This window comes from Acinetobacter pecorum, from assembly GCF_014837015.1.
GTDB classification, from domain to species: Bacteria; Pseudomonadota; Gammaproteobacteria; order Pseudomonadales; family Moraxellaceae; genus Acinetobacter; species Acinetobacter pecorum.
On record NZ_JACSPT010000012.1, the window covers coordinates 1 to 96,652 of the forward strand.

87 protein-coding genes and 1 tRNA gene are annotated in these 96,652 nt (G+C 42.0%); 50 read left to right on the forward strand and 38 right to left on the reverse strand.

The features are described 5' to 3' along the window. Nucleotides 1-165: FAD-dependent oxidoreductase (locus H9629_RS10010; protein ID WP_191731020.1), on the forward strand; the 165-nt coding region annotated here is incomplete at its 5' end. A gap of 253 nt (nucleotides 166-418) precedes the next feature. Here the strand turns inward: H9629_RS10010 and H9629_RS10015 are convergent. The 3 genes from H9629_RS10015 to H9629_RS10025 all read right to left on the reverse strand — a co-directional run bounded on the left by H9629_RS10015 (nucleotide 419) and on the right by H9629_RS10025 (nucleotide 2,628). After that, nucleotides 419-673, reverse strand: coding sequence for a YfhL family 4Fe-4S dicluster ferredoxin (locus tag H9629_RS10015; protein ID WP_064096602.1), 255 nt, complete (start codon nucleotides 671-673; stop codon nucleotides 419-421). Nucleotides 674-675: 2 nt separating this feature from the next. Next, nucleotides 676-2,085 (reverse strand): prephenate-dependent tRNA uridine(34) hydroxylase TrhP, encoded by a 1,410-nt coding sequence (trhP, locus tag H9629_RS10020; protein WP_064096603.1) that lies wholly within the window; start codon nucleotides 2,083-2,085, stop codon nucleotides 676-678. 132 nt (nucleotides 2,086-2,217) lie between these two features. Further along, nucleotides 2,218-2,628, reverse strand: coding sequence for a Cd(II)/Pb(II)-responsive transcriptional regulator (locus H9629_RS10025; RefSeq protein WP_064096604.1), 411 nt, complete (start codon nucleotides 2,626-2,628; stop codon nucleotides 2,218-2,220). Between the two features lie 85 nt (nucleotides 2,629-2,713). Between H9629_RS10025 and H9629_RS10030 the strand changes: the two genes are divergently transcribed. Further along, on the forward strand, nucleotides 2,714-3,340 hold the full coding sequence (locus H9629_RS10030) for a cation transporter (RefSeq protein ID WP_064096605.1): 627 nt from the start codon (nucleotides 2,714-2,716) through the stop codon (nucleotides 3,338-3,340). A gap of 50 nt (nucleotides 3,341-3,390) precedes the next feature. Here the strand turns inward: H9629_RS10030 and H9629_RS10035 are convergent, their stop codons facing one another. Further along, nucleotides 3,391-4,170 carry a ferredoxin--NADP reductase gene (locus tag H9629_RS10035; protein WP_064096606.1) on the reverse strand — a complete coding sequence of 260 codons (780 nt, stop codon included), beginning with the start codon at nucleotides 4,168-4,170 and terminating at the stop codon, nucleotides 3,391-3,393. Nucleotides 4,171-4,275: 105 nt separating this feature from the next. Between H9629_RS10035 and tsaA the strand changes: the two genes are divergently transcribed. Further along, complete coding sequence (gene tsaA, locus H9629_RS10040) at nucleotides 4,276-4,998, forward strand: tRNA (N6-threonylcarbamoyladenosine(37)-N6)-methyltransferase TrmO (RefSeq protein ID WP_064096674.1); 723 nt, start codon at nucleotides 4,276-4,278, stop codon at nucleotides 4,996-4,998. A gap of 1 nt (nucleotide 4,999) precedes the next feature. Here the strand turns inward: tsaA and H9629_RS10045 are convergent, their stop codons facing one another. Then, on the reverse strand, nucleotides 5,000-6,253 hold the full coding sequence (locus H9629_RS10045) for an MgtC/SapB family protein (RefSeq protein ID WP_191731021.1): 1,254 nt from the start codon (nucleotides 6,251-6,253) through the stop codon (nucleotides 5,000-5,002). A 211-nt stretch (nucleotides 6,254-6,464) separates the two neighbouring features. Here H9629_RS10045 and H9629_RS10050 point away from each other — a divergent pair, with 211 nt between their 5' ends. From H9629_RS10050 to H9629_RS10065, 4 genes are all read left to right on the forward strand, one after another. Then, nucleotides 6,465-8,222, forward strand: coding sequence for a GspE/PulE family protein (locus H9629_RS10050; RefSeq protein ID WP_191731022.1), 1,758 nt, complete (start codon nucleotides 6,465-6,467; stop codon nucleotides 8,220-8,222). 95 nt (nucleotides 8,223-8,317) lie between these two features. Beyond that, nucleotides 8,318-8,683, forward strand: a complete 366-nt coding sequence (locus tag H9629_RS10055) for a NirD/YgiW/YdeI family stress tolerance protein (RefSeq protein ID WP_064096609.1) — start codon at nucleotides 8,318-8,320, stop codon at nucleotides 8,681-8,683. Nucleotides 8,684-8,818: 135 nt separating this feature from the next. Next, nucleotides 8,819-9,484: a response regulator transcription factor gene (locus H9629_RS10060; RefSeq protein ID WP_064096610.1), complete on the forward strand. Its 666-nt coding sequence runs from the start codon at nucleotides 8,819-8,821 to the stop codon at nucleotides 9,482-9,484. A gap of 4 nt (nucleotides 9,485-9,488) precedes the next feature. Next, on the forward strand, nucleotides 9,489-10,820 hold the full coding sequence (locus H9629_RS10065) for an ATP-binding protein (RefSeq protein ID WP_191731023.1): 1,332 nt from the start codon (nucleotides 9,489-9,491) through the stop codon (nucleotides 10,818-10,820). 76 nt (nucleotides 10,821-10,896) lie between these two features. Here H9629_RS10065 and hemP read toward each other — a convergent pair whose 3' ends face one another. Next, the gene (gene hemP / locus H9629_RS10070) at nucleotides 10,897-11,067 is read right to left on the reverse strand and encodes a hemin uptake protein HemP (RefSeq protein WP_191731024.1); all 171 of its coding nucleotides are present in this window, start codon (nucleotides 11,065-11,067) and stop codon (nucleotides 10,897-10,899) included. Nucleotides 11,068-11,205: 138 nt separating this feature from the next. Here hemP and H9629_RS10075 point away from each other — a divergent pair, with 138 nt between their 5' ends. Beyond that, nucleotides 11,206-12,105 carry an NUDIX domain-containing protein gene (locus H9629_RS10075; protein WP_191731025.1) on the forward strand — a complete coding sequence of 300 codons (900 nt, stop codon included), beginning with the start codon at nucleotides 11,206-11,208 and terminating at the stop codon, nucleotides 12,103-12,105. 57 nt (nucleotides 12,106-12,162) lie between these two features. Here the strand turns inward: H9629_RS10075 and H9629_RS10080 are convergent, their stop codons facing one another. Together H9629_RS10080 and mrcB are read right to left on the reverse strand one after the other, a co-directional pair. Beyond that, complete coding sequence (locus H9629_RS10080; RefSeq protein ID WP_064101837.1) at nucleotides 12,163-12,708, reverse strand: tetratricopeptide repeat protein; 546 nt, start codon at nucleotides 12,706-12,708, stop codon at nucleotides 12,163-12,165. 14 nt (nucleotides 12,709-12,722) lie between these two features. Further along, nucleotides 12,723-15,113, reverse strand: a complete 2,391-nt coding sequence (gene mrcB / locus H9629_RS10085) for a penicillin-binding protein 1B (RefSeq protein WP_064096614.1) — start codon at nucleotides 15,111-15,113, stop codon at nucleotides 12,723-12,725. 192 nt (nucleotides 15,114-15,305) lie between these two features. On the opposite strand from mrcB, the gene H9629_RS10090 reads away from it, so the two are divergent. Together H9629_RS10090 and H9629_RS10095 are read left to right on the forward strand one after the other, a co-directional pair. Then, entirely contained in the window at nucleotides 15,306-16,244 is a 939-nt protein-coding gene (locus H9629_RS10090) for an NAD(+) kinase (RefSeq protein ID WP_064096675.1), read from the forward strand. A 2-nt stretch (nucleotides 16,245-16,246) separates the two neighbouring features. Continuing rightward, on the forward strand, nucleotides 16,247-16,519 hold the full coding sequence (locus H9629_RS10095) for a YeaC family protein (protein ID WP_064096615.1): 273 nt from the start codon (nucleotides 16,247-16,249) through the stop codon (nucleotides 16,517-16,519). Nucleotides 16,520-16,584: 65 nt separating this feature from the next. Here the strand turns inward: H9629_RS10095 and H9629_RS10100 are convergent, their stop codons facing one another. Next, nucleotides 16,585-17,586, reverse strand: coding sequence for a glycosyl transferase family protein (locus tag H9629_RS10100; protein WP_064096616.1), 1,002 nt, complete (start codon nucleotides 17,584-17,586; stop codon nucleotides 16,585-16,587). 414 nt (nucleotides 17,587-18,000) lie between these two features. Here H9629_RS10100 and H9629_RS10105 point away from each other — a divergent pair, with 414 nt between their 5' ends. Next, entirely contained in the window at nucleotides 18,001-19,344 is a 1,344-nt protein-coding gene (locus tag H9629_RS10105) for a dicarboxylate/amino acid:cation symporter (RefSeq protein WP_064096617.1), read from the forward strand. Between the two features lie 168 nt (nucleotides 19,345-19,512). After that, nucleotides 19,513-20,655 (forward strand): acyl-CoA dehydrogenase family protein, encoded by a 1,143-nt coding sequence (locus tag H9629_RS10110; RefSeq protein ID WP_064096618.1) that lies wholly within the window; start codon nucleotides 19,513-19,515, stop codon nucleotides 20,653-20,655. Nucleotides 20,656-20,736: 81 nt separating this feature from the next. Here the strand turns inward: H9629_RS10110 and H9629_RS10115 are convergent, their stop codons facing one another. After that, nucleotides 20,737-21,255, reverse strand: a complete 519-nt coding sequence (locus H9629_RS10115; RefSeq protein ID WP_064096619.1) for a DJ-1/PfpI family protein — start codon at nucleotides 21,253-21,255, stop codon at nucleotides 20,737-20,739. Between the two features lie 486 nt (nucleotides 21,256-21,741). On the opposite strand from H9629_RS10115, the gene pheA reads away from it, so the two are divergent. From pheA to H9629_RS10145, 6 genes are all read left to right on the forward strand, one after another. Next, nucleotides 21,742-22,851, forward strand: a complete 1,110-nt coding sequence (gene pheA, locus H9629_RS10120; protein ID WP_064096620.1) for a prephenate dehydratase — start codon at nucleotides 21,742-21,744, stop codon at nucleotides 22,849-22,851. A gap of 66 nt (nucleotides 22,852-22,917) precedes the next feature. Continuing rightward, nucleotides 22,918-24,009: a histidinol-phosphate transaminase gene (gene hisC / locus H9629_RS10125; protein WP_064101843.1), complete on the forward strand. Its 1,092-nt coding sequence runs from the start codon at nucleotides 22,918-22,920 to the stop codon at nucleotides 24,007-24,009. 3 nt (nucleotides 24,010-24,012) lie between these two features. Then, on the forward strand, nucleotides 24,013-26,259 hold the full coding sequence (locus H9629_RS10130) for a bifunctional prephenate dehydrogenase/3-phosphoshikimate 1-carboxyvinyltransferase (protein WP_064101844.1): 2,247 nt from the start codon (nucleotides 24,013-24,015) through the stop codon (nucleotides 26,257-26,259). Between the two features lie 99 nt (nucleotides 26,260-26,358). Further along, nucleotides 26,359-26,721 carry a hypothetical protein gene (locus H9629_RS10135; RefSeq protein WP_064096623.1) on the forward strand — a complete coding sequence of 121 codons (363 nt, stop codon included), beginning with the start codon at nucleotides 26,359-26,361 and terminating at the stop codon, nucleotides 26,719-26,721. An 871-nt stretch (nucleotides 26,722-27,592) separates the two neighbouring features. After that, nucleotides 27,593-30,412: an autotransporter domain-containing protein gene (locus H9629_RS10140; protein WP_191731026.1), complete on the forward strand. Its 2,820-nt coding sequence runs from the start codon at nucleotides 27,593-27,595 to the stop codon at nucleotides 30,410-30,412. Between the two features lie 158 nt (nucleotides 30,413-30,570). After that, on the forward strand, nucleotides 30,571-31,104 hold the full coding sequence (locus tag H9629_RS10145; RefSeq protein WP_191731050.1) for a GNAT family N-acetyltransferase: 534 nt from the start codon (nucleotides 30,571-30,573) through the stop codon (nucleotides 31,102-31,104). A gap of 30 nt (nucleotides 31,105-31,134) precedes the next feature. Here H9629_RS10145 and H9629_RS10150 read toward each other — a convergent pair whose 3' ends face one another. Further along, a complete protein-coding gene (locus H9629_RS10150) occupies nucleotides 31,135-31,767 on the reverse strand; it encodes an alpha/beta hydrolase (RefSeq protein ID WP_064096625.1) in 633 nt (210 codons plus the stop codon). A 123-nt stretch (nucleotides 31,768-31,890) separates the two neighbouring features. Between H9629_RS10150 and yaaA the strand changes: the two genes are divergently transcribed. The 4 genes from yaaA (at nucleotide 31,891) to H9629_RS10170 (ending at nucleotide 36,672) form a co-directional block, all read left to right on the forward strand. Then, on the forward strand, nucleotides 31,891-32,673 hold the full coding sequence (gene yaaA / locus H9629_RS10155; protein ID WP_064101847.1) for a peroxide stress protein YaaA: 783 nt from the start codon (nucleotides 31,891-31,893) through the stop codon (nucleotides 32,671-32,673). A gap of 1,198 nt (nucleotides 32,674-33,871) precedes the next feature. Next, entirely contained in the window at nucleotides 33,872-35,194 is a 1,323-nt protein-coding gene (locus H9629_RS10160) for an NCS2 family permease (RefSeq protein ID WP_064096627.1), read from the forward strand. Between the two features lie 77 nt (nucleotides 35,195-35,271). After that, entirely contained in the window at nucleotides 35,272-36,273 is a 1,002-nt protein-coding gene (locus H9629_RS10165) for an adenosine deaminase (RefSeq protein WP_064096628.1), read from the forward strand. Nucleotides 36,274-36,318: 45 nt separating this feature from the next. Then, the gene (locus tag H9629_RS10170; protein WP_191731027.1) at nucleotides 36,319-36,672 is read left to right on the forward strand and encodes a hypothetical protein; all 354 of its coding nucleotides are present in this window, start codon (nucleotides 36,319-36,321) and stop codon (nucleotides 36,670-36,672) included. A gap of 43 nt (nucleotides 36,673-36,715) precedes the next feature. Here the strand turns inward: H9629_RS10170 and H9629_RS10175 are convergent, their stop codons facing one another. After that, nucleotides 36,716-37,279, reverse strand: a complete 564-nt coding sequence (locus tag H9629_RS10175; protein ID WP_191731028.1) for a cytochrome b — start codon at nucleotides 37,277-37,279, stop codon at nucleotides 36,716-36,718. A 218-nt stretch (nucleotides 37,280-37,497) separates the two neighbouring features. Between H9629_RS10175 and H9629_RS10180 the strand changes: the two genes are divergently transcribed. Together H9629_RS10180 and rnhB are read left to right on the forward strand one after the other, a co-directional pair. Further along, a complete protein-coding gene (locus tag H9629_RS10180; RefSeq protein ID WP_144725160.1) occupies nucleotides 37,498-37,869 on the forward strand; it encodes a hypothetical protein in 372 nt (123 codons plus the stop codon). Between the two features lie 22 nt (nucleotides 37,870-37,891). After that, nucleotides 37,892-38,515 carry a ribonuclease HII gene (gene rnhB, locus H9629_RS10185; RefSeq protein ID WP_263600644.1) on the forward strand — a complete coding sequence of 208 codons (624 nt, stop codon included), beginning with the start codon at nucleotides 37,892-37,894 and terminating at the stop codon, nucleotides 38,513-38,515. Between the two features lie 94 nt (nucleotides 38,516-38,609). Here rnhB and csrA read toward each other — a convergent pair whose 3' ends face one another. The 3 genes from csrA to alaS all read right to left on the reverse strand — a co-directional run bounded on the left by csrA (nucleotide 38,610) and on the right by alaS (nucleotide 43,153). Further along, nucleotides 38,610-38,864 carry a carbon storage regulator CsrA gene (gene csrA, locus H9629_RS10190; protein ID WP_064096631.1) on the reverse strand — a complete coding sequence of 85 codons (255 nt, stop codon included), beginning with the start codon at nucleotides 38,862-38,864 and terminating at the stop codon, nucleotides 38,610-38,612. Nucleotides 38,865-39,114: 250 nt separating this feature from the next. After that, nucleotides 39,115-40,395 (reverse strand): aspartate kinase, encoded by a 1,281-nt coding sequence (locus H9629_RS10195; RefSeq protein ID WP_144725025.1) that lies wholly within the window; start codon nucleotides 40,393-40,395, stop codon nucleotides 39,115-39,117. A 64-nt stretch (nucleotides 40,396-40,459) separates the two neighbouring features. After that, complete coding sequence (alaS, locus tag H9629_RS10200) at nucleotides 40,460-43,153, reverse strand: alanine--tRNA ligase (protein WP_171486398.1); 2,694 nt, start codon at nucleotides 43,151-43,153, stop codon at nucleotides 40,460-40,462. A gap of 389 nt (nucleotides 43,154-43,542) precedes the next feature. Between alaS and H9629_RS10205 the strand changes: the two genes are divergently transcribed. The 6 genes from H9629_RS10205 (at nucleotide 43,543) to H9629_RS10230 (ending at nucleotide 49,457) form a co-directional block, all read left to right on the forward strand. Next, nucleotides 43,543-44,565 carry a type I glyceraldehyde-3-phosphate dehydrogenase gene (locus H9629_RS10205; RefSeq protein WP_191731029.1) on the forward strand — a complete coding sequence of 341 codons (1,023 nt, stop codon included), beginning with the start codon at nucleotides 43,543-43,545 and terminating at the stop codon, nucleotides 44,563-44,565. Nucleotides 44,566-44,757: 192 nt separating this feature from the next. Then, complete coding sequence (locus H9629_RS10210; protein WP_064096635.1) at nucleotides 44,758-45,069, forward strand: hypothetical protein; 312 nt, start codon at nucleotides 44,758-44,760, stop codon at nucleotides 45,067-45,069. Nucleotides 45,070-45,552: 483 nt separating this feature from the next. After that, nucleotides 45,553-46,719 (forward strand): ATP phosphoribosyltransferase regulatory subunit, encoded by a 1,167-nt coding sequence (locus tag H9629_RS10215; RefSeq protein WP_191731030.1) that lies wholly within the window; start codon nucleotides 45,553-45,555, stop codon nucleotides 46,717-46,719. Nucleotides 46,720-46,789: 70 nt separating this feature from the next. Further along, on the forward strand, nucleotides 46,790-48,109 hold the full coding sequence (locus H9629_RS10220; RefSeq protein ID WP_064096637.1) for an adenylosuccinate synthase: 1,320 nt from the start codon (nucleotides 46,790-46,792) through the stop codon (nucleotides 48,107-48,109). A gap of 153 nt (nucleotides 48,110-48,262) precedes the next feature. Beyond that, nucleotides 48,263-48,571, forward strand: a complete 309-nt coding sequence (locus H9629_RS10225; protein ID WP_064096638.1) for a hypothetical protein — start codon at nucleotides 48,263-48,265, stop codon at nucleotides 48,569-48,571. Nucleotides 48,572-48,683: 112 nt separating this feature from the next. Beyond that, entirely contained in the window at nucleotides 48,684-49,457 is a 774-nt protein-coding gene (locus H9629_RS10230) for a M48 family metallopeptidase (RefSeq protein WP_064096639.1), read from the forward strand. A 170-nt stretch (nucleotides 49,458-49,627) separates the two neighbouring features. Here the strand turns inward: H9629_RS10230 and slyD are convergent, their stop codons facing one another. The 3 genes from slyD to H9629_RS10245 form a co-directional block, all read right to left on the reverse strand. After that, a complete protein-coding gene (gene slyD / locus H9629_RS10235; RefSeq protein WP_064096640.1) occupies nucleotides 49,628-50,110 on the reverse strand; it encodes a peptidylprolyl isomerase in 483 nt (160 codons plus the stop codon). 136 nt (nucleotides 50,111-50,246) lie between these two features. Next, nucleotides 50,247-51,533, reverse strand: a complete 1,287-nt coding sequence (locus H9629_RS10240; RefSeq protein WP_191731031.1) for an NAD(P)/FAD-dependent oxidoreductase — start codon at nucleotides 51,531-51,533, stop codon at nucleotides 50,247-50,249. Nucleotides 51,534-51,776: 243 nt separating this feature from the next. Then, a complete protein-coding gene (locus tag H9629_RS10245; RefSeq protein ID WP_144725031.1) occupies nucleotides 51,777-53,090 on the reverse strand; it encodes a D-alanyl-D-alanine carboxypeptidase family protein in 1,314 nt (437 codons plus the stop codon). Nucleotides 53,091-53,265: 175 nt separating this feature from the next. Here H9629_RS10245 and H9629_RS10250 point away from each other — a divergent pair, with 175 nt between their 5' ends. Then, on the forward strand, nucleotides 53,266-54,969 hold the full coding sequence (locus tag H9629_RS10250) for a M61 family metallopeptidase (RefSeq protein WP_064101854.1): 1,704 nt from the start codon (nucleotides 53,266-53,268) through the stop codon (nucleotides 54,967-54,969). A gap of 383 nt (nucleotides 54,970-55,352) precedes the next feature. On the opposite strand, the gene uraH is transcribed toward H9629_RS10250, so the two are convergent. Then, complete coding sequence (gene uraH, locus H9629_RS10255) at nucleotides 55,353-55,751, reverse strand: hydroxyisourate hydrolase (protein WP_191731032.1); 399 nt, start codon at nucleotides 55,749-55,751, stop codon at nucleotides 55,353-55,355. 70 nt (nucleotides 55,752-55,821) lie between these two features. Continuing rightward, on the reverse strand, nucleotides 55,822-56,319 hold the full coding sequence (locus H9629_RS10260) for a GlcG/HbpS family heme-binding protein (protein ID WP_064101856.1): 498 nt from the start codon (nucleotides 56,317-56,319) through the stop codon (nucleotides 55,822-55,824). Nucleotides 56,320-56,439: 120 nt separating this feature from the next. Here H9629_RS10260 and H9629_RS10265 point away from each other — a divergent pair, with 120 nt between their 5' ends. Both H9629_RS10265 and H9629_RS10270 read left to right on the forward strand, forming a co-directional pair. Then, nucleotides 56,440-57,111, forward strand: a complete 672-nt coding sequence (locus H9629_RS10265; protein ID WP_191731033.1) for a heavy metal response regulator transcription factor — start codon at nucleotides 56,440-56,442, stop codon at nucleotides 57,109-57,111. Beyond that, nucleotides 57,108-58,481: a heavy metal sensor histidine kinase gene (locus H9629_RS10270; protein ID WP_191731034.1), complete on the forward strand. Its 1,374-nt coding sequence runs from the start codon at nucleotides 57,108-57,110 to the stop codon at nucleotides 58,479-58,481. Before H9629_RS10265 ends, H9629_RS10270 begins: the two co-directional genes overlap by 4 nt. A gap of 8 nt (nucleotides 58,482-58,489) precedes the next feature. Here H9629_RS10270 and H9629_RS10275 read toward each other — a convergent pair whose 3' ends face one another. Further along, nucleotides 58,490-59,278: an rRNA large subunit pseudouridine synthase E gene (locus tag H9629_RS10275; RefSeq protein ID WP_064101859.1), complete on the reverse strand. Its 789-nt coding sequence runs from the start codon at nucleotides 59,276-59,278 to the stop codon at nucleotides 58,490-58,492. Nucleotides 59,279-59,472: 194 nt separating this feature from the next. Here H9629_RS10275 and icd point away from each other — a divergent pair, with 194 nt between their 5' ends. The 3 genes from icd (at nucleotide 59,473) to H9629_RS10285 (ending at nucleotide 61,849) form a co-directional block, all read left to right on the forward strand. Next, nucleotides 59,473-60,729, forward strand: a complete 1,257-nt coding sequence (icd, locus tag H9629_RS10280; protein ID WP_064096649.1) for an NADP-dependent isocitrate dehydrogenase — start codon at nucleotides 59,473-59,475, stop codon at nucleotides 60,727-60,729. Between the two features lie 293 nt (nucleotides 60,730-61,022). Beyond that, nucleotides 61,023-61,148: a hypothetical protein gene (locus H9629_RS15485; RefSeq protein ID WP_263600643.1), complete on the forward strand. Its 126-nt coding sequence runs from the start codon at nucleotides 61,023-61,025 to the stop codon at nucleotides 61,146-61,148. 143 nt (nucleotides 61,149-61,291) lie between these two features. After that, the gene (locus tag H9629_RS10285; RefSeq protein ID WP_064101860.1) at nucleotides 61,292-61,849 is read left to right on the forward strand and encodes a M23 family metallopeptidase; all 558 of its coding nucleotides are present in this window, start codon (nucleotides 61,292-61,294) and stop codon (nucleotides 61,847-61,849) included. Here H9629_RS10285 and H9629_RS10290 read toward each other — a convergent pair. Together H9629_RS10290 and H9629_RS10295 are read right to left on the reverse strand one after the other, a co-directional pair. Beyond that, the gene (locus tag H9629_RS10290) at nucleotides 61,828-63,039 is read right to left on the reverse strand and encodes a YbfB/YjiJ family MFS transporter (protein ID WP_064101861.1); all 1,212 of its coding nucleotides are present in this window, start codon (nucleotides 63,037-63,039) and stop codon (nucleotides 61,828-61,830) included. The genes H9629_RS10285 and H9629_RS10290 overlap by 22 nt on opposite strands. 213 nt (nucleotides 63,040-63,252) lie before the next feature. Continuing rightward, nucleotides 63,253-64,683: a pyridoxal phosphate-dependent aminotransferase gene (locus H9629_RS10295; RefSeq protein WP_064101862.1), complete on the reverse strand. Its 1,431-nt coding sequence runs from the start codon at nucleotides 64,681-64,683 to the stop codon at nucleotides 63,253-63,255. 228 nt (nucleotides 64,684-64,911) lie between these two features. Between H9629_RS10295 and msrB the strand changes: the two genes are divergently transcribed. Further along, the gene (gene msrB, locus H9629_RS10300; RefSeq protein WP_064096653.1) at nucleotides 64,912-65,331 is read left to right on the forward strand and encodes a peptide-methionine (R)-S-oxide reductase MsrB; all 420 of its coding nucleotides are present in this window, start codon (nucleotides 64,912-64,914) and stop codon (nucleotides 65,329-65,331) included. After that, on the forward strand, nucleotides 65,328-65,804 hold the full coding sequence (locus H9629_RS10305; RefSeq protein ID WP_064096654.1) for a glutathione peroxidase: 477 nt from the start codon (nucleotides 65,328-65,330) through the stop codon (nucleotides 65,802-65,804). Before msrB ends, H9629_RS10305 begins: the two co-directional genes overlap by 4 nt. A 103-nt stretch (nucleotides 65,805-65,907) precedes the next feature. Here H9629_RS10305 and dapC read toward each other — a convergent pair whose 3' ends face one another. The 6 genes from dapC to H9629_RS10335 all read right to left on the reverse strand — a co-directional run bounded on the left by dapC (nucleotide 65,908) and on the right by H9629_RS10335 (nucleotide 72,939). Continuing rightward, the gene (dapC, locus tag H9629_RS10310) at nucleotides 65,908-67,077 is read right to left on the reverse strand and encodes a succinyldiaminopimelate transaminase (protein WP_191731035.1); all 1,170 of its coding nucleotides are present in this window, start codon (nucleotides 67,075-67,077) and stop codon (nucleotides 65,908-65,910) included. 22 nt (nucleotides 67,078-67,099) lie between these two features. Beyond that, on the reverse strand, nucleotides 67,100-69,766 hold the full coding sequence (glnD, locus tag H9629_RS10315) for a [protein-PII] uridylyltransferase (RefSeq protein ID WP_191731036.1): 2,667 nt from the start codon (nucleotides 69,764-69,766) through the stop codon (nucleotides 67,100-67,102). A 26-nt stretch (nucleotides 69,767-69,792) separates the two neighbouring features. Continuing rightward, entirely contained in the window at nucleotides 69,793-71,007 is a 1,215-nt protein-coding gene (purT, locus tag H9629_RS10320) for a formate-dependent phosphoribosylglycinamide formyltransferase (RefSeq protein WP_191731037.1), read from the reverse strand. 91 nt (nucleotides 71,008-71,098) lie between these two features. Beyond that, nucleotides 71,099-71,749, reverse strand: coding sequence for a hypothetical protein (locus H9629_RS10325; RefSeq protein WP_064101866.1), 651 nt, complete (start codon nucleotides 71,747-71,749; stop codon nucleotides 71,099-71,101). A 93-nt stretch (nucleotides 71,750-71,842) separates the two neighbouring features. Beyond that, nucleotides 71,843-72,190 carry an L-valine transporter subunit YgaH gene (ygaH, locus tag H9629_RS10330; RefSeq protein ID WP_064096659.1) on the reverse strand — a complete coding sequence of 116 codons (348 nt, stop codon included), beginning with the start codon at nucleotides 72,188-72,190 and terminating at the stop codon, nucleotides 71,843-71,845. Beyond that, complete coding sequence (locus H9629_RS10335) at nucleotides 72,187-72,939, reverse strand: AzlC family ABC transporter permease (RefSeq protein ID WP_064101867.1); 753 nt, start codon at nucleotides 72,937-72,939, stop codon at nucleotides 72,187-72,189. Before H9629_RS10335 ends, ygaH begins: the two co-directional genes overlap by 4 nt. Before the next feature lie 102 nt (nucleotides 72,940-73,041). On the opposite strand from H9629_RS10335, the gene H9629_RS10340 reads away from it, so the two are divergent. Further along, the gene (locus tag H9629_RS10340; protein WP_191731038.1) at nucleotides 73,042-73,539 is read left to right on the forward strand and encodes a hypothetical protein; all 498 of its coding nucleotides are present in this window, start codon (nucleotides 73,042-73,044) and stop codon (nucleotides 73,537-73,539) included. A gap of 594 nt (nucleotides 73,540-74,133) precedes the next feature. On the opposite strand, the gene ychF is transcribed toward H9629_RS10340, so the two are convergent. Continuing rightward, complete coding sequence (ychF, locus tag H9629_RS10345) at nucleotides 74,134-75,225, reverse strand: redox-regulated ATPase YchF (protein ID WP_064096662.1); 1,092 nt, start codon at nucleotides 75,223-75,225, stop codon at nucleotides 74,134-74,136. Between the two features lie 296 nt (nucleotides 75,226-75,521). Here ychF and H9629_RS10350 point away from each other — a divergent pair, with 296 nt between their 5' ends. Beyond that, nucleotides 75,522-76,286, forward strand: a complete 765-nt coding sequence (locus H9629_RS10350) for a glutathione S-transferase family protein (RefSeq protein ID WP_180180856.1) — start codon at nucleotides 75,522-75,524, stop codon at nucleotides 76,284-76,286. 553 nt (nucleotides 76,287-76,839) lie between these two features. Further along, complete coding sequence (locus H9629_RS10355; RefSeq protein WP_004645518.1) at nucleotides 76,840-77,310, forward strand: Lrp/AsnC family transcriptional regulator; 471 nt, start codon at nucleotides 76,840-76,842, stop codon at nucleotides 77,308-77,310. A gap of 68 nt (nucleotides 77,311-77,378) precedes the next feature. On the opposite strand, the gene H9629_RS10360 is transcribed toward H9629_RS10355, so the two are convergent. After that, entirely contained in the window at nucleotides 77,379-78,128 is a 750-nt protein-coding gene (locus H9629_RS10360; protein ID WP_004731522.1) for a YebC/PmpR family DNA-binding transcriptional regulator, read from the reverse strand. Between the two features lie 248 nt (nucleotides 78,129-78,376). Then, nucleotides 78,377-78,931: a 1-acyl-sn-glycerol-3-phosphate acyltransferase gene (locus H9629_RS10365; protein WP_064096678.1), complete on the reverse strand. Its 555-nt coding sequence runs from the start codon at nucleotides 78,929-78,931 to the stop codon at nucleotides 78,377-78,379. A gap of 798 nt (nucleotides 78,932-79,729) precedes the next feature. Between H9629_RS10365 and H9629_RS10370 the strand changes: the two genes are divergently transcribed. After that, nucleotides 79,730-79,806 (forward strand) — tRNA-Ile (locus H9629_RS10370). A gap of 14 nt (nucleotides 79,807-79,820) precedes the next feature. Here the strand turns inward: H9629_RS10370 and H9629_RS10375 are convergent. The 5 genes from H9629_RS10375 to H9629_RS10395 are packed head-to-tail and all read right to left on the reverse strand — an operon-like array spanning nucleotide 79,821 to nucleotide 85,595. Continuing rightward, complete coding sequence (locus tag H9629_RS10375) at nucleotides 79,821-80,849, reverse strand: tyrosine-type recombinase/integrase (RefSeq protein ID WP_404793890.1); 1,029 nt, start codon at nucleotides 80,847-80,849, stop codon at nucleotides 79,821-79,823. Beyond that, entirely contained in the window at nucleotides 80,735-81,067 is a 333-nt protein-coding gene (locus H9629_RS15600) for a helix-turn-helix domain-containing protein (protein WP_404793883.1), read from the reverse strand. The genes H9629_RS10375 and H9629_RS15600 overlap by 115 nt, the downstream gene beginning before the upstream one ends. Before the next feature lie 18 nt (nucleotides 81,068-81,085). Then, a complete protein-coding gene (gene mobF / locus H9629_RS10385; protein ID WP_191731040.1) occupies nucleotides 81,086-83,554 on the reverse strand; it encodes a MobF family relaxase in 2,469 nt (822 codons plus the stop codon). Beyond that, the gene (locus tag H9629_RS10390; RefSeq protein ID WP_191731041.1) at nucleotides 83,551-85,344 is read right to left on the reverse strand and encodes a type IV secretion system DNA-binding domain-containing protein; all 1,794 of its coding nucleotides are present in this window, start codon (nucleotides 85,342-85,344) and stop codon (nucleotides 83,551-83,553) included. The genes mobF and H9629_RS10390 overlap by 4 nt, the downstream gene beginning before the upstream one ends. Continuing rightward, nucleotides 85,341-85,595: a hypothetical protein gene (locus H9629_RS10395; protein ID WP_191731042.1), complete on the reverse strand. Its 255-nt coding sequence runs from the start codon at nucleotides 85,593-85,595 to the stop codon at nucleotides 85,341-85,343. The genes H9629_RS10390 and H9629_RS10395 overlap by 4 nt, the downstream gene beginning before the upstream one ends. Nucleotides 85,596-85,875: 280 nt before the next feature. Here H9629_RS10395 and H9629_RS10400 point away from each other — a divergent pair, with 280 nt between their 5' ends. Genes H9629_RS10400 through H9629_RS10420 form a run of 5 tightly spaced genes read left to right on the forward strand, consistent with a single transcriptional unit; the run spans nucleotide 85,876 to nucleotide 93,015 of the window. Next, nucleotides 85,876-86,970 carry a hypothetical protein gene (locus tag H9629_RS10400; protein WP_191731043.1) on the forward strand — a complete coding sequence of 365 codons (1,095 nt, stop codon included), beginning with the start codon at nucleotides 85,876-85,878 and terminating at the stop codon, nucleotides 86,968-86,970. 48 nt (nucleotides 86,971-87,018) lie between these two features. Next, nucleotides 87,019-88,071 carry a ComEC/Rec2 family competence protein gene (locus H9629_RS10405; RefSeq protein ID WP_191731044.1) on the forward strand — a complete coding sequence of 351 codons (1,053 nt, stop codon included), beginning with the start codon at nucleotides 87,019-87,021 and terminating at the stop codon, nucleotides 88,069-88,071. Beyond that, a complete protein-coding gene (locus H9629_RS10410; RefSeq protein WP_225215783.1) occupies nucleotides 88,055-89,368 on the forward strand; it encodes an ABC-three component system protein in 1,314 nt (437 codons plus the stop codon). The genes H9629_RS10405 and H9629_RS10410 overlap by 17 nt, the downstream gene beginning before the upstream one ends. Further along, on the forward strand, nucleotides 89,352-89,891 hold the full coding sequence (locus H9629_RS10415; RefSeq protein ID WP_191731045.1) for an ABC-three component system middle component 1: 540 nt from the start codon (nucleotides 89,352-89,354) through the stop codon (nucleotides 89,889-89,891). Before H9629_RS10410 ends, H9629_RS10415 begins: the two co-directional genes overlap by 17 nt. Continuing rightward, nucleotides 89,881-93,015: an AAA family ATPase gene (locus H9629_RS10420; protein ID WP_191731046.1), complete on the forward strand. Its 3,135-nt coding sequence runs from the start codon at nucleotides 89,881-89,883 to the stop codon at nucleotides 93,013-93,015. The genes H9629_RS10415 and H9629_RS10420 overlap by 11 nt, the downstream gene beginning before the upstream one ends. A 549-nt stretch (nucleotides 93,016-93,564) precedes the next feature. Here the strand turns inward: H9629_RS10420 and H9629_RS10425 are convergent. Beyond that, on the reverse strand, nucleotides 93,565-93,780 hold the full coding sequence (locus H9629_RS10425) for a hypothetical protein (RefSeq protein WP_191731047.1): 216 nt from the start codon (nucleotides 93,778-93,780) through the stop codon (nucleotides 93,565-93,567). Between the two features lie 452 nt (nucleotides 93,781-94,232). On the opposite strand from H9629_RS10425, the gene H9629_RS10430 reads away from it, so the two are divergent. The 3 genes from H9629_RS10430 (at nucleotide 94,233) to H9629_RS10440 (ending at nucleotide 96,574) form a co-directional block, all read left to right on the forward strand. After that, nucleotides 94,233-94,571 (forward strand): helix-turn-helix domain-containing protein, encoded by a 339-nt coding sequence (locus tag H9629_RS10430; RefSeq protein WP_191731048.1) that lies wholly within the window; start codon nucleotides 94,233-94,235, stop codon nucleotides 94,569-94,571. 310 nt (nucleotides 94,572-94,881) lie between these two features. Continuing rightward, nucleotides 94,882-96,054 carry a hypothetical protein gene (locus H9629_RS10435; protein ID WP_191731049.1) on the forward strand — a complete coding sequence of 391 codons (1,173 nt, stop codon included), beginning with the start codon at nucleotides 94,882-94,884 and terminating at the stop codon, nucleotides 96,052-96,054. 325 nt (nucleotides 96,055-96,379) lie between these two features. After that, nucleotides 96,380-96,574: a hypothetical protein gene (locus H9629_RS10440; protein ID WP_225215784.1), complete on the forward strand. Its 195-nt coding sequence runs from the start codon at nucleotides 96,380-96,382 to the stop codon at nucleotides 96,572-96,574. Nucleotides 96,575-96,652: the final 78 nt, after the last annotated feature.

The following is a 96,652-nucleotide window of genomic DNA, read 5'->3' on the forward strand; positions in this document are numbered from 1 at the left end:
CGTGGCGAGATTGTGATTAACGAGCGCAACGAAACCAATGTGAAAGGTGTATTTGCTGCAGGTGACTGTACCACCGTGCCATACAAGCAGATCATCATTGCGACTGGTGAAGGTGCGAAAGCCTCGCTGTCTGCATTTGATTACATCATCCGTTCAGGACAGTAAAAAAAGAGCACCTGGAATCCCCAAATTCCAGGTGCTTTATCTCAAAGAGTTATTATTATTTTCGCTTTATAGGAACTCAGGATGCTAACACCAGAGTTCCTTTTTTTACTTCTTGTTAGATCAGCCAAAAGCGTCCCCAATCGCTTTTAGCCGTTCCTTTTCTCCACACTTTTTTTGTTTTCAACCCTTATTTTTCTGCTTTCCCCAAGGTTGTTTTTAGAATCACGAATAAATCAATTGTTTTACTTTTTGTTTAAGCTTCAAACAGCTTCAAGCTCTTAAACTTCTCCAGTAATTGTTCCTGTGTTTCACGATGCTCCGGATGAGGAATAATGCATTCAATCGGGCAGACATCTACACAGGTCTGATGTTCATAAAAACCGACGCATTCCGTACAACGTTTTACGTCAATTTCATAGAACTTTTCACCCTCGTAAATCGCTTCATTCGGGCATTCCGGTAAACACATATCGCAATTGATGCATTTGTCGGTAATCAGCAGTGCCATATTTAACCCGCCTGATAAGCCAGTGAAGATGCCGAAATATCCGCACTCGAACTTGGCAGATTACGGATGAGCAGGGCATATTGCATATCTACATCTGCTGGGGCCGGAATCTCGACGATATGACCTGAGCCTTTGGCATCTTCAATCAGATTACCTTTTTTGTCTTTCATTTCCGTTAAAGTAAAGGTGATATTGCCTCTAGTCGTCATCAGTTCCAGTGAATCACCGAGGACAAAACGGTTTTTCACATCAATCTTGATGTAGTCTCCATTACGTTCTAACACTTCACCACAGAACTGCTGATGATCGAAACTGGATGAACCATTCTCATAGTTTTGATATTCGCTATGCACATGACGGCGCAGGAAACCTTCGGTATAACCACGATTCGCCAGACCTTCAAGCTGGGTCATCAAGGATGGATCAAACGGCTTACCAGCAAGGGCATCATCAATTGCTTTACGATAAATCTGGGCAGTACGCGCACAGTAGAAATAGGACTTGGTCCGGCCTTCAATTTTTAAGGAATGTACACCAATTTTGGTAAGACGTTCGACATGCTGAACCGCGCGCAGATCTTTGGAATTCATGAAATAAGTGCCGTGTTCATCTTCTTCTGCGGCAAACATGTCTTCTTCATTGCGCTGTAACAGCACTGGCTCGTTGAATTGGTGTTGTGCCTGCATATGTGCTTCGTCGGCATCTTTGGAGCAGCAGCCTGAATCCAGATTTTTCACTGGAATCACATCACCGGTTTCATCTTCCTTGGCATCCAGCACTTTATATTCCCAACGGCAGGCATTGGTGCAGGCACCCTGATTGGCATCACGTTTGTTCATATAGCCAGACAGCATGCAACGGCCAGAATAGGCCATGCACAGTGCGCCATGAACAAAGACTTCAATCTCCATATCCGGCACTTGCTGTTTGATTTCTGCAATTTCTTCAATCGACAGTTCACGTGACAGAATGACACGGGTCAATCCCATGTTCTTCCAGAATTTGACGGTTGCCCAGTTCACGGCATTGGCCTGTACCGACAGGTGAATATCCATATGCGGGAAATGTTCACGGACCAGCATAATCAGACCGGGATCGGACATGATCAGTGCATCCGGCTGCATGTCAACCACAGGAGCTAAGTCACGAATGAAATTTTTCAGCTTGGAGTTATGTGGCTGAATATTGACGACCACGTAGAATTTTTTGCCTAATTCATGGGCTTCTTTAATACCAATCGCGAGATTTTCATGGTCAAATTCATTATTACGAACCCGCAGGCTATAACGCGGCTGGCCTGCATAGACTGCGTCTGCACCATAAGCAAAGGCATAGCGCATATTTTTTAATGAGCCTGCAGGTGAGAGAAGTTCGGTAACGTGAGAAATGCTCATGATCAAATTGAAAGACATAAAAAAAGTACGGCTTTATTCTAACCATCTAAAATCAGGATTCAACCTAGTAAATAACTCGGAATTGGAGTAATTCAACTAAATTTCAAGTTAAAAATGAAGCACTCATAAAGTTAAGAATTCCAGAAAGTTTTATGTATTTTCAAGCGATTCTAAAGTTTTTAAAATCTGGCAATGATCGATTGTGGTGGGCGTATTGCAGCTGTCACGAAGCAGCATCAGCTGTTGCTCAAATATTTGTAATTCTTTAATTTTATTTGAAATTTCCAGAAGATGCCGATCAATCATCTGATTGACTTCACAGCAGTCCTGTTCAGGGTTCTGCTCCAGTTTAATCAGATGTTCGATTTCTTTTAAAGACATGCCTAGGGTACGGCAACGTTTGATAAAAATTAAACGTTTCAAGGCTTCTTCAGCATAATAACGATACTGATTACTTGCTCGAAAATTCGGCTGTATCAAACCTTTTTTCTCGTAAAAGCGAATGCTGTCGGTACTTAAACCGGTCTTAGTCGCGATTTCTGAAATGAGATAATGTGACATAAACACCTCAGGCTTGACCTTGGAGTTACTCCATAGTTTCTAATGACTATAGCGTATTTTATATAGAAAATCCTCGGAGAATCATATGGCTTGTAGTTGTAGTCATGAACCTGCACCATCCACGCCCAATAGCAAATTCAGAACCGCCTTATGGATTGCATTATTCATTAATTTGACCTTGTTCATTGTAGAACTAGTGGGTGGTGCTTATGCGCATTCATCCGCATTATGGGCAGATGCGCTAGATTTTTTTGGAGATGCAGTAAATTATGGGATTTCACTGGCTGTATTAGGGGCAAGCCTGTATTGGCGCGCAACAGTTGCCCTGATTAAAGGATTGACCATGGCTGTATTTGGCTTGGTGGTGATCGGAAAAGTCATCTACGCTTTTATACAAGGTATACCGCCTGAAGCGCTGACTATGGGAGTTATTGGTGTGCTGGCCTTAATTGCTAACGTGATTACAGCAGTAATTTTATATGCTTTTCGAGATGGGGATGCCAATATGAAATCGGTCTGGCTCTGTAGCCGAAATGATGCGATCGGAAATGCTGCCGTGATTTTGGCGGCTGTCGGGGTGTTTGGGACGGGTAGTATGTTGCCAGATATTATTGTGGCGATAATTATGGCAGGCTTGGGGTTGACGGCCGGATACCAAGTGGTTAAGCAGGCATTCATAGAGCGAACATCTTCGAAGCAGGTTCAAATTTAAGACAATAAAAAACCGGACTTTAATGCCCGGTTTTTTAATGACATTGAATCTTATTTTTCAACGAACGCACGTTCAATCACGTAGTCGCCTAGAACGCCCATACGTGGAGATTCTTTCAGGCCATGTTGATCAAGAAGTGCAGCAACATCGTCAAGGAAGGCTGGGCTACCACATAACATGGCACGGTCAGTTTCCGGATTGAAACGTGGCAGACCGATTTTTTCAAACAGTTCACCGGTTTCAATCGCAGTCGTGACCCGACCTTGATTTGGATATTCTTCACGAGTTACGGTTGGGTAATAGATCAGTTTTTCTTTTGCGCCAAGTTCCGAGAAGAACTCATGATTTGGCACTTCATTCAGGATTAAATCTTGATAAGCCAGTTCTGAAATAAAACGCGTACCGTGAACCACGATAATTTTTTCAAAACGTTCGTAAGTTTCAGGATCGCGAATAGTGGACAAAAATGGCGCAAGTCCTGTACCTGAAGAAAGAAGATACAGGTTTTTGCCTGGATTCAGGTCATCCAGTACCAATGTGCCTGTCGGTTTTTTGGAAATCAAAATCTCATCGCCGACTTTAACTTTCTGTAAAATCGAAGTCAGTGGACCATCAGGCACTTTAATTGAGAAAAACTCTAACTCTTCTTCGTAGTTGGCGCTTGCAATTGAGTATGCGCGCATTAACGGCTTGCCATTGACTTCAAGGCCGATCATTACAAACTGACCGTTTTTAAAACGCAAAGCAGGATCACGAGTCGTTTTAAAAGAGAATAAAGTATCATTCCAGTGGTGGACGTGAGTAATCTTTTCGACGTTAAAAGCAGCCATTAAAGGTCTCAATAAGTTATCAAATTAGAACAGCTTGCTATTCTAATCTAAATTCATTCTCGATAAACTGAATATATTTAATTGAGCTTATCAAAAAAAGTGATGATGACTGAACTGACGCTACCGATTATTGGCTATATGCGTTCTCCCTACAAAGAAAAATTTGGTATCCCGCGCCAGCCCAATCTGGTTCAGGTCGAAAGTTATATTGAAATGGCCGGACCCTATAATGATCTGCTCGCCTTTGAGGGAATTGAAGAATTCAGCCATCTCTGGTTAGTCTGGCAATTTCATGACAATAAAAACCAACACGAGAGCAGCCAGTTTCGTCCACAGGTTCGTCCGCCACGTTTGGGCGGCAACAAGAAAATAGGCGTATTTGCTACGCGCAGTATGTATCGTCCCTCACCAATTGGCCTTTCAGTCGTTAAACTCAAAGAAGTTAGTAAGGTGGGCAAGCATGTCCGGGTATATGTCACAGGGAGTGACTTACTCGATGGCACACCCATTGTAGATATCAAACCTTATATTCAATATTCGGATGCGATTGTTGAAGCGCAAAGTGGTTATGCGCAGGATGAGCCTGAGCGTAAAGCCGTCATCTGGAGTGAAGAGGCGGAGCAGCAAAAACTGCATTTACTGAAATGCGGGAAAATCTCACCACAGGGTATTCAGGAGCTGGAAGCGGTTTTATCTCTAGATCCAAGGCCAGCCTATCAGGATGATAAGGAACGGATTTATGGGATGAAGTTTGCTACGGTAGATACCCATTTCAAAGTTCATACTCAGCAAGTGATAATTACTGCTATTCATCACGCTCCCTCCTGATTTATAGACTCCACCACACTAGTCCAATCAATACTGCCATTTGAATAAGCTGGACTGGGGCAAAATACAGGGCAAATTTAAATCCACCAGTCAGGGCAGCATTTACTGATTTGGCCACTGCATGGGCACCCAGACCTAATAATAGGGCATAAATAAGATGGGTGTTGGAAGGATCTCCCTGAATCACCACACCTGCCATTGCGGCATGAACCTCAAATAATGAAGCAAGCAAGGTGCCGGCCAATAAGCCGGCATTGCCAAGCCACAATTCCAGCGCATAAATTCCGGCCTGAATCAGGGTTAAAGTCACTGCAATAATGACAGCTTCTTTTAGGCTGAACATCGGGCTGTCCGCAGATTCGAGCTCTTGGACCGGTTTGGCCTTGCGCAATAATAGAAATGCGCAGGCGACCAGAATAACCATGCCCACAACGGAAGGAAGGAGCAAGAGTTTAAGCCAGGCCCAAGACACACCTCCAACGACAATAAGCAGCAAGACCAGGGTAGAGACACATGACATCAGTGCAGCCCCGGCATTTGGCTGCGCATCCATTTCACCTTTGCGTACCTGCAGGCCTAATTGGGCAATGGTCGCAGTACTGGAAACAAAGCCTGAGGCCAGTGAAGAGAGCATCAGGGCATTTTTAGTGGATAAAAAACGTTTCGCAATATGGGCTAAAGCTTGCACGACTAAAATCAGGGTCAGTAATTTCAAGATAACATAGGGGTTAAGAACTTCTCCCCATAATGGACGGTCAGGGGTAAGCGGCAAACCGATCAGTATAAGTGCAAGTAGTAACAGTCCATCCCTGAATTCAGCCTCTTTAATCCATTTTCCCGCAAAATCATGCATGGAGTGCTTGGCCATCAAAATAATGGTTAACAAGACGGCCAGTCCCGCAGACAGCGGAATATTCCAAAGACACATTGCCCCTATAAAATAAGTCATGAGGAAGGCGAGTTCTGTAGTAATGCCCGGGTCTTCAGGCTGATTACGAAGGGAAAAAATGACTATCCCTCCAATAATAAGCGCACCAGCCAGCCCGATGACCATGCCGAATAAAAAACAGAGTGCGCCCAGCAGAGCACTGAGCGCAAAGGAGCGTAATCCTGCAAAACTGGGGTGGCTTTCGCGCTGTTTATGACGTTCTCGTTCCAGGCCTATAAGCAGGCCACAGCCAAGTGCGGCAGCCAAGAGGGTTATAAGGTCCTGGAAAGAGCTGATGCTATTAAGGGGCACTGCGCTAAAATCCATATTCGGCCTCAGCGATTTAAGACGGACTGGTTAAAATATAGAAGATAAACTCCAGCTTAAACAAGCAGGAAATGGTTATGTTCCGAAACAATGTGATGGTTTTGGCATTGCATGAAGAAATAGGAACATAGTGGATCGGCCAGTGTAGATAGAGCCTGCGAAAAACTGCAAAAAGTTGTTATAGTGGAGTCAAGTTTGGGGACTGATAATAATGAAATTTGACTTTGAAATTGATACAGCCTGGTGTTTAGAGCAACTTTTTAAAGACGGTAAAATCAGTGAACGCGACCGAATGCTGGTACAGACGACGCATCGGCAACGTGAACAATTAAAATGGCATCCTTTGCAGTGGATCGCCAATTTTCATCTGGTCGATCAATCCCATCCTCAAACGACACTCACCCTGAACCGTTTATGTCAATGGCTGGCAGAAAAAACCGGCTTGATGTTCTATATCATTGATCCACTCAAAGCTGATGTGCAGGCATTGACCAATGTCATGTCACAGGAATATGCATTACGTAACCGTATTCTGGCAGTAGAAATTCAGGCAGACAAAGTTCTGATCGCTACAGATCAGCCTTATAAAACTGAATGGATGTCGAATCTTCAGCAGAATATTGCACCGAAGAAAATTGAACGGGTACTGCTTAATCCGGAACAGCTCCAGCGTTATATGGTTGAGTATTATCAGGTCAGCCGTGCAGTGAGTGGATCGCAGAAATCCTCTGCCTATGACCGGGAAAATAAGGGCGTCGAAGCCTTGCTGCAACTGGGCGATTCCCAGAATCCGGACGCCAATGACCAGCATATTGTCAAACTGGTGGACTGGGTGCTGCAATTTGCCTTTGAGCAGGGCGCCAGTGATATTCACATGGAACCGCGTAAAGATACGGGCAAGATCCGTTTCCGGATTGATGGCGTACTGCATACGATTTACAACATGCCGGCCAATACCCTGACCGCGGTCATTTCCCGGATCAAGATTCTGGGCCGGATGAATGTGGCAGAAAAACGTAAACCGCAGGATGGCCGACTAAAAACCCGCACGCCGAAAGGACAGGAAACTGAACTACGTTTATCGACCTTGCCGACGGCCTTTGGTGAAAAACTGGTAATGCGTATTTTCGATCCGGAAGTACTGGTCAGAAGCTTTCAGCAACTCGGTTTTGAAGGTCATCTGCTCAACGACTGGAACAATCTGACCAGCCACAGTCATGGCATTATTCTGGTAACGGGCCCGACCGGTTCCGGTAAAACTACTACGCTTTATTCAACCCTGAAGCAGCTGGCGACGGAACAGGTTAACGTTTGTACCATTGAAGATCCGATCGAGATGCTGGAACCCAGCTTTAACCAGATGCAGGTCAATAATGGTATTGATCTCGGTTTTGCTGATGGCGTGCGTGCGCTGATGCGTCAAGATCCGGACATTATCATGGTCGGGGAGATCCGTGATCAGGATACTGCCAATATGGCGATTCAGGCGGCATTGACCGGTCACCTGGTTCTATCGACTTTACATACCAATGATGCACCGTCGAGTCTGACCCGTCTGCATGATCTGGGGGTGCAACCTTTTCTGACGGCCGCGACTATACTTGGGGTTTTGGCCCAGCGTCTGGTACGTCAGCTGTGTCCACACTGCAAACAGGAAAGTTTCCTGAACGAGCAGGAGTGGCAACATCTAGCCACGGATTATCCTTTACCTCGGCCAGAATTTGTCTTTAAGGCGGTAGGCTGTGAAGAATGCCGGCATACCGGCTATAAAGGCCGTATCGGGATTTATGAGTTTATGCCGCTGAGTCTGACCACCAAACAGTTGATTGGTGCCGATGCTAACCTGAACGAGCTGCGTCAGCAGGCCAAAAAAGAAGGGGTAGAGCCGCTCAGAATTGCCGGCGCGCGCAAGATTCTGGAAGGTGTCACTACGCTTGAAGAAGTCCTGAGAGTGGTACCCTTAAATTAATTTTAAAAATGAGGCAATCTTAAGATTCAATTCATCTTTGGCTGTTTTAATAGCATCATCGAAACAAGGGCAGAACTTTAAAAGAGGTGATTGCGATGAAAATGATGATAAATACAGTTTTGGCAGCTGCATTGATGGGTTCTATTGCAACTGCTGCAGTAGCAAGTAGCGAAACAGTTGTGAATCAGGCCGCTTTTGCCAAATCGACTACGGTCAAACAGGCACTTGCGATGAAAGATGACAGCAAAGTCCAGCTCAAAGGTTATATCGTAAAAGCAGTCGGGGATGAAAAATACCAGTTCCGTGACAGCACAGGTACTATAACTGTTGAAATTGATGATGAACTTTGGCAAGGTAAACCGATTTCAGCCAAAACCCCGGTAGTGATTACAGGTGAAATTGATATTGACTATAAACCGGCAAAACGTGTTGAAATTGATGTTGAACAGGTTCGCTTTTAATCTCGACTAAGTTACCAAAATTAATCTGAACACAGCAACAAAAAGCCACATGCAAGTTACCAAAAAGCATGTGGCTTTTTTGAGTCTGGTGCTTTTTCAGGGCAAGATAGAATAAATAAGCAGAGGGAGCACAGCATGCGTATTCTTTTGGCAGAGGATGATCAGTCTCAGGCAGAAAGTATCCAAACCTGGCTGGAAATGGATGGTTATGTAGTTGATCGGGTTGAGCGTGGTGATCATGCTATTCTGGCGATTGAGCAGCATCAGTACGATTGTATTTTGCTGGATCGTGGTCTGCCGAATGCAACAGGTGACGATATTCTAAAAAGTTTGCGTAGCCAACAGCGAGATACCCCGGTAATTTTTATCACCGCCAAAGACAGCATCAACGACCGGGTTCAAGGCCTTGATTTGGGGGCTAATGATTATCTGGTCAAGCCTTTTAGCCTGGAAGAGCTTTCCGCACGGGTACGAGCCCAGCTCAGACTGAAACAGCAAACACCGAATCATATTCTGCACTGGCAGGATCTCAGTCTGGACACTCAGGCCAAAACCCTGACCAAAGCGGGACAAGCGATCAATCTGACTGCGAAGGAATTTCAGATTCTATACAAGTTGATGCAGCAGCCTGAACATATTGTCACCCGTGAGCAGCTGGAAGAATCGCTGTATGCCTGGGGAGATGAAATTGAAAGTAATGCCATTGAAGTGTTTATCTATCAGCTACGTAAAAAAATTGGCAGTCAGATGATAAAAACCATTCGCGGTCTGGGCTATCGCATGCATAAAGCTGAGGCCTAAGCTCATGTCGGCTCCAATTTCCTTGCAAACTAGGTTAATTAAACATGCGCTGTTCAGTTCCATATTGGCTGGAGTATTGGCCTGGCTGTTGTTATTGGGGATTGCCAGTTATCAGGCCAATCAGTTGCATGATGAATTAATGGAACAGATTTCTGAGCTGTTACTCGGTGATGTCACCCAAGCCAAAGACACCCAGGTTGATGAGCTCAGCGAAGAGTTTGATATCCAGTATGTTCTGTTACTTGATCAGCAGGTACTGACCACTTCTGTTAATCATGAGCTAATTAATGCCATTCCCGTGACACATAAGAATGGTTTTCAGTTTGCTTATGAAAATGGCCGTTTTATCCGTATCCTGAATGAAGAAGAGGACGGTTTACAGGTAAAAATCGTACAGCCGTTTGCAGTACGCTTCAATGAGCTTTGGCAAACCACACTCGGTTTTGCCGGGATTTTATTTATTTTATGGCTCATGCAATGGCTGATTCTAAGGGTCTCGGTCAAACGCCAGTTGCGGCCATTAAACAAGATTTCGCGTGCCATTGGTTCTAAAACTGCCCAAGATCTCAGTCCGATCAAAATGCCTGATCCTGAAATCACTGAGCTGCAACCGATTGTACGCCAGCTAAATGCTATGCTCGGCCGGCTGGAGAAATCATTGGCTGCCGAACAGCGTTTTACTGCAGATGCTTCACATGAGCTGCGTTCGCCACTGTCTGCCATTCAAATGCGTCTACAGGTTTTAAAACGTAAATATCAAGATGATACACAGCTCCCTCAGGCATTGCAGTTGATCCAGAATGATGTCAATCGTGGTACGCAGGTGCTGGAAAACTTACTTTTACTGGCACGACTTGATCCGGAGCGAACAGGGCAATTACCTATGCAGGCGATCAATCTTAAAAATCTGGTTCAGGAGGCTTTACAGGCCTTGCAGCCTTTTGCACAGGAAAAGGACATTCACTGGAATCTCAACCTTGAAGATGTCGTTATTGAAGCGAATCCAGAGCTGATGTTTAGCTGTATTCGCAATCTGGTCGACAATGCCATTCGTTATACGCCGTCACAGGGACGGGTTGAGATTAGAATGGTTAAAACACCGCATTCACAGTTACTGATCGAAAACTCAGGAGAGGGAATTGCTGCTGATGTACTGGAACGTTTGGGTGAACGTTTTTATCGGGTATTAGGAACACGCACTCAGGGTTCAGGTTTAGGCTTATCGATTTGCCAGAAAATTATGGCACTGCATGCAGCCAAACTTGATTATGCGCCATCGGACTTGGGTGGACTTAAAGTGTCATTGAGTTTTAAGCCTGAAAGTAAAATTTCATGATGGGCAAACTAAAAAAGCAGTATGCGCTGATTCATACTGCTGCTTCCCACGTTTGTTATTATTAGAACTGATTTAATTATTTGGTCAGAATAAGACGGTTGTTACGGGTCAGACGCAAACGATATTCTTCGCCGGCATGCATGATCCGGATTTCACGACCCAGTGCAAACAGATTATTGGAGTGCAGCATTGGCAAGGCATGGTTAGTATCATTGTTACGGGTAAATAGGCTAAATGGGGCGTTCATTCCGTCGACTCCGTGGTGTGTTTTGGATTGATTTAAATGATAATCATTATCGAATAGGTCTGTCAACGAAATATTGAGCAATTTATAAAAAACTCTAATTTGCTTACAATCTGTAAAACTTTACTGGTTCTGTACATCATGACTAAAGCTACGATTCATGTCGCAATTGCTCTTTTATTTTATCAAAATCAAGTTCTAGTCGGCTGGCGTGAAGCCAAGCAGCATCAGGGCAATAAATATGAATTTCCAGGCGGAAAAGTTGAAAAGGGTGAATTACCAGTAGAAGCCTGCCGACGCGAAGTGATGGAAGAGGTCGGTATTGATATTGAACGCTGGCATGCCTCTGATTTTATCTCCCATGAGTATGAAGATATCATCGTCAATTTGCATATTTTCCACGCTTCATTACAGCCTGCGCAACTGGCTGAAATCAAACAGCCCTGGCGCTGGTACAGCCGGGAAGAACTTGGGCAGTTGAATTTTCCGAAAGCCAATCAGTTTATGATTCAAAAGCTGCAATGGCCGCAGCGGATCAAGATTTCTGAAGATCTGAATATCTTATCAAGTCTGGATACAGACCAAATGCTGTATTGGCGCGTAGACCCAACGTCTGAACGGATCATGCAATTAGCACAATGTCCGGTAGATCAACTCTCCAAGTTAATTGTTAATCAGCAGCTTTGGTCATACTTGAATGAATTGCAGCAGCAGACGATTCGCACGATTCATCTAAAACAAACCCAACTGATGGACTTCAACCTAAGTGATCTTAAAACTGGTTATCGTTACTTGGCAGCTTGCCACGACCAGAGCGCTTTGATACATGCAGAACAGATCGGGTGTGAAGCTGCGCTCCTCAGTCCGGTACTGGCGACCGAGACGCATCCGGACACTCCTGCGCTAGGCTGGGAGCGATTCAAACAAATGGCAGAGCAGGTACAGATTCCGGTTTTTGCTTTAGGTGGATTAAGAACGGAAGACCTGCATGATGCAAAATGCCAGCATGCCTATGGCATTGCCGGCATTCGTTATGTGTAAATGCTGTATTTGAACATAAGCTTTCTTTTGGTAGGTCAGATTCTATAAAAAATGACTTTAAAGCTTTTTTAATGCCTGCTGGGCTTGCTGAATCGCTTTGGCATTTTTTTGCTGCTGTGCAGATTTGAGACGAACTTGCCAGAGCTGCTTTTTCATGGCACTGGATTGGGCATAACTCAGGCCCCGTAAGGCAAAGGCATCCGCACGTGCTGGCTGATTTTTACGGTTGGCAATCATGCCCAAATACAAATACGTTTCGGATGCCTGAGGAGCCAGTCGCTGTGCCTGAGTTGCAGACGCTTCAGCTTGATCGTACTGCTGCTTGCTGTATGCCTGCTGGGTTTGCTGCATCAGACTTTTGAATGCCGGCAAATTACGGCCATCATCAAATTTTTGGCTTTTCTGCTTTTGCTCAGGAATTACAATCTTCTGACGTTTGATCTCAGGACGCTCATAAGGCGTAATCACTACACCGTCTGGTGTAGGTGTTTTAGGCTTTTCCGTTGCAGGCTTGGCAGGGCTTACTGGCTTTTCAGGCTCTACTATGGTTTGGCAGCCCACCAGACTGAGGATGAGCAAACCAGGGAGGATTTTTTTAAACATATACATGGACTCAATTATTGGCTATAACTTCCACTGGCGATAATACGTGTTTCGCTTTCAAGATCACGTTCTATTTCTGTTTCACTTTCTTGTATATAGCGATTCATGTCATCCTGTTCTGCATCAGATGCTGGAGGTTCTGAGTTAATATCATAAGGCTCAGTCGCATAATGCGAGATTCCGCAGGGAGTTGCCTGACTTGGCAGGGCATGCCGCGAAATTGGGATGTACATGGCACCTTCACAACCTTGCGCAGACAATAAACCCGTATAACGATCCAGCCAGTGCCATTGTATTTCATTCGGCTGTGGCAGGTTCACCGGTTTCTGACGTAACTGTTTCATGACATTGGTCCAAACCGGCAAAGCACCTGAAGAACCGGTTAATCCAGTGACTTTATTGTTATCCAGCCCCAGCCAGACCACAGTCATATAATTTCCCGAATATCCAGCAAACCATGAGTCTCGACTATCATTGGTCGTACCGGATTTTCCGGCAAGATTCAGACTCCGTGGCAAGCTGCTATACGCCGCACGACCTGTACCACTCGCCATAACCTGCTGCAAGCCATAATTCAGGGCATAAGCGGCAGCCGGATCAATGGTTGGTTGTACACTCAGACTATAACGATCGAGAGATCGGCCATTGGCATCGACCACAGAACGGATGGCTTTTACTGGATATCTAAAGCCGCCTGTAGCAAAATTCCCATAGATATTCATAACTTCCATAGGCGACATATCCACTGCACCCAGATAGATAGATGGATAGGAAGGTATGTTTGAAGTCACGCCAAATTGTTTGAGATGATTAATAAAAGTCGACAGGCCAAATTCCTGACCTAAACGAACGGTCGACAGGTTATAGGATTGGGAGAGCGCCTGAATCATCGGCACCATGCCATGTCCGCGCCCGCTATAATTTTTGGGTGTCCAGGTTTTTCCGTCACTCTTGATACTGATTTCACTGTCTTCGATCGGACTGGCCCAGTTGTAGCGATTAGACTCCAGTGCAGTCAGAAAAATGACCGGTTTCAATAGCGAGCCGACCTGACGCTTGGCATCTACTGTACGGTTAAAGCCAGTAAAATCTTGGGTAGAACCCACAGCGGCTACCAGTTCTCCATTTTCCGGATGTGCTACCAATACCGCACCCTGTAAATCTTTCAGGCGTCCTGGATTGGATTTACTTAAGCGTGCCACGGTATCTTTAAAACTTTCTTGAATTCGGGTTTGGGCTAAAGGATCTAAAGTGGTAAATATTCGCAGACCCTGATTGGTTAAATCGGTTTCCTGATAGTCGGTACGTAACTGACGGCGAACGATATCCAGGAAATCCGGAAAACGCGCTGGACCTAAAGTCGGTTTTGAAATGACATTAAGAGGGCGGGCTTTTTCTGTTTCATACTGATCCTCTGTCAGATACCCCATGACCAGCATGTTATGTAGGACCACATCACGACGTTTTTTGGCAATTTCCGGATTACGCCACGGGTTATACAGGCTTGGACCCTGAACCAGACCTACTAGAAAGGCCTGTTGGGAAATATTCAGTTCACGTAGCGGCAGGCCAAAATAGAACTGTGAGGCCAGACCATAACCATTAATGGAATAGTTACCATTTTGGCCCAGATTCACTTCGTTTAAATAGGCTTCCAGAATTTCATCTTTGTCATAATGCAATTCAATCAGCATTGCCATAAAGGCTTCATTAACCTTACGCTTTAAAGTACGTTCAGGGGTTAAATAGAAATTTTTGACTAGCTGCTGGGTCAGAGTTGAGCCGCCCTGACGTTTACCGCCGGTAATGTTGCTGACCACTGCGCGCGCAATCCCGCGAGGAGATACGCCATAATGATGGTAAAAATTACGGTCTTCAGTGGCAATTAAGGCGTCAATTAAAGGCTTAGGAACCCGGTTAAGTTTAATTAGCACGCGGTCTTCATTATGCTGCGGGTAAATACCGCCAATCAATAGAGGTTCCAGACGGGCAATGCCGCTAGAAGAAGGCTTGGTCGCACTTACTTCAGCAATCTGATCGCCACTAAAACTGACTTTTAATACCTGTTCAGGTTCAACCCGATCACCAAAATCAAAGCCACGGGTATGTACATACAGGGTATTGCCAGTGCTGACAAAGCTGCCAGATTTGGTATAACTATCTGAATTTTTATAACCTAATAATTTGAGTTCTTGCTGGAAATCCTGCTGACTGACGGGGGCATTGACATACACTTCCATCGGGCGTGCGAAAACCTTGGCTGGAATGTCCCAGCGTTGACCTTCAAATTTTTCACGCACGATATTATCTAATCTAATCAAATAGATGCTAAATGCTACAAATGCAGAAATGACTAGAATGGAGAAGATTAAGGCAATTAACCCCATACCTCGTTCAGATTTCATAAATGATAATAAGACCCTGTGAAATTGTGCTAATCATGCGAAGCTTTTCGTTATTTTGCAATATTTAATCAAATATTGAGATTAAAATTAAAATTAAACTTCACATTTTCTCCTTAATTTCAGTCTATTTCAAATTAAATCCTAGACGGCTTTATCATGTTATAAATTGTCATCCTATTCATGCTTAATGATATGATAAGCAGGATTCGAAGCGGAGCGACGACACTGGTGCAAATTTCCCACAAGACATTTCGAAATATCGGGTTAATCGGACGCCCGGATAAATCTTCAGTGGTTGAAACCTTATGCCTGATTCATGATCATCTGCTCAATTTAGGTCTACATCCTGTTTTTGATGCCGATACAGCTGAACTGGTACCTTATCAAAATACCCAGACTGTCAGCCGGGCCTTGCTGGGCGAAGTAGTTGATCTGGTAATTGTGGTGGGTGGGGATGGCTCACTCTTACACGCTGCTCGGGCACTGGTGAAATACAATACACCTGTAATTGGAGTCAACCGTGGTCGTCTGGGTTTTCTGACAGATATCAAGCCGACCGAAGTGATCTTTAAGCTGGATCAGGTGCTCAAAGGCGACTTTCAGGCAGAGCGCCGTTTCCTGCTGGAAGTGGAAATTCGCTCTAAAGGTGAAATCATTTATGATGCCATTGCCTTGAATGATGTGGTTTTACATTCAGGAAAATCAGTACATATGATTGATTTTGAGCTGAATATTGATGGACAATATGTCTATCGTCAGCATAGTGATGGCCTGATTATCTCTACACCGACTGGTTCTACCGCCTATGCGCTGTCGGGAGGCGGGCCGATTGTTCATCCGAGTATGGATGCGATTGCGCTGGTGCCGATGCATCCGCATACCTTGTCTTCACGGCCGATTGTGGTTGGAGGGCATAGTGAAATTAAATTACTGATTCGTGAAAATCGCGTACTGCCGATGGTGAGTGCGGATGGACAACACAGTGTGTCTTTGAATGTTGGAGATAGCGTCCATATTCGTAAGCATCCCTTTAAACTGCATCTTCTGCATCCGCCAGGTTATGACTTCTATAATGCATGCCGAACCAAACTGGGCTGGAATCAGGACTTCGATTATTTTAAGCAGGATTAACCATGAATATTGAACAAATGCTTGCCGTACTCAATCCTGAGATTGTAGAACGCTTAAGAACAGCCATTGAAATTGGCAAATGGCCAAACGGTGTGGCTTTGACTCAGGAACAGCGTCAGACCTGCATGCAGGCGGTATATGCCTGGGAAATGAAAAACCTGCCAGAAACTGAACGTAGTGGTTATATCGACCGTGGTACGAAAGAAGAAGGCGAACAATGTGATGATGATCATCACCAGCATGAGCCGGAATTCAAGCCGATCCGTTTTGTCTAATCCAGACATTAAAAAAGACCACCAATGTGGTCTTTTTTAATGTCTGTCATAAAGCATGAATGGCATCAAACTGAAAGACGGCTATCCCAGAATTCTTTGGCTTTTTGCATCGCTGCTTCATAGCTGTCACATTCGCCCATAGTATACAGGGCAATGCCCATAGTTTCAATCACTGCAACTTCACCATATTCATGTGAATGTTTGCCTTCCCAGACTTCTTTAAACACAGATAAATCCAGTTCTTCTTCAATCGGGCTGCGATTGTCGGTTAGTTTCGGCAATTCATGCTCATAGAGCTCACCATCTTTAATCCCGCAGATTAAGGTTTTGGCATCAGGGTTACGTTCAAATTCACCGCCTTCACCTTTAATCACCGCACTGTTTTTATAACCTAAGCGGTAAGCCGATTGCTGATGTGAACTCCGATAAGCCGGATGGAAAATGGCCTGTAAAGTCGCTTTGGCATTAAATGGATTGATCAGGCGTGCCAGCGTGTGAATTGGAGAGCGCAGTCCCATGACATTTCGCAGTCCAATCAGCTCAGACAGAATCGGAGAAATTACCTCTAAAGGTAGATAGGCGAAGTGTCTTTCTTCAAGCTGCTGCTCAACTTCCACATCATTCTGGCAGATTGGATAGCCTAAGTAAGTCAGCACCTGTTCGGTGTAAACACGGTTCATGGTATGGCCTGAAGCACCGTGCATGACAATCTTATAGCCCTGCTTGGCCAGAGTAAGGGCAGACAGAATAAACCATGGGTAATGTTTACGTTTTCCAGCATAAGAGGACCAGTCCAGATCGACCTCCAGTGCTTTGAAGTTAAGCTGATCACGGGTTGCCTGAACAAAACCTGCTAATTCATCGACGGATTCTTCCTTGACCCGTAATAACATCAGAAAAGCACCAAGCTGTACATCCAATACTTGATTGTTCAGGATCATGCTAAAAGCCTGATAAGCTTCTTCATAGCTTAAGGAGCGTGCACCATTTTTTCCCTTGCCAATAATACGAATAAACTGGGCAAAAGGATGTTCGGTATCTTTATAAATATTTCGCTTTGTGTTCATACAGATAGATCAGTCATATTCATCAAGTATTGGCATATTTTACGCTGATATTGGTATTTCACCTTCTTATTTTGCAGAATTATTATAGTTTTATAAGACTATAGTATAAGGGATATTGCCTATTATTTAGTCAAAATTAACATTTCGGGTTAAACAAAAGTCTAAAAAGCAGTTAAAATTTCCCGTGATTATTTGTGTTTGCTTCATCTCCTGATCAATGCACTGACTTCTTTTTGAAGAGCAGGGTTGCTGTGATTGTTAAACGTACATACACATTCTATTTTTAGTATCAGATTAATTCTTGATACATAGGCACTTTTTTGTTTCAGACAATCAAGTATTGGACGCTTATTTTCTTAAATAAGTAAAAACTGAATATTGCTTCTTTTTAGAAGTATATCGCGAAGTAAGGTTATGGCTAAAAAACCAATTTATAAGTCGCTTTATTTTCAAGTGATTGTAGCCATTATTGCGGGTATCCTGGTCGGACATTTCTCGCCAAGTGGTACACAAATTATTAATGGTGCAGAACAATATGTTCCGGGTCTAGGTGAGCAGCTAAAGCCACTTGGTGATGCATTTATCCGTTTAATCAAAATGATCATCGCCCCTGTAATTTTCTGTACTGTGGTCAGTGGTATCGCAGGCATGGAGAGCATGAAATCAGTCGGTAAAACTGGTGGTGTGGCTCTACTTTACTTTGAAATCGTTTCAACGATTGCTTTGGTGATTGGTCTGCTGGTTATTAACATCGTAAAGCCAGGTGTTGGCATGAACGTTGATCCAGCCAGTCTGGATACTGCGGGAATCTCGAAGTATGTAACTTCAGGCGAGTCGCAGTCTACCCTTGATTTCCTGATGAATATTATTCCGAATACGGTAGTGGGAGCTTTCGCTGAAGGTGAAATCCTGCAAGTGCTTTTATTCGCGATCCTGTTCGGTTTTGCGCTGCATAAATTGGGTGCACAAGGGAAGCCGGTACTTAAACTGATTGACCAGATTTCACATGTGTTCTTTAACATCGTGAATATGATCATGAAACTTGCTCCAATTGGTGCATTTGGTGCCATGGCATTCACGATTGGTAAATATGGGATTGGATCACTGGCGCAGTTGGCTCAACTGATCATCTGTTTCTATATCACATGTTTGCTGTTTATTTTCATTGTTTTGGGTTCAATTGCACGTTTCACAGGTTTTAGCATCATGAAAATGATTCGCCTGATTCGTGAAGAGTTACTGATTGTACTCGGTACGTCCTCCTCTGAGTCGGTACTGCCTCGTATGTTGAAGAAACTGGAGCTTGCGGGTGCTGAAAAATCAGTGGTTGGCCTGGTGATCCCAACAGGTTATTCATTTAACCTGGATGGTACGTCAATTTACCTGACCATGGCAGCGATCTTTATTGCACAAGCCACCAATACACAGCTTGATTTATCTCACCAGATTACCTTGCTTCTAGTATTGTTAATTTCTTCTAAAGGTGCAGCAGGTGTCACCGGTTCGGGCTTTATTGTTATGGCGGCAACTCTGGCAGCTGTAGGTAATATTCCTGTTGCGGGCTTGGCCTTGATTCTAGGTATTGACCGTTTCATGTCTGAAGCGCGTGCTTTGACTAATCTGGTCGGTAACTCTTTGGCTACTTTAGTTGTGGCGAAATGGGTTGGTCAGTTAGATATGGATAAGCTCAACTATGCATTAGCAAATCCAGCTGAAATTGATGAAAAAATGGCGCAAGAAGGCAATAACGCTCACTAAGTTAGAGTGAGTCTTTAAGGTCTTAAAAAAGGAAGCTTCGGCTTCCTTTTTGTTTTTTTATCTGACTGTGAAGTTAGCAAAAAAACCCATCAGGCACATGACAGTAGCTATAAAAATAGTTAGCCTGTGGACAGGAAATAAAATGATAAACACCATAAGGATACAAGAATGCTGGCTTACGATGCTGACCTGGAACTTTTCCGCGACAATTTCAAACGCTTTATGAACGAACATGTAGCGCCTTACTATGAACAGTGGGAGCGTGAGGGCATGATGCCGCGTTCAGTCTGGAATGTGCTGGGTGAAAATGGATTCTTGTGTGTCGATGTGCCAGAAGAATATGGTGGCTATGGTGTGCCGACGCATTACTCCCTGATGTTGATTGAAGAGTCGGCACGAGCAGGCTATAGCGCAATTTCAACCGGTTTGTCTTGCCATTCAGATATTGCTGCACCGTATATTCTGCATATCGGGACTGAAGAACAGAAAAAATACTGGTTGCCAAAAATGGTTTCAGGCGAAGTAGTGGGTGCGATTGGCATGACCGAGCCGGGCGCAGGCTCAGATTTGCAGGCCATGCGTACTAATGCCATTTTGCAGGATGATCATTATTTGCTGAATGGTTCCAAAACCTTTATTTCTAATGGCCAGCATGCAGATCTGGTGGTGTTGGCAGTGAAGACTGATCCGCAAGCCCGTGCCAAAGGTGTGTCTTTAATGCTGGTCAATACGCATCTGGAAGGCTTTAAAAAGGGTAAAAATCTGGACAAAATTGGACTGCATTCTCAGGACACTTCTGAGCTGTTCTTTGATAATGTCAAAGTGCTTAAAGAGCAGTTGCTGGGGCAGCCAGGTCAGGGCTTTGTCTATTTGATGCAGGAATTGCCACGCGAACGTACTGCGATTGCGGCGACGGCTTTGGGTGCGATTCGTGGTTCTATCGATGTAACGACGCAATATGTGAAAGAGCGCCAGGCTTTTGGTCAGGCGATTGGACAGTTCCAGAATACCCGTTTTGTTCTGGCACAGGCCAAAATTGATGAACTGGCAACAGCAGCTTTTTATAATCAGAATGTCGAGCTGTATATGCAGGGTAAACTTGACGTAGAAACTGCAGCCGCTTTGAAGAGCTTTTCGACCGATATGCAAATGAAAATTGCTGACAATTTGCTCCAGCTCTTTGGCGGTTATGGCTATATGACCGAATATCCGATTTCACGTTTCTTTGTAGACGCACGAATCCAGCGGATTTATGGCGGCACCAATGAAATCATGAAGGAAATCGTGGCACGTGGATTGCTGGGGCGTTAATTGCTCAAGTACTAAAAAGAGTCCTGAAGGGCTCTTTTTTGACGCGAGAAATAGTCCAAATGGTAAATGTTCTTTTAATTTTTATGATTTTAAGACATTCAAACATTCATTAATAAAAATAGGTAAATCATTGGGCAGGCGTGATGAAATCAACTGATTATTATCATTTACCAGCTCGACATCATAGTAGGTTCCACCGGCATGCTGTACACGGCTGGCATGCGCGCGAATACTGGTAATAATTCGATTTTTCAGTATATCTGCTTCGCACAGGAGTAAAGAGGCATCACATAAACTAAAGATGGTTTTTTTGGCCTGATTAAAGGCTTGGATAAATTGCAGCACCCGGAGATCGGTAGATAAAGAAACTGCAGATTCACCGCCAGGAATCAGTAAGGCATCAAAATCATCAATACTGATTTGTTCGATGCCGCGGTCAATTGTCACACTTGACTGGCCATGCAGACCGTAGACTATTTTTCCTGCATTAAGCTCAATGTTGCAGATGCTATGCTGTGCTGCCAGCAAGGCTGCAACAGGTTCAAGATATTCTTGGTCTTCAAAATTATTCGTTACAAGTACAGCTATTCTTTTTGGCATGACTGACACCCAAACGTATGTTTTAAATTAGACTATCTACGATTGGTTAAAAAATCGTCTCCGCTTTGTAATCAAGTGGTGGCGGAATGTAAAAATACAAGCTAAATCAAAGATAAACCTAGAAAAATCAGGTTGGATAGAGTGCATTTTATTGTGAAATCTATATCAGATATCATTCTCTTAAAAGCTTAGGTCATATCGCAATTATTTTAATTTTCTTATGCTTAAAACCGTTATCTAGATTAAGAAATAGTGATATTTCATCTTGATAAAAATCAGTTAAGATGAGTATGCAAAGTTTACAATTTGATAATGTAAATTCGGTGGAAATACTGAAAGAAATGTTACCAGATATGACTAAGGCGATGAACGGTTAAAATCAACTCCTTATTTTTAAGAATTAATCTACTAAAGTTATATTGTGTAACATTTACAGCACACTATTGTTATACTGCACAGATAAGGTTTATACAGGGCGACATCACGATGATCAACGACGATCAAAACACAACGGCTTCTTTAGATTTGGCTAAAATTCGTGAAGATATCGATTCAGTTGATCAGCAGATCCAGCAGTTGATTAACCGTCGCGCGCGTTTGGCCGAGGCAGTCGCAAAAGCGAAATTTGCTTCTGAAGAAAATCCGCTGTTTTACCGTCCGGAACGTGAAGCACAAGTCCTGCGCAATGTTATGGAGCGCAATGAGGGGCCATTGTCGGATACCACCATGGCACGTCTGTTTCGCGAAATCATGTCAGCATGTTTAGCGCTTGAAGCACCACAAAGTATTGCTTTTCTTGGACCTATTGGTACCTACACACACTCGGCAGTACTCAAACATTTTGGTCATGATGCCGTGGTTCGTCCATTACCCACCATTGATGAAGTGTTCCGTGAAGTAGAGGCGGGCAGTGCGCATTATGGTCTGGTACCGGTTGAAAACTCGTCTGAAGGTGTGGTGAACCATACTTTGGACTGTTTCAAAACTTCACATCTGAATGTCATTGGTGAAGTTGAATTACCGATTCATCACCAGTTCCTGATCTCGGAAAATACCCGTAAAGACAGTATCAAGCAGATTTATGCACATCAGCAAACTCTGGCGCAATGTCGTAAATGGCTAGATGCCCATTATCCGGGGGTAGAGCGTGTTGCACTCAGCTCAAATGCCGAAGCTGCACGCCGTATTCAGAATGAGTGGCACTCTGCCGCGATTGCCTCTGAAATTGCTGCGAATATCTACAATCTTGAGATCATGCACAGCAATATCGAGGACAATCCGGAAAACACCACACGTTTCCTAGTAATTGGTCGTGAAAAAGTACCACAAAGCGGTAATGACAAAACGTCACTGCTGGTATCAGCACATGACCGTGCCGGGGCATTGCTAGAAATTCTGGCGCCATTTGCCAAACACAATATTAGTCTTACCAGTATTGAAACCCGTCCTGCACTTCCTGAAAAATGGGCTTATGTGTTCTTCATTGATCTTGAAGGTCATATTGAACAGGAGCATGTGAGAGCAGCGATTGAAGAAATTCGCCCGCTCGTGAAAGAAGTTCGCGTGCTTGGTTCATATCCTGCAGCTGTTTTATAAAAGCAGCCTTTCGTGATCAGTGCGAGGGTGCTGATCGCTGTTTCATCTGTAAATCGGAAGTATAAAATGTCGTTTGTCCCAGCCAATCCAGGCATCTCTAAATTAAGACCATATCAACCAGGTAAACCGATCAGTGAACTTGAGCGTGAGTTGGGCATCACTGATATCGTGAAACTGGCTTCAAATGAAAACCCGTTGGGCTGTTCAGATAAAGTCAAGGAAGCAGTTGCTGCCGAACTGGCGGAAATTGGCCGTTATCCTGACGGTGGTGGTTTTATTCTGAAAGACCAGATCAAGGCTCAGTTTGGTTTTAATCATGACCAGATTACTTTGGGCAATGGTTCAAATGACTTGCTGGAAATGTTTGCCCGCGCATTCGTTTCTGAAAAAGATTCCGTGATTTACAGCCAGCATGCATTCGCTGTATATGCATTGGTAACGCAAGCAATCCATGCCGAAGCGATTGAAGTACCAGCAAAAGGCTTCTCGCATGACCTGGAAGCCATGGCTGCAGCAATAAAAGACAATACCAAGCTGATCTTCATTGCCAATCCGAATAATCCGACAGGCACCTGGTTCGAAGAAGCTGAATTTGAAGCTTTCATGCAGAAAGTACCGGCCAATGTCATCGTGGTGCTGGATGAAGCTTATGTGGAATATTTCCCAGAAAACTTCAATAGCCTGAAATTCCTGAAGCAGTATCCAAACCTGATTGTCAGCCGTACATTATCTAAGTGTTATGGTCTGGCTGCACTGCGCGTTGGCTTCGCATTGTCGTCTGTTGAAGTAACGGATTACCTGAACCGTATCCGTCAGCCATTTAATGTTAACCATTTAGCAATGGTAGCTGCAGTTGCTGCGCTGAAAGATGAAGCATTCATCGAGAAATCTCGTGAAGTGAACAAGGCAGGTATGGCACAGCTTGAAGCGGGCTTTAAAGCTCTGGGTCTGAACTATGTACCATCCCGTGCCAACTTTATTCTGGTCGATGTACAGGCTGATCCGGCGGAAACATTTAACAAATTGCTGAAAGAAGGCGTAATTGTTCGTCCAGTGGGTATTCCGAACCATCTGCGCGTATCAATTGGTACTGAAGCTGAAAATGCCAAATTCCTTGCTGCACTTGGCAAAGTACTCGGCTTAGAGGCGAAAGCTTAAGTTATGTCGCAGCCACTGTTTGAAAAAGTTGCCTTCATCGGACTTGGGCTGATTGGTTCAAGTCTGGCACGTGTGATTAAGGCCGAGCATTTAGCCAATGACATCGTGGCATCGACACGCTCACAAAAAACGCTGGAAGATGCCAAAGCCTTGGGATTAATTTCCCAAGGTTATGCAGATCCTGTGGAGGCGGTCAAAGGTGCGGATCTGATTGTCCTGGCTTTGCCGGTACGTGCCACGCAAAAGGTATTGGAAACCATCAAGCCACATCTGGCTGAAGGTACTATTATTACGGATGTCGGTAGTACCAAAGGTAATGTGGTGGATGCAGCCAAGGCTGTATTTGGTGAAGCATTACCAGCAGGTTTTGTACCTGGACATCCGATTGCGGGTGCCGAGCATACCGGGGTGCATGCTGGTAAGGTCGATCTGTTCGCCAATCACAAGGTGATTTTGACACCATTACCGACCAGTGCAGCATGGGCAGTCGATAAACTGATTCAACTGTGGCAGGCAGCAAAAGCGGAAGTGATCTGTATGGATGTAGAAAAGCACGATGAAGTGCTGGCCCATACCAGTCATCTTCCGCACTTGATGGCGTTTAACCTGGTCGAACAACTGGCCAAGCGCGAAGACAATCTAGATATTTTTCGTTATGCTGCCGGTGGCTTTCGTGACTTTTCGCGTATTGCGGCCAGTGATCCACAAATGTGGCATGACATCTTTTTTGCCAACAAAAAAGCAATTCTCAATGCCGTGGATGGCTTTGAGGCCCAGCTGGCAATTATCCGCAAGCTGATTGAAGATGAAGATTCCCAAGCATTGATGGGCTTACTGGGACATGCACAGGCAGCACGCCAGCATTTCAACCATATGCTCGCCAAGAAACCTTTCATGGAGAAAAATAACGTGACACAACAATTTACCATTCAGCCGGGTGCCAAGAAATTCCAGGGCAAATTTACCGTGCCAGGTGACAAATCTGTGTCACACCGTTCCATCATGTTTGGTGCGATTGCTGAAGGCACTACGCATGTCACCGGTTTCCTTGAAGGTGAAGATGCTTTAGCGACTCTGCAAGCTTTCCGTGATATGGGGGTGAGTATTGAAGGTCCTAAAAATGGTGAAGTGACCATTCACGGTGTAGGTATGCATGGCCTGAAAGCACCACAATCTGCGCTATATATGGGTAACTCGGGCACTTCGATGCGTTTGCTGTCTGGCATGCTGGCAGCGCAGAAATTTGACTCAGTCATGACCGGTGATGCTTCATTGTCCAAGCGTCCCATGGAACGGATTGCTAAGCCTTTACGTGAAATGGGTGCACAGATTCAGACTACGGGTGAACGCGGTACGCCACCGGTATCGATTACTGGAAATCAAAACCTGAAAGGAATCCAGTACGATTTGCCAATGGCTTCTGCCCAGGTGAAATCAGGTATTCTGCTGGCAGGTCTTTGGGCTGAGGGTGAAACTTCGGTAACTGAGCCTGAACCCACCCGTGACCATACTGAACGTATGCTGCGTGCTTTTGGTTATGACGTGAAAACTGAAGGTAACCGTATTTCACTGCAAGGTGGCGGTAAGTTAGTCGGTACCAATATTCAGGTTCCATCTGATATTTCATCTGCTGCTTTCTTTATGGTTGGGGCTGCGATTACCGAAAACTCGGATGTGACTTTAGAAGCTGTAGGTATCAACCCCACCCGTACCGGTGTGATCGAAATCCTGAAACAGATGGGTGCGGATATTACGGTTGAAAACGAGCGTATTGCAGGTGGTGAACCGATTGCAGATATCCGTATTCGCGGTACACGTACCTTAAAAGGCATTCATATGCCGGAAGATCAGGTGCCATTGGCGATTGATGAATTCCCGGCACTGTTCATTGCCGCTGCATGTGCCGAAGGTCAAACGATTCTGACCGGTGCTGCAGAACTGCGTGTCAAAGAATCTGACCGGATTCAGGTGATGGCTGATGGCCTGAAAACCATGGGCATTGATTGTACACCAACAGAAGATGGCATCATCATTGAAGGTAAAGGTAAAGCAGGTGACTGGTCACCAATCTTTAGCGGTGGTGAAATCGAGTCACATCATGATCACCGAATTGCCATGAGTTTCTCAATCGCAGGCTTACGTAATTCTGAAGAAATTCGTATTGTGGGAACGGAAACAGTAGCGACCAGCTTTCCAACCTTTACTGAACTGACTTCACAGGCCGGCCTGACGATTGAAGTCACAGAATAATTCTTAAATTTATGTGAAACAGCCAAGCTTTTGCTTGGCTGTTTTGTTTATATTGCTTATGCTAAACCCATATAAGAAAAAAGCCATTTGGAAGTAGCGATGCGAAAATTAAAATTCATGGCCAATACCCAAAGCCAGCAACCACGGGATGGTCAAGAAACTCAGGAATACGTAGCACATTTACTTGCTGAGGAATTAGGTAAATACGGTTTTCAGACCTTAAGTCAAAGTGGTGCACAAGTGGCAGTAAGCGTAGATGAGCATGAGCTGCCATTATCGGTAAGTTGTGAAACCAGAGATGAACAGGGCCATCTGGTCTGTGAAATTGCTTCATATCCGGATGAAGAACAGGACTGGCTGGATCGGATTACCGAGCAAAGCTTGTTAAACCAGCTGGCACAGGCTGTTGAAGCATCGCTTAAAAAACAGGAAAGTTTTAGTGAGTTTGAATGGAAGAATTAGGGACTGTTAATATTTCCTAATAGCCATCAGACAAAGTACAAGCTGGAGCCCCTAAACTTCAAAAGTTCTACTCTAGCTTGTTAGCTTATATTGCAATACTTCAAGGTTATTTCATCCACGCACATATATTTTCAGCTAAGTGACTGACCTTACATCGGTGCCAGTTCACACGTGTATAGTGGGATTTCGAATGATATTTATTGGAAATATCAACCTGAGTTTGGTTTTCCTCTATTCTTTTTTGGGTGAGTCAAAATCCTGGCTTTTATCCACATACATTATCTTCGTTCCAGCCAAGTTCGAGTGATTAAGTCAATCACCTCACATCCCGCAAATTTTACTTTCATTAATCACAAAGCTCCGATGGCTTTTATGTGACTGACTTGCTAAGTGTATTTAGTACTATTTCGACTTATACACTGCGAAATTGCCTGAATCTTAATTGTTATCATATCTTGATGTGCCACGTATGGCTGAGAAGAGTATGGTTTTACTCAAGACCAGTTTCATTCATTAACAATTTAAATATATTTACTCACTTACTAAACTTAAATTTTCGATTAAATTTTTTGATCAGAGAGTCTGATTTTTCAAAATATTTTTGGTAAACCCAGTCAAAGGCGGTGAAGTCGAATTTAGTAGAAAATAACCCAATAAAAATTCTTAAATTAGGTTCGAACTAAATATCAAAATTATAAAAAATAGTTTTTAGCTTTGCGTAATGTTGACCTGTGAGTAATAGATAAAACTTTGCGGAGAAGGAAAGAAGTCTGGAGACTAAATTCTACTTTATCTTCATTTTTAGGCAGCAAATTTCGACATACTCTCATCAATCTATAAGACCATAATAAATATAATAATAGGCGTAAGTATGTACATCAAAACAGTTCCAACGGCTCTTGCATTCGCCGTCGTTAGCCTCATACTAACTGGATGTGGTGGATCTAAATCTTTGCCCAATGTAACTTCTCAGCCACTTGACAATGATCTAGATAATGGAAATGGTGCAACACCAACACCAACACCAACACCAACACCAACACCAACACCAACATCTTACACTTATGATAAATCCAAGTTTGATGTTGTTGATATTGCGAAAGGCAATAATAAGATCGCAATTGGTGTAGCGGATACGGGTGTCCAGAAAAATACTTATTTGCAGGATTCTGTTGAGAAAGTATTAAAATACATTAATGATTATCAGGCGGGTACTTTTAGGGTTGAAGATTTAACGACAGCCGGCATTTCTGTACAAGACACAAGCCCTAGTCTGCATGGGACATTGGTTGCTCAAATCATAGCGGGCAAGATTCCGGATCAATCTAATTTTATGGAAAAAGCCATGACAGAAGGGCTGGCAAAAGATATTTCACAAATATATGGTATCCAGTCTGCCGATCGTGAATTAGGATATGCAACAACTGCAGGTCATCTTCAGGCCATGAATGACCTGAATAAAAAATATGCTGTGAAGTTATTTAATGCTTCTTTTGCAACGATGTTTGCATCTGGTGATTATAAGCAGCGTCTGCTTGATTACACTGCCGAATTGGTCAAGGGAGATGCTCTGGTGGTGTTTGCTACAGGGAATGACGGGTTTGCCAATCCCTCGGTTGAATCATTACTTCCAGTGGGCAATGAAGCTGTTGAAAAAGGTGTGATAAGTGTGACGGGTCTAGATGAAACAGGTCAAAAAATTTTCCGTAATGCTGATGGTAAGGGGGCGAATGCCTGCGGAGATTCTGCTCGCTGGTGTTTGGCTGCGGATTTCAGGTTCGGCCCGCTGTATAGCAATAAACTGCAAGGGTTAGTGTATTTTTCAGGAACTTCAGCTGCAGCGCCTCAAGTGACTACAGCTGCAGCATTGGTATGGTCTAAATATCCCTGGCTGAATGCTGATCAGGTACGTCAAGTATTGCTGACCAATGCTGATTATCTGGATGATGGTTCAGGTGAGAACAAGCTTTATAACAGCACTACTGGATGGGGGCGTTTAGACCTTGAGGGCTCGTTGAAAGGGATTAAGTTATTCAGCAAAGAGTTTGGTAATACTTTCGATGCCAATGTGATCGGCACCAGTGTCTTTTCCAACAATATTGGGGGTAATGCAGGCCTGACCAAAAAAGGCAATGGCATTCTGGTTCTGTCAGGCGCAAATACTTACCAGGGTTCAACCAGTGTCGAAAATGGCAAGCTGCGTGTTACAGGTTCAATCACCAGTCCAGTAAGTGTCACTAAGGCAGGTGTACTTTCGGGGAATGGTATAGTAGGGTCAGTGGTCAACGGCGGTAAGGTAACGACTGCCGATGGCCGTCTGACAGTAAACGGCAACTATACCCAAAACGCATCAGGTGTCTTGAACTATGATCTGCATCACTACCTCACTATTAAAGGTAATGCTGCACTGGCGGGTTCGCTTGACGTGTCTGCTGCCAGTCGTGACATCTTGACCAAAGGCGAGCATACCGTTTTAACTGCCAACAAGGTTACTGGCACATTCGAGCAGTATAAATCGGTTTCGCCATTCCTTGCGGTATCAGGCTTGGAGCATCATGCCAATAAGGTGACAGTTGATGTGGATTATGCCAACGCGGTTGCTGCGGGTACGGTATCAAGTGGTATCTCTGTGGTATCGGGCAAGCTTTTAAATGACCTGATGGACAAGGCAAATACCCAGGCCTTAAATGGTCAGGTGACTGATCTGACCAAGTATGTGGGAACAATCCAGTCCGTTCAAAGCCGTGAAGCGGCTCAGGCAATCCTGAATTCCAATTCAGGTGCGGTGTTTGTTGAAACTCCATCTGTACTGCTACGCAATGATTCACTGGTGAATGCTCAGATTGCACAGCGTTCACATCAGTTGTTGTATGCGGGACAAGGCGGGGTTTGGGCGAATGCCAGTTACCTGAACAACCAGAATTCTGCAAACGGTTGGGATGATGTTGAATCTCATGTCAGTGTGCTGAGTGTGGGCGCGGATACGATGGTTCGGGATGACTTGGCGGTAGGCGCTTATATAAGCGAGTATCAGGACAAGTCTGATTTTGAGCAAACCAAAGCATCTGCTGATGCTGATGTCACTAACCTGGGTGCCTACCTGAAATGGCAAGCTGCTGACAATCTGTATGTTGCGGGTAATATGCAGTTTGGTTGGGGGGATGTGGAATTCAAGCGTGTGCTTACCGATGCTGTGGCATCTGTAGATTCCCGATCAAAAGCTGATCTGAGCAAATACGGTGTATATGGCGAGATCGGTTATGATTACTTCACCGAGCAATTGAGTGTAAGTCCTTATCTGGCACTGAGCTATAACACTGTTGATCTCGATGGGGTTAAAGAAGTAAATGTGTTGGGTGTGGCGGTGAGTGATGTGAGTATCGCTGAAACCAAAGCTCATGTCGGGGTGCGACTGGATTATCAGCTTACTCCAAACGTGGTGCTGACTGGTTATGGTGAATATGCCAATGCATTTAGCCGTGATTATGACAAGGTTGCGTTGTCAATGAATGTGGATAGCACTCGCAATGTCCTGTTCACGCCACCGAGCTTTGATAAGGACTATCTGTTGTATGGTATAGGCTTTAATTATCAAAGTGGTCAGAACTGGAACATCTTTGGAGATGTCAATGGCAATGCTCTTGATTCTGGTGATTACCAGTTGCAGCTTGGTTTGAAGTACGGGTTTTAAAAAAATTGAATAATAAAGATACTATTTAAGTTAAGGAGTTTCAGCTCCTACAGGATTAATAATGATAAAGGATCTTAAGCTGCTTTTATTTACACGAATTTTATACTGTTATGAGTCGTTTTCAAGGTGGCACTGATATGGTCAATAAGTTCATTCCTATGTATTACTCTAATAAAATTCGCCCTCAACTCGAAAGTGAACGTCTGATCCTGAATTATTTTAAACCGGTTGATGCCGTAGAAGCTTATGCTTCGATCACACCGAGTCTGACACGTTTTATGGCGTGGGATGTACCAGAATCTGAACAGGGTTTTGCAGCAATCTGGCAAAATTGGCTGGAAAATATGACCGATCATAAAGAATATATATATGTGATCCGTCATATAGAAACACAAGAATTTATTGGACTATGTGGTTTACATCGACTTCATGACGAAATACCTGAAGTTGGTATTTGGATCCGTGAAACTGCGCATGGTCATCATTATGGACACGAGGCAGTGCGTTGTATTGTGGAATATGCTTTCAATACATTAGATATTAAAGGTTTAAGCTATCAAGTAGCTGAAGAAAACTGGGCGAGCCGGAAAATTGCAGAGCGCTTGCACGGAAAAATTACCAGTTATCTGGATAAACCCAAATATCGGGCAGTGATTTATGAAATTCTTGCAGAAAATTTTATCTCTGAATAAAAAAACCCATCATCTGATGGGTTTTTTTATTCAGCCAAGCGCTAAGTACCGGGTCATTGCAATTCGCAATTGCTTTAAGTAGCCGGTAAAGAAATGGTTGGCACCAGGCAATACGGTCACTAGATGACGCTGTGGTTTTGCCCATTCAATCATATCTGACAGCAAAGTTACTTCATCGGCTTCCCCATGAATGAACAGAATGTCGCCTTTAATTGCTGGTGTAATATAATGGCGAATACCGGCAACAGTAGCGGTCGGTAGTCCACATAAAATGGTTTGCTTCGGTTGTAGTTCTATTGGCAAAGCTGCGTAGCTCTTCGCCATAACATGCGCACCAAAACTAAAACCGCCTGCATAAAAAGGCAGGGCAATATGTTGAGTACGGGCGAACCGGATGACTTCCAATACATCGTCGGTCTCACCGAAGCCCTCGTCGTGTATACCTTCACTTTGACCAGAACCACGGAAACTTGGACGATATACAATACAATCACGTTCCAGATACATTTGTGCCAGTAAAACCGGAACCTTGTGTTGTGGTGTTCCACCTTGCAATGGATGAGGGTGACAAACTACCGCGAATCCTTTCACTTCACCCTGAGGATAATCCACAAAAACTTCAATCTGACCTGCCGGTCCTTGAAGAAAAATTTGCTCGGACATATAAAAACCGATGATTAACAGGAGAATTTCGCATTTTAACGATTATGGTGAATAAAAACATGAATTGGAATTAAAATAAGTCTACTGATATAGTTTGATTAATCATTTTTTGACCAGGTTGCCATGCTCGCTTTAATTTCTCCAGCTAAAACTCTTGATTACAATACCCCCCTACCAACTGACCAATTTACTCAAGCGAGATTATTACAGCATTCGCAGGATTTGGTTAAAGTTTGTCGCACACTTTCTGCATCAGAAATTTCAAGCTTAATGAGTGTCAGTGAAAAAATTGCTAGTTTAAATGCTGCACGTTTTAATGACTGGCAACCAGATTTTAATTTGGCCAATGCCCGTCAGGCGATTTTTGCATTCAAAGGCGATGTCTATACAGGTCTTGATGCTTATAATTTGAAGAATGAAGACCTGCATTATGCCCAAGACCATTTGCGGATGCTGTCCGGTTTATATGGGCTCTTGCGTCCTCTGGATCTGATGATGCCTTATCGCCTGGAAATGGGTACTAAATTGGCCAATATCCGGGGGCATAACTTATATGATTTCTGGGCTCATCATATTACTGATCTGATTAATCAAGACTTGGCAGCAGTAAAGTCTGAAATTCTGGTCAATATCGCGTCTGATGAATATTATAAATCGGTTAATGAGCGCAAAATTCAGGCAGATATTATCAAGCCGGTATTTCTAGATCAGAAAAATGGCAAATATAAAGTGATTAGTTTTTATGCTAAAAAAGCACGCGGTCTTATGGCACGTTTTATAATTGAAAATAAAATTGATCGGATTGAAGGGCTAAAAGCTTTTAATGTCGATGGTTATTACTTCGATGCAGACAGTTCACTCAAGAAAGAACTGGTGTTTAAGCGCGATGAACAACTGAGTGCATAAATAAACGATTTCCCATATCCAGCATGAGTACAAGTATGCTGGATATGAGAGCCCTATTATAAGGTACATGTATAATCTTTAATGATTTGACTTTGTGAGGCAGATAAAGGACAGATGCACAGAATTAGCGAAAGGCACCATTGAGCTTTCAAGAATAGCCTGCAGAGTTTCCCAAGAATAAAATTGTCACTACACACATCTAAATAACTCGAAAAATATCATTTATTTAACGTTTTTTCTCAAAAAATAAAGATGAGGTCTTTGGGGAAAACCCTATGAAATTATGCAAAATACTCTTCATGAAATACGTGATATTTCATTTATCAGAATAGTCCTATTTCAAAATTATTTTTCTAAATTAATTAAAAAAACTTTTAATTACAGATACTTATTATTAATTTGAAAGAGCTTTATGAAAAAAAAGTTTAAAAAAAAGAATTACAAGTTAATTAAGTAATAGTAAATAAAAATACAGAAAAGTATTGGTTTAAGGCTTTAAAACTGCCTTTCATCGGGTTAAATGTAAAGTATGTCACAAGTTTGTTATGTTTTTTGTTAGCATAATTTCATAATGTTACAAAGCGGCATAATAAGAATGAAAATATATGCTATTCCTGTCTTTGCCTTAATAATCAGTTTATTGGGATTTTGCGTCCATAAACATTCAGAAATAAGGAAATATGAAAAGATCCGTCATGTCTTGAGTGAGGGGCGTGATTCAAACAAATTATTGGAATCCAACCGGCATCGGCATTAATCCAGCTTACTTAGCTTCAGGGTTTAAAATTTGAATAAAATAATAAAATTAAATTAATAATAAATATAATGAATTTTTAAAGTATTCGCTTAGAATATATTAATTTCTAATAAACTGTAAAAATCTAAGAAGCAATAAGAAATCAGTGTGTTATAATTTGCCCACAATCAAGATGAAGCAGATATCATCTTGTTAACCATTTGATTTAAATCTTGAAATTAAGCTGCATAAAAATTATGCAGCTTTTTTGTTTAGATTTTTTGGGTTTTTATAGCATAGCCCTGGGTGGGCTGTAAGCTGTTCCAACATTTTAACCCGTCAAATGGCTATGCTGGCATATTCGTTGCTAACACATCCTTAAAATTGATGAATTTTTTTATAAAATTTCATTTATTTGACAGCATGCTTAAAGCATAAAGTTTACTCAATAGGGGCTAGGTCATGACGACTCCTAATCCATCTTCAGAAAGTATGCTTGAACGTCTGTTCAAACTGAGTGAAAACAAAACCAGTTTCCGCACAGAAGTTCTGGCAGGTGTAACCACGTTCTTAACGATGTGTTACATCATTATTGTCAATCCAATGATTTTGTCCGAAACGGGGATGGATCATGGGGCTGTCTTTGTTGCCACTTGTCTTGCAGCAGCAATTGGCTGTTTGGTCATGGGTTTGATTGCGAATTATCCAATTGCCCTAGCACCAGGTATGGGCTTGAATGCCTTCTTTACCTATTCTGTATGTTTGGGAATGGGAGTGCCTTGGCAAACCGCATTAGGCGCAGTTTTTGTGTCAGGTCTGGTTTTTATTGCGATCAGCATGTTCAAAATACGTGAGGCTATTGTCAATGCTATTCCGATGTCGCTAAAGCTCGCGATTGGAGGAGGTATTGGATTATTCCTGGCGCTGGTTGCGTTAAAAAATGCCGGTATTATTGTGGATAATCCGGCTACTTTAGTCGGCTTGGGCGATCTGAAACAACCCTCGGTATTACTGGCACTTTTAGGATTTTTGCTTGTGGTGGTAATGCACCAGTTCAAAGTCCGTGGTGCAATTATCATTAGTATTCTGGTGGTGACGGCTATTGCAACTGCACTAGGTTATAATGAATTTCAGGGTGTAGTGGGTGCAATTCCATCACTTGCTCCAACATTCATGCAAATGAATTTTGAAGGTCTATTCACTGCCAGTTTAATTGGCGTGATTTTTGTCTTCTTCCTGGTCGATCTATTTGATTCCACCGGTACACTCGTAGGTGTTTCGCACCGTGCAGGCTTGTTAAAAGATGGCAAACTGCCACGTTTGAAAAAAGCACTTTTTGCTGACTCTACTGCAATTGTTGCAGGTGCAGCTCTAGGGACTTCATCGACGACACCATACATTGAATCTTCTGCAGGTGTAGCAGCTGGTGGGCGTACAGGTCTAACCGCTGTAGTCGTCGGTATCCTGTTTGTTGCCTGTTTGTTCCTTGCGCCATTGGCACAGTCTGTACCAAGCTTTGCAACAGCCCCAGCGTTGTTATTTGTTGGTGTCTTAATGATTCAGGGTATCGTACATATTGATTGGGAAGATATTACAGAAGCAGTTCCTGCATTTTTAACCATTGTATTTATGCCATTTACCTATTCGATTGCGGATGGTATAGCAATGGGCTTTATTAGCTATGCATTGATCAAGTTGCTGACTGGTAAAGCAGCAACTGTGCCGTATATGGTCTGGATTATTGCACTACTATGGACGCTTAAATTCGCACTATTTGGCGGCTAATTTTTCTGGATTTGGAAAGGGTGTAGACTCAGTTTGCACCCTTTTTTTATTATTTAAGGGTTTCACGAGGAGAAATGATGAACCGTCTCGAGTTGATTCGAGCTTTGCCAAAAGCAGAACTTCATGTGCATATTGAAGGCACCTTTGAGCCTGAGTTAATGTTTGCAATCGCTCAGCGTAATCAGATTGCTATCCCGTATAAATCTGTCGAGGAAGTTAAACAGGCGTATAACTTTCATAATCTTCAGTCGTTCCTTGATATTTATTATGCTGGTGCTGCTGTACTGATTCATGAACAGGATTTTTATGATCTGGCATGGGCGTATTTTGAAAAATGTGCTGAAGACCGGGTCGTGCATACTGAAATGTTCTTTGATCCACAAACCCATACTGATCGTGGCGTTGCTTTTGCAACCATGATCAACGGCTTGCAAAAAGCCTGTGATGATGCCAAAACTAAACTGGGTATCAGTTCACATCTGATCATGTGCTTCTTGCGTCATTTAAGTGAAGATGCTGCTTTTGCAACACTGGAACAGGCCTTGCCTTATAAAGACCAGATTATTGCAGTCGGTCTGGATTCAAGTGAAGTCGGGCATCCACCGTCAAAGTTTGAACGTGTTTTTGCTAAAGCACGAGATGAAGGCTTCTTAGTGGTTGCGCATGCAGGAGAAGAAGGCCCGGCAGCCTATGTCTGGGAGGCGCTGGATTTGCTCAAAGTCAATCGTATCGATCATGGAGTTCGTTCGGAAGAAGATTCTGAATTAATGCGACGCCTGATTGCAGAAAAGATGCCATTGACCGTTTGTCCATTGTCAAACCTGAAACTTTGCGTCGTGGATGACATGCAGCAGCATAATATCCATCGCCTCTTGCAGCAGGGCGTGCATGTTACGGTCAATTCAGATGATCCATCCTATTTTGGCGGTTATATGAATGACAATTTTATTGCCATTGCTGAAGCGCTGGACTTAAGTAATGAGGAACTCAAGCAGTTGGCCATCAACTCATTTGAAGCCTCTTTTATTACCGATGCTGCTAAAGAACAATGGATCAACCAGATCCGTGCTCTGGTTTAAGTTTTCAAATAAAAGGCAGGGTACGCTCTGCCTTTGTTTTTATAGATGGATATGAAATTGAAATATGTAATTCTACTCATCAGTAGCGTGTTGATATCTGCCTGCTCAAATGCGGATATGACTTTGACACAACGTACCTTAAAACCCGTGATTGAATACCAATGTGGAAAAGAGCTGAAAGCATCTAAATTCTGGACCGCCTCGACTTATTTTATGCAGGATAAAAATAAAGCTGAACTTGAACAGAATGTGTGTTCCTGTGTGGGTGAGCATGCGCTTAAAGATATTCCAGCCAGCACTTTGCTTAAAGCAACTCTCGATGAAGAGGTAAAGTCAAAGCTTACTCAACAAGCAATCGCAAACAGTCTGAAAGGCTGCATGACCGAGTTCTTGAAATAAAATCAGCTTTGCAATGAAAGCTGATTGAATGTAGTTTTGCAGTTTATTTTTTAGACGATTTAGATTGTCGCATCATGCTGGTGAGTACGTGATCCTTATCGATAAAATGATGTTTCAGTGCTGCGGCAATATGTCCGGTTAAAAGGAGTCCCACCGCCCAGGAAAGCCAGATATGCAGAGGTTTTGCGATGGCGGTCACAGCCGGATTTTCTGCAATCAGTGCCGGAAGCTTAAATAAATACAGCACCGGTGCTGGGTAGCCCAGACTCCAGCTATATAAACAGCCGGTGACAGGTAGGGCAATCAGCATGAAATACAAAGCCAGATGACCTGCATGTGCTAAAGTTTTCATCCGGGATGACATAGTGTCAGATAGTTCGGGGGCAGGATGGGTGTAGCGCCAGAAGATTCGTACAACCAGCAGGAAAATAATGGTGGTGGCGATATTTTTATGCAGGGTGATGACATCGCCTTTAAAGCTGCTATCGACCTCATAACTTAAAAAATCCCCACTATAAAAACCAATCAGCCACGCTGCAATAAAGATAATCGCCATGATCCAGTGCAGCCATTGTGCCGTGCGTGTGTAATATTGTACTTTTTCCATGTGATTTTCTGTGGCCCATCAAAGATGGACGCACCTTAGCAAAGGGCGAATCAGCTCAGCAATTCCAAATCTGCAACGCTATGGTGGCTTTCATGCAACATCCATTGAAATGGCTGGGTGCAGATTAAACATTCAGGATGATTTTTAGATTTCTTATTCAGGTGAATTTCGGCACAATAGCGTCACGCTTCATATATGAATAAACAAGGAACAGATCTGTGAAAAAATTATTGATTGCACTGGCTCCAATTGCTTTGGTTTTATCGGCTTGTGCAACAACAGGCAGTCCTGAGACTCAAACCACGACTCAGCAACTGGGTGGGGCTGCGCTTAAAATCGCGATCAATGCAAAATGTACGACTGAGCTGAATAATATTCCGGCATGGCAAACAGCAACACGTCTCATGACTACAACACAAAAACAGGATATCCAGACTGAAATTTGTGGCTGTGTCAGTGAAAAAGCACCACAGAATGTAACAGCGGTAGATCTGGCAACTGCAGCAATTGATCCCACAGCACGTGCGACGATTGTCGGTAATGTGGTGGCAAAAACCATTAACGCTTGTGTAGCTGAAGCTGTAAACTAAGCCAAGATTAAATTGAAATAGGCTGACCGGTTCAGCCTATTTTTTATGGAAGAAAGACATGAAAATTGCTGGTGTAGATGAAGCAGGGCGTGGGCCATTAGTGGGTTCGGTTGTCGCTGCGGCAGTTATTTTGGATCCGAACAACCCGATTGAGGGTTTAAATGATTCTAAAAAACTTACTGAAAAGAAGCGTGAAAAGCTTTTTATCGAAATTCGGGAAAAAGCCCTGGCATGGGCCATTGCTGAGGCTTCTGCAGCAGAGATTGATGAGTATAATATTTTACAGGCCTCTTTGCTGGCGATGCGTCGCGCTGTAGAAGCTTTGCCAGTTCAGCCTGAGCATGTACTGGTCGATGGCAACAAGATTCCACAGGGCCTTGAGATGAGCTGTGATGCTATCATTGGGGGGGATGCGCTGCATGCTGAAATTTCAGCAGCCAGTATTCTGGCTAAAGTAACCCGAGATCATCAGATGATCGAGATGGATCAGAAGCATCCGCAATTTGGTTTTGCCAAGCATAAAGGTTATCCAACCAAGGCGCATTTTGAAGCGATTGCCCTGCACGGTGTTATTGATGAGCATCGCCGCAGTTTTGGACCGGTAAAAAAAGTGCTTGCAACATTGCAGCAAGAGGTAAAACTTTAGACTTTATTAAATTTTTTAATTATTTAGAGTGCTTATATAGAATACAGAGAAATTTAAAGCGGCTAAAAAAGCCGCTTTATGATTTACACAAAAATTAACGGTTAAAGTTATTTTGTGTCTGATTATCATCTTCAAAAGAAGGCTGGTAATCTTGATCGATATGTTGAAGATGTTCATGCATTGCGCGTTCATGCTGGATACGCTGGTATATCTCTTCACGGTGCACAGAGACTTCTTTAGGAGCATTTACCCCAATACGAACCTGATTACCTTTTACACCAAGTACAGTCACGCTGACTTGGTCACCAATCATTAAAGTTTCCCCGACGCGTCGAGTCAGAATCAGCATGTTTTTCTCCTTGCAAAATGCAAAACCTGCAATCTATTGAATGTAAAATAAAAAGCACAACCAAAAATTATAAAATAATATCTGGATAGAAATTCTGTCACCTGAATGAAAGACTTTAATCTATCTCAGTTGGTTAAAAATCCTCATGCTTAATATAACAGAGCCACTATAAAAAAAACTATAGCGGCTCTGCATTTTTGTAGAATTTTATAAAATAGTGTCAAACAATGACAATATTTTGTTTTTTCGCTTAAGCGCGTGCGCTAGATTCGCCTTGTTCGCGGTCTAGACCAAATGCGGTATGCAATGAACGTACAGCAAGTTCAAGATAATTCTCTTCAATGATGACTGAAATCTTGATTTCAGAAGTCGAGATCATCAGGATGTTAATACCTTCGTCAGCCAGGGCGGTGAACATTTTGCTCGCTACACCTGCATGAGAACGCATGCCTACACCTACGATCGATACTTTTACGATGTCATCACGAGTCGCAACTTCACGTGCGCCAATTTCTTTAGCGGTTGCTTCAAGAATTGCTTTTGCTTTTGCAAGTTCGCCACGGTTTACAGTGAATGTGAAGTCAGTCGTACCATCTTCTTCTACGTTTTGGATGATCATATCGACTTCGATATTCGCAGCGCCAATCGGTGCTAAGATTTTAGATGCAATACCTGGAATATCAGGCACACCTAGGATAGTCAGTTTAGCTTCGTCACGGTTAAACGCGATACCAGAGATAATTGGCTGTTCCATGTTGTCTTCCAATTCAGTCGTAATAAGTGTGCCAACGTTGTTTTTAAATTCTTCGTCAAACGCGCCATCATTGTCATTGTCAAAGCTTGAAAGTACGCGTAAAGGTACTTGATATTTACCCGCAAATTCAACAGAGCGAATTTGTAGAACTTTTGAACCAAGTGATGCCATTTCTAGCATTTCTTCAAACGAAATACGGTCGACTTTTTTCGCTTTTGGTGCAACGCGAGGGTCAGTGGTATATACGCCATCAACGTCAGTATAGATTTGGCATTCATCCGCTTTGAGTGCAGCAGCCAGTGCCACACCTGAAGTATCAGAACCGCCACGACCTAAAGTTGTTGTGTTGCCTTCAGCATCAAAGCCCTGGAAGCCGGCAACTACAATTACACGACCCGCGTCCAGATTTTTAGTCAATACGTCAGTATCAATCGACTCGATACGGGCTTTGGTAAATGCGCTGTCAGTCTTAATGCCAACCTGGCGTCCAGTCAAAGATTTAGCTTCAACCCCGATCGAATTCAACGCCATTGCAAGCATGGAAATCGTTACCTGTTCACCCGTAGAAACCATTTGGTCTAGTTCACGCGGATCAGGGGTTTCGGTAATGGCTTTCGCTAAAGCGAGCAGACGATTGGTCTCGCCACTCATTGCCGATACAACCACCACTACCTTGTGGCCGTGGTCATGCCAGCGCTTTACACGACGAGCAACATTTAAAATGCGCTCTGGAGTACCCATAGAGGTACCGCCATATTTTTGAACGATTAATGCCATAGTTGTTCCATATAAACCATGACCCTGATATTCCTATCAGGGTCAGTTACACAAAATGAAGTTTTTATTTTGCTGCAAGCCAAGCTGGTAAATCAGCCATCACTGAAGCAAACTTCTCGTTAAGTGGTGCGCCACCTTGTGCCAAGTCAGGTTTACCACCACCTTTACCACCGAGCTCAGTTGCCAAGTGTTTGATGATGTCACCTGCTTTAATAGAAGCAGTAAAGTCTTTTGCAACAGATGCGATCAAGCTCACCTTGTCACCCTCTACACCTGCAAGAACAATAACTGCATTTTCTAATTTAGATTTCACGCCGTCATGGAGGTTACGAAGTGATTTCGCATCCATCCCCTGAACCGTTGTGATGAGTGTTTGACGACCTGCAATTTCTTGAACCTGGCCTAAAAGTTCACCGGCTTGCAGGCTTGCCAATTTTTGATTGAGTTGTTCAATCTGTTTTTGCAAGCTTGATGCTGTATCAACCAGCGCTTCAACTTTCTCAATCGTTTGATCTTTTTGAGCTTTTAATAGGCTATTAATAGTGTTGATATCACGATCCGCTTTTTGAGCTACTTCAACTGCTTTGGTACCAGTCACTGCTTCGATACGACGTACACCCGCTGCCACACCACCTTCAGAAGTGATCTTAAACAGACCGATATCGCCAGTGCGCTTCACATGAATACCGCCACACAGTTCGATGGAGAAGTTTTTCTCTTCAATCACAGAACCCATAGACAGTACGCGAACTTCTTCACCGTATTTTTCACCGAACAGCATCATCGCACCTTTTGCTTTCGCAGATTCGATGTCTAGCAGTTCAGTTGTTACTTCAGTGTTTGCGATGACTTCAGCATTCACAAGACGTTCAATTTCTTGAAGCTGTTCAAAAGTCACAGGCTGGTCATTGGCAAAGTCGAAACGTAAAATGTCAGATGCAACCAATGAGCCTTTTTGCTGGACGTGTGCACCCAGGATTTGACGAAGAGCAGCGTGTAACAAGTGAGTTGCAGAGTGGTTGCGTGCAGTTGCGGCACGAATGTCTGCTTTTACCGTTGCTTCTACATTTTGAGTAACTTTCAAGTTACCCATGGTCACGATCCCTTGGTGTACAAATGCACCGCCAGATTTCTTGGTATCCTGAACTTCGAAAATACCGGTATCGTTTTTGAAGAGTCCTGTATCACCGATTTGACCACCGCTTTCTGCATAGAAAGGAGTCTGGTTCAATACGATCAGTGCTTCGTCGCCTTCAACTACTTCGTCAACTTGCTCGCCATCTTTATAGATTGCGATGATTTGACCTTGACCAGCAGTGGCGTCATAACCTTCAAACTGAGTTTCACCTTCAACTTTCACAACAGAGTTATAGTCGATTGCGAATTTGCCTGCATCACGAGCGCGTTGACGTTGTGCAGCCATTTCAGTTTCGAAACCAGCTTCGTCAATTGTTAAATCACGTTCACGTGCAATGTCAGCGGTTAAGTCAGTCGGGAAACCGTAAGTGTCGTAAAGTTTAAATACCACTTCACCTGGAATCACAGAGCCTTTCAAGTTTGCTAGTTCACCTTCAAGCAATTTCAGACCTTGCTCAAGTGTTTTGGCAAACTGTTCTTCTTCTTTCAGCAGTTGTGCTTCGATGCGTGCTTTGTTAGCTTCCAGTTCAGGATATGCTTCGCCCATTACTTCAATTAAAGGCTGTAACATCTTATAGAAGAATGAACCTGTCGCACCCAGTTTATTACCGTGACGAACTGCACGACGGATGATACGACGCAATACATAACCACGGCCTTCATTAGACGGGTTTACACCATCCGCAATCAGGAAGCAGCATGAACGTGCATGGTCGGCAACCACTTTTAAAGATGCAGGATAATCTACGGGCTTGCCTTCAGCTTGTGCTTTTGCTTCAAGTTCAGAAGTGTCTAAACCGATGATTTCAGCAGCCGCTTTTAACAAGTGCTGGAACAGGTCGATTTCATAATTTGAGTTAACGTGCTGAAGAACAGCAGAAATACGCTCCAAACCCATACCTGTATCAACAGAAGGTGCTGGAAGAGGGTGTAACACACCATCTGCAGTACGGTTAAACTGCATGAAAACGTTGTTCCAGATTTCGATGAAGCGGTCACCATCTTCTTCAGGCGTGCCCGGCAGGCCACCCCAGATATGATCACCGTGGTCAAAGAAAATTTCAGAACAAGGACCGCAAGGACCGGTATCGCCCATTGCCCAGAAGTTGTCTGATGCGTATTGACCGCCTTTGTTGTCGCCAATGCGGATAATACGGCTGGCATCTAGACCGATTTCTTTGTTCCAGATATCAAATGCTTCGTCATCAGTGTGGTACACAGTGGCGTAGAGTTTATCTTTAGGTAGTGCTAACCATTCATCGCTCGTTAAGAATTCCCAGGCAAATTTGATCGCATCACGCTTGAAGTAGTCACCAAACGAGAAGTTACCTAGCATTTCAAAGAAAGTATGATGACGGGCGGTATAACCCACATTGTCCAAGTCGTTGTGTTTACCACCTGCGCGTACGCATTTCTGTGATGATACGGCACGGACATAATCGCGTTTTTCTAGACCTAAGAAGCAATCTTTAAACTGGTTCATACCCGCATTGGTGAACAGCAAAGTTGGGTCATTGGCGGGTACTAGAGAACTCGACGCGACACGTGTATGCCCTTGCGATTCAAAGTAACGCAAAAATGCTTCACGAATTTCAGCTGATGTCATAAAACGAGTACTCACAACCAAGTCACTCCATAATTTCCGATTTGGCAAAAACACCACAGTCTGACAAGCATACAAAAGCTCTGCTGCAATGTGGGGCTTAAAAATTTAAAACGCCAAATTATAACGGAAAAAGCAGTACGCACCAATCATTTTAAAACCAATTGCTAAGGATTTATGTGCTTAGGTTTTTTGCTAAATAGTTAAATTGAATCTTTCTAAGGGCAAAATTCCGATAATTTCATCTCTTGAAAAATAACTGGAATTTTAAATGATGCAGAGAGAACCTGATCTATCAGAAAGAAAATAATCGAAAATCAGTATTTTCACTGAAGTTTTTTAATGTACGGCACCAGAAATCCTTTAACATAGAAGAGTTCTAAAATAGGCATATTAAAGGTTGAGTCATGCAACGAGTGGCAATCAATGGATTTGGGCGTATTGGACGGAATGTACTACGTGCATGGTTTGAAAATCCGAAAGATTTTAACTTTGAAATCGTAGCCATTAACGATATTGCCGATGTTGAAACCCTGATTCATCTGTTTAAATATGACTCAACCCATGGCCGTTTTTCAGGGCAGGTAGATCTCAGCTATGATGCTGAACATATTTATCTGCATATCAGCTATAAAGATGCCACTTTAAAAGTACAGGTTTTGTGTGAAGCCGAACCGGCAAAGCTGCCTTGGCAAAATCTGGCTGTAGATGTAGTACTTGAGTGTACCGGGCTGTTCCGTTCCCGTGAAGCCGCGACCCAGCATATTCAGGCAGGGGCGAAACGTGTGATTATCGGTGCCGCACCTTTTGATACGGTGGATGCTGCGATTGTCTATGGTGTCAATCATCATGAAGTCAAAGCATCGGATCAGATCATTTCCAGTGTTTCTTGTACTACACAGGCTTTGGTACCACTGGTCAAAATTGTCGATGATGCATTTGGTATCAATAGCGCCCTGATGACCGAAATCCATGCTGTTACGGCGGATCAATCGGTACTGGATCATGCACATCGTGATTTGCGTCGTGCACGTGCCTCGGGCCATAACATCATTCCTACGACTTCGAGCGCACTGGGTGCCTTAAAGCGGGTAATGCCGAAAATGGAAGATCGTATCGATGGTTATTCGATTCGGGTGCCGACTATTAATGTCGCTGCAATTGATTTGACCTTTGTTTCTCAGTCACCGATTACCGATCACAAGCTGAATGAAGTTCTGATCAAGGCTGCCCGGCAGGACTTCGCAGAAATCATGGCGGTAACAGATGAGCCTTTGGTATCCAGTGATTTTAATCATTCTCCATATTCACTGATTGTGGATTTGACTCAGACGCTGGTGGTTGGACACCAAGCTAAAGTTTTTGCCTGGTATGATAATGAATGGGGCTATGCCAACCGTTTATTAGATTTATGTGAATCATTTCATTAAGTTCGAGTTATTTAAATCCCTAAAGCACCGAAGATAAGGTGCTTTTTTCATGTCCAGAATATTTTGCCAGCCAATTTTTAGGAGAATTTGGCTGTAATTGATCGAAAATCAGTATTTGAAGCTGAATTAGTTAGATTATCTGCAGTATTTTTCGTTAAGATAAAAACAATAAAATGAAATAAGAGCAAGCACATGATGATGGTTTGGGGTTTTATTATACTGCTGACTTTGGCGGTGATTTTTCTGATCTGGCTGCAGTTTAATCAGAATGATGAGCCACGTACCGAGCAAGGTGTGCCAGTTGAAGAAAAAGTCGCGCATCTTGAAGAAAACTTAAAAAAGACTCTGGAAATTATGCAGGATCTGGCCAAAAAAATGCATGTCCAGCAGGAAGTACTGGATCAGACCACAACAAAGCTTCAGCAGGTTGAGTTGCAAAATGCGGAGCTGGTCAGTTTACTGACTAAAGTGGTTGATCCCCAGAAATCATCCCACCCCCTTTAGAGATCTTTTGAAAGGAGGCAGTACCAGACTATAGAGAGCATTCAGCCAGATAAAACCATTTTGCATAAACTGTGAAATGGAGGGGATAAAGTCAAGTACTGGCACAGCTGATAGACCCAATTCTCATTTGATTACGCGCGATTGTTTTTCAGACGCGGATGAGCATATCTGGATTCTGATAATAAGTTCCAGATGCATTATTTAACTCAAATTCTCTGCCGTCACAGGATAAAACTGAAATCTCAGTGTAAACGGTAAAAATTATGATGGGACTATCCTTGATTTAATGCTGGGTTTTGTGTTTTTAAGATGCAATAAAATGCTGATAGTTGACACAATTGTTGATCCTTTCATCAGGTGGCGAAAATTATAAAATTTGCGATGCACAGCCAAAACTATCGTGCTAGACTAGGAGAAATCGGGTGTGCTCCCGATTTTTTTATGCGGATTCGTTCCGCGCTGACAAGAATTTAGGTTTACAACATGCCCATTTCAGAGACATGGTTATTACCTGATGGTGTAGCTGATGTATTACCAGAACAAGCGCAAGTCATTGAAAGCCTGCGCCGTAAATCACTGGATTTCCTTGCATCTCGAGGTTATCAGCTGGTGTACACGCCATTCATTGAATACATCGAATCTCTATCTTCTCTCTCAGAATCGAATCAAGATTTAGACTTAGCCACTTTTAAGGTGATCGATCAGCTTTCTGGTCGTTTACTTGGTGTGCGTGCCGATATGACACCACAAGTGGCTCGTATTGATGCGCATGTACATCCAGTGGAAGGTGTTGCACGTTACTGTTATGCAGGAACTGTCTTGCATACCAAACCTCGCGGTTTTAATACCTCGCGTGCGCCACTACAGTTGGGTGCAGAGCTATTTGGTTCAGACAGCATCGATGCCGATGTTGAAATGGTCGACTTGATGATCAGTCTGATTCAGGAGGCAGGCCAGGCAGATGGTATTCATCTGGACTTAGGTCATGTCGGTTTATTCCGCAGTCTGGTGGCTCAAGCAGGATTGAACAAAGTTGCTGAACAGCAATTATCTGATTTATACCAACGCAAGGCTTTACCGGAATTAGCAGAATTCACGGCAGAGCTGAAATTTGGTCAGGATTTTTATGCACTTGGGCGCTATGCCAGTGACCTGGATGCATTGCAAGCAAATCTAAGCGCTGAAGTGCTGGCAAATCCTGCATTCAAGCAAGCTTTTGATGTACTACAAATCACTAGGGATGAAGTTCAGACCCGTTGGCCAAACTTGAGCATTGGTATTGATGTAGTTGAATTGCGTTCGTACCATTATCATACTGGTCTGATGTATGCCGTGTATGCGCCGAACCGTGCAGCTGCACTGGCACAAGGTGGCCGTTATGATGGCATTGGTGAGCATTTTGGGCGTGCCCGTCCTGCAACCGGTTTCTCGTGTGACTTATATGCTTTAAGTGCAGGCCAGTTTGATACGATACAGGTGGTCGTTGCACCTAAAGGCAGCGATGCAGAACTTCTGAAGGCGATTCAGAACCTCCGTGCACAAGGCTTGAGTGTAATTCAGTTACTGGGTAATGATGATTTAAGCTCTGTACCATATGCGACGCACCAGCTGGTGCGTGTAGATGGCGAGTGGACAGTCAAAACGATTTAATTGCTTGGCTCAGTGTTCATGTCACTGAGTGGGGCTTTCAACTTTAACAGCATGATGTAATGAGGCTATTATGGGCAAGAATGTTGTGGTACTTGGTACCCAATGGGGCGACGAAGGTAAAGGTAAAATCGTCGACCTGCTCACAGATCAAGCGGCAGCGGTAGTTCGTTATCAAGGCGGACATAACGCAGGTCACACTCTTGTGGTTGGTGGTAAGAAAACTGTCTTACACCTCATTCCATCAGGTATTTTACGTGAAAACGTATTGTGCTTAATTGGTAACGGTGTGGTTCTTTCTCCTGAAGCGCTCATCAAAGAGATGGACATTCTTGAAAAAGAAGGCGTTCCTGTTAAAGAACGTTTACGCATTTCTCCAAACTGTCCACTTATCCTGCCAAACCACATCGCACTTGATCAGGCGCGTGAGAAAAAACGTGGTAATGCGAAGATTGGTACGACAGGTCGTGGTATCGGTCCTGCATACGAGGATAAAGTGGCACGTCGTGCAGTACGTGTTGCTGACCTGGTACGTGGTGGTGAACATCTTACAGCTCAGCTGACTGAACTTCTGGACTACCATAACTTCCAGTTAACTCAATACTACGGTGTTGAAGCAGTTAAACTGGAAGATGTGCTGGCACTGTGTGACGAATGGCGTAAGGTTGTTGCTCCACTGGTTGTGGACGTAACTACTGAGTTGCATAACTACCGTAAAAACGGTGACAACATCATGTTCGAAGGCGCGCAAGGTTCACTTCTTGACGTTGACCACGGTACATATCCGTATGTAACTTCTTCGAATACAACTGCTGGTGGCGTAAGCTCTGGTTCAGGTCTGGGTCCTTTGCACCTTGACTATGTACTGGGTATTACTAAAGCGTACACAACCCGTGTAGGTGCAGGTCCATTCCCAACTGAGTTGGTGTATGACGCTGCAAATGACACAGGTGATGCGATTGGTAAACACCTCGGTACGATTGGTAATGAATTTGGTGCCTCTACTGGCCGTCAACGTCGTTGTGGCTGGTTCGATGCTGAAATTCTACGCCGTTCAGTCGATGTAAACTCACTTTCTGGTATTTGCCTGACTAAACTTGACGTTCTAGACGGTTTGGAAGAAGTGAAAATCTGTGTAGGCTATGAAGCTGCAGATTCTGGTTGTGTCGGTTCTTCTGATGCGCTTGCATTCGAAACTTTAAAACCGATTTACGAAACTATGCCAGGCTGGTCTGAGTCAACTTTTGGTGCGAAATCACTGGATCAGTTGCCACAAGCTGCATTGAACTATGTAAAACGTCTTGAGCAATTGATTGAATGTCCAATCGACATCATTTCAACGGGTCCAGACCGTGAAGAAACCATCATTCTTCGCCATCCATTCGATGCTTAATTTGTTTTAAGCTTCAATAAAAAAACCCATCTTCGGATGGGTTTTTTTATAGGTTGAAATTATGTAGTTATTTCAAGACTAAAGTTGCATCGGTAATCCGGCGTGATGTGCTTTAACATATCGATATATAAAGAAAGAAAAATGAGCATCAGGATGCAAAAAAATATATCGGCGACCATGTTTTATTCATTATTATTCGCGATGGGCGGGGCACCAACAATTGCCATGATGATTATTCGTGCGCAAACCCAAAATCCTGAGATTATTTATACTGCACTCATTGGTCTCAGCGTCATTATTGCCTGCATTCTGGTGCCTGTTATCTTGCTACAAAATGCTTTTTTATATTTCAAACGTAAAGATGAAATACTTGAACAGAAAATAAAACCTCTCAGTCAGGTGTATCTGGGCTTAAATATTATTTGTCTGATTTACTGGTTAGCGATACAGTACTTGGCTTAAAAATTACATAATTTATAAGAAGATGGAGTAATTATACGTTTAGCTACTGCATGCTTTCCCTTATAATTTTTACAATGTAAATTAAGCTTGAGCTAAGGTAGAGTTAATTATAATGAAGAATAAACTTTTATTAAGTATGGCCACTGCCACAGTGGTGACATTGTCGGGTTGTACTACCATTGCCGATATTGCCGGGGCGGATACTGCGACTTTAAATGCATCTGCCAGCCAAAGCTATAATGCCATGGTGAATGATGCGCGCAATAAAGGTCAGCTGGATACCAGTTCAGCCACATATAAACGTATTAATACCGTGTTTAATCGCTTGAAGCCGATTGCTAACCAAATGAATCAAACCGGTACGCCATTCCAGTGGCAACTGGCTGTACTTAAATCTGACCAGGTCAATGCCTTTGTTGCCCCGGGTGGTAAAGTCGTATTCTACACTGGTATTGTGAATAAACTGAATCTGACTGATGCTGAAATTGCAGCAATTATGGGTCATGAAATGGTACATGCCTTAGAAGAGCACTCTAAGCAGAAAATCGGCGCGCAGGCCCTCACTGACCTGGCCTTGGGAATTGGCCTGAGTGCAGCAGGTGTAGGTCAGGGCGGCGCTGCAGCTGCACAGCTGGGTAGTCAGATCGGGATTGGTTTGCCGTACTCGCGTAATCTGGAAAGTCGTGCTGACCAAGGCGGTTTGATGCTGATGGCGCGTGCAGGCTATAACCCGAATGCAGCCATTACCCTGTGGGAAAAAATGAATAAATTAGAAGGTGGGGGCGGAGTCGCTTTCCTGTCTACGCATCCATCGAATAGCCAGCGTATTGGACAGATGCGTCAACAGTTGCCAGCAGCAATGCAGATTTATAACCAAAACAAATAATCCAATGATTATTCTTTGAAAAAGGATCTTGATGGGATTAAAAGGGCAGGGTATTGATCCTGCCTTTTTTATGGCTCATTTTTTGATGGACATTGTTTGAGTTATTTTTCTTGGCAACAAAAAAGGGCAAAGTTTGCACTTTGCCCTTTATCACACCCGATCAGAAGATCTTAGTGTTGGTGACCACCTGCACCATGTACATGGCCGTGATCTAATTCTTCTTGAGAAGCTTCACGAACAGATACGATTTCAACTTCAAAAGTCAGATCTTGACCAGCAAGTGGGAAGTTAGCATCAACAACAACATTGTCGCCTTCAACTGCTTTAACAGTTACGATTTGCACGCCGTCATCAGTTTGAGCCTGGAACTGCATACCTGCTTGAATATTGTCTACGCCTTGGAACATTTGCGCAGGAACTTCTTGAACTAGGTCTGGATTGTATTCGCCATAACCTTCAGCAGCTGGAACGTTTACAGTGAATTTATCACCTACAGTTTTACCTTCTAGCGCGTTTTCTAATCCTGGGATGATATTACCTGCACCGTGCAAATAGGCAAGTGGTTCACCTTGAGATTGATCGAGAGTTTCACCCTCTGCGTTAGTCAATGTGTAGTGGAAAGAAACCACGTGGTTATTTGCAATAGCAGTCATGTTAATTGATCCATTCAATTTTTTAAGGGTACATCATAAAGTGAAATTGCGTTTTTGTAGACTAAAATTAGCAAAAAAACGCAATTCGACAATTTTATTGACGATTTTTTCATTGATTGGGTCAAATTCTGGAATTTCAATGCAATTTCAGCTTTGGAGATATTTTCCGTGTAACAAAATCTTTTGCGGTTAGAATGCCCGCATGCGCATACCCATGAATGGTTGCCTGATGAATCCGGTACAAGGACACATACATTGATTTGGCGACAAAGCCTTGCACATTGACCTGACCGAGTAATTCCCCAACGGCTTTATTCTGACTTAGGGAAATGAGTGAACCCTTGTCAGAAAATTTAAACATGGGCAAATAGTTTTCCTCATTGATCCGGGCTTTTAAGGCATTGGCCAGAAAGTTGGCCTGCTGGCTGGCGACTTGTGCGCGTGGACCCAATACCGGTTCATCTGCTGCAGGTTGGCAATGTGCACAGTCACCAAAAGCAAAGATGTCTGGATCAGATTTGGTTTGCAGGGTGGAATAGACTTTCAATCGGTGAATATTGTCCTTTTCCATATCTTGTAGTTGCACTAAGACTTCAGGTGCTTTGATACCGGCGGCCCAGACTTTAATCTCGGCATCCAGACTTGAACCATCTGCAAAATAAATCTTGTCTTCATCGACCTTGGCCACCCGATGACCGGTCAAGACTTCAATGCCAAACTTTTCCATTTGTTGCATGGTGTGTTCAGCAACTCTAGGTGAGAGTGCCGTCAGAATGCGATCCGCCGCTTCAATTAAGGTGATTTTTACTTTTTTCGGGTCAACCTTGTTTAAACCATATTTAAAGAAATTATGTTTGGCTTCTACCAGCTCCGCTGCCAGTTCTACTCCGGTTGCTCCGGCACCAATAATCGCGATATTCAGTTCACGATTCGAAGCTTCATGCTGTGCGTTCAGATAGAGATGCAACATGTCCTGCTGAAAAACATCCGCCTGTTTACGGCTGTCGAGAAAATGACAGAACTGTCTTACCCCTTCGGTATTAAAATCATTCGAGGTAGAACCCAAGGCCAGTACCAGTGTGTCATAGGAAATATGCTGGTTTTTCTTGGATTGGGCTGTTTTGGAGAAATATTCTGTTTCGACCAGAATCTGTTTGGCTTCACGATCTAGTCCTGTGAATGTACCCAAGACAAATTCATAATGATGTGCTGCTGAATGAGCAAAATAATTGGTTTCTTCTTGATGTGGATTTAAGGTACCTGCAGCCACTTCATGCAGCAGCGGTTTCCAGATATGTGTCAGTTTTTGATCGACCAGAATAATCTGGGCCTTACCGCTTTTACCCAAGCTATCACCCAACTGAGTCGCCAGTTCCAGACCACCGGCACCGCCACCCACAATCACGATTTTATTTGCTGTCATATATGATTAACCTGTTTATTTTTTTAATAAAAATAAGAGAAATAGAAAGAAAATATACTATGGCATGGGCCAGATCGCGTCTTGGTTAAAATTGTTATACACATTACAAAACGTAGCAATTCTGTGAGGGCAGGTAAGTTTCCCTGTCTTGAGGGTGTGAGGCAGGGAGAAAGGAAAATCTGCCAGAAGATCAGCGAAAAAATCTTCTGGCTTAAAGAACAGTTAACTTGACAGCTAGCGCTATTATTTATTTAGAGGATAAAGCTTTACGCTTGGTGTAGAGTCTGAAAAGAAAGTAAATAAACCTTGCAGCCAGCTAAAGAATTTCTGAAACAGGTTAGCTTCTTCAATTTCGACATGATCTTCAATCAGGATAGTACGGATTAACTGGTTATTTTGATAGACCTGAATGGTTGCCAGAGGCATGATAGTCGCCAAGGGCGCAATGAGCTCAGATGCCTTTACTTCCACACTGATATGCGTCTGGGTTTCTTGTAAAGGTTCGATACTTCTTAAAATGCCATCACCAGTATTCAGCATAATACGTTGATTGGTCTGGTCGAATTGATTCAGGTCGATACTATACCCCTGATCATATAAAGAGGTGGTAATAATCTGCGGTTGCTTGGTCTGCACCTTAAACATTTTTAAGGTTGATTTGATTACAGGCAGCTCAGCCAGTAGCTGTTTATCTTTGATCGCTACTTCATTGCGGGTATAGGTATAGGCCAGATTCATCAGCTTATGCGATACTTCAGCGCGTTTTGCCGCACTTTTAGTACCCAGTACTACCACAATCAGACGTCGGTTCGGCATTTCAAGATCTGCCGTGACACGATTGGCCGTCAGCGCCAGGTTGTAGCCTGCTGCACGGGTAAAACCGGTTTTTAAACCATCCACCGTAGGATCTACCTGAAGCACACGGTTGGTTGCGCGATGAAAATGTCGGTTATAGGTAAAGCTTGGCTGTTTGGAATAATACAGATAATCCGGAGTTTCATTGACGACTGCCATAGATAGTCTGGCCAAATCTGCGGCAGTAGAATAATGTTCAGGCATGGTAATACCTGCCGGATTCTGGAAATTGGTATGCTGCATGCCCAGCATTTTGGCTTCCTGATTCATGCGTTCAACAAACTGCGGAATACCACCCGAAATTTTCTCAGCCAGCGTGACTGCAGCATCATTGGCAGACATGATAATTAAGCCCGCCAGAAGCTGATCGACTGAAATCTGATCACCTTCTTTCAGGTACATCTGTGACTCATCCCACATCACAGTTTTCACCACAGAAGTCGCGGTTAAAACTTCATTTTTATTTAATTTTCCGGCCTCAATTTCCTTCAAGGCAATATAAGCCACCATCATTTTGGTTAGCGAGGCCGGAGCACGCTGAACATCAGCATTGTGCTCGGCAATAACTTGACCAGATTGTGAATCCAGAATGGTCCAGGCTTCAGCTTCAACGCTTTCAGGCACAATATTGAGTAGGGCAGCATGGGAAAATGCAGAAATAAATAAACTGAAAACCGCAATCAGTGAGATGATGTATTTCAATGGTGTTCCTTGATAACCCGCTGGGTGTTGAACGATTTAATTTTCACGCATGCTATGCCTTTTTTATACAGATAGCTAGTCGTAAATGTAGACAAATAAGACAGCTAAACCATCCTGGCTTAAAAAATGCTAAGCTAAGCTATATCTCATTTATTTTAATTTTATATCGTCTATTATGTTGCATTATCAAATCGAATTTGACGATTATCGTCAGCATCTTATTCACGTAACTGTTCGCTTTCTTGCTGATCCGACGCAAGTCTTGTCATTGCCGACCTGGATTCCAGGAAGCTATCTGATCCGGGAATTTTCCAAACATATTGAAGCGGTCAAGGCTTATGATGAAGATGGGCGCCAGCTACAAATCCAGAAGTTTGAAAAGAATAAATGGCGTTTATTCAACACCGATCATGAGCTGATTACGGTGGAATATGATGTCTATGCCTATGACCTGTCCGTTCGTGGTGCATACGTGGATCAAAATCGTCTCTACGTGAACCCGGCTTGTGCATGTCTGGGGCTGGAAGGTCAGGAAAATAAAGAAATTGAACTGGAAATCTTCCTGCCAGATGAATTAAAGCATTTCCAATTGGCAACCGGCATGCAGGCCAAAAGTCTGGTCAAAGGCCGTTTCACGCTGAAAGCTAAAAACTATGCCGAACTGATTGATGCGCCATTTGAGCTGGCAGAACAAACCCGTTTCAGTTTTGAAGCAAATGGTATTCCACATGAATTTGTAGTGTCCGGTAAACACGCCATGAATGCTACGCGTATGCAGCAGGACATTGAAAAAATCTGTCGTACAGAAATTTCCATGTTTGGTTCAGCACCGTTTGCGGACTATACTTTTATGACGATGGCAACCGGCAACAGCTATGGGGGGCTGGAACATCCGAACTCGACCAGCCTGATTACACCACGCGATGACTTGCCGAAAGCCAATGAACCTGAAGAACCTTCAAAAGATTATCAGCGTTTCCTCGGCTTATGTAGCCATGAATATTTCCATTCATGGTTGGTGAAGTTTATTCGACCTGAAAACTTCGTGAACTATGATCTAAACAGAGAAGGCTATACGTCTTTGCTGTGGATCTTTGAAGGCTTTACTTCCTATTACGATGATTTGATTTTGCTGCGTAGCGGCGTGATTAATCAGGAATCATATATTGCTTTGTTAAAAGCACAGATTGACCGTTATTTGCAGAATCCGGGACGTGCGATTCAGTCAGTGTCTGAATCCAGTTTTGATGCCTGGGTGAAATTCTACCGTCAGGATGAAAACTCCAATAATGCCGGAACAAGCTATTACAACAAAGGTTGTCTGGTAGCACTTTGTCTGGACTTGGGACTGCGTTTACGTGGTTCAAGTCTGGATGCCTTAATGCGCCGTTTGTATGAAAATGCGCAAAATGGTATTCAGGTGCACGAACGGACAATCTTTGAATTATGCAAAGAACTGACAGGTGATGATTGGTCAGAACAGATTAATCACTTGATCAATACGACAGATGAACTGCCGCTGGATCAGCTCTTACCTGAGTTTGGTATTGGTTATAGCCTGAAAAATGACAAGTCTTTGCCATTTGGCTTAAAGCTGGCAGATAAGCCGGAAGGCGTACTGGTTCAATCTGCGCGTCGTGATGCTGTGGCTGTACAGGCCGGTCTTTCTGCCAATGACGTGATTATTGCGATTGACGGTCTAAAAGCCACGACCAAGCTTCTCGAAAGCTATGCAAAACAGAACGGTAGTTTTACAGTATACGCGTTCCGTCGAGATGAGCTGATGACTTTTGAAGTTCAGGCAGGCGGTTCTAAACTGACCGAAGTTGAACTGAAAGTTGAAGATCAGGCCAAAGCTGAAAAGTGGCTTAAAGCTTAATTCAATTTCAAACTTTAAAACCGATGCTTAGGCATCGGTTTTTTTATTGACTAAATATCAACATGATATTTATTTAATGAGCAGTCAGGAAATTCCATTGAATTTAGCTTGCGATTTAATGATGCTGATTCCTCATTTGAATATCATAAAATGCTAGTACGACCATTATTGGCTTTGCGTTCTGCTATAGCAGTCAATGTATCGCAAAGACATCTTGGTCCTGATTAAACATCCGGTTAACTTGCTGATCCAATACAAATCTCCTTTTTTGAATACATTTTATTTTTTAGATCACTAAATATGAATCGTAAATGGCATTTCAATAAAAGAATAACAAGAAAAAAAAGGAAGGCCCAAAGAGGGTGGGCCTTAAGTGGGAGAGCTTAGTTGCCGCGATAGGTTGAATAACCATAGGGGCTTAATAGCAGCGGGATATGATAGTGATTGACTGAGCCATCTACTTCAAAAATCACCGGTACTTCCGGGAAAAAGCTGTTTTGCTTTTGGGTTTTAAACCAGTCACCAGTTTTAAAAGTCACTTTGTAGGTTCCTTTATCAAAGGTTTTATTCTCTGGGTACAGTGCTGTGATACGACCCTGAGGATTGGTCCTTGCTTGTGAAAGCTGTACCCATTTGCCATTTTTCTGTGTTTCCAGCGTCACTTCTACATTTGGAGAAGGCAAGCCATTTTCCAGATTCAGCACGTGTACACTCAGCGGATTCTGGGCAAAAGAAAGAGTTACTGCAGTAGTGGCAAGAGTCGCGATTAAGATTTTTTTCATGTTGTGTTCCTCGTTGGAATGACGGAATAATGTTTAATCAAAGGAATAAAAAATTACTAATTAAAAGATATCAAAGCTGCTTTAAGGTGGTTTGAATGCCGCTATTAGCACATTGATGATCCTGTGCTGAGCCGCCTGCACCTGCGACGCCTACTGCGCCTACAATCTGGTTTTGGTAAATGACAGGGACACCACCACCCAGTAATAGCAATTCAGGCAAGCTATTCAGATTCTGTGCATCCGGATTTTTCTGGGCATTGCGCATAAAATCCAGTGTGCTGGTTTTAGTTGAATACGCGGTGAAAGCTTTCCGTTCCGCTGCAATCAGGTTGTGAATGCCGACAGATTCATGGCGCTGGCTGGCCAGCAGGTTGCCACCCTGATCTAGAATAACGACTGCCGCCGGCTTGGCCTGTTGCTGACAAGCAAGCATGACGTTGCTGGCCATGAGCTTTGCTACTTCTAGCGACATGACTGGCGCCGTTTTAAATTCTGCATGCGCCACTGAGCTGAGTAGTAATACGCTGCTGAGCAAGGTCAGGGTTGTGTTGGCGATTGAAATTTTCATGGTTATCTTTCATGCAATTGGCTACTGGGGCTATCTTAGAAAAAAATCCGCCAGTGCAGCATGACAATCAGATTACCAATTTGTAATCTAGAACTAGCTAAAAACAGCTAAACTACTGACATGCATATTTTAATTGTAGAAGATGAAGTCAAGATTGCTGAATATCTGGCAAAAGGACTGAATGAGTCAGGTTATAGTACGGCCATCGCAGAAAATGGCGTGCGTGCATTATCGTGTTTGCAGCAACAGTCTTTTGATCTGGTGCTGCTTGATGTGATGCTGCCGGACCTGGACGGCTGGCAGGTATTACACACCCTGCGAACTTTTAGCCAGATTCCGGTATTAATGCTCACTGCACGTGATCATGTGCTAGATCGGGTTAAAGGACTGGAGCTTGGTGCCGATGATTATCTGACCAAGCCTTTTTCCTATATTGAATTACTGGCCCGAATCAAAAGTCTGTTGCGCCGTGTGCCGCGTCTGGAGCAGGAGGCCTATCAGGTTTCAGATCTGGTATTGAACCGCTTAAAGCATGAGGTTTACCGTAACGTACAAAAGATCGACTTGAGCCAGAAAGAATTTGCGCTGTTGCAATTGTTAATGGAACATCAGGGACAGGTGATGACCCGGAGCCAGATTGCGTCCATGGTCTGGAATATTAATTTTAATACTGATACTAATGTGGTGGATGTGGCTATTCGCAGGCTGCGTAGCAAAATTGATGATCATTACACGCCAAAACTGATCCATACCGTACGTGGCATGGGTTATAAGCTAGATGAATGTCCATGAAAAACCTAGTGTTATTGCCGTTGGCAACACGTTTAAGTATTGCATTTGCACTGGTGTCTTGCGTGGTGTTTCTGAGTGTGGCGTTGCTGTCTTATCAAAATATGCAACAGATGATTCAGACCCAGCAGGATCAGGCGCTGGCCGCTCGTATTTCCCGGATTGAGATTTTTCTTGAAGATGCCCAGAGTTTCAAACTTCTGGTCCAGCATCCCAAATTATATGAAAATATGCTGGGACAGGAAGATAATTTACTGTTGCTGCAGCATCAAAAAAGTCGTCTGATCGAAATCAATCCTTTGCAGGTTCATATTCCGGCATTGCATTATTCCTCCAAATTACAGTTTCAGAATAATCAGGCTGAACATCCTTCAACACGTCTGGCTTTTAAACAGGTGCAGTTTGAGGGTCGCAGCTACCAGCTGGTAGCAGGTAAACAGTTGGCAGAAGGACAAAGGGCACTGGCAACCTATTTATCAAAGCTGGTGCTCTATAGTCTGCTTGGTATATTGCTCTCGACCTTTATGGCCTGGCTGGCTGGACGCTATATTCTAAAGTCAATGCGTCAGCTGATGCTGGCGACAGCACAGGTCAATATTCAGCAGCCCAATCAGCACATTGATGTTCAGAGTAATACGCTGGAGGTGCAAGAGCTGAGTCAGGCCATGAACGATATGCTCGGTAATATTCAGTCTGCATATCAGCAGTTGGCACGTTTTTCTGAGGATATTTCGCACGAACTTCGCACGCCATTAAACAATCTAATCGGGCAAACACAGATTCTGTTATCGCGGCCGCGCGAGCTTGCTGAACTGGAAAATCTGCTCTATTCCAACCTAGAAGAATATGAACGTCTAAGCCAGATGATTGAAAGCATGCTGTTTATCGCGCGGGTAGAGCATGGTGGATTTACGGTTGAAAAACAGCATTTCAATCTGAATGAGATGCTGCAAGAATTACTTGAGTACTTCAGTTTTCTGGCTGAAGAAAAGCAGATGCATTTAAAAATTAATGTTCCATCAGATTTAAGTCTGACTGCCAGCACCGCATTATTACAGCGCGCAGTTGCCAATCTGATCAGCAATGCCATTACTTATGGTCAGCCGGGGAGTGAGATTAGTGTGTCGGCACAGCGACTGAACCATAGCATTAAAATATCGGTGCTGACGCCAGAGGTATGGATTGCAGATGAGCATCATCCGCATTTATTTGAGCGTTTTTATCAGATAGATGACAGCCGACATGAAAAAGCCCAGACGGGTGGTCTGGGCCTTGCCATTGTGCAGTCGATTATGCAGCTCCATCAGGGGGGAGCAACTGTAGAAAATACGCCGTCTGGCGTGGTATTTAGCCTGTCACTACCTGATGAATAGGCTGAGCTTTAACCACGACCCCGGCCACGACCACGTGGTGCCTTGGTATTTGGACGAGTAGTACCATTGGTGCGACGTTTCGGCTTTTCGCTTTCGTCCATTTGCCAGATGCGTTTGGTGCCAGACTTTTTCACGGAACCATCTTTGTTCTTGCGAACGATTGGTTTGCCACCCGTACCCCCCGGCTTCTTCACATAAGAACGTGAACGATATGGTTCTTCAGCAGGGATATTCTGGAAGTCAGGGTAAAGTAATGGCTCAATTTCTCTGGTCTCACCCGGCTGCAATCCCATACGAACCAAATCAATCTCACCAATTTTGGTACGGATCAAACGTAAGGTCGGGAAGCCGACAGCAGAAGTCATGCGACGAACCTGACGGTTACGACCTTCACAGATGGAAATCTCAACCCAAGACGTCGGAACAGAGGCACGGAAACGAACAGGAGGATTACGCTCCCACAACCATTCCGGTTCAGACACTTTTTCAGCACGTGCAGGAAGCGTCATGCCATCTTTCAGCTCAACACCTTTACGAAGCTGTTCAAGGGCCTCGTCAGTGATATCACCTTCAACCTGCACCATATAAGTTTTAAACTTTTTATTGGCAGGATTGGTGATATATTGGTTGAGACCACCGTGATCGGTGAGAAAAACCAGACCTTCTGAGTCCATGTCCAAACGGCCAGCAAGACGCAGATCTTTGTCGTTGACGAAATCGGCCATGGTAGGATGCTTTTCATCCGGACGGAATTGGGAGAGGACGTCATAAGGTTTGTTTAGAATGACGATTTTCATAGGAAATAACTTCTATAATTACATTAATTTAAAAAATGTAGAGGTTTATTTAAAAGGGAAACTTTGTTATTTCCCGTATAAATCTCAAAAACAACAAATCTGGATTAGAATATTATGCGTTAAGAACAGCTGAAAGTATTGCCTAATTGGCAATTATTTAAGATTTGTCAGCGGCATTAGGGAGAATACTAATAATGGGATATCAAAAAATCGTAGTACCTGTGGATGGTACCAAAATTACCGTAAATGCAGACCTTTCACTCAACGTACCAAATAATCCAATTATCCCATTTATTGAGGGGGATGGAATTGGTGTTGATATTACACCAACAATGCAGGCTGTGGTAGATGCTGCTGTGCAAAAAGCATACGCCGGGAAGCGTTCCATCGAATGGATGGAGGTCTACTGCGGTGAAAAAGCTAATAAAATTTATGGCATTTATATGCCTGAAGAAACTCTGGAAGCGCTGCGAGATTATGTGATATCTATTAAGGGTCCACTGACTACGCCAGTCGGTGGGGGGATTCGTTCCCTGAACGTGGCATTACGCCAGGAACTGGATTTATATGTCTGTGTGCGTCCGGTACGCTGGTTTGAAGGTGTACCGTCACCGGTACATCATCCGGAACTGACCGACATGGTCATTTTTCGTGAGAATTCAGAAGATATTTATGCCGGAATTGAATGGAAAGCAGATTCTCCCGAAGCAAAAAAAGTGATCAAGTTTCTGAAACAAGAAATGGGTGTAACCAACATTCGTTTTGAAGACAATTGTGGGATCGGGATCAAGCCTGTCTCCAAAGAGGGTAGCCAGCGACTGGTGCGTAAAGCTATCCAGTTTGCTATTGAGAATGACAAGCCGAGTGTGACCTTGGTACACAAAGGCAATATCATGAAATACACTGAAGGGGCGTTTAAAGAATGGGGCTATGAAGTTGCGCTAGAACGTTTTGGTGGAGAGCTTTTGGATGGTGGACCGTGGGTTAAAATCAAAAATCCAAGAACAGGTAAAGACATTATTATTAAGGATGTCATTGCCGATGCTTTCTTGCAGCAAATCTTGATGCGTCCGGCAGATTATTCCGTGATTGCCACACTGAACTTAAATGGTGATTATATTTCTGATGCGCTTGCTGCGGAAGTCGGGGGAATCGGGATTGCACCAGGTGCCAATATTGGCGGTTCGATTGCAGTCTATGAAGCAACCCACGGGACAGCGCCTAAATATGCCGGACAAGATAAGGTGAATCCAGGCTCGATTATTCTGTCTGCAGAAATGATGCTGCGCGATATGGGCTGGACAGAAGCTGCCGACCTGATCATTAAGGGTATTTCAGGGGCAATTGCGGCAAAAACGGTGACCTATGATTTCGAGCGCCTGATGCCAGGTGCAACTTTACTTCGTTGTTCTGAGTTTGGTCAGGCCATCATTGACAACATGGATGCTTAAAACTGTAATTTATAAATCAAAACCTGCATTAACTGCGGGTTTTTTTATAGCTGCTTTTTCACTAAAAGTTTAAGTGATTTTGGCTGAAAGTTAAAATGGGTATCAGGCTGCAAATTTATGTAAGAAGTGTAATAAGCCCCAAAATGATTCGCTCATAGCTGAATGACTTAGTGAAATTTGTATTACATTAACGTATTTGGATACAGCTCAGCGATTGGCTTATTTTGTATACACGGTACAGTAATGAATGGAACTTCCAGTGATATAGAGACGGTTCTCTAAAGGAGTATATAATGGCGAAAACTAGAGCGAAGCATAAGCAGGTCCAGCAAAAAGACAAGCAGAACAATGCTCAGAACGAAGAGCAACAACAGCAACAACAACCATCGAAACCATCTCGCGCAAAAAAACGCAGGTAATCTCTTTTTTAACCTAAATAACAAAGCCCTCATTTGAGGGTTTTGTTATTTAAAAGCTTATATAAAATCATCACTAAAAATAACAGGATTATGATTTTAAATTAGGCGGTTGTGATTAAGATAAAAGTCATTTATTTAATTAGATGCGAATATTGGTGAAATTTCTTTGGATTATAAGCTTACTGTTGTCTATGGGGTTTTTACTGACGGCCTGTCAGCCACCGCCGTCAGGTCAGGCAGCGGGATGGAAAAGCCCATATCTATATTGGCAATTACAAAGAACCGAGTTAGAAGCGCCGCTACAGATTCCGGTGGAAGGGGTTAGAGTCGGCCAAATCAATGATACCTGGGGAGCAGCACGTAGTGCTGGTCGCAAACATGAAGGTACAGATATTTTTGCCAAACGTGGTACACCTGTATTTAGTGCGACTCAAGGTATTGTAGGGAAGATTGGGACCAATAATCTGGGTGGAAAAATCATCTGGGTGACCGGTCCAAATATGAGCCAACATTATTATGCACATCTGGACGATTATGCAGAACATATTCAGGAAGGTGACTGGGTTGAGGCAGGTGAAGTCATTGCTTATGTGGGTAATACGGGTAATGCTAAAAATACCCCGCCGCATTTACATTATGGGATTTATTTAGGGGGGCAAGGGGCTACCAATCCGTATCCTTATTTGGTACCTTCTCCTTGAGTAGAATCTGGCTGAATGTGTTTGTTGGTTTTGAGTCTGGAGAAACCTGTATACCAGAATAGTTGCATTGTTCCCAATAAAAGGACAAATGCAGCCAATATAAACTGCTGATGGTAGCTTAATCCCAGATACTGTAGCGCACTGAAACTAAGACCACCGATCAGCTGAACAGCGGCAAAACATAAGGTGGCAATACTCCAGAGTTTTTTATAAGCCAATCCATACAGTTGTAGAATGGTGTAAGAGGTCAGGAAGACCACAGCGGGATTTAGCATCCCGGTAAAAAAGGAAGAGCTAAAAGTGAGTAAGGGATAGGCATCTAGAGTCGCAATAAAAATGGCCATAATATAAAGGCTATAAAGAATTTTCAGTGCAGCAAAATTACCCCATTTTCTGGCCAGTGCATAAGCACTCAAAGCACCCAAGGCACTGCCGAGTCCATACAGAATCCAGTTGAAATTAATCCAGAACAAGCTCAATCCCAACTGCTGGCTTAAATAATCAATCCAGAAGAGTGAATGCGGTATATAGGCGAATGCACTACAGGCGTAGACCGTCAATAAACTATAAAAAATACTATTCAGAGGGAGATGAGCGGTAACAGCAGGTGCCTGTAGAGAAAGATAGGGTTTAAACTGCTGTAGTAGTAAGCTTAAAACAATAGACATAAGCAGGGCAAAGCCCCACAAGATCAGCCATGCAGTCTGGATGGAAATTTGATCCAGATAAGGCAGAAACAGGGTTGCAACTAAAACACCTACTCCAATTCCGCTAAAACCAATAAAGTTGATTTTAAGACGGTCTTGAAGTTCACAGCATTGCGCGACCACACTCGGCGATAAGATCATCATTAGTCCACCGCTGATCCCGGAAATAATCCGCCAAGCGATATACCATGCTTCAGAAAAACCAGAAAATGCACAGCACATCAGGCTGAACATGCCGGCAAAGGCTGAAATTTGAATATAAGTGCTCATACTCCGGTCTTGAGGCAGGCGCATGGCGGTAAATGCGCCGATCAAATAGCCCAGCAAATTGGCACTGCCCAAGAGACTGGCAAAATCTGTACTCCAGCCAAAGGCTTCGCGTGTACCAGGTAACAGGGCGGTATAAGAAAAACGAAGAATACCAATACCTAAGCACATGCTAAGACAGAGGAGTAGGCTGAGTTTTATTGTATTTGAGGACATCCGTGTACTCATAGAATTTTATATTTGGTCAAAAAATAACATGAATTTTTATGGTTGAGGAGGAATTGCCCGTTAAGAAACCCTGGAGTACAGAAATTTGTGCAAGAAAACCGCCAGGCTTTTTAAAATGTATAAGTTAAAACCTGAACTTTTCAAAAAAGTAAAAAAAACCGCATTTAAAAATGCGGTTTTTTATATCGTCTAGTGCTGGAATTAACGCATCTTGGCCAGGAAACGACCAACACGCGTAATAGCTTCACGCAGTTCATTTTCAGCCGGCAGGAATACTACACGGAAATGATCGGGTGTCGGCCAGTTAAAGCCTGTACCTTGAACCAGAAGTACTTTCTCTGCACGTAACAAATCCAGCATCAGTTTTTCATCGTCCTGAATTGGATACACATTCGGATCCAGTTTCGGGAAGCAGTACATTGCACCTTCAGGCTTGACACAAGATACTCCGGGGATCTCGTTCAGCATTTCCCAGGCAATGTTGCGCTGTTCATATAAACGCCCACCAGGACGAATCAGGTCGTTAATGGACTGATAACCGCCCAGCGCAGTCTGAATCGCATATTGTGCCTGATGATTGGCGCACAGGCGCATCGACGCCAGCATATCCAGACCTTCGATATAATCTGCTGCACGAGACTTGTCACCAGTGATTGCCATCCAGCCCGAACGGTAACCGGCAATACGATACGCTTTAGACAAGCCGTTAAATGATACGCAAAGTTGATTACCTGCCAAGGCAGCCACAGCAACATGCTCGATCCCATCGTAGACAATTTTGTCATAGATTTCGTCAGCAAATAAAATCAGGTCATATTTCTTGGCCAAGTCGACGATTTGTTGCAAGACATGACGTGGGTAAACCGAGCCAGTCGGGTTATTCGGGTTAATAATCACAATGCCGCGGGTATTCGGCGTGATTTTGCTTTCCATGTCGGCAATATCTGGATACCAGTGATTTTCTTCATCACATTTATAGTGAATCGCTGTACCGCCAGACAAATTCACTGCTGCCGTCCAGAGTGGATAATCTGGCATCGGAATCAGCATTTCATCGCCATCATCCAGAAGGCCTTGCATGGCCATTACGATCAGTTCCGATACCCCATTACCGACATAGACGTCATTGACGTGCATATCCAGAATACCTTTTTGCTGGTAATACTGGCAGATGGCCTTACGCGCCGGGAAAATCCCTTTGGAATCGGTATAGCCAATCGCATTTGGCAGGTTTAAAGCTACATCATTGATAATTTCTTGCGGAGCTTCAAAGCCGAATGGGGCAGGGTTACCAATATTTAATTTAATGATTTTATGGCCAGCTTCTTCCATCTCTATGGCCGCTCGTAACACAGGTCCGCGAATGTCGTAGCAAACATGATCAAGCTTGGATGATTTCTTGATTTCGCGAGGGGATTGGATAGTGTTCGGCATTTTGATGTTCTCGGATGGAGTGGAGGTCACTTTTGCATAACGATATAAATAACTTTTAAATGTCTCAGTTGTGACTAGATCGAGATGGTGATCATCGCGGAGTAGTGCAACAATTTTCTCATGCGTAAATCCAAGCTGTTGATACTGTTTGATCACAGGCAGTAGATTTTTAAAAATTACGCTCTTTTTTTGCGACATTTTTTAATCCTGAGCAAATTTAAAACTAAGGATATCACTAAATTTGCTCACATAGAATCATTTAATACATAAATTGCTCACTTATATATTTTGCATTTGCTTACTTTTTGCTTTTATGGGCATTATTATCTTTTGTAAAATATTGAATAAAGACTAGAATTTTTAAAATGAATCACGTAAATATAGGATTATCCTATTTTAAATAGCAAGATAAAAAGGTGCGTAAGCATGGGAAAACTCAATAAAACAGACCGTGAGTGGCAAAGAGAGTTATCACCTGAGGAGTTTCGCATTACCCGCGAGAAAGGCACAGAGCCGGCATTTACCGGAAAATACTGGAATACCAAGCAAGATGGAACCTATGTTTGCCGTTGCTGTGGCACCCCCCTGTTCTCATCAGAGACCAAGTATGACAGCGGCTGTGGCTGGCCAAGCTTCTACCGTCCTATCAGCAATTCAGTAGTAGAAGAATTACCTGATACTTCACATGGAATGGTCAGAACCGAAATTGTTTGTCATCATTGTGACGCACATTTAGGGCATGTTTTTCCTGATGGTCCGGAACCGACAGGCTTGCGTTATTGTGTTAACTCGGCTTCTCTAGATCTAGAAACACAAGAAAAAAATGATGAGGAAACCTATCCATGACTAACATTTATCAGTTTGAAGCTGAATTGTTAAATGGCAAAAGCAAGGCGCTTGCGGATTATGAAGGCAAGGTACTTTTGATTGTCAATACAGCGAGTAAGTGTGGTTTTACCCCCCAGTTTTCAGGATTGGAAAAACTCTACGAAAAATATAAAGATCAAGGTCTGGAAATTTTAGGCTTTCCATGTAACCAGTTTGGTGGTCAAGATCCTGGTTCTAATGAACAGATTGGTGAATTTTGTCAGAAAAATTACGGCGTATCTTTCCCGATGTTTTCCAAGGTGGACGTCAAAGGCCCTGAGGCACATGCTATTTTTCGCTATTTAACCAACAATTCCAAAGGTATTTTAGGCAATGGGATCAAATGGAATTTTACCAAGTTCCTGATCGGACGTGATGGCAAGGTATTGAACCGTTTTGCTCCGACCACCAAGCCTGAAGATCTTGAAGATGAAATTGCAAAAGTATTGTAATCATTAGCGTCATCTTCTCAGTATGAGATAAAAATAGAGCTCATCTGATTTCAATTTAAAAAACCCACTTTAAACCAGTGGGTTTTTTAGTTTTGATCAAAACTTAGAGAATGGCTTTCAGGCGTCGAATAACCTCTTCACATTGCGTCAGATCGGCTACGAGTGCCAGACGTACATGATGTTCACCCGGATTACCCTGTTCGGTATCGCGAGATAAATAGCGACCCGGAAGAACTTTAATATGTGCTTCTTCCATCAGGCGTTTGGCAAAGGCTTCATCGTTGTCGACTTTTAACCAGTAGTAGAAGCCCGCATCTGGCTTTTTCAAGGGCAATAAATGTCCGAGTTCCTGTTGAAATAAATCAAACTTGGCCCGGTATTGCACCCGGTTTTCTTCCACATGTGCTTCATCATCCCAGGCAGCGATCGACGCCAGTTGATGTTGTACCGGCATCGCTGCACCGTGATAAGTACGATATTGCAAATAAGGTTTTAACAGATTCGCGTCACCAGCAACAAAGCCTGAACGCATGCCCGGGAGGTTAGAACGTTTAGACAGTGAATGGAACACTACACAGTTTTTATAGTCATCCCGGCCAATTTCAGCACAAACTTCCAGTAAACCAACAGGTGCCTGATCAAACCACAGTTCCGAATAGCATTCGTCTGAAGCAATCACAAAGTTGTATTGATCCGACAGGGCAATCAGTTTTTTAAACTGTTCTTTCGACAGCACTGCACCGGTTGGATTGCCCGGGGTACAGACAAATAATAGCGCGGTCTTTTCCCAGACTTCTGCCGGAACAGCATCAAAATCACCAAGGTAATTGTTCTCCTCAGTACAGTTGATGAAATAAGGTTTGGCACCTGCGAGCAGTGTTGCACCTTCATAAATCTGGTAAAACGGATTCGGCATAACCACATAAGGTGCCTCTTCACGATTCACCAAAGCCTGTACAAACGAGAAAATCGCTTCACGCGTACCGGAAACAGGCAGGATATTGCTGTCTGCACTGATGCTATTTAGCTGAAAACGGCGCGTCAGCCATTGGGCGATACTTTCACGTAGCTCCGGCAAGCCTTTGCTATTTGGATACGTCGACAAATGCTTGAAATTATCAATAATGGCTTGTTTCACAAACTCCGGTGCAAGATGCTTTGGTTCGCCAATCGACAGGGGAATTAACGGCATATTAGCAGGCTGGATATCCGCAAAAAGCTGATTTAACTTTTCAAACGGATAAGGATGCAGTAGAGACAAGCTAGAGTTCATGAATGTGTTACCGAGCAAAATGTTAGTGTTGGCCGCTGACCTGATGTGAAGCCTCATCCAGGGCAGCTTTGAGCGCAGCTGCAAATTCCTGAGACTCCGTTGGGGTCATTGGTATACCATTCTTTTTGGTGACAAAGAATATATCTTCGGCACGTTCGCCAAGTGTGGCAATTTTGGCAGAGTGGATATCCAGGCCTTGCATCATAAATAAACCACCGATTTTGGCAAGTAAACCAGGGTGATCGAGGGTGGCAATTTCAACCATATTTTGATTCAAGGCAGGATTGATACTGATATCGACTGTATTTTCAATATCGAAATGACGTAATTGACGTGGGATCCGGCGCTGCATCAAGCCCGGATATTCATCTGAATGACTTAAGGCATCTTTTAGGGCTTCAATGACTGTGGCTTCGCGTTCTGGATCGGTCAATAAGGTACCAAAACGGTCGAGTACTACATAGGTGTCCAGACTGAAGGCTTTGGTGGCAGTAATAATCCGTGCGTCTTGTACATCCAGGTTCATACGATCCAGAATAGCCACCGTGGTGGCAAACAGGTTGGGTTGATCCTGCGTATAAATGAAGATCTGTACCGCATCCTGGGCGTAATTACGATGTGCCCGCATCAGCACCAGCGGGGCAGGATTGTCGCCGTGCTGTAAAATGGCACGGGTATGCCAGGCAATTTCATCTGCTGTTTCTTTGAGGAAATAGTCATCACCAAGTTCCTGCCAGACTTTTTCTACTTCATCCAGTGAGAAGTCCTGAACCAGAAGTTCACTGGCTGCAAATTTGGTATCTTCAATCAGCATTTGATAATCAACCGGACGGCCCAGACCGGAACGGATCACGTCGCGCGCCTGAGTATACAGTTGACGCATTAATGAGGCGCGCCAGGTATTCCAGAGCTTCGGATTGGTGGCGTTAATGTCGGCTACCGTCAGGGTGTATAAATAATCCAGATGCTCCATGTCGCCCATTTTTTCGGCGAACTCCTTGACCACATCCGGATCGGAAATATCTTTTTTCTGGGCGGTGACAGACATTACCAGATGATTCTGGATCAGCCAGGCCACCAGGTTACTTTCGCGTTCGGTAAAGCCGTGACTACGGCAGAACTTGATCGCATCGCTGGCGCCAAGTTCACTGTGATCACCACCGCGACCTTTGGCAATATCATGGAAAATTGCTGCCAGATAGACGATGTCACGACGGGTCAGACGCTGGAATACTGAACTGACCACCGTGAATTCTTTGGCAAATTCAGGTTCTTTAAAGCGGTTTAAATTGCGTAGCAACAATAAAGTATGCGCATCGACCGTATAGATATGGAACAGATCATATTGCATCAGCCCCATAATCTGACCAAAGGCCGGAATATAATTTCCGAGCACACCGTAACGCTTCATGGCGACCATGGTGTCGTACAGCCGATGCGGTGAGCGGATAATTGCCATGAACAGCGCCTGATGCACCGGATTATCACGAAAACCCTGATCAATGCGTTTTCCAGCCAAGGTCAGCAAGCGTAAAGTACGCGCACGTATGCCTTCGATCTCGGGACGATTGGCCAACAGATAGAAAATTTCCAGAATTGCGCTTGGATTTTCCGAAAAAATCTTGTGATGCTGGACAGCCAATTTGCCATCGACCAGTTTGAAATTTTCATTAATTTCTTCAATCTGGCGTTCATATTGCGGCAAACGCGGGGTAATCACCGATTCGTTGAAATAAGCCAGCAACATTTCGTTCAGCGTCGACACCTGCTGTGCAGTGCGATAATAACGCTTCATGAACTGTTCGATAGGATAGTTTGGGTGGTGGCCTTCTTCACGCACATAGCCGAACTTGGCTGCAATATCACGCTGATAATCAAATAATAAGCGGTTTTCATCGCGCTTGGTCAAGCGGTGCAGATGATGGCGGATTTCCCAGAGGAAACTTTCGGCTTCCTCAAGTACACCGAGTTCAAATTCTGAAATAAAACCGAGATGTACCAGATCATAAATCCGGTTGACGCGAAAATGCCGTTTGGCAATCCAGCCAATCTGGTTAATGTCACGGATACCACCTGGCGCATTTTTAATATCCGGTTCCAGATTGCTTTCAGTATTGTTGTGCTGGGCATAACGCTTGTGCTGCTCATCCATCTTGGCATCAAAAAAGGTTTTGTCGGTCCATGTGCGTGACACGATGCGACGTGGCCATTTGCACAGATTTTCATTGCCAGTAATCAGGCGTGCTTCAATCAGGGTAGTGGCTACACTCAAGTCACTACTGGCCTGATTGACACATTCATTGATGGTACGGACACTGATACCCGGTTTGAAATTTCCCACGTCCCATAGCGATGAAATAAATATAGAAATCAGCTGTTCCTGTTCTGGGCTAATCTCATCTTCTGACAAGATCATGATATCGACATCAGAATAAGGCAGCATTTCACGGCGACCATAGCCCCCAACAGCAAACAGGGCCAAATCAGTTTGATCCAGTTCGGCATGCTGCCAGAGAAACTGCAGGGCTTCATCAATCAGGTTGGAGCGCGCCAGAATAATATCTCGAATCGACTGCCCATTTTCAAAACTTTCCTGAAGCTGATTTTCGACATCACTGCGCCATTGATTGATGGCTTTAATGTCATGGTTGCTTTTAGCGTAATTCAGCAGTGGATGGGTGTTGATCATGTACAGTCGTCCGTTGGTATTTCAGTTTAGTTCTGGTTGACACTAACCTGGCTTGCTGCCTGTAGTGCCAGTTCACGTGCCTGTTCGATAGTTTCTGCACGTGCAGTGGCGACACCCATGCGGCGACGTTTAAAGCCTTCCGGTTTGCCAAACAGGCGCAAATCAGTGTTGCCGTCTGCTAAAGCAAGATCCAGGCCAGAAAAGGAAAGATTGCGTCCATCGACTCCGGCATAAATCACCGCGCTGGCAGCTGTACTATGTCGTGCAGTATTCACCGGCAAGCCTAAGATAGCACGTGCATGCAGCTCAAATTCACTTTGGAATTGTGAAGCTAAAGTCACCAGTCCGGTATCGTGCGGACGAGGGGAAACCTCACTAAACCATACCTTGTCACCTTTTACAAAGAGTTCCACACCAAAGATTCCGCAACCACCGAGTGCTGCAGTAACCTTATTGGCAATGCGCTTGGACTCTTCCAGCGCGGCCGGATTCATCGGCTGAGGTTGCCAGCTTTCCACATAGTCGCCCGAGTCCTGACGATGTCCGATTGGGTCGCAGTAAGACGTTTCGATTTCGCCGGTTTCTGGGTTTTTGGCACGAACAGTCAATAAGGTAATTTCAAAATCAAAGTCAATCTGTGATTCTACAATGACGGTACCCTGATTGACCCGACCTCCAGTTTGTGCATATTCCCAAGCCGCATCGACTTCATCAAAGCAGGTGACACGAGACTGGCCTTTGCCTGAAGATGACATGACTGGTTTAACAAAGTTTGGATAGCCGACATCGTCGCAGGCTGCACGGAAAGACTCTAAACTGTCGGCAAAACGGTAATCTGAAGTGGGCAGACCAAGTTCTTCTGCAGCCAGACGACGAATACCTTCACGGTTCATGGTCAGATTGACGGCTTTGGCAGAAGGAATGACCGTAGCAATGTTCTCGGCTTCAATCTCAAGCAGAACTTCGGTTGCAATCGCTTCAATTTCAGGCACGATTAAATGTGGCTGGATTTGATTGATGAGTTGTTTTAATTCACCGGCATCTGCCATATTCAAGGTATAGGAATAATGCGCAACCTGCATGGCAGGGGCATGATCATAACGGTCAGCAGCATGAATTTCGACTCCAAGACGTTGCAGGGAAATCACCACTTCCTTGCCTAGTTCACCAGAACCCAATAATAGAACTTTGTAGGCAGAAGATTGAAGTGGAGTACCAATAGTCACGCTCATGTGTGTCATCCATGCTTGATTTTATGGACTTTTAGCATAGCAGAACTGAGCCGGCAGTTAAGCCAAGATTCATATAAAATTGTGATATTGCCTAACAATTTTATTTATAAAGTTTTCTAATATTATCCGGGCTTGAAATTGAGGTATTGGTGAGTGACTCAACTGGTTTTGCTAAAGGATAAATCCGGCTTGGTGGATTTAATTTTTCCATGTCCAGAAGATGCGCTGAGCTTAGAGGGAATAGGTGTAGCAGTTCCTGGGTTTGTGCTTGCCGATGACGGTAAAATATCAACATTGGTAATCCGACCAAAATCGATGCTAACAATAAACCCCAGAAGCTAAAGAGGGTTGCATCCCGCACGGCACGTTCAAAACTTGCGCTAACCAGAAAGAAAAAGCCCGTCAGCAAAATCAGGGAAATAGCTATAGTTTTGATTAAATTAGGAATGACCCGATGCATCCAGCTCCATCGACTAAAAATGATGGTGCTGGGATACAAATGTAAAACTTGCTGAGTGTGATTCCACATGGCTATGATTTTATTTTGGCCATTTTTCTGTATGTAAACAACACGGACTTCATCAGCAGGTTGGCAGTGCACGTTAACAAAATGTCCGGTAAAATTTTGAGCATTGATAAAACATTCAAAATACTGTCTCGGTAATTCATATCGATGAAACACGGTTAACATTTCATCGCGCTGATGATGAATAAAGATTTTGCCTTCAATCACCTGTTTGACTTCAAACATGCGCATCCTTCCTTGTTTTTATTGTTATATAAAAAAAGACCTATGCTATGAGTTTGCATAAGCCTTTGTCTTGATTGATCAATTGTTTAAGGCCTAAAAAGGCATGGGGACATAAGTATAAACCAGACCATAGGTCAGCGCTGCGGTTAGGGTCGCCATCACGATCCGTTTAAACTTGAAGTACAAAACCGTGAGCACAATAAAGCCGACCAGCATCGCAAAACTTTTATTCGGTGTTTCTAATAAAGGTGGCAGGGTAGCAACCACCAGCATGGAGCTGATCGCAGCAATACCAATTGAGCCCAAAGCAATTTTTAGCCACAATGCTCCACGTTTTTGCGAACCTTGCTGAAATTTCTGAATCACAAAAAAAGGTCCGAAACGGGAAGCGAAATTGGCAATGCCGACGATAATTCCCACCAGAATAATCTCTAGATTCATGCTTGATCTCCTGCGTGTTCAGGATCTGGCTGTTTTAGAATATAGTGCTTGAACAGGCCGGCAAAAATACCCGAACTAATCCCGATAAAAATCGCGGCAGACAAGTCGATAAAGTAACAGGCAATCGCAGACACCAGAATTGTGACGGCTACTACAAAAGTATGTTTCTTTTCAAAGGCTGCCAACAAGAAACTCAGGAATAGTGCAGGTAACAGGAAGTCTAGTGCAGCCTGCAAGAACTGTGGCAAGTTGCTGACCTGATCGGCAAATAAGCCACCGAGGAAAGATCCGAGAGCCCAGGACATCCAGCTAAACAGGCTTAAACCCAGCATCCATGATTCCGACCACTCTTGACGCCGTTGCGAGAGCTTGATCATGCCAGAGGCAAAGACTTCATCGGTCAGACCCCAAGACCAGATTGCTGTTTTCTTTAAATTGAGCCGGTCTTGAATCAGGTTTTGCAGCGCCGGCCCATAAAGCAGATGGCGAATATCTAAAGCTATCACCGTTAATGCCGTCATCCAGATAGATGTTCCACTGCCTAAGAGAGCGACCACCAAAAACTGGCTGGCACCTGCATACATCGAGCAGGACAGGAACAAGGCTTCCCAGGCGGTAAAGCCAAACTGGGTGGCTGAAACACCAAACGCAAACGACACTGGTAAATAAGTGAAGATAATTGCTTGGCTGTCTTTTGCACCTTGCCAGAAGCCAGCAGGTTGGGTAGTGAGTTGATTCGGTTCAGACACGACACACCTTGAAGAAGAGTGGAACGATGGGTCAAATGGAGATTGTGTATTCTACGTGAATTTAATAGCATAGGCCGAAATGTTTAAATTGGCGAGCCTGATATGTGGATGTTCAAGACACGCACAATGCTGACTGCTGCTTTAATAGGCACGGCAATGTTATTACAAGCGTGTGGGAATGACAGTCAATCGACTGAAAAGCCAGAAATTAAACCGGCACCTAAACTGAGCAATGATGCGACGACTTATGCCAAGGCTGCCTGGCAGCTGATCAATGAAGTGGACCCACTGGTTTATCATAAAGAAGTGGATCAGCTGGAAAGTCAGGTACGTCAACCGGTACGTAAACTGAGTACAGAGTGGCGCATTAATGTCAAAATGACAGATTCGGTGACTGAAGGGAAATATGCCATGTGCCGTAAAGCCTTGACCAGTCTGGATATCTGGGCGCGCACTATCATCGAAAATGGTAATGGCCTGTCACAAAAGCAGGCAGATTATGAACGGGATAAATTGCAATGCCAGAATGCGATTGCCAATCCTGCACTGGGAAATACTGATCCTAAACAGAAGGGTACAGCGATTGCCAATATGCAATAAATCCCTATTTGTTCAAATTTGCCCAAAAAAGCCAGTCATTCAGCCTGGCTTTTTAGCAAAATAAACTCTAAAAATAGGGCATCCACACTTGTTCTAATAAAAGCCGAATACATCACAGATCAGGAGTGTGCTGCCAATCATGTATTGTATCAGCGTGCGTGTAAACATGGCCGATCTCCTCAAAGATTTAAAGTATGTTCAACGCTTTCAGATAACGATAATTTACTGCTTCTCATTTTGTGCCTGCTGTACCTGCATGGATATTATTGATAGAAGTTTGATGAGGCTTACTTATAATAAATAATAAATTGCCATGGTCTTGCTATTGATATGAAGTTCTAGCACATTTATAGGCATCATAAGGCAATGCAGGCGGGAGATAGCTCATCGTCAGGTTTCTTTGCGTAAAATAAAGCTGGGTTAATTTTCATAAGATTTAAGATACGCTTTAATTAAACCTTTATATATGCGAATAATTATTATTGTTAATGCGTGTTGATATTGTGCGCTGACAGCAAGGTGGTTATATGTATGTCCCCTCTTTTAAAAGCAATAAAAAAGCCCCAAGAAAGGGCTTTTTTAAACAGTAAATACTTAAACGTTAAAACGGAAGTGTAAAACGTCACCATCCTGAACGATGTAAGTTTTACCTTCTAGACGCCATTTACCGGCTTCTTTCGCTCCAGCTTCGCCGTTGTACTGCACGAAATCATCATAAGCGATACATTCTGCACGGATAAAGCCTTTTTCAAAGTCGGTATGAATCACACCAGCTGCCTGTGGTGCAGTTGCGCCAACTTTCACGGTCCAGGCGCGAACTTCTTGCACGCCAGCGGTGAAATAAGTTTGTAGGCCAAGCAGTGAATAACCTGCACGAATGACCACGTTTAAACCCGGCTCTTCCATACCCATCGCTTCCAGGAATTCAGCACGGTCTTCATCTTCAAGCAATGAAATTTCAGCTTCAATCTGGTTGCAAAGTGGAACTACAATCGCATTTTCTTCAGCAGCTAATTTTCTTACTGCATCTAAATGCGGGTTGTTTTCAAAACCGTCTTCAGCAACATTGGCAATATACATGGTTGGTTTAAGCGTCATTAAACCAAAACCACGTACCAGCTTGCGTTCGTCATCATCCAAATTCGCTGCGCGTGCCGGTTTACCTTCATTCAGTAAAGGCAGGATCTTTTCCAGCACTGCTTTAGTGGCAATCGCTTCTTTGTCACCACCCTTGGCAGATTTGGTTAAACGGGTTACAGCTTTCTCAACAGTGTCTAGGTCTGCAAGCGCAAGTTCGGTATTGATCGTTGCGATGTCATCTAGTGGATCAATACGACCATTCACATGAATGACGTTTTCATCTTCAAAACAGCGCACAACATGAGCAATCGCATCAGTTTCGCGAATGTTTGCCAGGAACTGGTTGCCTAAGCCTTCGCCTTTAGATGCGCCTGCGACCAGACCTGCGATATCTACAAATTCCATAGTAGTTGGAATAATACGTTGCGGTTTAACAATTTCTGCCAATTTGTCTAAACGTGGATCAGGAACAGGCACAATCCCGGTGTTTGGTTCGATCGTACAGAAAGGGAAGTTTTCTGCAGCAATAGCAGCTTTGGTTAAGGCATTGAAAAGTGTAGATTTACCAACGTTCGGCAAGCCGACAATACCGCAATTAAAACCCATGAAATAACTCACAAAAGCGTTATATAAAAATTGCCCCCGATTTTACATGAAAGCACGGCTAAAGTCAGGTCATGCGCTTGCGGTTTATTGCAATCAAATACTTCTGGCTGCCTGATATGGGCTGTCAGGCTTAGCAGAATTTGTCATGAGTCCGTTAAATATGGAGATATAATCACCCAGTATTTTACTTTTGAATAAAAATCACATTGTTTTTCTAAAATTGAGTGACTAAAGTATCTGAATAAAACAGTGGCTTACATATGCCCTAATCCAATAATCATAAACATGGAGTATACATGCGAACTTTATACCAGTTTCCGTTATCTCACTTTTGCGAAAAAGCACGTTGGATGCTGGACCATAAAGAGCTGAATTATGTTGCTCACAATCTGATTCCCGGAGTACATCGCGCTTTTGCCCGCTTGAAAACCGGTCAGAATCGTCTGCCTATTTTGCGCGATCAGGACCGCTGGGTCGCAGATTCCACCCAGATTGCTTTATATCTGGATGATACTTATCCAGAGCACCGCTTATTGTATGCAGAAGGACATTTTCGAAATAAAGCTTTAGAAATTAATGAAATTACGCTGGAATTAGGCCGTCATGTCCGCCGCTGGATGCTCTCTCAAGCGCTGACTTCTGATCATGAGTCTCTGGATATCTTAATTGGGGAGCAGGGCTATCTGCGCCAGTTTGAAAAATTTTCCAAACCTTTATTGAAAGCAATGGTCGCCAAGGGTTATGCCTTGAATGAAGAAACTGTAGCAGAATCCAAACAGCATATTGAGGTGGCTGTACAGCAACTGAACCAGATGCTGGTCAGTCAAGGTGGGCACTATTTTGTCGGAAATCGTTTAGGTCTGGCAGATATTGCGGTTTGTTCCATGTTGGCACCGCTTTTGGCGATTCCAGGTACACCGTGGGAAAAGGAGAATTTTGAAAGCTTGTCTGAAGAATATCGTGACTATCAGCAGTACTTGAATCAGCTGCCACTAGGTGAATATATTTGCCGTACTTACCGAGCTGAACGTAATGCACGGGTAGACTGGCGTGGTGTATAGGTTTAATGCTACTTTCAAAATTTAAAAATGCGCATGAAATGTGCTTTTTAAGGCGATGATTAATTGAAAGGATTATTCTGAGAAAATTTCTCAGGAAGCAAACAGAATTAAAGCCAGATAAGATTTACCCAGTCAAAGTCATTTAAAATAGTGAAAATCCCTTCGATCATGCTCGCATATCCAGATTGCCACAGATAGCAAAACCACGCATGATTTTTCACCTGCCCATCCGCCAACTCAATCGATAATAGCCACATTGACAATAACCACCGAAATTATAATTATCGATTGTATTGATAATCTTAAATCGCTGAAAAATTTAGATGATTATCTATTTTAAGCCTCTTTGTGTGAATCTATTTTCATATGCTTGAAAGATGCCAGTTGAGTCAGGCGAATGATAGTAGGATCTGCGAAGCTATTATAATAGCGTCTACAATTTGAAAAATATTTTCAGAATATTAAATTTTTGTGAAAAATAAATAATTGTTGTATAACAGAGAAAGTGCAAAAATTTCTGCATTTACTGTTTATTGATATATAGAGTACAAAAATGGAACTGGATCGTTTCGATAAACATATTCTGGAAATATTGACGCATGAAGATGTCAATTTGAATGAGCTGTCCGAGCGGGTAAATTTATCTGTCAGTTCGGTGCATCGCAGGATCAAACACTTAATAGATCATAATATTATTAGTGGCTTAAAGCGTGAAATCAATTACCAGAAATTGGGTTTCAGCCTGCATGTACTGTTACAGGTATCTTTAAGCAAACATGATAGCGACACTTTTGCCAAATTTCTGGAAGAGCTGGAAAGTATTCCTGAAGTGATTAATGCCTTTTTGGTCACTGGTCAGTCGGCAGATTTTATTGTCGAAGTGGTGGCACGTGATATGGAAAATTATAGTGAAATCCTGCTCAAACGGATTGGGAAAATTGAACATGTGGTTGCGCTGCATTCGAGCTTTGTCATTAAAGAATATAATGTTTTTAACTGTAGCGGATTACTCAATAAGGTTTAATCCCAGATGAGCATGGCAGATAGCAATAAAAAACGCACCCAGGGGTGCGTTTTTTGAATCAGTGATAGTTAAGCATCCAGTTCTGCTAAAACGGCATCTGAGAATTCAACGTTGGTATATACGTTCTGGACATCATCCAAGTCTTCAAGCATATCAATCATTTTCATGATTTTTTTCGCTTGATCGATGTCTGTGATTTCTGCTTTGGTTGAAGGGCTCATCACCACTTCAGCGTTATCGGATTTTAAACCTGCAGCAGTTAGAGCATCTTGAACATCACCGAAAGCTTCAGGTGTGGTAATGACCAGAATTTCATCTTCAGTGACTTCAATATCTTCAGCACCTGCTTCTAATGCCACTTCCATGATTTGATCTTCCAAAGACACATCTTCAAAAGTGATCTCGCCACGTTTAGTGAACAGGAAGGCAACCGAGCCGTTGGTGCCTAGGTTACCGTCAGTTTTAGAGAAGCAATGACGTACGTCAGGTACGGTACGGTTCAAGTTGTCAGTCATGGTTTCAACAATAACCGCAACACCACCTACACCATAACCTTCGTAGGTCACTTCTTTCAGGTCGTCGTTATCTTCGCCACCAGCACCACGTTGAATGGCACGGTTGATCACGTCACGTGTCATATTCACTGATAATGCTTTTTCAACCACAGCACGTAGACGAGGGTTGCTTGCAGTATCTGGACCACCAAGCTTTGCAGCAGTGGTTAATTCACGAATGTATTTGGTAAAAACTTTACCACGACTCGCATCTTGTTTTGCTTTGCGATGCTTAATATTGGCCCACTTGGAATGACCCGCCATGCGAACTATGCTCCTTGTAGATTGGCTGTATGCCTATCAGAATGCCGAAATTCTACCATAAGCGTTTTTTTAAAAAAAAGTGCCTGGATTTGAGATTTCAGGATAAAAACAAAAAAAGTGCAATATCGAGAAAAATATTCTAAAGAGGATAAGGGGATTTATAATTCTATTTATGCATTTATATAGACAGATGACCAAGGCATAACAGCAAAATTGCTGTTTATGCCCGTACTTTTCTTTTAAAAAGCTTATTCAGGAATAACGATATCCAGACCAACTTTGTCTTTATAAAGTTGCTTGATCAAAGCCAGGTCATGCGCAAGGTCTGTTGGATAGATCTTGCCCAGAATGCCACCTTGCTTAGTTTTGGAGTTGGCATATAACAGCACGATCGGTACATTGGCAGCCTTGGCAATATGCCAGAAACCGGTGCGAATCGGTTTGCGCGCTTCACCCTGTTTGGCCCGTGTTGCTTCTGGTGCAATCACCAGATTAAACTTTTCATTGTTCTGAAAATGTTCCACCATCTGGGTCACGATATCTTTATTGGCCTTGCGGTCAACTGGAATACCCCCTACAGCTTTTAATAGCGGTTTGAATGGACCTTTAAATAATTCTTTTTTAATTAGGGTGTGAATTTTGAGGTCATAAATCTGGAACAGTGCAATTGACAACACAGCATCCATCATTGAAGTATGTTCAAATCCAATAATGACCTGTTTGTCTTCAAGCACATCTGGTTCGACATGATATTGCCAACCTGCAAGTTTAAATGCAGATTCGCCAAGGAATTTATTTAGCATAAGTACAGAGAAGTAAAAACCGTATGAAGAGAACTGCATAATTTCATCTTGTTCGATGATACAGTCAATAGGCTTTCCAATAAAATCGGTGAATAATGTAAAAATCTATGATTTATTCATTTTTTTAAATTAAAAATTAAGAGTTAAAATATATAAGAAAAATCACACTAATATTTTATGAGTATTACTGAATATAAAAAAAGTCTTAAAATGGTGAAAAAATGACTATTCAGAACACATTTTAATTATTAGACTTTTGTCGAAGAAGAGACCCTATACAGGTCTTTTCTATTTTCGTATTCTTTCTACGCTGAGATTGAAAAGTATGACTTACATTGCAGCCTTTATAGTGTCTATGCTGATTTTGGCACTCATAATTGTATGGTCTTTAATCGAAATCAAACAGGATTTGCGTAAAGACGAAGAAATGAAGTCTGAATTCTAGTGCTTTCCTCTATTTCGGCTAAATGCTTTTTTCTCTAAATCTCTGTTCATCTAATAAAGAATTTTGATACCTTATAGATATACTAAGACGTTAAATCTATCAATTTAAGGATGAGATTGATAAGATGAGGTTGAAATTCAGAGGTTCATTTGTTTTGAATTGCCTGTTATTTTCTCAAGCCTGAGAAGGCTCTTATACTGAAGTCTTAAATAGCCGATATTCTGGTTTAGACAACTCACTCATAATTGCTGCCTAAATGTTCAAGTGGTCATAAAATTACTTGTCTTTCCAAAAAATCTTAGCTAGTATTCATGACGCCTGAACTTATTGATAAATAAAGTTTTCAGCATTTAGGGCCTATAGCTCAGTTGGTTAGAGCAGCGGACTCATAATCCGTTGGTCGACAGTTCAAGTCTGTCTGGGCCCACCATATTTTTCAAGGACTTACAGTAACTGTAAGTCCTTTTTAATTTCATGCTGTGGCACATTTGTGCCATAAAGTATGGAACTTACGACTTCAGCATGTCTACTTAAATTTGCTGGAGCTAAGTGAGCATATCTTCTGACCATCTCAGAACTTTGCCAACCACCCATCTCCTGAAGATCATATAAGGGTGTGCCATTTTGCACTAACCAGCTAGCCCAAGTATGTCTTAGATCATGCCAACGAAAGTTGACTATTCCAGCTCGATCTAAAGCTTTCCGCCAAGCCCGTGTATTTATATTTGCAATAGGCTTTTTACGGTATGTAAAAACATATTCTGGATGATTCCCAAGCTGAGTTTTAAGTAAATTAACTACATGTTCACTTAACGAAACATGGATATCTTCTTTACCTTTTGCTTGATCACCATAAATCCATGCCGTTTTTCGTTTTAAATCAACTTGTTGCCAAGTAAGATTTAAAATATTAGCTTGTCTTAGTCCAGTTGAAAGAGCAAATACCGTTACTATTTTCTGATGGGGAGGTAGCTCATCAAGTAAAATCTTAACTTGCTCAGCTGTAATCCATCTAACACGGCGTTTGATTTCTTTATACATTCTTACTTTCGGTGCTTTATCAATCCATTCCCATTCGTTACAAGCTTTATTAAGGATTGCTCGAACTAAGGCAAGGTATCGATTTGCAGTTGCAGCACTCGATTCTCGTTTTTTAACTTCACCTATCGAAATAATTTCATCGCGAGAAATGTCCATTAGGATTTTCCCACGAAGAAACTGCTGTAACCAGGTTAATTTACTGACATCATCTTGGTGGGTATTCTTATGCTGAGTTTCATCCAACCAACGTATACCGGCTTGATCCCAAGTATAAGTTGGTCTATCACCTAGCTTTTGTACTCGCCAAAATTCAGCTTTTAATCGATCATGGAATTCTTGCGCTTCGACTTTATTTTCCGTTGCAGTAGTACGTCTAATTCGCTTACCGCTCGGTGTGGTGAAGTCGACCCACCATATGTTGTTGCGTTTAATAAGTGACATTTTTTTAACTCCGTTTGTGAAGTCACTTGCAACGCTTGCCTTGGACTAGCATAAAGTGAGCGTAAATATTCAGCAAGATCATCTTCGATAAAAACCCATGATTTTGCTGGTTTAGCTGCTGGAATTTGTCCTAGCCTAGCTCTTCTACGCAGTTCTTCAGGGTGCATGTGTAGAAAAGCTGCTGCTTCAATCAGGCTTAGCGTTTGCATGTGACTCACCAGAAATTCTTATAATTCAATTTGTTGTTCAGATTCAGATACTAAGACATAATCAAGGCTGGTATCTTTTTGTCTTGATCGTCCCATTTTTTGCTCAAGCTGTGTTTCAATTTCTGAGCTGCAATAAAAATGTGTTCGTTCTCTAGCACGACTGGCAGCAACATAACTCCATTCCCGATCCATCATTGAATCTGACCCCAATACAAACGCTCGATCAACAGTCATTCCTTGGGCTTTATGCACAGATAGGGCATAAGCATGATCAATTGAGGAATAAGCCGACCTTATGTTTTCATCATCAGTTAGACTGAATTCCACTGTTTGACCATCTTCACTTTCAACCTGAAATTGCCAATAACCATCTTTGTTAATCTGAATCTGCTTTAATGTTCCCACATCACCATTAGTAATCCCCAACTTTCGTGCATTTTTACAAAATAGAATTTGATCACCTATCGCAAAAGTACGAAATGAATGCACATTATTATGGATGGTTTCAACTTCACAGCTTGCACCTAGCAGCCCGAAACTCTGCATTTTTAAACGTGCAGCTTGGTTGAGTTGGTATAAATCGGCTCTTGTTCCTGCCATCATCAAAGTTGACGCAAAAGGTTGCTCTAGCTTGGCTTTCCACCAGTCCTCAACTAAATTTTGTATTACCTTTTCTTGAGTGGGTTGTACATGCAGATTCCCTTGTTTACGCATAGCTTCTAATGCTTGCTCACTTTGACCTATGGCAAGCTGCATAACAATCTTTCGATCTTCTAGCATTTTTTGTCTCTGAATATTTTGCAGTGAGACATAACCTAAATTTTCTGTTAATAATCGGAACACACCGCCTGCGTCAATTGGTTGTAATTGCTGATGATCACCAACCAAAACTACTTTGGCTTGTGCTTGTTCTGCATGATCAAGTATTTGTGTCAACTGTCTTGCCCCAACCATGCTAGCTTCATCAATCACCAATACAGTTTTATTGGTCAATACTATTTTTTCAGTATTAAGTTGATGAATCAATGAATGCAAAGTTTGAGATGGGATATCCGTAGATTCTTGCAGGCCTTGAGCTGCTTTTGCGGCTAGGGCTGCACCTCTTACATCCAAACCTTGCTGTTCCCAAGCTAGATGTGCAACACCTAACAGATAGCCTTTTCCTGTGCCAGCCATGCCTTGCACAATTTTCACACCACCTTTTTCAGTAATAATATGCTCAAATGCCCGTTGTTGTTCTTTGGTCAAATTTGCATGTTTAATCAAGAGTGGGTCTATAACAATTTGATGCTGCGTTTCATATTGCCTATGTTTCGCTTGATCAAGTAAATGCTGTTCTAAAGCCAGTTGCGTTTGAGTGGTAAAGCGCAACTCGCTTTGATTAAGACCGCGATCTAGCTTGGGGTTAATAGAGTGCAATCGTACCAATTCGGGATCATGCAATATTTTCTCAACATATTGATTTACACCTTCAGCATGGAGATGACCTTGGCTTGCAACGGCCACCGCATAATAAAGTTGCTGTGGTGTAAAGGTAGACATTTGTTGATGTAGCTCACCAAATATTTCCATTGGATTGAGCAATGAATTTTCCATTGATTGAAAACTTTGGCATTGCTGTACCAAATCAGGTTCATAACCTAATGATGCTGCCTCAGCTTGCCATTGTTGAAACAATACAAAACGTGAAATTTCATCTGCTTTCTTGCCACGGGTTGCAAAAGTGGCAATCTGCATACCTTGTGCACTGGTTACGCCATATTTTTCTGCTTGTTCAACGATAGCATTTCTACGTTTAGAAAAAGCATCACACAAATCTTTCGGTATTCCTTTGATTGAAAATGATTTATTTACCTCTGGTTCAACCTGAAAACCTAGTCTTTGTAATTGGTGTGACAATTCAGCACGATAGACTGCACCTGTCGCTTGCTTCCAACGTGAATCAAAATCAATAGCGCATACAGAACTGTCTACTCGTAAGCCGAGATTAGCCACCAGAACATGGGTATGTAAGTGAGGATCTTGCGTACGGCTTGTGCTATGTTCGTAAGCAGCAGCAATGATATGATGAATAGACCCCGAATTTTCCCCACGATCTCGACTGCTAAATGCGTGTTGTTCCAAGAACTTAATCCCTGCTTCAACTGATTTTTTTTGTGCTGCTTGTATAGCTGTACGAGTTTCTTGATCAGCTAATGCCCATATAACACTCACACTTTTTGGGGCAGAAAATGTCATATCCCAGCCGCCTTTGTGGTCAATTCCAGCATTTGAGGCCAAAGCCTCACCCGATATAGGGTGATAGCCTTGTAGCATTTTTCCTAATTCACCTGAGCTCACTTCACCATTCAGGTATAGTGTGGATCGTAATTGGCCAAGCCAATATCCAGATGGCTCACCACCCAATTCATAGTAATCTTCGGTTGCCAAACTCTCATAATATTGTACAGCTTGCTCACTGTTAGATATGGATTTAAAACTCATCATGTCTCGTCTTGGAGCTTGTTAGATTTTTTGATCAATCGTTTTTTACCTGAAGAAACAGCTTCTAGAGCATGATCTGCCACATCTGCAACAGGTATCTGGTCAATCCATTCTGCCAGTTCTACACCTTCACGGATTTTTTCAAATTTTTTGATCGGCCAAGTGAGTCGAAGTACAGCATCCCACCCCGTAATGGTCATCCAACCTTGAATGCCATGCTGTAAAGTAGGTTGAGGTAATTGAGAAATTTCAGACGGTGAAACAAGACGCTGTGACTGTGTGAGCGGGATTCGATTTCCATTTTCGTCAAAATCTTCGGTGAAAATTTCTCGATCACCAATCAATTTAGAAGCGAAGTCAGCTCCTGTGCCTGATCCCATACTTAAAATCAGTTTGGTTTGCATCATGCCGATTAAAGAGTTGACTTCATGCTGACCATACTGATCGACCAGTAAATCGAAATCTTGAACCCCTAGCCAGATACAAGCGCCTTTCGATCTTCCAAGTGCAGCAAGATTTTTCAATTGCTCGATATATGGTACTTGTGCAATCTCATCTAGAATAAAATGGATTCGACGTGTAGATGAGTCTGTAAATGTTGGTGATAAAATTAGTTTACTGAGAACATTTAACAATGCACAAATGTAAGCATCACTAATTAAAGGAAATGCTTTACTCACTTGCAATAACAAAATTGGCTTTTCTTCAGACTCGTCACAAATCCATTTCCTCAAGCTAAATCCATCGATGGATGTAGGCCAAGCCTGTGCAAATTGGCGTAAAAAAGATAAGTTTGCAATTAAAGTAAAATCCACACTATCCGATGATTTACTATCTTCACGAAAAATTTTGAGTCCAATTGGATAATATTGTTTGAATGCAGCAATTACCTGCTCACGTGACCATTCAAGGCACTGTGCTAAATGTTTCCAGCCCCAATGCATACCGTGTTTTTGTTGCAGACAAACAATAAAGCCAATCAGTGCTACCCGACTTGCATCTGAAAAAACCGCATTATCACCTTTAATGGTTGGGATTAAGGCATGAGCAAGTAATCCAGCATCTAATTCCGTTCGTATATCTTGGCCAATATCCCAGGCTACACCACGAGAATCCCAGGGTGCGATTATAAGTGATTGGCTTTCATCTAAAATTTCTGTGAAATCGCCTTTATTATCTAACAAACAGATTTTTGCATATGGCTGTTGTTCTAACATATCAAGCATCATCTGCTTCATAATCTGTGTCTTACCTGCGCTCGGTGCACCAATAAGAGCAAGGCCTCTCGTTTCTATACCAACAGGCAAACGAATTCGTGTATGGATCAGCATACCTATAGGCAAATCAGCTGATTGAATTTTCTTATCAAGAACTTTTACTTTACGTTGTGCATAACTGACAGCTTCTGTGCCAGACAACAGTATATTTCCTCTTGCATGATACTGGTCGCGAGGTTTAGCACATACATAACCAAGAAAACCTGAAGCAGGTAGTGCTAGAACTAATGGCGTGTAAAAATGACAGTAAAACAATGTTTTGTAACCATAGACATCAAGCATTGCTGCAATATCTAGCCATGCTTTAGTCTGGATACCGAGTGTAGACAATGTGCATCCCCATAGAGCTTTTGCTAATAACGGCCAATTTGTCCACTTGAGGTCCCGTGTGAATGGGATTTGCACATTCCACGAGAGGTATTCAAGTGCAACAGAAATTACCAAAAAAGTAATACCAGTAACGGCTAAGCCTTCTTCAATTTTCCATTCTTGCTTTGTATTTAGTGCATTCTTCATGCATTTTCTCCATTCTCGCTGTCAAACTCATTGAGCTTACTGATGATTTGATTCTGTCCTCGGTGTAACAGCTTCACTTGGGTTTCAATATCTACAAGTTTTTCTAAGAGCTGATCTTTGTTGCTTGACTGGCTTTTTGCCAATGTGTGACGGATTACATCAGCTACGGTAACGGCCTCACGTTCTGCCTGGCGTTCAAGTGCAGTTGCCAGAGCCAAAGGTATACGCACAGCGACAGGCTTAGTTTTCATAAGCACCTCTCAGATGTAACTGTGTAACAGTGAATAAGGCTTTGAATTGGCAAGCTAACTTAGTAGTATGTTTACAGCTAGAACTAAGATTTACGGTATCCATCCCAGTCATGGGCGTCCCGTGTACGACTATTCTCAAATCAATTTCATTTGGGCATTTGTTTGTTTTATTCATAAGTGCTCATTGCGTTATTTAGATGAGTTGAGCTTATTTTTTTAATTTTTGTGGCTCTATGCGATTATTCGGAAAATTGCTTTTAATTTTTATCAGGAATAAAAAATGGGATTTGAACAATATAAAAATGCATTTTTTGAAACGGGATTAATTGAAAATGCATGTCGAGCAAATTGTGAAAATGAATTGCTCACATTAAAAAAATTCTTAAAAGAAAATGATGTTATTGTTCTAAAAATGGCAAGATCAGGGTTTAGTAAACAGAGTATCTTGATCGAATTTTGCAAAATATTTTTAGATAAATTTAATTATTATCTTGAAAAATTTCCAATAATTAAATATGAGTTAGATCAAAAAGATATATCTCATAACCTCGTTGAAGAGCTGACTAAGAAGTCGACATGCCATGATTTTTCTGAATCTATTTATCAAATTTATAATCAACATGCTTTATCTGTAGATAATTTTTCTTTGTTGCAAAATCAAAATGAAGAGTCTAAACAGTGGATTCAAGCTCTTGAGTTTTTAAATCTCATCTATGAGATTACTCATTTGTTATCAAAAGGCCAATTACTAGATAAGAATGATGATGAACATCATAGAATTCATACTCGTAGACCTCAAATTGATTGGTGTGAATTTTGTTTTAGACGTGTGAAATCAATTGGTGAACAACGGCCTCTAAAATCTTTATCCAATATTCATGACCAAATATTTCGTGAAAATAAATCAAGGAAAACAAATCAACTATTGTGCAAGCAGCACGAGTCTAGTAAAGCGAATGATAGTAAATATCGAAGCGCAAAAAAAATAGTGAATAATTTATCACTTGAAGATATAAAATCGATTGATGAAATACGTGCTTTTAGACGTTTTCATGAAGTAAGTATATTTAATAAAGAAATAAATATTTCAGCATTTGAAGAACAATGGCAAGTAAATAAATCGATATGGTTAAAATATCTCAAAGATTTATGCCCCTTTATAGATGTTGCCGATATTTCAACATGGGCAGAATATACGCATAAATTCCATAAATCACTACAAAATGATTTAGAAACCACTAACAATCCCACAATAATTCAAGATATTTATTTTGAGGCAAAACTTTGGGATGATTTTAAAAAGCGCCATCTAAAGTTAGACAAGAGAAGAAAGGGGGCTGAAAGCGTATTTTCAGTAAATGGGATCAATCAGTAAAATCAGAAAAACTATCTAATTGGACGTTATACAGGAACAAAGGTAATTATGGGTATTGTTGTACGTATTCTTAAAGCAAATCATGGGGACTGTATCTTAATTAGTCATGAAGGATTATCTGGTGCTTTTAATATATTGATTGATGGAGGACCATCTACTACCTTCAGGTATGGTCCAAGAAAACGCTTTCCGGGAGCATTATGCACCGCTCTTGATGATCTGAAAGAGAAAGGGCAGAATATTGATTTAGCTATTTTAACTCATATTGACGACGATCATATTCATGGTTTAATAAAAGCTTTTGAAAAACCTGACTATCTTGGCCAACTTGTTAAATTAATTTGGTTCAACTCATCTCATTTAATTACACGTTATTTTAATGTTCCCGAGATTTTGGAAAATAATATTTTATTAGCTAATGATTCACCACAAACAAGCGTTCAACAAGGGAGGGATTTTGAGAGTTTGCTTGATGAAGTAGGTTGTAGTCGAGCCCCTCTTATATTATCAGGACAAGTTTATAACTTAGGGCCATTCACTTTGAGAATATTATCACCAGAACGAACTCAACTTGAGAAGCTATTACACAAGTGGCCAACTGAAGTCGAATTAGGTGCAACTTCATCTTATAAGAATGATTACAATCTTTCTTTAGAAGATATTTGGGCTGAGGATAATTTTGTTGCAGACCAATCTATTTATAATGGGAGTTCTATTGCATTTCTTCTAGAAGCTGAAGGAAAGAAAATGCTTTTTCTTGGAGATGCTCATGATCATGTCGTCGTCAATAATCTGAGAGCCTTGGGCTATAGCAATGATAATAAGCTTACAGCGGATCTAGTGAAAATTTCTCATCATGGTAGCCATTACAACACAAGTAATGAGTTTCTCTCTCTGTTAGATTCGCCACGCTACGTTATTTCCACTGATGGGAAAAAACACGGTCTGCCAAATAAGAGAACGATTGCACGGATTATTAAAGAAACAGAAGGTAAAATTTTTTTTAATTACAGTCATGTTGTCACTCCACTGCTTTTGGCTAATGAAGCTAAGGATTATTCCTCTCGCCTAGAAGTGCTTGATAATGAAATCAGATTCTAAGACTACAATCTATGAAATAATGCAGTCCTACTGTGTTAGGGTTAATGGTGGTAGTGGTGTATTAGTCAATGCCATGACCAAAGAGTATTCCTATGTTTTAACGGCCGCTCATGTAATTAAAGATTTTCTTGAACATGAGGTTATTGATTTTCAGGGTAACAATCTTGAAGTCTTAGGTGTGCTCAAATATTCTGAAGATTACGACCCAGTAACTTCTTTATATGATTATGCAATTTTAAAAGTTAGTTATCAGTCATACGTTGAACAAAAAATTCTTGCTGCTTCAGATTTACTACACCGTACTGATCTAACATTAGTAGGTTGTCCAACAACAGAGCGAACTAGTCAAGATCCAATAAAGTTTTATGATGGACATATGACTAATGTGACCAATGACCTTATCATTTTTACAATTGATGTTATTCCTGGTAAGCCTACAATTAGTGGTATGTCTGGTGGAGGGCTTTACAATATTCGAGATGGACTAGCATTCCTTGTTGGTGTTGAATTCCAAATGGACAGTATTGACCAAGATCAGCAATATGGTCGAGTGCAATGTCATAGTCTAGTGAAATTTGAAGAAATCATAAAAATACATGAATGTGCCCCAATAATCCCAGCTCATTTAGAATGTTTTTCAATATTGCGGGAGAAGACATTTGTATTCAATGTCATTGATCCAAACAATACCCATAATTTGAAAATAGCGTTAGAGAAGTTTGCCGATTCGCTAATAATAAAGGAGATGCCTCCGCCTTATGAAATCATGGGGCAATATGATTTACAGCTACTTGTTGATTTAAATCAGACTGAAGAACTTAAATCACGAGATTTATGGGTTGCGTATTTAGAATATTTAGTTATTTGTGCTCTGATTGACAATGTTGGGATTACAAATGCTGATTATATAAAAAGTATAGAGAGAAAGCGTAGATTATTATACAGCAGTAATAGCCGGAATTGGATCAGTAACTTAGAAGAATTGCTTAAAACAGCGCGTAGACTTTTAGATAAAGATGGCACACTTATAATTGCATCACCAGATAAAGCAGCTAGACTTCTACCGCCAAATTTTGAACTTAGTAGAGTGATAAATGACATTTCTAATGTGCCAGACCAAGGTCCTTTCTCAATCGATACGGTTGAAACATCTATTTACAATAGTTTCACTCTGACTCATTTAGAAGCGCTGCACAACTGCTGTGTGATAAATAGTGAGTTTGAATATAAAGCTTTACCTTCGGGAATAGAACAATTGAGATTATTTAAGGATAAGCTTAATGAAATTATTAAGTGATGAGTTCGACCTAAGTTTTCTATGCACACAATATGAGAACATGCATTTCCATATGTTTCGTTCAGATGATCATCTTTCCTTTATATCGTGCATAGTATGTTTATGTGATAAATCAGAAGATATAGTTGAACATTGGCGGGCTATTCAGAATATGGTTTATGTTCACAATCAACCTTCAAAAGGGTTGGCAGCATGGAATGTCTATTTAGTTTTTGTAACAACTGGTGGAATCCCTACTTGGCAAAAATATGAAATAGAAAATAATAAGTTTGTTGCGCGTAAGATCATACTCGATTCATTTGCAGAAATACCTAGTATTGAGCAATTGGGTATTGAGTTAGAGAAACAATTATTAGGTTCTGATTTAAAGCTCAATGCACTAGTTAATGAAACTGTAGAGCTTGAGTTGCCTTTGAAAGAATATTTCCGTGGTGCACCATTAGACTCAAAACCTGAGTCTAGAGAAAGACGCACTTTAATGATCAATAACATAATTGAGCTTTTTAACCAGAATGAAAATTAAAAAAGTTGAAATCCAGGCATTTCGTGCTTACAAAACAAAGGAAGATGGGACGTTTGATTTTACGAATGATGGTGAAGTCCCTTCTAACTTTGTAGCAATTTATGCACCAAATGGTTTTGGTAAAAGCTCTTTCTATGATGCAGTTGAGTGGGCAGTTACTAATCATTTGGAAAGGATTAGTGGGGAATATAATAAATCTAATTTTGAAAGTGCTGCTAGGTCTACCAAAGATCCTAATGAGGCGCAAAAAATCCTGCGCAATAAATATGCAGACAAAACATTGACTACAAAGGTCGTGGTTTCTACAACCAGACCATCACATTTTGAGCGAGAGTTACCCCAGCTTCGTAAGAATCAGCGGGATACACGGATTGGAGGTAATCGCTTAATTGAAAATGAGTTTTTCAGACGTGTAATTCTAAGCCAAGATGAAATTGATAGATTTCTAAGAGAAGCAAATCCTCATGATCGTTATATTAAGTTTATAGAAAGTTTTGGGGGTGATTTTGAAACCGCTCGTAAGGAATTATCTGTACTCATTAATGATAATGAGGTAGAGCTAAGAGAGCTCAAAAAAAGGAGTGATTTTCTCCTCAGTGAAATAAAACAACCTATTGATATTTCAGTATTTGATCATTTTAACTCAGTTGCTACTGAACTTAATGCTATAGGTGAGAATATTACCTTACCTGATGAAAGTTTTACATCTCAGAGAGCGAATTACCTTAACGCTAGCCTTGTATCACGACAGCATGAACTGAATACGTTATATCATTCAAATACTAAAACATTAGGAGAGATTGTTGATAGTTTTGAAACGCTGCCGACAATTGAGCTCCATATCAGCAATATTGAAGAGCAAAAGACTCAGCATAATAGAATATTAAAAGGGGTTGTTGATGCTGACAAATATCAGGTACTGTTAAATTCTTATGAACAATGTATAGCAGATCAGAAAAAAACACATATGCATCTAATGCACATTCTTGGAATCTCTGAGAATATTGACTCTTTTTTACAAACAGATGCATACCTTTTCGACTCAACTTCGAAGCAAAAAGAACTAAATGAGAACCTGTCTAAAAGCTCAGTCCAACTAGCAAATCTTAAAGAAAAGCTACATGAACTGAACAACAGCCTTAAGACTGCTGATGATAGAGCTTTGTTTTTAAGAAATTCTATAGAAAATGCAGGCCCTGTCTATATAGAGCTTTCAAATAATCAAGCTCGTATAGGCGTTCTACTAAAGCAAATCTCCGATAAAAATATTTCAATCCAAATAGATAAGGCTTTATATGAGGAGCTATCTCGTTTATTAAGTGAGATATCAGCACTAAAAATTACATCTAATTTATTATTGGAAGGAGATGTAAAGGGGTTGATTTTCGATCAAGAAAAAATTAAACAATTGACGAGATCTCATGCTGACCTCAGTTTAATCAATGCGCATAGTCAGGCTATTCATACCACTCAGAAAGCTTTAACTGAACAGATGAAATTACATGAACAGCTGATTTCCATCGGTTTAGATTATCTAAGTATAAAGCCTTCTAATATTTGCCCACTGTGCACATTTCCCCACCCATCTGTCGATGTATTAGTAGAAAAGCTTAAGAACCAGAATTTACTGTCTGAATTAAGTCTGGAGAACTCTCAAAAGTTGTCACTTGCTTCGATACGTCAGAAAGAACTCCTAACAATTGTCGAAACCATTACAGAACAAGCTATTGAAGCACAAGGTCAACAATTAAATAGTCTGCATGCAAAGCTGGCAGAAGTTAGTAAGAGGCTAGCTCAAACCGAGCTAGATATATCTACTGAGAAGGCAGAATATAAGACTTTAGAAAATAGAATTGTTGAACTAGAAAATTCAGTTTGGGGGCTTTCACATGACGAGCTAGTTTCTCGTGCTGAAGCGGAGCTTAAAGAGCTTACAATAAAGCGATCAAATCTAATTGATCAACAAGGTCAATTTTTAGCTCAAATCACATTACTTACCGATAGTGTCAAAGCTAAAGGCTCTGAGTTGCAAACATTAATTGCTGAGGCAGAGATAAAATGTAATGAAAATTCTTACGTTATCGTACAAGCATATCTCAATGAGAATGCCATTTCTGTTTCAGATATCAAACAGCATTGCGAGAAGAGAAGAAAAGAGCTTGAGAGTGAGTTACTCAAATATAAAGTTATTGAAAAATCTCTAATTGATCAGTGCACTGATTTAAAAAATAGAATGATGCTAGAAGGCACATGGACGGATTTTTCTTTGTTGAAACTACAGAAGGAAACTATAGAAGGAAATCTAGCTCGTTCTCAATCATCAATTAATGCTTTTCATGAGAGTTTAGCCAATATTATTATTTTTCATCCAGAAGATACATTGGAAAAAATTAAAGCGCTACTTATTAAGGGAATTGAAGAGTGTCGGATCCGCACTCAAGATATTGAAAAGCGTTTAAATGGTATTCAATTACTCGTAAAGCAAATGAATTTATTTGCCCCCTATATTAAACGTATGTCTATCAAGGAAGAACTTCTCACGATTAAAAAGCATCAAGAACAACGCAATCAAGTTCGTAAGGTTTTGCAAGCGCAAATGGATATAATTGTGAATAAACTCAAAGTGCTTATTAATAATTTTTTCTACGAAGATCTTATTAATTCGATATATCGTAAGCTAGATCCACATCCATTCTTTAAAAAAGTTGGCTTCCAAGTAGATTTTGATTCATCAGATAAACCAGGCCTCAATATTGTGGTAAGTGATGAAAAAGAAAAAATAATATCTCCAATCCTTTATTTTAGTAGTGCTCAGACTAATATTCTCAGTTTGAGCGTATTTTTAGCAAGTGCACTACATGCAAAAGATGATGAGGGCCAACCTATAGATGTCATTATGATTGATGATCCAATCCAATCAATGGATTCTATAAATATACTTTCGACGATTGATCTTTTGCGTAGTATCTGCTTGCAGTTTGATAAACAAATTATTATCTCTACGCATGATGAAAATTTCTTTGGTTTACTCCAACGCAAAATTCCAGTTCAGATTTTAGGGTCAAAATTCTGGCGATTGGAAAAGTTTGGTGTAGCCGTTCCAGTCGATCCGTTAGTTAACTAGGTTTTACAGATGAAATCTGAACAATTTCTTATACCATTCTTTAACAGTTTATTATATTGATTTGCATCATTTTTATTTATATCTCTAAACACATCATAATTTGATGCTACAGAATGTCCAATCAATAAAAACAGCCTTAAATTGAAAAAATTATTCAATATGAGTGTGTCAAATTTGTGTCAACTTAATCTTAATATGTAGTGATGTAACATTGGTTTAAGTTGTATTTTTTGTAGGGCAAGCATTGTAAGTGATTGATAAATAAAACTATAAAGTTTGGTTTTGGTGACTCATAATCCGTTGGTCGACAGTTCAAGTCTGTCTGGGCCCACCATATAAAACAACCGCTTAGGTGCATTAATCCTAAGCGGTTTTTTAATTTTAAAATTCATGTAAGCATTATGTAAGCAATAAATAGCGATGCTAAAATTTGATAAGAGTGATTGGTTGAGTGATAAACCTTCAATTTTTGAAGGTAGGGATTTTAAAATCTTCAACAATTTCAAAATGAAGTCTCTAAATAATCTCTTTTTAATGTTTAAGAGGGTGCTAAAGCCCGACCAAATTCCGTATATCAGTCAGTCGCCATTTGGCCCCCTTGGTTGTCATAACAGGTTTTAAATCTCCCTTGCCACGACTTGCCCATACTCTCAATGTATTTGGTTTTAACCCAAGAATAATAGCGGCATCATTCGTACACACTAAGCTAGTACCTGAAGCGATTAATTGAGTTAAACGTTCCTCTGGTCTTAATTCGATGCTCATCTATTTATTCCCGTTGAATCTTTTCACTAAATGTCTATCTCGATGTCTACATTTTCGCTTCCCAGTAAATTTGAAAATAACTGAAGGATTCGCCCAATTGGTCGGAGATAATACTGGTTCTAAAAGAACAGCTATGGATTTATTTTCCATGTGCATATCTTGATATTGTTCCTTAAAATGATTTTAAAAATTATTGATGGTTAGGTGTAAATTGCCCTAAACATAAACCGTCATGTGAAAACTTATCACATGAATATTTTTTAAAATTAGTTTCGTGGAAAACTTCAGAAAAATGGTTAATCTCTAATTTAGTTTGAAACTTAAAATTTTTGTACTAATTCGTTGTTTATTGTTATTGAGCCAAATAGCGAAAATAGGATATGTTCTAAAGTTACTAAAATTAAACTTTAATCGTTATTTCAGCTATCTAAGTCCTATATAGGTAACTTTACATGACACATTATAATTCTAAGACTGCGTATGCTTGGGCGATTGAATTAGGACAAAGGTTACAAAGAGCAAGATTGAATTTAAATCTCACACAACTTGAAGTAGCACAACGAACAGGTGTGTCTAGAAAAGTTGTGATGAATGCAGAAGCAGGGCAGGTCAGTTTAGAAAACTTGATCGCGATTTTAATGACATTAGATCTACTGGATCATCTAGATTCATTTTTGCCTGAACAGCCATTTTCACCAATACAGCTATTGAAACTACGAGGTAAGGTCAGACAAAGAGCAAGTCGTAAAAGTGATAAAAATTCACAAAAGGATGATGGTTTAGGTTGGTGAATAGTTGTGTAAGTTAGCATAAATAATTTTTTTCAATTTTTTATATTTCAAAGAAAATCTATTTTGATTTATATGATTGTAATTTTCAAAAATAATGTTAAATTAAAAACAAGGTCGCCTACCGTACTTACGCATGAGTAGAAAAGGGGTTGAGTTTTATTGGTTTAATTTTACAAACCACATCTATATTTTAATTTTCTTAAGCATCAACTCGTTTGGTTCTTAGCATTTAAACATGCGTTGCTATAAGTCATATGACACCAAGAAATTCTTTGAACAAAAGAATTTAGAGTTTGCTGTAGAGAAAATTATGTCTATTCAAGATTTCGCATTTAAATTATCAAAAAAAATTCAGGAACAGCATTCTGTAAAGATTAGTCGTTCGCATATTTATGAATTAATCGCTTTAAATCAAGGCTGTAAAACGTACAATTCATTTGTAAGTCAAAATCTAATTATCCAAGTCCAATATGATGATTCTGAAGAATATTATCAGCATGATCTCGTCAATGCATTAAGCTTAGAAATATTTAAAAACCCACCTGAATCAGACTATTCGAATTATGATGAAGATGATCTACATTGGGATGACTATGAAGGTCGTCAATTACTAGATCAAATCAAAAATCTTATCACTCGTTTGCAAATTTTATCGAAATTAGATCTTCCAGAAGAGATTCACTTTTCGATCGCTAAAACTGTCTATCAGGAGCTTTTATATCTAAATATAGAAGTTATAAATTTTAGAGTGATGCGAGAAAGTTTGAGTCATGTTTGCTTTGATAATGGATTACTGAATACATTTGAACTTGGGGATGAGTCTGACTATGAGTATTTTGAAGATGAGGAATTTGAGTTCAATACAATAGAAAAATATCTTGAGACTATATTGTCTTATGCAAAAGATCGTAAGAATCTTGATGCCTATGCATTGGTTGCTGGATATTATCGTTACCTAGCGAATCAAATTGCGCCTTATGGTCGAAATGGTTCGAATTTCGGTAGTCGTTGGGATAATGACAAACAAAAATATATAAAATCTGAGGAAACTACAAAGAATAAAGAAAAATATGACGAATATATAAAACAAGCTGAATTTTACGAATCGTATATCAAAAATTGTCCATTGAGTATTGCGGAAATAAATTTTGATGCAGATGAGGATGAGGTCTATCAGCAGATGTTGTATCTATGCAATCAAGGTGACACTGAGGCAATTGAACACTTCCTTTACCAAAGACTATTTAAGAATACTGGTGAAGCATGGCTATATATTTATCTAGCTCAGTTATGTGATGTTGATTTTACGCAAGATGATTTACGAGCTTACAATGCCTATACAGGCGAAGCATATGATGACTATGGACCTATGGAAGTTGCAGGTCGTGAAGCAATTCAATATGTCATTAACTTACCTGATTTGCCAGAAGCTCAAGATGCTTTAGCAAGAAAAATTGCAAATGAACTATTTGAGAAAATTTAATCTTTAAACAGGTTTCAAAGTTAATAAAAATCCCATTTTTAAATGGGATTTTTTAATTGGATTACCGCTTTTAATCAGTCTATAAAAAAATTAGCGAAAAAACTCTAAAACACCACCAAAACTGATCCGTAATTTTGTTCTTTGCTAATGTCATAAAAATCCGTGATGGGAATAAGCAAGCCTACCTGTACATACAAAATTCTTCGAATTTTTTATGTACAGGGCTTGTTAGGAGGGAAACCCTCCTAAGACCTCCCAGCCCATCACAGATGGGCAAGTCAACTTCGTTGACTTAAAAGCAAAAACCAAAGAATGGTTAGCGTGATTGTATATGAGAAGTAAAACCAAAAATTTTAGACTTACTCCATTGCAGCTAGAGCAGTTGGAGCTGCACATTGAAAAAGAACGTACCAACTTTACTGACTTTATTCATTCCTTAATTCAACGTGAAGTGATGCATGATGCTGTTACGGTTCGAGGAATGATTGATGAGAAGAAAGAGCCGAGTGATGTGTGCTGAAAAAACAGGAGGTTTTAACTTGGTAAACTATAGACACTCATCAGGAGTTTACCATGAGCAAGAAACAGAAGACTTACA

What these genes read in the sequence shown, in the direction of transcription:
- H9629_RS10015 (WP_064096602.1), bottom strand. Translation starts at nt 673, where the DNA reads ATGGCACTGCTGATTACCGACAAATGCATCAATTGCGATATGTGTTTA.
- trhP (WP_064096603.1), bottom strand. Translation starts at nt 2,085, where the DNA reads ATGTCTTTCAATTTGATCATGAGCATTTCTCACGTTACCGAACTTCTC.
- H9629_RS10025 (WP_064096604.1), bottom strand. Translation starts at nt 2,628, where the DNA reads ATGTCACATTATCTCATTTCAGAAATCGCGACTAAGACCGGTTTAAGT.
- H9629_RS10030 (WP_064096605.1), top strand. Translation starts at nt 2,714, where the DNA reads ATGGCTTGTAGTTGTAGTCATGAACCTGCACCATCCACGCCCAATAGC.
- H9629_RS10035 (WP_064096606.1), bottom strand. Translation starts at nt 4,170, where the DNA reads ATGGCTGCTTTTAACGTCGAAAAGATTACTCACGTCCACCACTGGAAT.
- tsaA (WP_064096674.1), top strand. Translation starts at nt 4,276, where the DNA reads ATGACTGAACTGACGCTACCGATTATTGGCTATATGCGTTCTCCCTAC.
- H9629_RS10045 (WP_191731021.1), bottom strand. Translation starts at nt 6,253, where the DNA reads ATGGATTTTAGCGCAGTGCCCCTTAATAGCATCAGCTCTTTCCAGGAC.
- H9629_RS10050 (WP_191731022.1), top strand. Translation starts at nt 6,465, where the DNA reads ATGAAATTTGACTTTGAAATTGATACAGCCTGGTGTTTAGAGCAACTT.
- H9629_RS10055 (WP_064096609.1), top strand. Translation starts at nt 8,318, where the DNA reads ATGAAAATGATGATAAATACAGTTTTGGCAGCTGCATTGATGGGTTCT.
- H9629_RS10060 (WP_064096610.1), top strand. Translation starts at nt 8,819, where the DNA reads ATGCGTATTCTTTTGGCAGAGGATGATCAGTCTCAGGCAGAAAGTATC.
- H9629_RS10065 (WP_191731023.1), top strand. Translation starts at nt 9,489, where the DNA reads ATGTCGGCTCCAATTTCCTTGCAAACTAGGTTAATTAAACATGCGCTG.
- hemP (WP_191731024.1), bottom strand. Translation starts at nt 11,067, where the DNA reads ATGAACGCCCCATTTAGCCTATTTACCCGTAACAATGATACTAACCAT.
- H9629_RS10075 (WP_191731025.1), top strand. Translation starts at nt 11,206, where the DNA reads ATGACTAAAGCTACGATTCATGTCGCAATTGCTCTTTTATTTTATCAA.
- H9629_RS10080 (WP_064101837.1), bottom strand. Translation starts at nt 12,708, where the DNA reads ATGTTTAAAAAAATCCTCCCTGGTTTGCTCATCCTCAGTCTGGTGGGC.
- mrcB (WP_064096614.1), bottom strand. Translation starts at nt 15,113, where the DNA reads ATGAAATCTGAACGAGGTATGGGGTTAATTGCCTTAATCTTCTCCATT.
- H9629_RS10090 (WP_064096675.1), top strand. Translation starts at nt 15,306, where the DNA reads ATGATAAGCAGGATTCGAAGCGGAGCGACGACACTGGTGCAAATTTCC.
- H9629_RS10095 (WP_064096615.1), top strand. Translation starts at nt 16,247, where the DNA reads ATGAATATTGAACAAATGCTTGCCGTACTCAATCCTGAGATTGTAGAA.
- H9629_RS10100 (WP_064096616.1), bottom strand. Translation starts at nt 17,586, where the DNA reads ATGAACACAAAGCGAAATATTTATAAAGATACCGAACATCCTTTTGCC.
- H9629_RS10105 (WP_064096617.1), top strand. Translation starts at nt 18,001, where the DNA reads ATGGCTAAAAAACCAATTTATAAGTCGCTTTATTTTCAAGTGATTGTA.
- H9629_RS10110 (WP_064096618.1), top strand. Translation starts at nt 19,513, where the DNA reads ATGCTGGCTTACGATGCTGACCTGGAACTTTTCCGCGACAATTTCAAA.
- H9629_RS10115 (WP_064096619.1), bottom strand. Translation starts at nt 21,255, where the DNA reads ATGCCAAAAAGAATAGCTGTACTTGTAACGAATAATTTTGAAGACCAA.
- pheA (WP_064096620.1), top strand. Translation starts at nt 21,742, where the DNA reads ATGATCAACGACGATCAAAACACAACGGCTTCTTTAGATTTGGCTAAA.
- hisC (WP_064101843.1), top strand. Translation starts at nt 22,918, where the DNA reads ATGTCGTTTGTCCCAGCCAATCCAGGCATCTCTAAATTAAGACCATAT.
- H9629_RS10130 (WP_064101844.1), top strand. Translation starts at nt 24,013, where the DNA reads ATGTCGCAGCCACTGTTTGAAAAAGTTGCCTTCATCGGACTTGGGCTG.
- H9629_RS10135 (WP_064096623.1), top strand. Translation starts at nt 26,359, where the DNA reads ATGCGAAAATTAAAATTCATGGCCAATACCCAAAGCCAGCAACCACGG.
- H9629_RS10140 (WP_191731026.1), top strand. Translation starts at nt 27,593, where the DNA reads ATGTACATCAAAACAGTTCCAACGGCTCTTGCATTCGCCGTCGTTAGC.
- H9629_RS10145 (WP_191731050.1), top strand. Translation starts at nt 30,571, where the DNA reads ATGTATTACTCTAATAAAATTCGCCCTCAACTCGAAAGTGAACGTCTG.
- H9629_RS10150 (WP_064096625.1), bottom strand. Translation starts at nt 31,767, where the DNA reads ATGTCCGAGCAAATTTTTCTTCAAGGACCGGCAGGTCAGATTGAAGTT.
- yaaA (WP_064101847.1), top strand. Translation starts at nt 31,891, where the DNA reads ATGCTCGCTTTAATTTCTCCAGCTAAAACTCTTGATTACAATACCCCC.
- H9629_RS10160 (WP_064096627.1), top strand. Translation starts at nt 33,872, where the DNA reads ATGACGACTCCTAATCCATCTTCAGAAAGTATGCTTGAACGTCTGTTC.
- H9629_RS10165 (WP_064096628.1), top strand. Translation starts at nt 35,272, where the DNA reads ATGAACCGTCTCGAGTTGATTCGAGCTTTGCCAAAAGCAGAACTTCAT.
- H9629_RS10170 (WP_191731027.1), top strand. Translation starts at nt 36,319, where the DNA reads ATGGATATGAAATTGAAATATGTAATTCTACTCATCAGTAGCGTGTTG.
- H9629_RS10175 (WP_191731028.1), bottom strand. Translation starts at nt 37,279, where the DNA reads ATGGAAAAAGTACAATATTACACACGCACGGCACAATGGCTGCACTGG.
- csrA (WP_064096631.1), bottom strand. Translation starts at nt 38,864, where the DNA reads ATGCTGATTCTGACTCGACGCGTCGGGGAAACTTTAATGATTGGTGAC.
- H9629_RS10195 (WP_144725025.1), bottom strand. Translation starts at nt 40,395, where the DNA reads ATGGCATTAATCGTTCAAAAATATGGCGGTACCTCTATGGGTACTCCA.
- H9629_RS10205 (WP_191731029.1), top strand. Translation starts at nt 43,543, where the DNA reads ATGCAACGAGTGGCAATCAATGGATTTGGGCGTATTGGACGGAATGTA.
- H9629_RS10210 (WP_064096635.1), top strand. Translation starts at nt 44,758, where the DNA reads ATGATGATGGTTTGGGGTTTTATTATACTGCTGACTTTGGCGGTGATT.
- H9629_RS10215 (WP_191731030.1), top strand. Translation starts at nt 45,553, where the DNA reads ATGCCCATTTCAGAGACATGGTTATTACCTGATGGTGTAGCTGATGTA.
- H9629_RS10220 (WP_064096637.1), top strand. Translation starts at nt 46,790, where the DNA reads ATGGGCAAGAATGTTGTGGTACTTGGTACCCAATGGGGCGACGAAGGT.
- H9629_RS10225 (WP_064096638.1), top strand. Translation starts at nt 48,263, where the DNA reads ATGCAAAAAAATATATCGGCGACCATGTTTTATTCATTATTATTCGCG.
- H9629_RS10230 (WP_064096639.1), top strand. Translation starts at nt 48,684, where the DNA reads ATGAAGAATAAACTTTTATTAAGTATGGCCACTGCCACAGTGGTGACA.
- slyD (WP_064096640.1), bottom strand. Translation starts at nt 50,110, where the DNA reads ATGACTGCTATTGCAAATAACCACGTGGTTTCTTTCCACTACACATTG.
- H9629_RS10240 (WP_191731031.1), bottom strand. Translation starts at nt 51,533, where the DNA reads ATGACAGCAAATAAAATCGTGATTGTGGGTGGCGGTGCCGGTGGTCTG.
- H9629_RS10250 (WP_064101854.1), top strand. Translation starts at nt 53,266, where the DNA reads ATGTTGCATTATCAAATCGAATTTGACGATTATCGTCAGCATCTTATT.
- uraH (WP_191731032.1), bottom strand. Translation starts at nt 55,751, where the DNA reads ATGAAAAAAATCTTAATCGCGACTCTTGCCACTACTGCAGTAACTCTT.
- H9629_RS10260 (WP_064101856.1), bottom strand. Translation starts at nt 56,319, where the DNA reads ATGAAAATTTCAATCGCCAACACAACCCTGACCTTGCTCAGCAGCGTA.
- H9629_RS10265 (WP_191731033.1), top strand. Translation starts at nt 56,440, where the DNA reads ATGCATATTTTAATTGTAGAAGATGAAGTCAAGATTGCTGAATATCTG.
- H9629_RS10270 (WP_191731034.1), top strand. Translation starts at nt 57,108, where the DNA reads ATGAAAAACCTAGTGTTATTGCCGTTGGCAACACGTTTAAGTATTGCA.
- H9629_RS10275 (WP_064101859.1), bottom strand. Translation starts at nt 59,278, where the DNA reads ATGAAAATCGTCATTCTAAACAAACCTTATGACGTCCTCTCCCAATTC.
- icd (WP_064096649.1), top strand. Translation starts at nt 59,473, where the DNA reads ATGGGATATCAAAAAATCGTAGTACCTGTGGATGGTACCAAAATTACC.
- H9629_RS15485 (WP_263600643.1), top strand. Translation starts at nt 61,023, where the DNA reads ATGGCGAAAACTAGAGCGAAGCATAAGCAGGTCCAGCAAAAAGACAAG.
- H9629_RS10285 (WP_064101860.1), top strand. Translation starts at nt 61,292, where the DNA reads ATGCGAATATTGGTGAAATTTCTTTGGATTATAAGCTTACTGTTGTCT.
- H9629_RS10290 (WP_064101861.1), bottom strand. Translation starts at nt 63,039, where the DNA reads ATGTCCTCAAATACAATAAAACTCAGCCTACTCCTCTGTCTTAGCATG.
- H9629_RS10295 (WP_064101862.1), bottom strand. Translation starts at nt 64,683, where the DNA reads ATGTCGCAAAAAAAGAGCGTAATTTTTAAAAATCTACTGCCTGTGATC.
- msrB (WP_064096653.1), top strand. Translation starts at nt 64,912, where the DNA reads ATGGGAAAACTCAATAAAACAGACCGTGAGTGGCAAAGAGAGTTATCA.
- H9629_RS10305 (WP_064096654.1), top strand. Translation starts at nt 65,328, where the DNA reads ATGACTAACATTTATCAGTTTGAAGCTGAATTGTTAAATGGCAAAAGC.
- dapC (WP_191731035.1), bottom strand. Translation starts at nt 67,077, where the DNA reads ATGAACTCTAGCTTGTCTCTACTGCATCCTTATCCGTTTGAAAAGTTA.
- glnD (WP_191731036.1), bottom strand. Translation starts at nt 69,766, where the DNA reads ATGATCAACACCCATCCACTGCTGAATTACGCTAAAAGCAACCATGAC.
- purT (WP_191731037.1), bottom strand. Translation starts at nt 71,007, where the DNA reads ATGACACACATGAGCGTGACTATTGGTACTCCACTTCAATCTTCTGCC.
- H9629_RS10325 (WP_064101866.1), bottom strand. Translation starts at nt 71,749, where the DNA reads ATGTTTGAAGTCAAACAGGTGATTGAAGGCAAAATCTTTATTCATCAT.
- ygaH (WP_064096659.1), bottom strand. Translation starts at nt 72,190, where the DNA reads ATGAATCTAGAGATTATTCTGGTGGGAATTATCGTCGGCATTGCCAAT.
- H9629_RS10340 (WP_191731038.1), top strand. Translation starts at nt 73,042, where the DNA reads ATGTGGATGTTCAAGACACGCACAATGCTGACTGCTGCTTTAATAGGC.
- ychF (WP_064096662.1), bottom strand. Translation starts at nt 75,225, where the DNA reads ATGGGTTTTAATTGCGGTATTGTCGGCTTGCCGAACGTTGGTAAATCT.
- H9629_RS10350 (WP_180180856.1), top strand. Translation starts at nt 75,522, where the DNA reads ATGCGAACTTTATACCAGTTTCCGTTATCTCACTTTTGCGAAAAAGCA.
- H9629_RS10355 (WP_004645518.1), top strand. Translation starts at nt 76,840, where the DNA reads ATGGAACTGGATCGTTTCGATAAACATATTCTGGAAATATTGACGCAT.
- H9629_RS10360 (WP_004731522.1), bottom strand. Translation starts at nt 78,128, where the DNA reads ATGGCGGGTCATTCCAAGTGGGCCAATATTAAGCATCGCAAAGCAAAA.
- H9629_RS10365 (WP_064096678.1), bottom strand. Translation starts at nt 78,931, where the DNA reads ATGCTAAATAAATTCCTTGGCGAATCTGCATTTAAACTTGCAGGTTGG.
- H9629_RS15600 (WP_404793883.1), bottom strand. Translation starts at nt 81,067, where the DNA reads ATGCAAACGCTAAGCCTGATTGAAGCAGCAGCTTTTCTACACATGCAC.
- mobF (WP_191731040.1), bottom strand. Translation starts at nt 83,554, where the DNA reads ATGATGAGTTTTAAATCCATATCTAACAGTGAGCAAGCTGTACAATAT.
- H9629_RS10390 (WP_191731041.1), bottom strand. Translation starts at nt 85,344, where the DNA reads ATGAAGAATGCACTAAATACAAAGCAAGAATGGAAAATTGAAGAAGGC.
- H9629_RS10395 (WP_191731042.1), bottom strand. Translation starts at nt 85,595, where the DNA reads ATGAAAACTAAGCCTGTCGCTGTGCGTATACCTTTGGCTCTGGCAACT.
- H9629_RS10400 (WP_191731043.1), top strand. Translation starts at nt 85,876, where the DNA reads ATGGGATTTGAACAATATAAAAATGCATTTTTTGAAACGGGATTAATT.
- H9629_RS10405 (WP_191731044.1), top strand. Translation starts at nt 87,019, where the DNA reads ATGGGTATTGTTGTACGTATTCTTAAAGCAAATCATGGGGACTGTATC.
- H9629_RS10410 (WP_225215783.1), top strand. Translation starts at nt 88,055, where the DNA reads ATGAAATCAGATTCTAAGACTACAATCTATGAAATAATGCAGTCCTAC.
- H9629_RS10415 (WP_191731045.1), top strand. Translation starts at nt 89,352, where the DNA reads ATGAAATTATTAAGTGATGAGTTCGACCTAAGTTTTCTATGCACACAA.
- H9629_RS10420 (WP_191731046.1), top strand. Translation starts at nt 89,881, where the DNA reads ATGAAAATTAAAAAAGTTGAAATCCAGGCATTTCGTGCTTACAAAACA.
- H9629_RS10425 (WP_191731047.1), bottom strand. Translation starts at nt 93,780, where the DNA reads ATGAGCATCGAATTAAGACCAGAGGAACGTTTAACTCAATTAATCGCT.
- H9629_RS10430 (WP_191731048.1), top strand. Translation starts at nt 94,233, where the DNA reads ATGACACATTATAATTCTAAGACTGCGTATGCTTGGGCGATTGAATTA.
- H9629_RS10435 (WP_191731049.1), top strand. Translation starts at nt 94,882, where the DNA reads ATGTCTATTCAAGATTTCGCATTTAAATTATCAAAAAAAATTCAGGAA.